Source organism: Paraoerskovia marina (genome assembly GCF_900105445.1).
Classification (GTDB): Bacteria; Actinomycetota; Actinomycetes; order Actinomycetales; family Cellulomonadaceae; genus Paraoerskovia; species Paraoerskovia marina.
The window spans coordinates 2,453,732-2,569,074 of record NZ_LT629776.1; the positions used below are offsets into that span (position 1 = coordinate 2,453,732).

Sequence of the window (115,343 nt, forward strand, 5' to 3'; positions counted from 1 at the left end):
GACATCGGGTCCTGAGGAACCAGACCGATCTCGGAACCGCGGAGCGCCTCGGCCTCCTTGGGCTTGAGGTGCGTGATGTCGCGGCCGGCGAACTTGATCGTTCCACCGGTGACGCTGCCGTTCTCCGGGAGCAGACCGATGACGGCGTGCGCCGACGTCGACTTCCCCGAGCCCGACTCCCCGACGATCGCGACGGTCTGCCCGGGGTAGACCGTGAGGTCCGCCCCCTTGACCGCCTTGACCTCACCGCTCGACGTCGAGAACGACACCTCGAGGTCGCGGACCTCGAGAAGCGGCTGGTCTGCGTCGGACGCCACAAACTGCGAGCTGGACTCTGTACTCATCGCGTCCTCGCCTTCGGGTCGAGCGCGTCGCGCACCACGTCACCCATCATCATGAAGCTCAGCACCGTCAGACCCAGCGCACCGGCCGGGTAGAAGAGGACCTGAGCGTTGGTGCGGATCGCCGCCTGCGCGTTGGAGATGTCGCCACCCCAGGACACGACGGTCGGCGGCAGGCCGATACCGAGGTACGACAGCGTCGCCTCGGCGACGATGAACGTACCGAGCGAGACCGTGGCGATCACGATGATCGGGGCCAGTGCGTTCGGCATGACGTGCTTGGCAAGGATTGCCGGTTTGGACAGCCCGAGCGCCTGCGACGCCGTGACGAACTCGGAGTTCTTCACGGAGAGCACCGCACCTCGGGTGATACGGGCGATCTGCGGCCAGCCGAAGACCGTCAGCACGAGTGCGACCGTCCAGACGTTCCGGTCGATGACCTGCATCGTGACGATCGCGGCGAGCAGCAGCGGGATCGCGAAGAACACGTCGCCGATGCGGGAGAGGATCGAGTCCACCCACTTGCCGTAGAAGCCGGCGATGCCGCCGATGATCGAACCGATCAGCGTGACACCGATCGTCGTGAGCGTGCCGACGATCACGGACGCACGCGCGCCGTAGATCGTCCGCGCGTAGATGTCACAGCCCTGCCGGTCGAAGCCGAACGGGTGCCCGGCCTCCGGACCGCCGTAGCTGTTCGCGAGGTCGCACTGGCGCGGCTCGGTGTTGGTGAACCAGTACGGGAAGATCGCCACCAGGATGACGAGGACGATCATCACCGCCGAGATCCAAAAGAGCGGGCGGACCTTGACCTGGTTCCACGCGTCCTTCCAGAGGCTCGTGGGGGCGCTGGTCTCGTCCGGGACGTCGACCTCGAGGAGGGCGACCCGATCCTCGTCGGCGAAGAAGTGGACTTGGTCGTGACGCGGCTGGTCGCCGTGCGACATGGTCGACGGGCCGGTCGGTGGGGTCTCAGGCATATCGAATCCTCGGGTCGAGTACCGCGTAGAGCAGGTCCACGAGCAGGTTGGCGATCAGGAAGACGATGACGAGCACCGTCACGATCGAGACAACCGCGGGAGAGTCCTGCGCCTTGATCGCGGTGTACAGCGCGTTGCCGATGCCGGGGACGTTGAAGATCCCCTCGGTCACGACCGCGCCACCCATCAGGGCACCGAGGTCGACACCCAGGAACGTCACGACCGGGATCATCGAGTTGCGGAGGACGTGCACCGAGACGACCCGACGACGACTCAGGCCCTTGGCCGTCGCCGTACGGACGTAGTCAGCGCCAAGGTTCTCGGCGACCGTCGTCCGGGTCAGTCGCATGACGTACGCGAACGACACCGAACCCAGGACGATCGCAGGGAGCATCAACGTGTAGAAGCTGACGTCCGACCCCACCGTCGGCGGGAACCAGCCGAGCTGCACTCCGAACAGGAACTGGAACACGAAGCCGATCACGAAGATCGGCACGGCGATCACCAGGAGCGAGACGATCAGGAACGTCGCGTCGAAGATGCCGCCCTTGCGCAGACCCGCGATCAGACCGACGCCGACACCGAGCACGGTCTCGATGACGAGAGCCATGATCGCGAGCTGGAACGTCGTCGGGAACGCGGACGCAATGATCTCGGAGATCTCGCGGCCGGAGAACGACACGCCGAGATCGAAGGAGAAGAGCCCCTGCAGGTACAGCAGGTACTGCACGATGAAGGGCTTGTCGAGGTTGTACTGAGCCCTCAGCTGATCAGCGACAGCCGGGGGAACTCCGCGCTCGCCACCGAGCGCTTGGATCGGGTCCCCGGGAAGCAGGAACACCAGCGAATAGATGAGCAGCGTCGCCCCGAGAAAAACGGGGATGAGCTGCATGACCCGTCGGGCCACGTACCACGCCATCAGGTTGCCTTTCGTCCAGTCACCGCCGATGCGAACACACGATCGTGGTGCCGAGGCACCTTATCCCTTGCCGCGATCGACAGCGAACCGCCACGTCGGGGCGGAACCCTCGAAAGAGAGTCCCACCCCGACGTGACGGCTACGCGTGGTCAGTTCTTCGTGACCTCGTACAGGAGCGGCACGCTGTTCCAGCCGAACTCCACGCCCTCGACCGTGTCGGCGGATCCGCCGGTCACGTTCGAGTACCACAGCGGGATCGCGGGGAGGTCCTGGAAGAGGATCTCCTGCGCCTGCTGGTAGAGGGCGTTCGAGTCCTCGACCGACGGAGCCGAGGCGGCCTCGTCGAGGAGAGCGTCGAAGTCGGCGTTCGAGTAGTCACCGTCGTTCGAGCCGGCACCGGTCTTGTAGATCGGGCCGAGGAAGTTACCCAGAGCCGGGTAGTCCGCCTGCCAGCCGGTGCGGAAGGCACCGTCGATCGAGCGGTTGGTGATGTCCTCGCGGAACTCGGCGAACGCCGGGTAGGCGTTGCCCTCGGCCTGGATGCCGAGCACGTTCTTGATCGAGTTCGTGGTCGCGTCGACCCAGGCCTGGTGCCCACCGTCGGCGTTGTAGCCGATCGTGAACGTGCGGTCCTCGGGCCACTCGGCGATCTCGTTGGCCTGTGCCCACAGGTCCTGAGCCTCGGCCTCGTCGTACTGCGTGACCTCGGCGCCCGGAACGGAGTCGCTCCAGCCGTCGATGACCGGCGAGGTGAAGTCGCTGGCCGGGGTACGCGTGCCCGAGAAGATCGCGTCCGTGATCGTGTCGCGGTCGATCGCCTTCGAGATGGCGGCACGACGCAGGTCGCCCTCCTCACCCGTGAAGCCCTCGAGCTCCTCCGGGATGGTGAAGGACTGGAAAATCGCGGCGGGCTGGTTGACCGCACGGTCGCCCAGGTCGCTCTCGTAGGTCTCGAACGCGCTGTCCGGGACCGCCGTGATGATGTCCAGCTGGCCGGCAAGCAGGTCGTTGTAGGCCGCTTCCTGGGTCTGGTAGAACTTCACGTTCACGCCACCGTTCTGGGCGGTGCGCTCGCCGGCGTACTCCTCGTTCGGGGAGAACGTCGCCTCGGCGTCGTGCGTCCACTCGTCGAGGACGTACGGGCCGTTGCCGACCGGTGCCTCGCCGAACGCCTCGGGGTCGTCGAAGAACGACTCCGGCAGCGGGTAAAACGCCGAGTAGCCCAGGCGCAGCGGGAAGTCAGCCTCGGGCTGCTTCAGCTTGACCGTGAAGGTCTGGTCGTCGACGACCTCGAGACCCTGGCCCTTGAGCTCGGACTCCTCGTCGTAGCTGAAGCCCTCGATGGGCTCGAAGAAGTAGCTGGAGAGGGTGGCGTTGCTGAGCAGCGCGCCCCAGTTCCAGGCCTCGACGAAGCTGGACGCGGTGACGGGCGAGCCGTCCGAGAACGTCCACCCCTCCTTGAGGGTGATCGTCCAGTTCTGCTGGTCGTCGGACTCGATCGACTCGGCGACTTCGTTGTGCGCCGCGCCGTCCGCGTCGTAGTAGACGAGACCCGAGAACAGCTGGTCGAGCAGAAGCCCGCCGCCGGTCTCGTTGGTGTTTGCAGGGACGAGAGGGTTCTGGGGCTCCGAGCCGTTTACGGAGACGATGCCGGTGCTCGCACCGGTCGACTCCTCAGTGGTGGCCTCGTCATCCGACGAGCTGGAGCATGCGGTGAGCGTGAGCGCACCCACGGCGATAGCCGCGGTGAGCCCCGTAAATCGCTTGATCTTCACTGTTCCTCCTCCGAGGACGGCGGCAGGTTCTGCCACCGACGACGCCTTGGCCGCGGACGCGCCCCCGGGGTCGGGTGCTGTTGTCATCACGCGGTCCATCGTTCGGACCGGGTGAGCGTACGTCGCCCCGGGGACCTTATGTCGCGATTTCTGTCATTTGCCTGCCCGACGTTATCGGTTCGGTACTGGGGAGTAACCTCCGTTATCGGCTCGTTATCTCTCCGTGACCAAACCGTAATCTGTGACGTCGGGCACCTGCGTTCTACCCCCTGCCCCCTTTCATGCCTTGCGTCGGCGGAAGAGTCTGCGAGCAGTCCCCCGCACGGTGACCCGCGGCTGCGAGTCGAAGTAGTCGTCGAGCTGCTCCGAGACATGCTCGGTCACCTGCTCCGTCACGTGTTCGGTGAGCAGGCGTCTGTTGCGCTTGCGCTCGGCACGCAGGATCGCGTTGTGCTCCTCGCGGAACGCCTTGATCAGGGCGAAGAGCATCCCGATCATGACGAACGAGAACGGCAGCGCGATCAGGATGGCTGCCGTCTGCAGCGCACCGAGACCACCTGACCCTGCAAGGAGCAGCGACGCCGCGACCAGGCCCTCCGTGATCGCCCAGAAGATCCGGCTCCAGATCGGCGGGTTCGGGTCGCCGCCGGACGCCAGCATGTCGACGACGAACGAACCGGAGTCCGAGGAGGTCACGAAGAACAGCGCGATCAGGATGATGGCGAGCCCCACCCAGACCGGACCGCCCGGAAGATCGCCGATCAGCTGGAACAGGGCCGTGTCGGTGTTGACCGACTCCCCCTCGGCGACGAGCGGGTTGTCGGTGAACATCTGGCGGTACAGCGCGCTCCCACCCATGATCGAGAACCAGAGGAACGTGACCGCTGTCGGCACGAGCAGCGTGCCGCCGACGAACTCGCGGACCGTCCGACCCTTGGAGATCCGCGCGATGAACACGCCGACGAAGGGCGCCCACGAGATCCACCAGCCCCAGTAGAACGTCGTCCACGAGGCCTGCCACTCCTGCCCGGCCTCACCCTGGTACGCGGTGTTGTCGAACGTCATCTGGAGCACGTTGGCGAGGTAGTAGCCGATCGACTGGACGAAGTCCTGCAGCAGGAACAGCGTCGGCCCGAGGACGAGCACGACGACCAGCAGGAAGGCCGCGGCGACCATGTTGCCGTTGGAGAGCCACTTGATGCCCTTGCCGACGCCCGAGACGACCGAGAGCGTCGCGACCGCCGTGATGCCGGCGATCAGACCGATCTGCAGTGCGGTCCCGGGGGTCGCCAGGCCCACGAAGCCCAGTCCTGCGCTGATCTGGATCACGCCGAACCCGAGCGACGTCGCAACGCCGAACACCGTGCCGATGATGGCGATGACGTCGATCGCGTCGCCGAGCCGTCCCTTGACCCGGTCTCCGAACAATGGCTCGAGCGCCCACCGGATCGACACCGGGCGCCCCTTGCGATGAATCGCGTAGGCGAGAGCGAGGCCGATGATCACGTAGATGGCCCAGGCGTGCACCCCCCAGTGCAGATAGCTCTGCGCCATCGCCTGCTGGGCCAGCTCGGCCTGGCTCCCCTCGACGCCCGGCTTCGGGGAGATGTAGTGGCTGAGCGGCTCGGCGACGCCCCAGTAGACGAGGCCGATGCCCATCCCGGTGGCGAACAGCATCGCGAACCACGCCGGCATGGAGAAATCGGGCTTCTCGTCCCCGTCCTTGGCGAGCACGATGTCGCCGAAGCGGCTGACCCCCATCCAGATCGCCACGGCCACGAAGACCGCCACGAGAAGGATGTAGTACCAGCCGAACGCCCCGACCACGTCGGCCTGGAGCGTGGCCATCACCGACTCCATCGTGTCGGTGAAGATCATCGTCACGAGGACGAAGACGAGGATCAGGCCCGCAGCGGGGTAGAAGACGCGCGGCGCGACCGAGTGGATCCCCTTGCGGGAACCCACGGGTTCGCCGGGCAGTACCGCGGTGTCGGCCGCGTGGGCCGGGTGCTCGGAGAGATGCTCCGGGTGGACGACGGTGGTGCCCTCGGCATCCGTCGATTCTGCTGCGGCTGCTCCGACGGTTGCCGGCGTTCCGGCCTCCTCGGGCATGGCCTCCTGGGTACTCTCGCCGTCGTCCGGCGTGCTGTTGGGGTCGCTCACGGCCGTCCTCCCGTCTGTGCGATCCGTTGCTCGGACGATTGCCCGAGTTGTCTGGAACCACAGTGACGGAGGGTGCCCGTCTCCACAACCGGAGCACGGGAAATGCACGACTTGTTCGCGGTTCGAGGAACCTTCCCCGGACGACGAGGCCGTGTACTACGGGTGACCGACCCGCGTGTAGTGCATCACGACGACGCCGTTGCTCATGGGCTTCGCCGAGACCAGGTCGAGTCGACGCGCGTCGGGCAGGCCTCGCTCGTAGAGCGTGGGACCGTGCCCGGCGATCACGGGGTGGACGAGAAACCGGTACTCGTCGATCAGACCGAGCCGGTCGAGCTCCGTCGCCAGCCTGCCGCTGCCGAGCAGGACGCCGTCCGGGACGTCGTCCTTGAGCCGCTCGACGGCCGTCGCGAGGTCACCCACCAGACGTCGGGTGTTCGTCCACGGAAAGTCGTCCCGGGTGGACGAGACGACGTACTTGGGCTTGGTCTCGAGCGTGGTCGCCCACTCGACCAGCGCGGCCGGCGCGTCCACGGCACCGCTCGCCACCGCCGGCCAGTAGGACTCCATCATCTCGTAGGTGGTGCGCCCCCAGAGCATCGCCCCGCTCTCACCGAGGAGGCGGGTGAAGTAGGCGTGGGTCTCGTCGTCGACGATCCCCTCCTGGTGGTCGACACAGCCGTCGAGGGTGACGTTGATGCTGAAGGTCAAGAGCCCCATAGAAGGACAATAGGCCGCCTAATCGAAGTTCGACAGGCAGGAGAAGACCTTGTTCCCGCGGGGCGACGACGCCTGAGCGGGCTGAAGGCTCGAAATTGCCTCGCCCTGCCGCGACATCGGGCTGGATCCAGCGGCGCCCCATGCGGGTGTGTCCTCGGCAACCGCGTCGTGACCGGGTCGTGCGTCGGGCAGGGCTTCAGCCCGTCTTCGCGGACGAGATCGGCGCCGCCATCGTCCGGGTGTGCCAGAGCGCTGCGACCACCCCGACCACCAGGATCGTCACTGCGGCCAGCCAGCCGAACTCACCCATGAGCTCGTCGCTGCCGGCGAACGCCGGGATGCTCTCGTCACCCTCGGTGACGGCGAAGCTGGTGGCGACCAGCCCGTTCCACGCCCCGTGCGCGACGACGCTGGGCCACAGCGAGCGCGACCGGTCGGTGATGACGCCGATGAACAGCGTGATCCCGACGATGGCGACGGTGAAGGCCGGGAGGTGGCCAGCATCGCCGTACCAGCCCAAGAGGATCAGGGGCACGTGGTAGGCCCACCAGATCACCATCGTGATCAGGCTCGCGACCCAGAAGCCTGATCTGCCGCGAAGCAGCGGCCACAGGAAGCCGCGCCAGCCGATCTCCTCCCCGACCGCGGTCAGCGCGGCGGAGAAGATCGCGACGGGAGCTGCTGTCAGTGCGGCGCGCAGGAGGCTCGGGTCCTCCACGTCCCATCCGATGGTCGAGCCGAGCAGGTAGACGCCGAGGACAGCCAGCGCCGGGATCAGCCCGGCGAGAAGCCACAGGTTTGGACGCCCCCACTGGATCCGCGCGCCCGCGCACAACCAGGCCAGGACCGCACCGACGGTCGGCGCGAACATCAGCACCACGAAGATCGCCTCGTTCGGCTGCTCGCCGGACGGCGGCCAGAAGATGACCAGGCCCGCCACGTACGTCGCGATCAGGCCGCCGAAGTACCAGACCAGCTGGCGCACGATCCGAGTTCCGGCCGCCGGCTCGACGCTCGTGCCCATCAGAGTCCTTTCGGTCCAAGCCTGAAGTTCTTGGACTGTAGACCAGCACCACACCGCATCGCTCGGGAAAGCAGAGGCGCGGTCGTCCGCGAAGTCGGACCTTGCGTCGCCCGCATCTCTGGCGTCGGCTCTCAGGCGCCGGATCTGAAGACGCCAGGATCGTGCGAGAGCGTCGGAGGTGGAACGGTGCCTACAGGGTGTCGCGGAACTCCACCGCGCCCCGTAGGCGACGAACCTCTGCTGCGAGGTCTGCGCGCAACCGATCGTGGGCCGGGCTCAGTCTGTACCGTTCATCAGCCCAGCGATCCGGCGAGTACAGCCACACCGGCTTCGTGACACGCTCGGGCGGCTCCCAGCCGTAGCGCGGCCAGACGTGGGCGTGCAGGAAGGCGTCCGTATTGCCAAGGATCTCGACGTTCACGCGCCGAAACGTCTCGTCGTGTCGAGAGCACACGCTCTCGACGGCGGTCGCGATGAGATCCACGTCGGCCAGGTAGCGAACGCGTTCCGCGCGGGAGAGATCGGTGAGCCGATCCACCCCGGGAACCTTCGTGAGCGCCAGCGAATAGCCCGGCAACCACTGCACGTCCCCGATGACCGCGAACGAATGGTCAAGCTCCGCAAGCACGGTCGGGTTCTCTCCCGCGAGCGCGGACCTCACGCGATCCGAGCGCCAGTCGCTCACGCGACCGCGAGGGGTGTGATCGCCGCGACCTTCTCGCGCAGAACGCGCCGCTCGAGCCGTAGCTCATAGTTCGACTGCAGGTTCATCCAGAGCTCCTCGGACGTCCCGAAGTACCGTGCCAGCCGGATCGCCGTGTCGGCAGTAATGCCGCGCTTGCCGTGCACGATCTCGTTGATCCGACGCGGCGGCACACCGATCGAGACCGCGAGCTTGTTCTGCGTGATCCCGAACCCCTCGATGAAGTCCTCCATCAGGATCTCTCCGGGGTGGATCGGCTCGATCAGATCGGCCTCAGTGGTAGTCGACGAGTTCGACATCGTCCGCGCCTCCCTCTCTCCAGACGAAGCAGAGACGCCATCGCGCGTTCACTCGGATGCTGTGCTGCCCACGGTGATCCCCGACGAGAAGTTCCAGACGGGTCCCCGGTGGGATCCGCAGGTCCTCGACGTCCTGAGCGGCGTGGATCAATTCAACCTTCCGCAAAGTCGCTCTCTGCACGGTCCGATCGACGTGCTTGACGTACTGCTCGTGCCAGATCCGTTCGGTGCTCTTGCTGCCGAAGGATCTGATCACGATTCCAGAATATAACGAAGCCCGTCATTAACGCTAGACGTTAAACCTGAACTCCACGACGTCGCCGTCCTGCATCACGTAGTCCTTGCCCTCCACACGGGCCTTGCCGGCCGACCGCGCCGACTGCACCGACCCGGCCTCGACGAGGTCGTCGAACGAGATGACCTCGGCCTTGATGAAGCCTCGTTCGAAGTCGGTGTGGATGACACCCGCGGCCTGCGGTGCCGTCCACCCGCGGTGGATGGTCCAGGCTCGTGACTCCTTGGGTCCCGCGGTCAGGTACGTCTGCAGACCGAGCGTCTCGAACCCCACGCGTGCCAGCTGGTCGAGACCCGCCTCCGTCTGGCCCGTCTCGGCGAGCATCTCGGCGGCCTCGTCGGGCTCAAGCTCGACGAGCTCCGCCTCGAACTTCGCATCCAGGAAGATGGCGTGGGCGGGCGCGACGAGCTCGCGCAGCTGCTCCTGGCGGGCGGTGTCGGCCAGCCCCTCGTCGTCGGTGTTGAACACGTAGATGAACGGCTTCGCGGTCAGGAGCTGGAAGCTGGCGACGTCCTCGAGGTCCAGGCCGGCCGCTGCCGCGCCCTGATAGAGGGTCGCCCCCGTCTCGAGGATCGCCTGAGCCTTGTGCGCGGCGTCGACCAGCGCGGGGTCGCCCCGCTTGATCTTGACCTCCTTCTCGAGACGCGGGAGCGTCTTCTCGAGGGTCTGGAGGTCCGCGAGCACGAGCTCGGTGCTGATGGTCTCGATGTCGCCGGCGGAGTCGACGGATCCGTCGACACGCACGACGTCAGGGTCGTCGAACGCGCGGGTGACCTGGCAGATCGCCTCGGCCTCACGGATGTTCGCGAGGAACTTGTTACCGAGGCCCTCCCCCTCGCTGGCGCCCTTGACGATCCCCGCGATGTCGACGAACGACACGGTCGCGGGAAGCGTCCGCTCGCTGCTGAAGATCTCCGCGAGCTTGTCCAGCCGCGGGTCGGGGAGCGGGACGACGCCGACGTTCGGCTCGATCGTGGCGAACGGGTAGTTCGCCGCGAGAACCTGGTTGCGCGTCAGCGCGTTGAAGAGGGTGGACTTGCCGACGTTGGGCAGGCCGACGATGCCGATAGTAAGAGCCACGTGACAAGAGTCTACGGCCCTCACCCGACTATCGGTAGGAGAGCACCTGCTGGAGCAGCTCTGGAGCGCGACGGTCGTAGACCCGTCCTCCGAACCTCACGCCCACGACGAGAGCGAACGCGCCCAGGACGGCACCGACGACCGCCGTCACGACACCGAGGACGGGCAGGTCGAGGAGCAGGGTCAGCCCCGCGAGGACGAGGACCGGCAGCGACGCGACACCCGCGACGGCGATCGCGCCGAACTGACCGATCAGCGGGGCGAGCGACGCGCTCTGCGCGCTCTTGAAGGGACTCTCGCCGGGTTCAGGCACCGGGTAGAGATAGAGCGCCGACGCCACCGACGACGTGCCGAGCGTCCCGAGGAACGTCATCACGGCGACCCCGAGCGTCACCGCCAGGAGATCCCACCGGCCGCTGGCCGCCGCCGTGGCGATCACGGCCAGCACGACGACGGGCAGCCCGACGAACAGGACGGGCAGCACACGGCCCCAACGGTCAGCACGGCCTGAGACACCCGTGGTCACGTGCAGCGCGAACGCACTGTTGTCGTACGCGATGTCGGACGAGATCCCGAAGCCCAGGAGGAAGGCGATGATCGGCCCGGTGAGCATGAGGGCCGACGTCGTGAGATCGCCGCCACTGATGACGATGATCACGACGGGCACGATCGGGACGAACGCCAGCGAGGTCGAGTACCGCGGATCCCGGCGCCAGTAGGTCGCCGCGCGCGCGGCCACGGCACCCGTGGGCGTCGACGCGACGCGTCCGAACCATCCGAGCCCGTCCACGCTGACCGAACGCTCCTGACGTGCTCCCCCGGTCAGCTCGCGCGCGAGCGCCCAGGACCACCCGCGCCACGCGAGCAGCAGTGTGGCGGCCACGATCGCGACCCGCGCGGCGAGGGCGAGCCAGGCGCCGTCCACGACGTCACCGGCGAGCGCCCACGGTGCACCGAGCGGCGTCCAGGCGAGAACGCTGCCGAGGGACCCCAGGAGCGCGTCGAAGGACTCGGGGCTGATCACGAAGGTCAGATCTTGGCTGGTCCCGACGAACACGAGCCAGACACCGATGCCGAGGAGGGCTATCACGAGCCCGCTCAGCTCGCGGGCACGACGTGACTCCATCACCGGCGCGAGGATCGCCGACAGTGCGCTGGAGCCGACGACGCACGTCGCGACCCCGCAGACGGCACCGACGAGCGCGACCGGCATCACGGCGACGTGTGCGGACCACGCCGCGACCGTCGCCAGCGCCACGATCACGAGCGCGAGCCCGCCGACACCGATCAGCGTTGCGACCGCGAGCCCGATGACGAGCTGCCGACGTGGGATCCCGAACGGCGCGAGGCGCCGCGGGTCGAGAGCGTTGTTCATCCCCGACGTCAGCAGCGGGCCGATCCACCACCCGGCGACGAGCAACGCCCCGAGAAGTACGACCGCGTCGCCGGCGACACCAGGATCGACCACTCCCGTGACGACGACTCCACCGGCGACGAACGTGGCGAGAGCCAGCGCGTAGAGCGTGCCGAGGACGAATCCGATCGTGAGCCAGATGCTCCGCCGGAACCCGTTGACGAGCAGCCGGAGCTTGAGCCGGGCTAGCTCCGCAACCACTGCAGTCCCTCGGACACCTGGCGCCCGCCGACGAGCTCGACGAAACGGTCCTCCAGGCTGCTCCCGGACCGGACGTCGTCGACGGTGCCCTGCGCGAGCACGAACCCGTTCGCCACCACCGCCACGTGGTCGCACATCCGCTGGACCAGGTCCATGACGTGCGACGAGACGACGACGGTTCCGCCCGAGGCGACGAAGTTCCGCAGGATGTCGCGGATGTTCGCGGCAGAGACCGGGTCGACGGCCTCGAACGGCTCGTCGAGGACGAGAACACGGGGGGCGTGGATCAGCGCCGACGCGAGCGCGATCTTCTTGGTCATCCCGGCGGAGTAGTCGACGACGAGCTTGCCCGCGTCGCCGGTCAGGTCGAACGCCTCGAGCAGCTCGTCCGTGCGCTCGACGACGGTGGCACGGTCCATGCCCCGCAGCAGGCCCGCGTACGTGACGAGCTCGCGCCCCGTGAGCCGGTCGAAGAGCCGGACCCCGTCCGGGAGCACGCCGAGCCGTCGCTTGACCGCGTCCGGCGACGCCCAGAGGTCCTCGCCGAGGACGTGCACGGACCCGTGGTCCGGGCGGAGCAGGCCTGTGGCCATGGAGAGAGTGGTCGTCTTGCCGGCGCCGTTGGGGCCCACCAGGCCGTAGAACGATCCGGCCGGTACGTCGAGGCTCGCGCCCTGGACCGCCACCGTGTCGCCGAACCGCTTCCACAACCCGCGCACGGACAGCGCCGCGCCGAGGTCGGGCGGTGCGACCGTCGGTGATCCTTCGGGCGTCGTGCTGACCGCACGCGCGCCGTCGTCCTGTGCCTCGTGCACGTCCACGATCCCCCCACGTCGTCCTCGCTGCCAGCAACCTAACGCATCCGACGACGTCGGGGCCAAGGCCCTGTGGACAGTCGGACGGCGACGGGCGCGCTCGGCCGCTCCGTGTCGGTGGGCCGTGCCAAGGTTCACACATGGAGATATCGGTCGTTTTCGTCCTGGTCGTCGGCGCCGTCCTGCTCGGTGTGGCCATCGGCTACCTCTGGCGCATCGTCCGCGACGGGCAGGGTCGGCGCGAGGCGGACCACGAGCTCGCGCGACTGCGGGCCGAGCTGCAGAGCACCCGGCGGGAGACCGAGCTGCAGGTCCGCGCGGCACGCGAGGAGCAGGAGGCGGCCGCGCGCCGGTTCAGCGTCCTCGCCGGGGACGCGCTCGCCAAGAACAACGAGCAGTTCCTCTCGCTCGCCGAGCAGCGGCTCAGCCGGACCACCGCCCGCAACGACGACGCCCTCGCCCAGCGGGAGCAGGCGTTCCGCACGCTCCTCGACCCCATCGGCAAGAGCCTCGAGCAGGTGCGCGCCGAGGTTGCCGAGCAGGAGAAGCAGCGCATCGAGTTCGACTCCCGCCTCGGCGAGAAGATGCGCGGTCTGGCGGACGCCTCGCGCGAGCTCAGCAAGGGCACGAGCGACCTGGTCACGGCCCTCCGTTCCTCCCAGCAGCGCGGCGCGTGGGGCGAGCTCCAGCTGCAGCGGGTCGTCGAGGCCGCGGGCATGATGGAGCAGGTGGACTTCGACGTCCAGGTGCAGGCGACGACGTCCGACGGAGAGGCACTTCGTCCTGACATGGTCGTCCACCTGGCGGGCGGCAAGACGATCGTCGTCGACTCCAAGGTCGCGTTCCTCGGGTACCTCGAGGCGCAGCAGAGCGACGACCCCGCTCGACGTGAGGAGCGGATGGAGGCGCACGTCCGCCACGTGCGCAAGCACGTCGACGACCTGGCCTCGAAGCGGTACTGGGACCTCTTCGACAACGCCCCCGAGTTCGTCGTGATGTTCGTCCCCGCTGAGGCGTTCCTCTCCGCGGCCCTCGACCGCGACCCCTCGCTGATGGAGGAAGCCGCGCGCAAGAACGTGATCCTCGCGAGCCCGACGACGTTGCTCGCCCTGCTGCGCACCGTCGCCTACTCCTGGCGTCAGCAGGCCCTCGCCGACAACGCCCAGCAGGTGCTCCGCGTGGGCAAGGAGCTGCACTCGCGCCTCGTGACGATGACGGGGCACGTGACGAAGATGGGCCGGGCGCTGGAGTCGTCGACCAAGGCCTACAACTCGATGATCGGGTCGCTCGAACGCAACGTCCTCACCTCGGCGCGACGGATGGTCGAGCTGCAGGTCGTCGATCCCAAGGAGTCGATCGAGGAGCTCGAGGGGATCGACGAGACCCCTCGACCGATCACCAAGCCCGAGCTGATCGCGGCGGAGGAGGGCGACGTGGTCGCGATCGACGACCAGGAGCGTGACGCCGACGAAACCACCGGGACCCGCTCGGCGGCCAACGACCGATGACGCGCCTCACGCCCGACGGAGTCGGAGCGCGGCCCCACCGCCGGGCGCGGTCCGCCTAGATCGGGTCGACCGACAGCGAGCGCCGGCCGCCCTGCTGCGGGGCGGTTCCGGCGGCCTTCAGGTCGGTGCGCAGCTCGCGAGGAAGCGAGAACATCAGGTCCTCCGTCGCCGTCCGGACCTCCTCGACCGTGTCGTACCCGCGGTCCGCGAGGTAGCGGAGCACGTCGTCGACGAGGATCTCGGGAACCGACGCCCCCGACGTGACGCCGACCGTCCGCACGCCGTCGAACCAGGCCTCGTCGATCTCGGCAGCACGGTCGATCCGGTAGGACGTCCTGGCGCCGGCCTCGAGGGCCACCTCGACGAGGCGGACGGAGTTCGAGGAGTTGGCCGAGCCCACGACGATCACGAGGTCGCAGTCCGGAGCCAGCTTCTTCACCGCGACCTGCCGGTTCTGCGTGGCGTAGCAGATGTCGTCGCTCGGCGGGTCCTGCAGGGTCGGGAACTTCTTGCGCAGGCGACGGACCGTCTCCATGGTCTCGTCGACCGAGAGCGTGGTCTGCGAGATCCAGACGACCTTCTCGGGGTCGCGCACCACGACGTCGTCGACCGCGTCCGGCGAGTTGACGACCTGCACGTGGTCCGGGGCCTCGCCGGCGGTGCCCTCGACCTCCTCGTGGCCCTCGTGCCCGATCAGCAGGATGTCGAAGTCGTCGCGAGCGAACCGGACGGCCTCCTTGTGCACCTTGGTCACGAGCGGGCAGGTCGCGTCGATCGTGTCGAGGTTGCGCTCGGCGGCCGAGGCTTTCACCGCCGGCGAGACCCCGTGGGCGGAGAACACGACCCGTGCACCCTCCGGCACCTGGTCCGTCTCGTCCACGAAGACGGCGCCGCGCTCCGAGAGCGTCGCCACCACGTGCTTGTTGTGCACGATCTCCTTGCGCACGTAGACGGGCGCTCCATAGTGCTCCAGGGCCTTCTCGACGGCCACGACGGCGCGGTCCACGCCGGCGCAGTACCCACGTGGCGCGGCCAGGAGCACACGCTTCGTGTCGGTCACGGTCGGAGACACAGTCGAAGAAGTCACCGCCCCAGTCTAGGAGGTCGCACGCCCACCGTGGGGCACCGCGGCCCGGATGCCCGATGTCGGTGCCATGGGGCAGGGTGGACCCCGTGACCGATGACTCCGCCGCACGCCGGGTGCCCGAGAAGGCCCTGGACACGACCCCCGACTCTCCGTGGCCGGTGCGGCTGATCGCCGAGAAGATCCGTGCGTACATCGACCGCATGCCGCCGGTCTGGGTCGAGGGGCAGGTCGTCCAGCTCAACCGGCGCAGCACCCGCGCCTACCTGACGCTGCGCGACGCCGACCTCGACATCTCCGTCTCCGTCAACGCCTCCACCCGCACGGTCGACGCCACCACCGCCCCGATGTCAGAGGGGTCCACCGTGGTGGCGCACGTCAAGCCGGAGTACTGGCTCAAGCGCGGTTCCCTCCAGATGGCGGCGAAGGAGTTCCGCACGGTCGGCATCGGCGAGCTCCTGGCCCGGATCGAGGAGCTGCGTCGGGTGCTGACCGCCGAGGGCGTCTTCGACCGGGAGCGCAAGAAGCCGCTGCCATTCCTGCCGGCCGTGGTGGGCCTCATCTGCGGGCGTGACTCGAAGGCTGAGCACGACGTCGTCGCGAACGCCCGCGAGCGCTGGCCGCACGTCCGGTTCGAGATCCGTGAGGTCGCGGTCCAGGGCGCCGACGCCGTCCCCCAGGTCAGTGCCGCGCTCGCCGAGCTCGACGGCAGGCCCGAGGTCGAGGTGATCGTGATCGCGCGCGGTGGCGGGGCCGTCGAGGACCTCCTGCCGTTCAGCAACGAAAAGCTGGTCCGTGCCGTCGCGTCCGCAAGCACGCCGGTCGTGAGCGCGATCGGTCACGAGACGGACGCGCCGCTGCTGGACCTCGTGGCCGACTACCGCGCGTCGACCCCCACCGACGCCGCCAAGACGATCGTCCCCGACGTCGCCGCCGAGCGTGCCGGGATCGCCCAGAGCCGCGAACGCATGGCGCGTGCGCTGGAGCGCCTCGTCGACCGCGAGCAGCACGGACTCACCGCCACCCGCTCGCGTCCCGTCCTCGCCCGGCCGGCGACGATGGTCGAGGACCGCGAGACGCGCGTGCACGCAGACATCGAGCGGGCACGCCACGCCGTCCGCCGCCGCGTGCTCGGCGCGGAGGCCGAGATCGGCCGTCTCGAGGGGCAGGTGCGAGCGTTGTCCCCGCACCGGGTCCTCTCCCGCGGCTACGCGCTGGTGCAGACCTCCACGGGCGTGCTCGTCCGCTCCGTCGGGGACGTCACCGCCGGTGACAGCCTGCACGTCCGGCTTGCGGACGGTCAGGTGGACGCCGCGGCGACTTCGACGACGTCAGGCCCCGCCGTCCCCACGACCCGGGGCGCCTCCGCACACCCCACCGCCTCAACCACTGGACAGGAAATCTCGTGAGCACTGAACCGACCACTCCCGACTCCGGAACCGCCGACGTCGCACAGCTCGGGTACGAGGAGGCGCGCGACGAGCTCGTCAGCATCGTGGCCCGCCTCGAGTCCGGAGGCGAACCGCTCGAGGCGTCGCTCGCGCTGTGGGAGCGCGGCGAGGCGCTGGCGAACCGGTGCCAGACCTGGCTGGACGGGGCGAGGGAACGGATCGACGCCGCCCAGGCGGGCAGTTCCTCGTCGGCGAAGGACGGCCCGGAGGCCGACGGCCGATGAGCACCCGCGCGGCCCTGGTCGTCGGCGAGGTTCTCGTCGACATCGTGCGACGCCCGGACGGCACCGTCTCGGAGCACCCGGGCGGGAGTCCGGCGAACGTCGCGATCGCGCTGGGGCGCCTGGGCCGCCCGGTCGACCTGGCGACGTGGATGGGGCACGGGGCGTACGGCGACCTGGTGAGCAGGTGGCTCACGAAGTGCGGCGTGGGGCTCGTGGATGGCAGCGACGGGGCGCTCGAGACCTCGGTCGCCACGGCGGCCCTGGACGACGACGGCGAGGCGACCTACCGGTTCGACGTCGCGTTCTCCGTCCCGCGGGGTGCTCACGAAGCGCTGAGCGCGGCGACGCCGTGCGTCCATGCCGGGTCGATCGCGGCCCTCGACGCCCGCGCGCACGGCGACGTGGTCTCCCTCCTGACCGAGTCCCGGCCGAACTCGACGGTGTCGTTCGACCCGAACGTCCGGCCCGCGCTCATGGGTGACCCGGCCGAAGCCGCCCGACGGGCGGACGCGATCGTCGACGTCGCGGACGTCGTCAAGGCCAGCGACAGCGATCTGTCCTGGCTCTTCCCCGGCACGGACCCGATCGACGCGGCGCGCCGCTGGGTGGGCCGCGGTCCGTCGCTGGTCGTCGTGACGCTCGGCGACGAGGGCGCCGTCGCCCTTACGCCCGAGCACACCGTCCGCGTCGCCGGGGTTCCCGTGGACGTCGTCGACACGGTCGGTGCAGGTGACGCGTTCATGGGCGCGCTCATCGACGGACTGTGGGAGCGCGACCTCCTCGGCGCCGGGCACCGGCAGTCGCTGCGCCGTGCAGGCGCCGAGGTGATCGAGGGCGTCCTGACACACTGCACACGGGCCGCGGCCCTCACGGTCACGCGGCGTGGCGCACAGCCGCCGACGCGGGCCGAGCTTGAGAACTGGTAGCAGTCACCCCCGCGAATGAGTGAAAATGCAGGCATGACGATGACACCCCAGCAGGCATGGACGGCACTCCAGGAGGGCAACCAGCGGTTCGTCGCCGGAACGCCCGACCACCCCTCGCAGGACGCGGCGCGCCGCGCCGAGGTCAGTGCGCAGCAGCATCCCTTCGCGGTCATGTTCGGCTGTTCGGACTCGAGGGTCGCCGCCGAGATCATCTTCGACCGCGGGCTCGGCGACCTGTTCGTGGTCCGCACGGCGGGGCACGTCGTCGACACGTCCGTGCTCGGGTCGATCGAGTACGGTGTCGCGCTGCTCGAGACCCCCCTGATCGTCGTGCTCGGCCACGACTCGTGCGGGGCGGTCGCCGCGGCGGCGCACACGCTGGAGACCGGCGAGACGGCTCCCGGGTTCGTGCGCAGCGTGGTGGACAAGGTGATCCCGTCGATCGTCAATCTCACCTCGGCCGGCAAGACGGTCCGGGACAGCGAGAGCGGCGTCGTCGACCCCCAGATGCTGCTCCACGAGCACGTCCGCAGCACGGTCTCGCTCCTGTACGGCACCTCCGCGTCGATCACCAAGGCCGTCGACGAGGGCCGGTGCGCGATCGTCGGGCTCGAGTACGAGCTCACCGAGGGCCGCGTCCGCCTCGTGGAGTCGATCGGCGACATCGGCGAGTAGCCTGCGCACGAGCCGCGGTGCGGAACTCGTCCTCGGAGTGCGGCAACATAGGGGCATGACTGCTTCTCATGACGCCCCCGAGGGCGAGTTCCGCATCGAGCACGACACGATGGGTGAGGTGCGCGTCCCGGCGGACGCCCTCTACCGGGCGCAGACCCAGCGCGCGGTCGAGAACTTCCCGATCTCCGGCACCCCACTGGAGCGGGGCCATATCGAGGCACTGGCCCGTGTGAAGAAGGCTGCCGCCCGCGCGAACGCCGAGCTCGGGGTCCTGGACCAGAGCATCGCCGACGCGATCGTCGCCGCCGCCGACGAGGTCGCCGCCGGCGGCCTGGACGACCACTTCCCGGTCGACGTCTTCCAGACCGGGTCGGGGACGTCGTCGAACATGAACACCAACGAGGTGCTCGCCACCCTCGCGACGCGATCGCTCGGCGACGGCGTCCACCCGAACGACCACGTCAACGCGTCGCAGTCGTCCAACGACGTCTTCCCGACGTCGGTGCACGTCGCCGCGACGGCCGGAGTCGTCCGGGACCTCGTGCCCGCGCTGGAGCACCTGGCGACGTCGCTCGAGGCCAAGTCGGTGGAGTTCGCGCACGTCGTGAAGTCCGGCCGCACGCACCTGATGGACGCCACGCCGGTCACGCTGGGCCAGGAGTTCGCCGGGTACGCCGCCGCCGTCCGCTACGGCATCGAGCGGCTCGACGCCGTGCTCCCCCGCGTCGCCGAGGTGCCGCTGGGCGGGACCGCCGTCGGCACCGGCATCAACACCCCGGCAGGGTTCCCCCAGCGCGTCATCGAGCTGCTCCGCGAGGACACCGGGCTGCCCCTGACGGAGGCGCGCGACCACTTCGAGGCCCAGAGCGCCCGCGACGGGCTCGTCGAGCTCTCCGGTGCGCTGCGCACGATCGCGGTCTCGCTGACCAAGATCTGCAACGACCTGCGCTGGATGGGCTCCGGCCCGAACACCGGGCTGGGCGAGATCGCCATCCCCGACCTGCAGCCGGGCAGCTCGATCATGCCGGGCAAGGTCAACCCGGTCATCCCCGAGGCCGTGCTCATGGTCGCCGCCCGCGTCGTCGGCAACGACGCCACGGTCGCGTGGGCGGGTGCGAGCGGCGCCTTCGAGCTCAACGTGCAGATCCCGGTGATGGCGCTCGGCACCCTCGAGTCGATCCGACTTCTCTCGAACGCCTCGCGCGTCCTCGCGGACAAGACCGTGGACGGTCTCGTCGCCAACGAGGAGAAGGCTCGGGCGCTCGCCGAGTCCTCGCCGTCGATCGTCACGCCGCTCAACCGCGTGATCGGCTACGAGGCCGCGGCGAAGATCGCGAAGTACTCGGTGGCCGAGAAGGTCACGGTCCGCGAGGCCGTCGTCGCCCTCGGCTACGTCGAGCGCGGTGAGGTCACCGAGGAGCAGCTCGACACCGCACTCGACGTCATGTCGATGACGCGCCCCCCGCAGGCCTGAGCACCGGCCCGCAGCACCGCGGCCGCCCGACCAGAGACTCTGGTCGGGCGGCCGCGGTGCGTGTCATGCGGTGAGGGGTGTCAGCCCCTCGCGATGGGTCAGGTCCACTGCGTGAGCTTCAGGCCCTGCTTGTCGCGGAACGAGCCGATGAGCAGCATGATGAAGTCGACCAGCACCCAGACGCCAAGCCCACCGAGGGTGACGATCATCAGCACCCCGGTGCCGATCTTGCCGACGTAGAAGCGGTGGATGCCCAGCGTCCCGAGGAAGAAGCAGAGCAGGACGGCCGGAAGCAGCAGCTTCGGGCTCGACGGCTCGACGGGGGCCTGCGGGGCGTGCGGGGAGGCAGCGGTTGCCATGTTCGATCTCCAGTTTTTAGGGCACCTCGAAATGGTGCGGAGATCAGGCTAGCGACAGTCGGCATGGTGCGAAAGATCCCGTTACCTGAATCTTCGGGTGAAATTTCCGATCTCGTCCGAACCCTCAGATGTCGAGCGACTCCATCATCTCGGTCACGAGCGCGGCGACCGGCGACCGCTCCGACCGCGTCAGCGTGACGTGGGCGAACAACGGGTGCCCCTTCAGCGCCTCGATCACCGCGGCGACACCGTCGTGCCGGCCGACACGCAGGTTGTCCCGCTGCGCGACGTCGTGCGTCAGGACGACCCGCGAGGACTGCCCGATGCGGGACAGCACGGTCAGGAGGACGTTCCGCTCCAACGACTGGGCCTCGTCCACGATCACGAACGAGTCGTGCAACGAGCGCCCCCGGATGTGCGTCAGCGGAAGGACCTCGAGCAGTCCACGGTCGATGACCTCCTCGACCACCTCGGACGAGACCAGCGCGCCGAGCGTGTCGAAGACGGCCTGCGCCCACGGCCCCATCTTCTCGCCCTCGGTCCCCGGCAGGTACCCGAGCTCCTGGCCGCCGACGGCATAGAGGGGCCGGAAGACGACGACCTTGCGGTGCTGGTTGTGCTCGAGCACGGCCTCCAGCCCGGCGCAGAGCGCGAGAGCCGACTTTCCCGTCCCGGCACGGCCGCCGAGCGAGACGATACCGACGGACTCGTCGAGCAGGAGGTCGATGGCCACCCGCTGCTCGGCGGAACGCCCGTGGACCCCGAAGACGTCCTGGTCACCCCGGACGAGCTGGACGTGCTTGTCGGCCGTGACCCGACCGAGCGCAGACCCTCCCGGCGAGTGGACGACGAGGCCGGTGTGGCAGAGCAGTGGTCCGGCGTTCTCGAGCACCATCGGGTCGAGCGAGGCCAGCTCGAGCGACTCGTGCTCCCAGAGCGCGCTCATCTGCTCACCCGCGATGTCGATCTCGCTCATCCCCGTCCAGCCCGAGTCGACCGCGAGCTCGGCCCGGTACTCCTCGGCCGCGAGCCCGACGGCCGAGGCCTTGACCCGCATCGGGAGGTCCTTGGAGACCACCGTGACGTGGGCGCCCTCCGCGGCGAGGTTCGCGGCGACCGCGAGGATGCGCGTGTCGTTGTCACCGAGGCGGAACCCGGCGGGCAGCGTGCTCGGGTCGGTGTGGTTCAGCTCGACGCGCAGGCTCCCTCCCGCGGTCCCGATCGGGAGCGGCGCGTCGAGACCGCCGTGCTGGACCCGCAGGTCGTCGAGCGCACGCAGGGCGCTGCGCGCGAAGTACCCGAGCTCCGCGTGGTGCCGCTTCGCCTCGAGCTCCGTGATCACGACGACCGGCAGCACCACGTGATGCTCGGCGAACCGGAAGATCGCCCGGGGGTCGGAGAGGAGGACGGACGTGTCGATGACGTAGGTGCGTCGTCCCGACGGCGGTGGCCCCGTCGTCTCGGGCGCCGGAGCACCTGTGCCGGTCGAGGTGGGGGACGACGTCGTACGAGACTCTTCGATCTGGTCCACGGCAGGCTCCCTCATGACGCGTCAGCGTCGTCGTACCCGTGCCACGGTCTCCGGCCGGGCGGGTGTTGCACCCGGACCGACCGCGTCGCGCGCCACGGACTCTCGTGTGGGGCGGTCGGCCGACCCGTGCGTTCGGGCCGGGGTGACCGGCCCTCCTGCGCGCAGATGTTCCTGCATGGGCTTGCCTCCCGAGAGACGACGTGTGTCGTCTGTCACACAAAAACTACGCCCATGTCATTCGGATCGCGCGGCCAACACGACGACAGAACGTGATCGTCATCTGCTGTTCACCGGACCGTGCGAGCGGCGGCAGACTGCGGGCCTGGCCACCCGCCGAGCACGCCCGCCGACACCCGGACGACGAACCCGACGAGGACCACCCAGCTCGCCCGCGGAGGCGACGGCGAGAGCCCGGAGCGCTTTGCCAGTTCCGAAGAAGTGTGGCTATGGTCACACACCATCACGGCGGATCCACGCCGTGATCACACGATCCACGCACTCCATCGACCTACGAGGAGCATCATGCAGCAGACCACCATCAGGACCTCGGCGCGTCGCCGGACCCTCGGTGCCGTCATCGCCGTCGCCGCCATCGGTCTCACCGGTGCCTGCGCCAGCGACGACGACTCCGCCGAGGGATCGATGACCGCCGACGGGATCGAGCTGGTCGAGGCAGGGACGCTCACCGCCTGCACCCACCTCCCCTACAAGCCCTTCGAGTACACCGAGAACGGCGAGGTCGTCGGGTTCGACGCCGACCTCGCCCAGCTGGTGGCCGACGACCTCGGGGTCGAGCTCGACGTCGTCTCCACCGGCTGGGAGCAGATCACCGGCGGTGCGGCGTTCGCCGCCGGCCAGTGCGACCTCGGCATGGGCGCGGCGACGATCACGCCCGAGCGCGAGGAGTCCGTGGCGTTCTCCGACCCGTACTTCAACGCGACGCAGGCGCTGCTCGTCGCGGCCGACTCGGGCTACGAGAGCCTTGAGGACCTGGACGGGAAGCAGCTCGGCGTCCAGACCGGGACGACGGGCGAGATATACGCGAACGACAACGCCGAGGAGTACGGCTACGAGACGGTCGTCTTCGAGGACTCCCTCTCGCAGGCGAACGCCGTGAAGACCGGCAAGGTCGACGCCGCGATCAACGACAACGGCACGGTGCTGTTCTTCGCCTCGGAGAACACGGACACGACCGTCACGGAGGAGTTCGACACCGGCGAGAGCTACGGCTTCATGGCCGCGAAGGACTCCGAGAACGCCGACGCGCTCCTCGAGCGGTTCAACGAGGTGCTCGCCGCCGCCCAGGACGACGGCACCTACGACGAGATCTTCGCCACCTACTTCGGCGCCGTTCCTGGCGAGCTGAACAGCTGACCGTGACATCCACCGAAGCGGCGCCGCGGGCTCGGGTGAGCCCGCGCAAGCGCCGTCAAAGGATCCGTGTCCTGCAGTACGGCGTCCTGGTCGCCGCGATCGTCGCGGCCGCGGCGATCGCGGACTGGGGGCAGATCGTCGACGTCTTCTTCAACGTCGACGCCGCCCGGCAGACGGTGGCGGACGGACTGGGCTCGGCACTGCTGCACACGGTCACGTACTCCCTCGGCGGGTTCGTCCTCGCCTTCATCTTCGGCACGATCCTCGGGCTGATGCGACTGTCCGAGGTGGGCCCGTACCGCTGGATCGCGCGGGCCTACGTGGAGTTCTTCCGCGGGCTCCCGACGTTGATCGTGTTCATCGCGCTGTCGCTGATGCCCCTGGCGTTCCCGGGCATGTCGATCCCGTTCGACCCGTACGGCACCGTCTGGCTCGCCCTCGGGATCGTCGGGGCGGCCTACGTGGCCGAGACGGTGCGCGCGGGCGTCCAGGCGGTACCCCGCGGGCAGGTCGAGGCCGCTCGGTCCCTGGGCATGAGCTCGGCCGCAGCCACCCGCAAGGTGGTTCTCCCGCAGGCGTTCCGCATCATGATCCCGCCACTGACCAACGAGCTGATCATCCTGGTGAAGGACTCGTCGCTGGTCTTCGCCATCGGTCTGGCGCTGAGCGACTTCGAGCTGACGACCTTCGGCAAGAGCGAGGCGAACGCGCTCGCCAACGTCACGCCGCTGGTCGTGGCCGGGCTCGCATACCTCGTGATCACGCTGCCGCTGTCGATCCTGGTGCAGCGCATGGAAGCTTCGACGGCAAAGGGCCGGTGACTGGCATGACGTCCAACGAACAGACTCCCGAGACCAGCTCCCCGCTCGTCGACATCCGGAACCTCCACAAGTCGTTCGGCGACAACCACGTGCTGCGGGGCATCGACTTCTCCGTCGCCCCCGGCGAGGTCGTCTGCGTCATCGGGCCCTCGGGCTCGGGCAAGTCGACCCTCCTGCGCTGCATCAACATGCTCGAGGAGCCGCAGGAGGGCGACGTCGTGGTCCGGGGCGAGGACCTGACCGACCCGGACTGCGACATCGACGCGGCCCGACGGCACATCGGCATGGTGTTCCAGCAGTTCAACCTGTTCCCGCACCAGTCGGCCCTGAGCAACTGCACCCTCGCTCAGCGGACGGTCCTCGGGCGCCCGGCCGCCGAGGCGACGCGGGTCGCACGCATGAACCTCGAGCGGGTCGGCCTGGCCGACAAGGAGGACGCCCTGCCGGCGCAGCTCTCCGGCGGCCAGCAGCAGCGCGTGGCGATCGCCCGCGCGCTGTCGATGGCGCCGCTCCTGATGCTCTTCGACGAGCCGACCTCGGCCCTCGACCCCGAGCTGGTCGGCGAGGTGCTGACCGTCATGCGCGGTCTCGCCGACGAGGGAATGACGATGATCGTGGTGACCCACGAGATGGCGTTCGCCCGCGAGGTCGCCGACCGCGTCGTCTTCATGGACGGCGGGGTCATCGTGGAGGAGGGGACGCCCGCCGAGGTGATCGGCGACCCCCAGGAGGAACGCACCCAGGAGTTCCTGCGCCGGGTGCTCGACCCGACCAACGCGGGCGCCCTCTGACGGCGCTCGTGGGTGGGCGGCTCTAGGGTCGAGGAATGACGCAGAGCCACCCACCCGCACTCGACGCCGTCGCGCTGGCGGCTGCCCTCCGCGACGGAGAGTTCTCCGCCACCGAGATCCTGCACGCGACGCGCCGGGCGATCGACGACGTCGGCGCACGCGTGGGCGCGTTCGTCACCGGCGCGAAAGATGCCTCCGACGCGATGGCCGCCGAGCAGGCCGCGGAGGCGGACCGTCGTCTGGCGGCCGCACGCCGGGACGGCACGACGGCGGACCTCCCGCCGTTCCTCGGTGTCCCCGTCCCGGTCAAGGACCTGACGATGGTGGCGGGCGTCCCGTTCCGCGCGGGATCCGCCGCTCTGCCCGGCGACCCCGCTCCGGTCGACGCCGGTGTCGTCCGCCTCCTGCGCGCGGCCGGCACCGTGATGGTCGGGAAGACCACGACGCCCGAGCTCGGCCTGCCGCCGTACACCGAGCCGGACACCGGGCCGCCGGCGCGGACGCCGTGGGACCTGTCGCGGTCCGCGGGCGGCTCCAGCGGCGGAGCAGGAGCGGCGGTCGGGTCGCACGTGGTGCCCGTCGCCCAGGGCAGCGACGGCGGGGGCTCGATCCGCATCCCCGCGAGCGCGTGCGGCCTCGTGGGACTCAAGCCGTCGCGCGGGCGGGTCTCCCCCGGCCCGGACGGGGTCGACGGCGCGGGGCTCGCGGTGAACGGGGTGCTGACCCGCACCGTCCGTGACACCGCCGCCTTCCTCGACGTCCTCGCACGCCCGTGGCCGGGCGAGACGTTCACGCTGCCTCGACCCTCGGACCTACGGCCCGGCGCGACGTTCCTCGACGCCTGCGCCGCGCGGCCCGGGCGCCTGCGCATCGGGGTCCTCACGGACCCGGTGATCTCCCCCGACGCACCTGTCGACCCGCAGGTTCTCGAGGCGACCCGCCAGACCGCCGAGCTCCTCGCCGAGCTCGGGCACGACGTCTCCCCGGCGCCGCTGCCGTTCCCGGCCGAGCGCTGGGACGCGTTCGCCGTCCTCTGGTCGACGATGGCGCTCTCGGCCCCGATCCCCCCGGAGGTCGAGCACCTCCTGACTCCGCTGACCCGGGCGCAGCGCGACGCGGGGCGCGGTGTGGACGGCCTGTCGGTCGCGCGCGCGTTCGAGGCCGTCCAGCTCATCACGCGGGAGGTGGCCCGGTCGTGGGAGTCGTTCGACGTCGTCCTCACCCCGACCCTGGCGCAGCCGCCCGCCCCGCTCGGGTCGATTCGCGACGACGCCGACCCCGCGGCGGACTTCGCCGCGCAGATGGCCTACACGCCGTGGACGAGCGTCGCGAACCTCACCGGCCGCCCCTCGGTCAGCCTGCCGCTTCATCGCGCCGCGTACGACGGCGTCGAGCTGCCGCTCGGGAGCATGCTCACCGGCCGTCTCGGCGACGACGCGCTCCTGCTCTCCCTCGCCGCCCAGCTCGAGACCGCGCTGCCCTGGGCGACGCACGTCCCGCCGGTGCACGCATGAGGTGGGTCGTCCTCCTGCGCGCCGTGAACGTCGGCGGGACGAAGAAGGTCCCGTCCGCCGCGCTTCGCGTCGCGGCCGTCGCCCGAGGATTCACCGACCCGACGACGTACCTCGCCTCGGGCAACCTCGTCGTCTCCCCGGGAACGTCGGAAGCGACGACGTCCGAGGAGGTCGGCGCGCTGATCACGGGGGAGCTGGCGACGACGCTCGGGGTCGAGACGGACGCCGTCGTGCTCGACGCCGCCGGGCTCCGTCAGGTGCTCACCGAGAACCCGTTCCCCGACCAGGCCCGCGACGACCCGTCGCGCCTCCTCGTCGCGTTCCACCCCGGAGCGACGGGGCGCAGCGGCCGGATCGACGTCAGCTCGACCGGCCCCGAACAGGTCGTCGCCGCCGGTGCCGTCACCTATCTCTGGTACCCGGACGGCAGCGGCCGCTCGAAGCTCACCGGACCGCGCCTGGAACGGCTGCTCGGCACGTGGTCGACCACGCGCAACTGGCGGACGGTTCTCCACCTGGCGGAGACCGCGGCCCAGGAGTCGGGCGACTCCACCGGCAGCCGGTCGAAAGACTAGAATGGCCGCCCCGACGGTTGTAGACCGTCGTCAGCATCCCGTCGCCGAAGTATCTGGAGCCTTGTGAGCACTGAGCCCGACAGCAACCCCGAGACGGACCACGACGACCCGTACCCGCTCCCGAGCGGCACCGGGATCGGACCGTCGACGAAACGCGCGCGGAACAAGGCCCGGTCCTGGGTCACTCGCGAGACGACGGGCGGCGCGCTCCTCATCGGAGCGGCGGCGATCGCCCTGATCTGGGCGAACTCCCCCTGGCGTGAGGCGTACTTCTCGCTGGCGGAGACCACCTTCGGCCCCGAGGCCTGGCACCTGAACCTCTCGTTGACGACGTGGGCGGCCGACGGCCTGCTGGCGATCTTCTTCTTCGTCGTCGGGCTCGAGCTCAAGCAGGAGTTCGTCGCCGGGAGTCTGCGGAACCCCAAGGAGGCGGGCGTCCCGATGCTCGCCGCGGTCGGCGGCATGGCCGTGCCCGCGATCATCTTCGCCGTGATCGTCGCGATCTCCGGAGACTCGGCCGCCGCGGACGGGTGGGCGATTCCCACCGCGACCGACATCGCGTTCGCTCTCGCCGTGCTTGCCGTCTTCGGCAAGGGGCTGCCGACGGCGGTCAGGACGTTCCTGCTCACGCTCGCGGTCGTCGACGACCTGCTCGCGATCACCATCATCGCGATCTTCTACACCGACGAGCTGCACTTCGGCATGCTCGGACTCTCGCTGGTCGCGATCGCCGCGTTCGCGTTCTTCGTCCGCCGCAAGAAGATGCACTGGTGGATCCTCGTCCCCCTCGCGTTCGCGGCCTGGACCCTCATGCACGCGTCCGGCATCCACGCGACCATCGCCGGTGTGCTGCTCGGCTTCACCGTCCCCGCGATCGCGAAGTTCGGCGAGCGCCACCCGCGCACGGCGAGCCTGGAGCACACGTGGCGCCCGATCTCGGCAGGCATCGCCCTGCCGATCTTCGCCTTCTTCGCCGCCGGCATCTCGGTGGTCGACGCGGGCGGCCTGGGAGAGCTCCTGGCGGAGCCCGTGGCCATCGCCATCATCACCGGACTGATCCTCGGCAAGATCGTCGGCGTCCTGGGTGTCACGTGGATCGTCACCCGGATCACGCCGCTGCGCCTCGCACCGGGCATCGGCGTCAGGGACCTGCTGCCCGTCGGCTTCCTCGCCGGCATCGGGTTCACCGTCTCCCTGCTGATCTCCGAGCTCTCGTTCCCCGGCGACCACGAGCACACCGACGCCGCCAAGGTCGCGATCCTCGTCGCCTCGATCGCCGCCGCGATCATGGCCGCCATCTCGCTGCGCTGGGACACGCGCAACGCGCGGACCGACGACATGAACCTCGACGGCAAGCCCGACAACGTCGAGCACTACATCGGCGACCCCGAGGTCTGGGAGAAGTAGTCTCTCGACCGCCCACGCGTCAGGCCGGCGCGTGGGCGTCGAGGAACTGGTACACCTCTGTCTGGTCCACCCCGGGGAACGCCCCGGTCGGCATCGCAGCGAGCATGCTGGCGTGCGGCCGTGCGCTGGGCCAGGCCTGGTCCTGCCAGCGTGCGGCGAGGGCCGACGGCGGGCGACGGCAGCAGTCCTCGTCCGGGCAGCGCGAGGTGTCGCGCTCGGTGGTCTCGCGCCCCGCGAACCACTTCACGTGCGCGAACGGCACGCCGACGCTGACGGAGAACTCGCCGTCGGGCGTGTCCTGGACCCGTGAGGTGCACCAGTAGGTCCCCGACGGCGTGTCGGTGTACTGGTAGTAGGGGCTCAGCCGGTCCTCGATCCCGAACACCACGCGCGCCGTCCAGTTGCGGCACACGTACTGACCCTCGATCGCGCCGATCGGGTCCGCGGGGAACCGGACGCCGTCGTTCTCGTACGCCTTGTGGATCACCCCCGACTCGTGGATCTTCATGAAGTGCACGGGGATCCCGAGGTGCCGGGTGGCGAGGTTGGTGAACCGGTGCGCGGCGGTCTCGTAGCCGACCGCGAACTGGTCCCGCAGGTCCTCGATCGAGATCGCGCGGGCGTCCTTCGCCTCCCGCAGGTGCTTGACGGCGTCGCGCTCGGGCAGCAGGAGCGCCGCCGAGAGGTAGTTCGCCTCGACCCGTTGGCGCAGGAACTCCGCGTAGTCCGTGGGCTCGTGGTGCCCCAGCACGTGGCTCGCGAGCGCCTGGAGCAGTGCCGAGCGCGGGTCCGACGTCGAGCGCACCCCGGTGCTGGGCAGGTACACCCGGTGGTGGCGCTGGTCGATCACGGAGCGGGTGGAGTGCGGCAGGTCGCTGACGTAGTGCAGCGTGAACCCGAGATGGGCGGCGAGGTCGGCGGCGACGCGCTGGGACAGCGTCCCGCGGGTGTGCCCCACGCCGTCCAGGAGCTCGCGCGCGGCGTCCTCGAGCTCCGGGAAGTAGTTGTCCTGGTCACGCATGAGGCGTCGCAGTTCCGCATTCGCCCGTCGCGCCTCCTCCGGGGTCGCCGCACGCTCGGTGTGCAGGCGCTCGATCTCCCGCTGGAGGGCGATGATGGTCGACAGGGCGTCGTCCGGAAGGCTCTTGCCGACACGGACGCCGGGGATGTTGAGCGAGGAGAACAGCGGACCCCGCTGGGCGCGCTCGAGCTCGACCTCCAGGGCGTCGCGTCGCGACGGCGCCGCCGGCGCGAGGAGGTCCTCCACGCTCGCGTCGAGGGCGCGGGCGATCTGGTGCAGCTGGCTGAACTTGGGCTCCCGCTTGCCGTTCTCCAGCGTCGAGACCTGTGACGGCGCGCGGTCGATCGCCGCGGCGAGCTCCGCCAGCGTCATGCCCTGCCGCGTCCGCAGGTGCCGGATGCGGCGCCCGATCACGAGGGCGTCGGGCTCGTCGTCGAGCGCGATTTCGGGAACGTTCGGGGTTCTGCGCGGACCCGCACCGGAGATAGCCATGAGCGATGGTGACACACACCACAATGTTCAATCAACAGAAACTGTCGATTTCTTCTACCCGGGTCACAGTTGTTGAGGGGTTGGACGGTGAAGGACTCTCGTTGTGCAGCACTTTCCGCCGCATCGTCGCTCAGGAGGCCCATCGTGAACACCCCGAAGATCGTCACCCGTCGTTCCGACAACGAGTACCGCCGCGTCGCGGCCGCCACCGCGACGACCGCGGACGTCGAGGTCACCGAGCGGATCCCCGAGCCCACCACGGCCACGCGCCCCGGGGACCAGACGCAGACCGCCGAGGAGCTCGAGCGCGAGTGGATCACCAACCCGCGCTGGTCCGGTGTCCGCCGCGACTACACCGCGCAGGACGTGATCGACATCCGCGGCTCGGTCCGCGAGGAGCGCACGCTCGCCCGTCGCGGCGCCGAGAAGCTCTGGGAGCTCATCAACCGCGGTGCCGACGAGCAGGGCGAGCCGCAGTGGTCGGCCGCGCTCGGGGCGCTCTCGGGCAACCAGGCCGTCCAGCAGGTCCGTGCCGGGCTCGAGGCCATCTACCTGTCCGGGTGGCAGGTCGCCGCCGACGCGAACCTCTCCGGCCAGACCTACCCCGACCAGTCCCTCTACCCCGCCAACTCCGTCCCCGCCGTCGTGCGCCGCATCAACAACGCGCTGCTCCGTGCCGGCCAGGTCGAGTTCGAGGAGGCCGGCGCCGAGGGCCCCACCGAGCCGCGCGACTGGATGGCTCCCATCGTCGCCGACGCGGAGGCCGGGTTCGGCGGGCCGCTCAACGCCTACGAGCTCATGCAGCAGATGATCGAGGCCGGCGCGGCAGGCGTGCACTGGGAGGACCAGCTCGCCTCGGAGAAGAAGTGCGGTCACCTCGGCGGCAAGGTCCTGGTTCCCACGGCCCAGCACATCCGCACCCTGAACGCGGCACGTCTGGCCGCCGACGTCTCGGGCGTCCCGTCCATCATCATCGCCCGCACGGACTCCCTTGCCGCCGACCTCATCACGAGCGACGTCGACGAGCGCGACCAGCCGTTCCTCACCGGTGACCGCACGAGCGAGGGCTTCTACCGCACGACGCCGGGCGAGGACGTCGTCGTCGCCCGCGCCCTGGCCTACGCCGAGTACGCGGACATGATCTGGGTCGAGACGTCGGAGCCCGACCTCGAGCTCGCCCGTCGCGTCGCGGAGGCCGTCCACGCGAAGTTCCCGGACAAGAAGCTCGCGTACAACTGCTCGCCGTCCTTCAACTGGAAGAAGCACCTCGACGACGAGACGATCGCCCGCTTCCAGCGCGACCTCGCCTCGTACGGGTACACGTTCCAGTTCATCACCCTCGCGGGCTTCCACGCGCTGAACCACGCGATGTTCGAGCTCGCCCGCGGGTACAACGAGCGCGCCATGAGCGCGTACGTCGAGCTGCAGGAGGCTGAATTCGCCTCCGAGCAGCACGGCTACACGGCCACCCGCCACCAGCGGGAGGTCGGTACCGGGTACTTCGACCGGGTCTCGACCGCCCTGAACCCGGCGAGCGCCACCCTCGCCCTCGCCGGGTCCACCGAGACCGCACAGTTCTGACCAGGCAGGAGACGATCATGACCACGCTCACCGAGCACCCGACCGACACGTCCCCGACCAGACGCGTGACCATTCCCGGCACGATGCGCGTCAAGGCCCGCTCCGGCTCCCGGTACGACGAGATCCTCTCGACCGAGGCGCTGACGTTCCTCGCCGAGCTCCACGAGGAGTTCGGGGGCCGCCGGCACGCCATCCTGCACGCCCGCGAGCGCCGCTGCGAAGAGGTCGCCAACGGGATCGACCCGGACTTCCGGGCGAGCACGCGGCCGGTCCGGGACAACGCGGCCTGGCAGGTCGCCGGTGCCGGCCCGGGTCTGGAGGACCGCCGCGTCGAGATCACGGGTCCCACGGATCCGAAGATGACGGTCAACGCGCTGAACTCGGACGCGAAGGTGTGGCTCGCCGACGCCGAGGACGCGTCGTCCCCGACGTGGCGCAACGTCGTCGAGGGCCAGCTCGCGCTGCACGACGCGATCCGCGGGACGCTCGCGTTCACCGCGGAGAACGGCAAGGAGTACGCGCTGCGCTCGGCGGAGCTGACGGACATGCCGACGATCGTCTTCCGCCCCCGCGGGTGGCACCTCGACGAGAAGCACCTGCGGCACACCGACCTGTCCGGTGCGACGCACGACGCCTCGGGCAGCCTCGTGGACTTCGGCCTGTACCTGTTCCACAACGCCGAGGAGCTGATCACCCGGGGCCGTGGACCGTACTTCTACCTCCCGAAGCTCGAGGGGTACCGCGAAGCACGGCTGTGGAACGACGTCTTCTGCTGGGCGCAGACCCGGCTGGGCATCCCCCGCGGGACGATCCGGGCGACCGTCCTGATCGAGACGCTGCCGGCCGCGTTCGAGATGGACGAGATCCTGTTCGAGCTGCGCGAGCACTGCGCGGGGCTGAACGCGGGCCGGTGGGACTACCTGTTCTCGATCATCAAGTCCTTCCGCACCCGGGGGGACGCGTACGTCCTGCCGGACCGCGCCCAGGTCGGGATGACCGTCCCGTTCATGCGCGCCTACACCGAGCTGCTGGTGCAGACCTGCCACAAGCGGGGAGCGCACGCGATCGGCGGGATGAGCGCGTTCATCCCGGACCGCCGTCGTCCGGACGTCACGGAGCGGGCGTTCGCCCAGGTCCGCGCGGACAAGAAGCGCGAGGCCACCGACGGGTTCGACGGCACCTGGGTGGCGCACCCCGACCTCATCCCGTCGGCCCGTGGTGAGTTCGACGCCGTGCTCGGCGACCGCCCGCACCAGATCGACCGCAAGCGCGAGGACGTGCGGGTGGGGCAGCACGAGCTGCTCGACGTCCGCTCGGCACGACGCGGTGGTGCGACGATCACCGACGAGGGCCTGCGCGCCAACATTTCCGTGGGTGTGCGCTACGTCGACTCGTGGCTTCGGGGCGTCGGCGCCGCGGCGATCGACCACCTGATGGAGGACGCCGCCACGGCCGAGATCTCGCGGTCGCAGATCTGGCAGTGGATCGCCTCGGGGACGCGGACGGAGGACGGCCGGCCGATCACGCAGGAGCGGGTCGAGGAGCTGCTCGCCAAGATCGTCGAGGAGCTGCCGCGCACCGAGGAGGACCGGATCGACGAGGCGGCGGAGATCTTCCGCCAGGTCGCTCTCGCCGAGGAGTACCCGGCCTTCCTGACGAACGACGCGTACGCGCGCTACCTCGTCGGGTCGAGCGTGGACGAGCGGCGCTGAGCCGCTGCCACCACCAGGCCGAGCGGGTGGTCGTGGGACGTCACGGAGACGTGATGCCCCACGACCACCCGCTCGGCCGTCGTGGCCTCAGGCCGCGGCGGGCGCCTGGACCAGGGTGTGGCGCACGTTCGTCGCCTGCAGGTGCACCACACGGTCCTGCCAGTCGAGGGTCGTGACCCGCGCGTACTGGTCGGCGCCGGTCGAGGTGACGCCGGCACCGGCCCGTGCAGAGGGAGTCCGCACGACGGCGTTGGCGCGGTCGGCGAACCGGACCGCCCGGCGCGACGGTGTCCGCACCGCCGGGTTGCCGAGCGCGTCGAGGGCGGCCGCCCGCAGGATCGAGCGGTACTGGCGACGCAGGGTCGACGGGGAGTCGAAGACCTCCATCATCACGGGTTGACCCCCGATGCCGATGACCACCCCGGCCTGACCGTCGAGCGGTGCGAGGCCGTCGATCAGCCGTGCGACGTCGGCGTCGGCGCGGCGCGCGTGCTCGACGAACGACTGCGTCGGGTTGGCGCCGAACTGCTGGTCGTAGCCGGCGACCCGGCTCCACACGCCGCCCTGTCCCTGTGCCGCCGCTCCGCGCACCGCGAGCGCCGCACGGTCGCCGGTCGACCGCTGCTCGCGCCCGCCGCTCCACCGCCCCTGCTCGACGCAGAGCACGTCGAGCGACGCCGAGCCCGAGGCGGGGACCATCGTCGACCGCACGAGCATCCGGTGCTGGAGCCCTCCCTGCAGCAGCTGCCCCTCGAGCAGGAGCAGCGGGTGGTCGCCGGGGTTCGTGACGACCAGCGAGGAGACCTTCTCGACGTCGTGCTCGGCCAGGCGGGCCGTGTCGGCGCTGAGGCTGTACGTGCGCGGAACGGTCCCGTCGGTCCAGACCGGGAAGACGGACAGGGCGCCGCGGTCGGTACCGCGGCCGATGTGCAGGGTGAGCGTCATGGTGACCTCTTTCTCTCGTTTCTGCGCTAACCATAGCGCACATCTGCGATAAGTTGAAGACATGGCTGCCGAACCGCACGTCCCCGACCTCGAGACACACCCCCGCGCGGCCGTCGCCGTCGACCTCGCGGTGCTCACCGTCCTGCCCCCCGACGCCGCCCCGCACCGGATCGGTCGGCTGGCCGTCCTGCTGCTCGACCGGCAGAGCACCCCCGCGGGCCGGGTGGTTCCCGGCAGGTTCCTGCGTGAGCGCACGACGATCGCGCAGACCGTGACCGCCATCCTCACCACCAAGATGGGACTCCCCGCGCTCGAGGTCACCCCGACCCTGCTCCGCGTCTTCGACGACCCCGACCGCGACGCCCGCACCTGGGCGCTCTCTCTTGCGCACAGCATCGTGCTGCCGTGGAGCACCGTCTCGTCGGGTCTTGCACGCCCCGTCCTCGTCGAGGACGACGGGACCGTCTCGTCCGAGACCTCGCTCCCCTTCGACCACGCCCAGATCGTCCGCCACGCCGTCCGGCACCTGCGCGACGAGTACGAGGTCCGCCCCGACCCCGCCCACCTGCTCGACGACCGGTTCACCCTGGCCGAGCTCCGCACCGTCCACGAGGCCGTCCTCGGCGCACCGCTGCTCAAGGACACGTTCACGCGCCGAATGTCCCCGGCGCTGACCCCCGTGACCGACGACGCGGGCGAACCCGTGCGCCGTCGTGCCGGTGGGCGGCCCGCGCAGCTGTTCACCCGGACCGACGACGACGCGTCGGGGGCCGAGGCGCGGCTGCGGCTGCCCCGGGGGTAGCGCCCGCGACCTCTACGCCGGCGCCGTCCGCGCCAGCCGCTGCGCGATCATCGCGCAGACGATCAGCTGGAGCTGGTGGAACACGATCAGGGGCACCGCCACGGTTCCCGCGACGGCCACGGGGAAGAGGACCGACGCCATCGGCAGGCCGGTGGCGAGGGACTTCTTCGAGCCGCACATGAGCAGTGCGACACGGTCGGCGCGGTCGAGACCGAGGGCCCGTCCTCCGAACCAGGTGACGGCGAGCATTATCGCGAGCATCGCGGCCGAGACCAGCAGCAGGCCCGCGAGCGCCCAGGCGGAGACGGCACCGAACGCCCCCTCGGACGCCGCGCCCGAGACGGACGAGAAGACGATCAGCACGATCGCACCCCGGTCGACGTAGACCGAGATCCACCGGCGCGCACGGATCCAGGCGCCGATCAGCGGCTGCACGAGCTGCCCGAGCACGAAGGGCAGCAGCAGGTGCAGCAGGACGTCGCCGATCCCGGACATGCCGAGACCGGCCGTCTCGGCGCCCATGAGCCAGAGCACCAGCAGCGGCGTGAGCACCATCCCGAGGAGGTTGGAGACCGTCGCGCCGCACACCGCACCGGCGACGTTGCCGTGGGCCACGGAGGTGAAGGCGACGGAGGCCTGGACGGTGGAGGGCAGGAGCGAGACGTAGAGGATCCCCCCGGCAAGGCCTGCCCCGAGCGCGGGCTCGACGAGCCACGCGGTGACCAGCCCGAGGACGGGAAAGACGAGCCACGTCGAGGCGAGGATCCCGCCCTGCAGGCGCCAGTTGCGGAGCCCGTCCCACACCTCACGGCTCGGGAGTCTCGCGCCGTAGACGAAGAAGAGGAGCGCGACGGCGGCCGTCGACACCCCGTCGACGACACCACGTGCCGTGTCGGGGACGGGGAGCAGCAGCCCGAGGGCGAGCGAGGTCAGGATGGCGGCGACAAAGGGGTCGACCCGTCGCCAGATGTTCTGCACGGGTGCGGGTCACCCCTGCCGGGTCAACGTCGGGAGTCCGTCGCGTCGAGCGCGGCGAGCGCGTCCGCCAGCGGGCGCAGGGCATCGGCGGTGTCGAGGAACCGGGCCGCGGCCGCGTCGTCGTGCATCTCGAAGGCCACCTGGGCACGCAGCAGCAGCGCACGACGTCGCATCGGCTCGGACCCGCGTGCCTCGACGGCGAAGGCGTCGTCCAGAAGGCGCGCGGTCCCGGCCAGGTCGCCGGCACCGCGGAGTATCCGCGCGTGCTCGACGACCTGACCGAGGCTCGGGGGCGTGGGCGGCGTCCGCCGGGGCAGGATCTCCACGGTGGACACCTCCTCGCACTGACCATCTGTCGACCAGAAGCCTAGCCGGTACGCACCGGGCTCAGCGCTGCACGCGCGCCGAACCGCCACCGGCGAGCTTGGCCACCTCGGCGAGGGTCGCCGTCGAGGTGTCACCCGGCGTCGTCATGGCGAGGGCACCGTGGGCGGCGCCGTACTCGACCGCCTCGCCGATGGAGCCCAGCTCCATCAGGCCGTACGCGAGCCCGGACGCGAAGGAGTCCCCGCCGCCGACCCGGTCGAGGATCTCGAGGCGCGGTCGGTGCGTCGCCTCCGCGAACCCCTGCGTCCGCGACCACGCGATGGCACCCCAGTCGTTGACCGTCGCGGTGTGCACGCCGCGCAGGGTGGTGGCGATCACCTGGAAGTTCGGGAACGCCTCGGCAGCACGACCGATCATCGACCGGAAGGCACCCGTGTCCAGGTCGGTGAGGCTCTCGTCGACACCCTCGACCTCGAACCCGAGGCTCGCCGTGAAGTCCTCCTCGTTGCCGATCATGACGTCGACGTACTGGGCGAGCCGGCGGTTGACGTCCTGGGCACGCTCGACGCCTCCGATCCCCTGCCACAGGGACGGACGGTAGTTGAGGTCGTAGGAGACGATCGTCCCGTGCTTGCGCGCCGCGCTCATCGCGGCCTCGGCGACGTCGGCGGCGTTCTCCGAGAGCGCCGCGAAGATCCCGCCGGTGTGGAACCAGCGCACGCCGCGCGCGAACAGCGCGTCCCAGTCGACGTCGTCGGGCCGCATCTGCGCGACGGCGGTGTTGCCCCGGTCCGATACGCCGACGGCACCGCGGACGCCGAACCCGCGCTCGGTGAAGTTGAGCCCGTTGCGGACCTCGCGCCCGATGCCGTCGTACGGCACCCACCGGACGTGGGAGGTGTCGAGCCCGCCGGTGAGCATGAAGTCCTCGACGAGGCGGCCGATCTCGTTGTCCGCGAGGGCCGTGACGACGGCGCCGCGGAGCCCGAAGCATCGCCGGAGCCCGCGGGCGACGTTGTACTCGCCGCCGCCCTCCCACGCGGAGAAGGTGCGGGCCGTGCGGATGCGGCGCTCACCGGGGTCGAGACGGAGCATCACCTCGCCGAGCGCGACGACGTCGTAGTCGCACTCCACGGCGGGACGGACGGTCAGTGCGGGGGACGACGTGCTCAACGCTCTTCTCCTTCGACGGCGGTACCCAGGGAGTCGGCGGGGTGCAGGTCCGCCGGGTGCGGCAACGGTCGGGACGCGACGACCTGCTCGGCCAGCTCGACGGCGTCGCGGCTGAGCTCGGTGACCCGCTCCCAGTCCTCACCCTGGACGAGCGCACGGTCGACCATCCAGGAGCCGCCGACGGCGAGCACCTGCGGCAGCATCAGGTAGTCGCCCATGTTGTGCGCGGAGATCCCCCCGGTGGGGACGAAGCGCAGGCCGGGGAACGGGGCCGCGAAGGCCTTGACGGCGGCGGGGCCGCCGAGGGTGCCCGCGGGGAACAGCTTGACGGTGTCGAGACCGAGCTCGACCGCACGCATGATGTCCGACGGCGTCGCGACCCCCGGGATGATCGGGATCTCGTGCGCACGCGCACGCGCGACCACGGCCTCGGAGATGCCGGGCGAGACGAGGAAGCGTGCACCGGCCTCGACGGCGGCGTCGACCTGATCGGGACGGATGACGGTCCCGGCGCCGACGAGCATCTCCGGGTAGTCCTCCGAGATCGCACGGATGGCCGCGGCAGCGCCGGCGACCCGGAAGGTGATCTCCGCGATGGGCAGGTGTCCGCGGCGCAGGGCGTCGGCGACGTTCAGCCCCTCGGCCTCGCCGTCGGCGACGACGACGGGGACCACACGCGCGGACGCGAGCTCCGACCAGGTTTCCGTGTAGGTAGTCATTGACCTTCCGTTTCGCTATAGTGAACGGTGATTCCGTGCTGATGAACAGGAGCGTACATGACCAACCCGCTCGGGAGCGTCGACAAGGCACTTCTCGCACTCGAGGTCCTCGCGCCGGTCGGGCCCGACGGCCTCTCCCTCGGAGAGATCGCGCGTCGGCTCGACGTCGCCAAGCCGACGGTCCACCGGACGCTCGCCTCGCTCGCGCACCGTGGGTACGTCCAGAACGACGAGGGTCGGTACCGGCTCGGGCCCGCCGCGATCGCGCTCTCGACCGCGTACTACGCCGAGGAGAACCTGCCGACCCTGATGCGCCCCGCGCTCGAGGCCGCCCGGGACGAGCTGCACGAGCTCGTCCACCTCGGAGCCCCGGCAGGAGCCGACGAGGTGATCTACCTCGACAAGGTCGAGCCGTCGCGCCCGCTCCGGGTCTGGTCCGCCGTCGGGCGGCGCATCCCGGCGCAGACCTCGGCGCTCGGACGCGCGCTCAGGACGGGCCGCAGCGCCGAAGAGGTCGAGGAGAACGAACCGGGTATCGCGTGCGTCGCACTCCCCCTGCTCCGCAACGGCAACGCCTTCGCCGCCGTGAGCGTGACCGCGCCCAGCGAGCGCCTCGACGTCGACGACCGCCCCCGTGTGCTGAACGTGCTGGCGACGACCCTGCGCACCCACCTCCCCCCGACGATCACCGTCCCGGATCCGCGTGCCGACGCTCCTCACCATGACCGCCTGTGAGAGAGTGGAATCGGCCCAGATGAACGAGACCGTGAGGAGACGGCCATGACCGTCCTGGTGGCGTACAACGACTCTCCCCAAGGCGAGGCCGCACTACGCCGCGCCCATGCGGAGGCCACGCGGCGCGAGACGACGCTCGAGGTCCTCGTCCTCACACCGCAGACCCCCGAGGCGACGACGCCCGCTGCGCTGGCACACGTGCTGGACACCCTCGGCGCCGACCCCTCGATCACGTACCGGAGCTCCGACGAGGAACCCTCGGACGCGATCCTGGACGCCTCCGAGGACGATCACGTCGACCTCGTCGTCATCGGGTCGCGCAAGCGGTCCGCCGTCTCGAAGTTCCTGCTCGGCAGCACCACCACGCGAGTGCTCCTCGACGCCGCGGCCCCGGTCCTCGTCGTCAAGGGCTCGGCGTAGCCTCGACCCCGCGTTCAGGCCGACCGACCACCGTCCGGGCGATGAGGAGCTGAACCATGCCGGCCGTCTCTCTCGGTACCCCCCAGGTCCGCACGGCGGTCTCCCCCGACGGACGCCCGGACACCGACCTGCTGGTCGACCGGTTCGGCCGCGTCGCCCGCGACCTCCGGATCTCCGTCACCGAGAAGTGCTCCCTGCGCTGCACCTACTGCATGCCGGCGGAGGGCCTCCCCGCCATCGCCGCCGACCAGCTGCTCACCCCGGACGAGATCGGCCGCCTGGTCGGCATCGCCACCGCGCGGTTCGGGGTGCACGACATCCGGCTCACCGGGGGCGAACCGCTCGTCCGTCGAGAGATCGTCGAGATCGTCTCCCGCGTGCGCGCAGCGGCACCCGACGCCTCGGTGTCGATGACGACCAACGCCATCGGTCTGGACAAGCGCGTCCACGCCCTCGTCGAGGCCGGCCTCGACCGCGTGAACATCTCGCTCGACAGCGTCGACCGCCAGCACTTCGCCGAGCTCACGCGCCGCGACCGGCTCCCCGCCGTCCTCACCGGGATCCGCGGGGCGATCGACGCCGGCCTCTCCCCCGTCAAGCTCAACGCCGTGCTGATGCCCGAGACCCTGCGCGGGGCACGCGACCTGCTCGCGTTCGCCGTGGAGCACGACTGCCGGCTGCGCTTCATCGAGCAGATGCCGCTCGACGCCGACCACCAGTGGGCGCGCGAGCACATGGTCACCGCCGAGACCCTGCTCGCCGAGCTCGGTCGCCAGTTCACGCTCGAGCCCCTCGGACGCGACGACCCGTCCGCCCCCGCCGAGGAGTGGCGCGTGGACGGCGGGAGCTCGACCGTCGGCATCATCGCCTCGGTGACCCGCTCGTTCTGCGGGGACTGCGACCGCACGCGCCTCACCGCCGAGGGCACGGTCCGGTCGTGCCTGTTCGGCGACGCCGAGACCGACCTGCGCGGGCTGCTGCGGGGCGGCGGCTCGGACGATGACATCGCCGCGGCATGGCAGGGTGCGATGTGGGCCAAGCCGTGGTCTCACGGCTTCGACACGGGCGCCCCGGATCCGGAGACCTTCGCCCCGACCACGCGCTCGATGGGGGCGATCGGCGGCTGACGCACACCGCTTGCGCTATTCTTCACAAGTGACGCCTCGAACGGACGGACCACCGAAGATGACGCACTCACCGACGACGCTCGACGAACGACCCACCGGGTTCTTCCACTCACGCCAGTGGCTCTTCGGCGAGATGCTCGTGGGCGCCCTCATCTCGCTCGTCGCCGCGTTCGTCCTCTCGATCGACGCCGTCGAGCTCGCCGCGAACCCGGACGCCGTCCTCGCGTGCGACATCAACAGCGTGATCTCCTGCGGAGCGGTCGGCGTCGCGTGGCAGTCGTCGCTCTTCGGATTCCCCAACTCGTTCCTCGGCCTGATCGCGGAACCCGTCGTCATCACGATCGCCGTCGCCGGCATCGCCGGGGTGAGGTTCCCGCGCTGGTTCATGACAGCCGCGCAGACCGTCTACCTGCTGGGCCTGATCTTCGCGTACTGGCTCTTCTACCAGTCGATGTTCGTCATCGGCGCCCTCTGCCCCTGGTGCCTGACGGTCACGGCCTCGACGACGCTCGTCTTCGTCTCGATGCTCCACTGGAACATCCTCGAGAACAACTTGTACTGGCCCGCGAAGCTCCAGACGTGGGCGACGGGCCTCGTACGGTCCGGGGCGTTCGGCATCCTCACCGCACTCTGGTTCGTGCTGCTCGCGGCGGCGATCCTGGCGAAGTACGGCACGGCGATCTTCGGCTAGGGGTCTCGACAGGCTCGACCACCGTCCGTCGGGCGATCGGGTCTCGACAGGCTCGACCACCGTCCGCACGAGACGGCGTCCGTCGAGACGCCGCCCGTCGAGAGGCGGCGCTACAGGCCGACCCACTCCGAGCTGCCCTCGGCAAAGTGCTGCCTCTTCCAGATCGGGGTCTGCGCCTTGATCCGTTCGACCAGCAGCGTGCAGGCGTCGAAGGCCTCTCGCCGGTGTCCCGCCGAGGCGCTCGCCACCAGCGCGACGTCGCCGACGGCGAGCTCTCCGTACCGGTGCACCGCGGCGACCCGGAGGCCGGTCTCCGCGGCGACGCCCGCGACGCACTCGCGCAGCACGGCCGTCGCGTCCGGGTGCGCCTCGTAGTCCAGGCCCGACACACCGCGTCCGTCGTCGACGTCGCGCACCACGCCGCGGAACGTCACCACCGCACCGCACTCCGGCGCGGAGACCGCGTCCTCGACCTCCTGGACCACACCGGCGTCCAGGACGTCCGTCGTCACCCGGCTCACGTCGCTCACAGCGGCCATACCTCCACCTCGTCACCAGCTTGCAGCTCTGTCACGTCCTCGGGGACGTCGATCAGGACGTCTGCGCGCGCCATCGTGGCCACCAGGTGGGACCCGGGGCCGCCGACGACGCGGACGGCGTCCCCGTCGCGGGCTCCACGAAGGAACTGGCGCCTCCCGGCCGGTGAGGTCGTCGCGCCCGCGAGCGGCAGGCGGACCGTCCCCCGACCGGGGAGGCCCGCCGCGCGCAGCAGCTCGTCCCGCAGAAGGACGACGAACGACACCTGGGCGCTGACCGGGTTCCCCGGGAACGTCAGGATCGGGGTCCCGCGGTACGTCCCCCATCCCTGCGGCCCACCGGGCTGCATCGCGACGCTCCGGAACTCCACCTCCCCCGCCGACCGGAGCAGGTCCTTGACCACCTCGTACGCGCCCTGGCTCACCCCGCCCGACGTGAGGATCAGGTCGACCCGGGCTGCGACGTCGTCGAGCAGGTCGCCGAGGGCCTGGGGTGCGTCGGCGACCCGGAACGGCCCGACCACCTCGGCACCCGCGGCACGGACCGCTGCCGCCAGGGCCGGTCCGTTCGCGTCGAAGACCTGCCCCGCACCGAGCTCGGCAGCGGGAGAGACCACCTCCGAGCCGGTCGAGATCACGGCGACACGGGGCTGTCGCCAGACCACGGCGCGCGCACCGCACGCTGCGATGGCGGCGACGTGCGCGGGGCCCACGAGAGTTCCGGCCGGCACGATCACCTCTCCTTCCGCGACGTCGCTCCCGGCCTCGCGCACGAACAGCCCCGGGGGGACCGGCTCGCGGAGGCCGACGACGGCGGGGATCTCCCCGGGGCAGAACCGGCCGACGTCGGTGTCCTCGACCGGGACCACCGCATCGGCACCGTCGGGCACGGGCGCACCCGTCATGATCCGCGCCGCGGTGCCGGGAACCAGCGGACCAGGAGAGGCCCCCGCGGCGATCTCGCCGCTGACCGGCAACCGCACGGGCCGTGTCACGTCGACGGACCGCACGGCGAACCCGTCCATCTGCGAGTTACGGAAGGCCGGCACGGCCACACGCGCGACCACGTCGGCGGCGAGGACCCTGCCGAACGCCTCCTCGACGGGGACCGTGACCGCCCCCCGGTCTCCGAGGGCGAGGCGCGGGCGCAGCAGTTGCGCGACGTCGGCCCGGTGCTGCTCCACGCTCGTCCGCCCGCCGGCGACGGGTGGGGGGTCCTGGCTGCGGGCGACGTCCACGCACCCACCGTAGTGCCCCGCGCCGACCGTCAGCATTCCGTCAGCCGTGCGAACGGGCACAACGACCCGGGGGCGAGGCATGGTGGAGGTATCCCACGCCGGCGATCCACGCCGCACGACCGAAGGAATCACCGTGACCGCCACCCGAGCACGCTCAGCCATCGGGGCAGCCGCAGGCCTCGCCCTCCTCCTGGCCGGATGCGCCAGCAGCACCGAACCCGCCGCAGAGGAGACGGAGAGCTCCGCACCGGCGTCCGAGACCAGCACGGAGGCGTCCGACGACGAGTCGCAGGCCGGCACGACAGAGGACGCCGCCGACGACGCATCAGCCGACGAGGGCACCGACGTCGCCGTGCCCGCGGCGATGGACTTCACCGCACCCACCGTCTCCGGCGGGGAGATCGACGCCGCGGCACTCGCCGGCGAACCCACCGTGTTCTGGTTCTGGGCCCCGTGGTGCACGGTCTGCCGTGGCGAGGCCCCCTCGGTCACCCAGGTGGCCGAGGACCTCGACGGTGAGGTGACCTTCGTGGGCGTGGCGGGCCTCGGGGAGACGGACGCGATGGTCGAGTTCGTCGACAGCACCGGCGTGACCGGGTTCGAGCACGTCGTCGACGCCGACGGATCGATCTGGACCGGGTTCGGCGTCGTCTCTCAGCCCTCCTTCGTCTTCGTCGACGCCGACGGCGAGATGGAGACGGTCGTCGGCGCGATGGGCCTCGAGTCGCTCGAGTCCACCTCGCGCGACCTCGTCGACGGCTGATCCGTGGATCCTGTCCTGCTGGGCCTGGCCCTCGTCGCCGGGGCGGTGGCCGCGTTCAACCCCTGCGGCTTCGCGCTGCTCCCGGCCTATCTGACCCTTCTGGTCGCGCAGCCCCCCGAAGGTGGCGACGAGTCCCAGGCCGGGGCGATCCGCCGGGCTGCGCGCTTCACCGCCGGGATGACCGTCGGGTTCGTCCTCGTCTTCGGCGCGTTCGGCATCCTGCTCGCGTCCGTCACCGGGGCGATCGAGCGGTGGCTCCCGGTCGTGACGATCGTCGTCGGCGTCGCGCTCGTCGGGACCGGGGTCTGGCTGCTGTCGGGGCGCAGCCTCGGCATCGGCGTGCTGTCCCGCTACGGCCGCGCCCCGCGACGGTCGTGGTGGTCGCAGGTGGGGTACGGCGCGACCTTCGCCCTCGCGTCCCTCAGCTGCACCATCGCGCCGTTCCTCGCCGTGACGGCCGGCGCTGTCCGGTCCGGCGGCGTCCTCGGCGTCACGCTCACCTACGTCGTCTACGGGGTCGGGATGGGAGCCGTCGTCGGGCTGCTCGCGATCGCCGCGGCCACCGCGTCGACCGGGATCGTGAGCCGGATGCGCCGCGCCGCACCGGTGATCAGCCGCCTCAGCGGTGCGCTGCTGGTCCTCGCCGGCGCCTACGTCGCCTGGTACGGCTGGTACGAGCTGCGGGTGTTCGCCGGGACCGCGACGGGCGACCCGATCGTCGACGCCGCGGTGCAGGTCCAGTCGCAGATCACGAGCTTCGTCGCCGCGACCGGAGTCACGTCCCTGCTGGTGGTCGCCGCGATGGTGCTGCTCGTCGTCGTCGCCGCCCTCGTGGTCCGTCGACGCGGTGCCCGCACCTCCGACGGCGCGGAGCCGACACCCTAGGAGGCGTGCCGCCGCACAGCTCGCCGAGGTCGGGCGTGCGGCGGCACGCCCGAGGGAACGACGAAGGCCCGGACCGTATGGTCCGGCCCTTCGTGCTACTTCACAAGTAGCGGGGGCAGGATTTGAACCTGCGACCTCTGGGTTATGAGCCCAGCGAGCTACCGAGCTGCTCCACCCCGCGTCGGTAAACACCACTCTACGTGCCGTGGGTGCCAGAGCCAAATCCGATCGGGCAGATCCGGCTGTGACGCCGGACACGGGGCGAGATCGACCGATCCCGCCCCGCGCCCGGGTCACGCTCCGGTCAGGAACCGCTGAGCTGGCTCTCCGCGTCGATCGCGGTCTGCAGAGCCTCGTCGAGGGCGTCCTGCGCGTCGCCGTAGGAGGCCCAGTCACCGGACGAGAGCGCCTCGTCGGCATCCTGCATCGCCTGCGCCGCCTCGGTCAGCGCCTGGTCGAGCGCCGCCTGCGGGTCGTCGAACGTCCCCGGCGTGGACGGCTCCGGGCTCGGCTCCTCCGTGGCTGTCGACGTCTCGGTCGGCTCCGCGGTCGGCTCCTCCGTCTCGGTCCCGGTGTCCGTCCCGGTGTCCGTGTCGGTGCCGTCGAGCGGTGCGTCGTCGACCTCCGACTCCGTCTCGCCGCCGGCGTCCCCGGCGTCTGCACCCGAGTCGCCGCCGAAGACCTGGTTCAGGGCCTCGTCGAGGGTGTCGGCGAACCCGACCTCGTCACCGAAGGAGACCAGCACCTTGCGCAGCAGCGGGTACTGGGTGCCCTGCGACGACTGGACGTAGACCGGCTGGACGTACAGCAGCCCGCCGCCGACGGGGAGCGTCAGCAGGTTTCCGTGGATGACCTCGGAGTTGCCTCGGCTCAGGATGTTGAGCTCGCTGGCGATCGTCGAGTTCGAGTCGAAGTTGTTCTGCACCTGACCCGGACCCGGGACCGTCGCGTTTCTCGGGAGCTCGAGAAGCCTGAGCTTGCCGTAGTCCTCGGACCGCTTGCCGTCCTCGCTGCCCGCCTCGGCGTCGACCGCCAGGAAGCCCGTGAGGATCTCTCGGTCGGTGTTGCCACCGGGGATGAAGCTCGACGTGAGCGAGAAGGTCGGCTCGGTCTGGTCGGGCATCTGCAGCGTCAGGTAGTACGGAGGCTGCAGAGCGCCCGAGCCGGACGTGTCGGTCGGGTCCTCGGGGTTCTGCCAGAAGTCCTGCCCGGAGAAGAAGTCCGACGCGTCGGTGACGTGGTAGGCCGTCAGGAGCGAGCGCTGCACCTTGAAGAGGTCCTCGGGGTAGCGCAGGTGATCCATCAGGTCGCCGGAGATCTCCGACATCGGCTTGACGGCCTCGGGGAAGACACCCTGCCACGCCTGGAGCATCGGGTCCTCGGGCTCCCAGGCGTACAGGTCGACCGAGCCGTCGTAGGCGTCGACGGTGGCCTTCACCGAGTTGCGGATGTAGTTGATCTCCTCGGGGGCGATCGCCTGGATCGAGGCCGAGCCGGAGGAGGTCAGCGAGTCGGCGACCGCCTCGTCGAGCGCGCGCTGGGCCGAGTACGGGTACTGGTCCGTGGTCGTGTAGCCCTCGACGACGTACTTGATCCGGCCGTCCACGACGGCGGGGTACACCCGCTGGTCGAGCGTCAGGTACGGCGCGATCTTCTGCACGCGGCTGCGAGGATCACGGTCGTAGATGATCTGCGACTCCTCGGTGACACGGTCGGAGAAGAGGATGTCGCCGCTGCCGAACTTGAGCGCGTAGAGCAGCTTGCTGCCGAAGGATCCGATGTCGGGGCCGGCGACGGCACCGTCCTCGGCACCGAACGTCGAGTTGACCTGGCCACCGGCCTCGTCGTCCGGGAAGTCGAGCTCCCACGGGTTCGACTCGTCCGGCGCACCGACGATCGAGTACTCCGGCGCCTGCGGGCTGAAGTAGACGCGAGGCTCGTAGCCCTCGCCCATGTCCGTCAGGGCGCCCTCGGCGGGGATGTCTCCCTCGAAGAAGGCCGGGCGGCCGTCGGGACCGGTCTGGTTGCCGTACGCGGCGACCATCCCGAAGCCGTGCGTGAACACCGTGTGGTCGTTGACCCAGTTGCGCTGGTCGTCACCGAGTCCGGCGAGGTTGAGCTCACGCACGGCCACGACCGAGTCCTGCTTCTCGCCGTCGATCTCGTAGCGGTCGACCGCGAGCGTCTCGTCGAAGTTGTAGTACTGCTTGTTCTGCTGCAGCTGACGGAACGTCGGGCTGACGATCTGCGGGTCGAGCAGACGGATCTGCGCGGTCGTCTCGGCGTCCTCGCGCAGCGCACCGGCCTCGGCCTCGGTGGCCGCGTCGTACTGCTGGGTCTCGACCTTGTCGAGGCCGAAGGCCGCGGTGGTCGAGTCGATGTTGCGCTGGATGTACTCGGACTCGAGCTCCTGCGCGTTCGGGTCCACCTGGAAGCGCTGCACGATGGCCGGGTAGATACCGCCGATCACGATCGCCGAGACCACCATCAGCCCGACGCCGATCGCCGGGAGGCGCCACGTGCCGCGGACGGCGGCGACGACGAAGAGGACCGCGACGACGAGGGCGACGACGGCGAGGATCGCCTTGGCCGGCATGACGGCGTTGACGTCGGTGTACGAGGCGCCGTCGAACTTGGTCCCCTGCGCGGTGAGCAGCGAGTACCGGTCGAGCCAGTAGTTGAGGGCGATGCCGACGAGGAGCAGCGCGCCGAGGACGGCGAGCTGGACCCGCGCGGCCTTGGTGGTGCGGGGTCCGGCGTCGTTGGAACCGCCGATCCGCAGGCCCCCGTAGAGGTAGTGGGTCGCCAGTGCGCCGATTCCCGCGACGATCACGATCGCCATGAAGAACCCGACGGAGAACCGCAGGATCGGCAGGGTGAAGACGAAGAAGGACAGGTCCATCCCGAAGATCGGGTCGTTCTGGTCGAACGAGACCTGGTTCACGGCGAGCAGGACGTTCTGCCACTGCCCGGACGCCGCGGTTCCGGCGAAGAAGCCGATGACGACGGGCGCACCCCACGTCACGACCTTGCGCAGGGGCTCCACCGCCTCGCGGTACTGGTCGAGCGTGGCCTGTTCCGGCGTCGACGGCGCATAGATGGGCCGCGACCGATAGGCGATGGAGAGCGAGGCGAAGATCGCCGCCCCCATGATGAGGAAGCCTGCGACGAACAGACCGGCGCGCACCCCCCACTCGGTCCAGAGGACCTCCTGGTACCCGAGCTGGGTGAACCAGAGCACCTCGGTCCAGAACTCGGCGAGAAGAAAGAGCGCGACGACGATCGCTGCCAGCACGATGAGCGTGATGACGAGCGGGCTGCGGCGTCGCTGGGCCGGCGGGCCCTCAGGGGCACGGCGGGGTCCTGCGGCGAATGTCACAGTGAACTACCTCTTCGTTGCAGTACGGGTGAGGCCTCCGTGCCGACTGATCGTCGAAGGGCGACCTACGGTGACATCAAGGTTCCCACATATCACCCTCACCCGTGGGCACGACACCGACACGATCCGGCCACAACGTCCCGAGATCACACCGCGGAGCGGGCCGATCCGTGGCGTCGGCGGTGCCCGTTGTGGGAGCCTCGCACCATGGCCACGGAAAACACCCCACCGTCCGACGAAGCGGCACCCACCTTCTCCGGGACCCAGCTGGCGCTGGCCGACGCCGTCCGCGAGATCGAGCAGCACGTCTCCGCCGGCGGCTGGGACGGCCCGGTCCGCCTGTTCGCGCTCATCGAGACCGCCGTCGCGCTCGAGGCGGACCCCTCGCTCGCGCAGCGGCTGCCCGCCGAGGTGGTCGAGGCGGCGCGCGTCGACCCGCACCACCTGACGTCCATCGAGCAGGACGGCGTCGGCGAGGCCGACGACCTCGAGGGCCTGCTCGCCCGCGTCGCGTGGCCGCCCACGGTCGCCGGCGCCGCGCTCGTCGTCGAGCGGATCGTGCTGCCGCCCGAGGCCGAGCAGGACGTCCCCGAGGATCCCGAGGCCGCGCTGGCCTACCTGCGCGACCACCCGGCCCGCGAGGACGTACGCATCGGCGCCGGGGCGCTGCGTGACGGGTCGACGTGGTGCGCCCTGCGCTCACGGGCGAACGACGACGACGCGCAGGTCTCGTTCGGGCCGACCCTCGTCCCGGGCCTCGTCGAGGCCCTGGCGAGCACGCTCGAGAACTAGGCGCCGACGCCGTCGGTCACGACTGCAGGTCCTCGAGGGCGTCGGCGCACGTCGGAAGAACCTCCGTCGTGCCGGACCCGATGGCCGTCACCGCGTCGAGCGCCTGCTCGAGCGTCCCGACCGCCGTGACCTGCAGACCGTCGGGGACGTTGCCGACGACCTCGTCGCAGTTCGTCTCCGGGGCCAGGAACCACGTCGCGCCGTCACGCTGCGCGCCGTAGAGCTTCTGCTGGATGCCGCCGATCGGCCCGACGAGCCCGTCGACGCTCATGGTGCCCGTCCCGGCGATGACCTTCCCGCCGGCCTCGTCCTCGGGCGTGAGCACGTCGATGATCCCCAGCGCGAACATCGTCCCCGCGCTCGGTCCGCCGATGTCGTCGATCTGGATCGACACGTCGACAGGCATGTCGAAGACCGGGTCGAGGTAGACACCGAGGATCGTGCGACCGTCCACGTCCGTCGTGGGCACGGTGACGTCGATCGACTCACCGTCGCGCTCGACACCGAGGACCACCTCCGTCCCGGCCTCGGTCCCCTCGATGCCCTCGATCAGCTCCTGGTACGTCTCGAGCTCGGTCCCCTCGAAGGACACGAGGACGTCCTCCGGCTCCAGGACGCCGTCGGCCCCCGTGCCGGGGATCGCGTCGACGACCGTCATGGTCGCCGGCACGGTGTACCCGACCTCGGTCAGCGCGGCCACCGTCGCGTTCTCCTGCGAGGAGACCATGTCGGCCGTGTTCTGCTCCTCGACCTCCTCGGCGGTCTGGTCCTCGGGGAAGATCGCCTCCACGGGGTAGACCGAGCGCTTCGGGTCGATCCAGCCGCCCAGCACCTGCAGCGCGTCCGCGGGGTATCCCGGGCCGCCCGACACCGAGACGGTGGTCAGCCGCAGCTCGCCCGACGCCGGGTACGTCTGCGCACCGGAGACCTCGATCAGGGGGACGCCGCCCTCCTCACCCAGGGTGTCCTCCGTCGGCCCCGGGGAACGGACGACGTACGGCGCGGGGATGAAGACGATGCCGACGAGCAGCGCGACGGTGACCAGAAGGCTGATCCCGAGGGTCGTCGACCGCGCGGTCGCCTCCTCGACGTACTCCTCGTCGAGCTCGTCGAGATGCTCGTCCGCCGCCCACGGCTCCGGCTTGTCGGTCGGTTGCTGAGGTGTTCTCACGGACCCATCATGACGGAACGTGGCCCCGGCCCGCTGCTGCGCCCTCAGCGAACCGGCCGCGCGGCGCCGCTCCGACCTCGGTGTGCCGGGCCGATTGTGGTTACCGTTGACGCACGCGACCTGAAGGAGAGCGCATGAGCAGCCAGCCGACCGGCGGCGACGACGGAACGTCCGACTCACAGTGGGAGGCGATGTTCCGCTCGATGTTCGGTGCGGACGCCGACGAGGCGCTCCGCCAGATGCGGGAGCAGGGACTCGACCCGCAGGCGCTCGCGCGCAGCGCGGGACTCGGTGACGACCCGCGCGCGCTCAACGGGATCCTCGCGCAGGTGCAGCGCATGCTCGCGGCGTCGGGCGACGACCCGGTGAACTCCGACGTCGCGCACGACGTCGCCCGGCAGGTCGCGGCCGCCGAGGGCGACCCCACGGTCAGCGGCGCGCAGGCCGCCGCGGTCCGCGACGCCCTGTCCGTCGCCGACCTGTGGCTCGACGCCGCCACGGACATGCCTCCGGCCGGCGGGCCACGGCAGGCGTGGAGCCGGTCGGAGTGGGTGGAGGCCACCCTCTCGAGCTGGGGCGACCTCGCCGAGCCGATCGCCGCGTCGGTCACCGACGCGCTCGCCACCGTCCTGGGCGACCAGATGCCGTCCACCGACGACCTCTCGCTCCCCGGCCTCCCCGTCGGCGCCCTCAACGGATCGTTCGGGGACCCCCAGCAGATGATGCGACGGATGGGATCCGCCGTCTTCGGCATGCAGGTGGGGCAGGCGTCCGGGACGCTCTCCCGCGAGGTCTTCGGCGCCACGGACGTCGGTCTCCCGCTCCTCGACCACGCCGCGACGGTGCTGCTGCCCACCAACGTCGAGGCCTTCGCCGAGGGCCTCGACGCACCGCTCGACGAGGTCCGGATGTTCCTCGCGGTGCGCGAGTGCGCGCACGCGCGCCTCTTCACGCACGTGCCGTGGCTCCGCGCGCACCTGCTCGCGCTCGTCGACGAGTACGCACGCGGCATCACGATCGACCTGGGCGCGCTCGAGGAGCGGGTCCGCGACATCGACCTCTCGGACACCGGCGCCCTGCAGAACGCGATGAGCGGTCACATCTTCCGCAGCGACGCCACCGACGCGCAGAAGGCCACGTTGCTCCGGCTCGAGACCACGCTCGCGCTCGTGGAGGGGTGGGTGGACGAGGTCAGTGCGACGGCCACCCTGCCCCACCTGCCGCACGCCGTCCCGCTCCGGGAGATGCTCCGACGTCGTCGGGCCGCCGGAGGACCCGCCGAGCAGACCTTCGCGTCGCTCGTCGGTCTCGAGCTCCGGCCCCGGCGTTCCCGGGACGCCGCCACCCTCTGGCAGCGGATCACGGCCGAGGGCGGCACCGACGCCCGTGACGCGGTCTGGGGACACCCGGACCTGCTCCCGGACACCCAGGACCTGGACGACCCGGCCGGATACCGCGAGCGCCAAGCGGCCACCCGCGCCGAGGAGGCGGACCTCGACGCCGCGCTGGCCGAGATCCTGAACGGGGCGACGTCCGGGGACGGCGACGGGGGCATGCCGACGCCCCCGGAGGACGACGAGCCGGGTTCGACCCGGTCGTGAGCGTCAGGCGGCGCCGTCGCTGACGGCGCCGCTCCGCGGCGAGAGCTCGTCGAGGAGATCCTCGTCCTGCTCGTCGTCGCCGGGATCGCCGTGGTCGCCGGTGCCGCGCTCGAAGGAGACACCGTCGAGGAACCCTCGTGCGCGCTCGAGCCGGGGGTAGGTCGAGAGCAGGTTCCAGAACGTCGGCCCGTGGTTGGCGTGCAGCAGGTGCGCGAGCTCGTGAAGGACGACATAGTCCAGGACCCAGCCGGGCATGCCCTGCACGCGGGTCGAGATGCGGATCGACCCGTCGATGAGCGTGCAGGAGCCCCACCGCTTGCCCTGCCGGTCGGACCACCGGACGCTCGAGGGCTGTGCACGGCCGTCCAGGTAACGCTCGGAGAGTCGTCGCGCACGCTCGAGGAGCTCGTCGTCGGAGGGCCGACGACGTTGCTCCTTCGCGGCAAGCCTGTCGAGCATGCGCTGCACCCACTCGCGCTCCTGCGCGCGTGAGAACCGCGCGGGGATGGCGACGATCGTGCGGTCCCCGTCCCGGTACGCGCTCACGGTGCGCTTGCGACGCCGGCTGCGGCGCACCTCCACGGCTGGCGTGTCGTGCGTCACGTCCCGAACGGTACCGTCTCGGCCGTCCGAGCGCACCCATCACACGCCCACGTCGGCCTGTGGACGACGCTCTCACCGTGCCCTCCGCGTGCCACGGTGAGGACATGGCGAAAGAGACGGCGCGGCAGCGCCAGGCGGTCGACCACCCGTCTGCCCGGAGACGACACCTGCGCGGCGGCACGCTCGTCGTGCGCTGCTCCCCCACCGACGTGCAGCTGGGCACCGACGCGCGCTGGGCGGTCCGGCTCTCCGACGTCACGGAGAACGAGATCGCCTGGCTGCGGGCCCTCGCCGCGGGCGGCAGGTACTCCGCGGCGCTGCACCGGACCCACCGGGTCGACGAGCTCCGGGCGCGGCAGCTCTGGCAGGCGCTCGACGCCGCGGGCTACACGGTTCCGGCCCCGCCGGCGGACGGGAGCTGGCCGCTGAACGACGAGTTCGCCCACAGCCATCTCCGCGAGGACGGCCGCGGAGACCTGACGCTCGCGGACCGGCGGCAGCGCTGCGTCGCGATCCACGGCCTCGGCCGTCTCGGGCTGGCGACCGGACGCATCCTGCACACGGCGGGCGTGGGGACGTTGCTGCTCGACGACGCCCGCCCGGTCACTCGACTGGACCTCGCCCCCGACGCGTACTCGCCCGAGCACCTCGGCCGCCCCCGGGACCAGGTGGCCCGTCACCTGCTCGGCCTCGGGGCCGCGGGCCGGCCGTCGGGGCGTTCTGCTCGCGTCCCGGCCCCCGACGTCGTCGTGGTCGTCGAGGCCTGGGCCCACGACGCCCGACGCTTCGCACGGCTGTGCGCCGAGGGCGTTCCGCACCTCGCCGTGCAGGTGCACGAGGCGAGCACGACGATCGGCCCGTTCGTCGTCCCGGGCCGCACCCCCTGCCTCCGCTGCCTCGACCTCGCCCGCCTGGCCGCCGACCCGCGATGGCGCGACGTCGCGGCGCACCTGCACGCTCTGCCGCCGGGTCGCACGGGTGAGGAGACCACGATCACCGCGACGGCCGCTGCGCTCGCGGCGGCCCAGGTGATCAGTGCGCTCGACGGAGGCCGCCCCCGCACCGCGGACACGGTCCTCGAGACCGGGCTGCCCGACGTCGTCCCCCGCGTCCGCCCCACGTCCCCGCACCCGGGCTGCGGCTGCGGGGCCGACGGGGCGACGCCGGGGCTCGACGACGCGAAGGGCGACGTCGCGGTGCCCGGCCCTATGCCGCTTCACGCGGCGTCGTGACGCCCGGGGACTGCTCGGACTTCGGCGGACGCCCACGGCCGCGCTTGCGGGCGACGACGACGCCGTCGACGAAGATCTCACCGCCCCACACGCCCCACGGCTCCCGGCGCTCGCGGGCCCCCGCCAGACAGCCCGCGACGAGCGGGCATGCGCGGCAGAGCTCCTTGGCCCGTTCGACGTCGGCGGCCCGCTCGGCGAACCAGAGCTCGGGGTCGTTCGACCGGCACGGGATGGTCTGTGCGACCAGGCGACGGAAGCCCTCGTCCGTCACCCACGACGGGTCCTGGTCGGTGCTCGCGGCCGCATCGCCGCGAGATGTCGGTGGTGACGGGGTCCACGGTCCCGCGCCACCGCTGGTCATGGTGTCGAGCATCGTGCTCAACCGCACGGTGTCCTCCAGAGGTGCTGTCTCGAATACGTCGATAGGACGACGCGCCCTCGGAGAAAGACGAAGGCCGCGGGTCCTGATGGACTCCGCGGCCTGGTGCGACTGATCTAGGAGATCGGCCTCGACCGGGGGGCGGAGTCGGGCGCTGCAAACGCTGCTGCGTGCGCGCGGAGACGCGCCGCATGGGGCATCGCGATGGCGGATGCCGGTGCGTTCGTGATGATGTCCATCAGACAGCCCTCCTCTCCTCTACGGTCGGTCGCCGTCAGGCGGCCGACGCTCGGTCATGACGTAAGAACAGTATGCACCCGTCGCGGGGACCGCAACGTATTTAATCTCGCCTAGTTCTGCACGTGCCGGGGGGTCTCGCCCTGGGCAAGCTTCAGCCGGGTCCAGACGTTCATGTTGAGCACCACGGCGGCGATCTCGGCGATCGACTCGGGGCCGAGGTGCTCGGCAAGCGCGTCGTGCGCCGGCGGCAGATCGGTGGCCGACCCGGCGGTCAGCGCCTCGCAGTACGCGAGCGCGGCGCGCTCCGGTGCGGAGTAGAGCTCGCTCTCGCGCCAGCTCAGGAGGCCGTCGACGCGGGGGTCGCTGATGATCTCGCGCGCGGCCCGGGTGTGGAGGATCAGGCAGTACGAGCACGGCACGAGCTGCGCGACCCGGAGCCGGAGGAGCTGGGCGAGCTGCGCGTCGACGCCGAGCGTCGCCGTGTAGCCGAACTCCGCGGCCATGACCTTCGCCGCGGCGAGGAACGACGTGCTCTCGGGGTCGAAGCGCGTGTTGATGAACTCGATGTCAGACATGGTCCGCTCCTCGCGTCGGCGCGGCCTGCCAGGGGGCCTGCCGGGGGTCGCCGCACTTCACGCTATCCGCTCAGCCTCCGGCGCGCTCGACGATCGCGATCACGCTCGCCCCGTACTTCTCGATCTTCGCCGGGCCGATCCCGTTGATCCTCGCGAGCGCCGCGTTCGACGTCGGTCGAGTCTCGGCGATGGCCGCGAGCGCCGCGTCGACGAGGACGGTGAACGCCGGCTTGTCGGTCTCCGCGGCCACGGTCCGCCGCCACTCGCGCAGCTCGTCGAAGAGGGCCTGGTCGTACTCGCCGGTCAGCTGCTCCCGGGCGGCACCCGCCCGCGGCCGACGCCGCTGCACCGGCTCCTCGTGGGGCCAGAGCCCGTCGAGGAACCGGGTCCGACGGCGGGACGCACGCCCCCCGGGATTGCGAGCCCTGGCGTACGAGAGCTGGAGGAACTCGCGCGCGCGGGTGATCCCGACGTAGAGAAGACGGCGCTCCTCCTCGATCGACTCGTCGGTCTCCGCGAACGAGATGGGCATGAGCCCTTCACTCACTCCGGCGAGGAAGACCGCGTCCCACTCCAGCCCCTTCGCGGCGTGGAGCGACGCGAGCGTGACTCCCTCGACGGTCGGTGCGTGCTGGGCCGCGGACCGCTCGTCGAGCTCGAGGACGAGGTCCGAGACCGTGGCGTTCTCGGTGCGTGCGGCGACCTCGTCCGCGAGCGTCACGAGGGCCTGCATCGAGTCCCAGCGCTCGCGCGCGGCTCCGCGGGGTCCCGGTGCCTCTTCGGCCCAGCCCGTGGTGACGAGCACGTCCCGGACCGTCTCGGGCATCGGGACCTCGGGGTCGGCCGAGCGGGCCGCCCCGCGCAGGAGGACGAGCGCGTCACGGACCTCCTTGCGCTGGAAGAACCGGTCGCCACCCTTGACGAGGTATCCGATGCCGGCGTCGGCGAGCGCCTGCTCGAACGCCTCGGACTGCGAGTTGGTGCGGTAGAGGATCGCAATCTCGCTCACCGGCGTGCCCGTGGTCGTCAGGTGCCGGATCTCGCGCGCGATCCCCTCCGCCTCCGACTCGTCGTCGTCGTAGGCCTCGAAGCGGACGGGTGGACCGGCCGGGCGCTGCGCGACGAGCTCGAGCGGCGCGGCCGTGCCCCGGGCCCTTCCTCGCTGCGCGAGGAGCTTGTTCGCCAGCGTCACGACCTGGGGCGTCGACCGATAGTCACGAACGAGCCGGACGACCTGGGCGTCGGGGTAGCGCGTGCCGAACGTCAGCAGGTGGTGCGGGGACGCCCCGGTGAACGAGTAGATGGTCTGGCTGGGGTCGCCGACGACGCACAGCTCGTTGCGACCGCCGAGCCACTGGTCGAGCAGGAACTGCTGCAGTGGAGAGACGTCCTGGTACTCGTCGACGACGAAGTGCCGGTACTGGCTGCGGACCTGGTCGGCGATCTCGGGGTGGGAGGCGAGCATGTCCGCGAGCATCAGCAGGACGTCCTCGAAGTCGATCGTCGACCGCTCGGTCTTGACCTCCTCGTAGGCCGTGATCAGACGCGCGACCGTGCGGTGGTCGTACCCCGCGACCTGGGGCCGTGCGATCGCCGCGCACGCCTTCTCGTAGTCCTCGGCGGTGACGAGGGAGACCTTCGACCACTCGACCTCGGAGGCGAGGTCGCGGACGGCGACCCGGTCCACGGAGATCCCGATGCGGCGCGAGGCCTCGGCGATGACGGGCGCCTTGTGGTCGAGGATCCGTGGCGGTGCACCGCCCACGACCTTCGGCCAGAAGTAGCCCATCTGCCGCAGGGCGGCCGCGTGGAACGTCCGGGCCTGCACTCCGGAGACGCCGAGCTCGCGCAGGCGCGTGCGCATCTCTCCCGCCGCACGCGCGGTGAACGTCACCGCGAGCACCGTCGTCGGTGAGTACGCACCGGTGCGCACGCCGTAGGCGATGCGGTGCGTGACCGCACGCGTCTTGCCGGTGCCCGCCCCGGCGAGCACGCAGACGGGACCGGTCAGTGCGGTCGCGACGTCGCGCTGGTCCGGGTCGAGAGCGTCGAGGATCAGGTGCGCGGGGCCCTGGGCGAGCGGGGCGGTCTGGGAAGCCATCACAGACATCTTCCCAGCCGCCGCCGACACGGGAACACCTGGGCGCCCCGAGGAGTTAGGACTGGCGAACGTGGCGTGCCCCGCACGCCTCAGCACCTCGACCCGCAGGAGATCGTCATGACCTCGACGCCCACCGCCCCCGCCGCCGGCACCGTCACCATGTTCTCGACCACGTGGTGCGGCTACTGCCGCCGTCTGAAGTCCCAGATGGACCAGGCCGGCATCGGCTACACCGAGGTCAACATCGAGGAGAGCCCGGAGTCCGCCGCCTACGTCGAAGAGGTCAACGGCGGAAACCAGACGGTGCCCACCCTCGTCTTCCCCGACGGCTCCGCGGCGACGAACCCGTCGCTCGCCGACGTCAAGGCGCGACTGGGCCTCTGAGGGCGACCGGCGCGGTCCTCATCGTCCCGGGAGGGCCGCGCCGAACCACTCCTCGATCAACGCCCTCGCGATCGACGAGCGTGTCGGGAGCGTCACGTCTCCCGACTCGACCGACGCGAGCAGCTCCGGCCTCGTGAACCACCGCGCCTCGGTGATCTCGACCCGGTCGGGTCGCAGTGCGCTCGTCGTCGCGCGGGCGAAGAACCCCAGCATCAGGGACGCCGGGAAGGGCCACGGCTGGCTCCCGCGGTAGACGACGTCGCCGACGACGACGCCCACCTCCTCGAGCACCTCGCGCCGCACGGCGTTCTCCAGGGACTCACCGGGCTCGACGTATCCGGCGAGCGTGGAGAACCTCCCCGGCGGCCACCGGACCGCGTGCCCGAGCAGCAACCTGTCCTCGGCATCGAGCACGGCCATGATCACCGCGGGGTCCGTGCGTGGGTAGTGGTCCGAACCGTCCTGCACGCACCGGCGCACCCATCCGGCGTGGGTCACCGTGGTCGGGGTACCGCACCGGGGGCAGCGCCCGTGCGTCGCGTGCCAGTTGTCCAGCGCGACGGCGGTCAGCACCACCTCCGCGTCACCACCGTCGAGGGAGGGCACGAGACCGCGGACCGTGGCCCAGTTCTCCGCGTCCGCCTCGACGGGTGCGTGCTCCTCGCCGTCGGGATTCTTCCGGTAGGCGAGCAAGGGTGCGCCGTCGTCGACGCGCAGGCCGAGGAAGACCCACCGTTCCGCGTCGTCGGGCAGGTCACGCAGCTCCGATGCGGCGTGCAGGACCCCGCCGTCGTCGTCGACCAGCACGGCGCCGGACCGTACGACGACCACTCGCGTCGTACCGTCCTCACGGCAGCGCGCGACGAGACCGGGTTCCTCGCGCCGCTCACCGGCGCGGTCGACCGTGGACGGGAGGTCCCGTGCCGGGGTCGAGGGCAGAGAGGACTCCATCCCCCGCACGCTACGCCCCGCAGCGGCCGCGCACGTCACCCCGGCCGAGAGACGGACCCGGTCGCGGACCGTTCCGCGTGGCCGCGACGTCCTGCTACGCCGGACCGACTACCGTGGGCACGTGCCCCGCTCTGCTCTGACGCTCGCCGCCCTGGCCACCGCAGCCGTTCCCGGGCTGGTTGCTGTCTCGGCCCGGTCGATCGAGGCCGTGGGCGACGTCGACGCCGCGGCGGTCGTCGACTCGGAGTCGCGCCACTGGGTGGTCCGTGCTCCCACCAACGCCTCCGCGGGCGCCGGGCTCGAGGCCGAGGTCGGGCTGCTGGGCGCCCTCGACCACTACGTCACCTCCGGTGTCCTCCCCTTCGCGGTTCCGCGCGTCTCCGGGTCCGCGACCCTCCCCGAGGGCGGTCGCGCGATCGTGCACCGCGCGCTGTCCGGCGTCCCGCTGGACGTCGACGTCCTCGAACCGGGGCCGGGACTCGCCGCCGATCTCGGCCGTGCCGTCGCCGCCGTGCACGAGCTGCCCCACGCCGTCGTCGACAACGCCGCGCTGCCGATCTACACCAGCGACGAGTACCGCGAGCGGCGGCTCGTCGAGGTCGACCATGCCGCAGCCACCGGCAAGGTTCCACCGACGCTGCTCGCGCGCTGGGAGGCCGCCCTGGAGGACGTGTCGCTCTGGCGGTTCCAGCCCGTCGTCTCCCACGGCGACCTCGGACCCGACCAGGTGCTCGTCCGGGGCAACCGCGTCGCGGCGATCACGGACTGGTCGGACGCACGCGTCGCCGACCCGGCCGACGACCTCGCGTGGCTCCTGGTCTCGGCGCCCGCGTCGGCGGTCGACTCGATCGTCGAGGCGTACCAGCTGCGCCGCACCGAGCTGACGGACCCGCACCTCACCGACCGCGCACTGCTCGTCGGCGAGCTCGCGCTCGCGCGGTGGCTCCTGCACGGGGTCCGCAACCACCTGGACGACGTGGTCGCGGACGCGGTCGACATGCTGATCGACCTCGACGAGCAGACGCGCGACCCGGAGTAGTACGAACCGTCGTCGGCAGGACGTCGGCCGCGGTCAGCCGGTACCGGTGACCAGCGCCTCGAGCTCCGCGGCGTCGAGAAGCCGCTCGGGACGTACCGTCTCCCCCGATCCCACGTAGAAGAAGGCTGCGTCGACCGCGTCGAGCGGTACGCCCTTCCACCGGGACCAGGCCAGCCGGTAGACGGCCAGCTGCACCTCGCGGGCGTTCCGCGCCGCGGCGTCCGAGGGGGGCCGACCCGTCTTCCAGTCGACGACGACGACCGCTCCCGGCAGGTCGTGCGCACGGTCCGGGTCGGGGAAGACGGCGTCGATGCGCGAGCGAGACATCACGCCGCCGATCGGGGTCTCGATGTCGACCTCGATCGCCACCGGGGTGCGCCGCGCCCACTCGGACCGGAGAAACGTCTCGCGGAGCGACTCGATGTCGACGGCGGTGTCCTCCGCATCGCCGTCCGACTCGTCGAACGGGTCCAGGAGGGTCGCCGACGTGAAGTACTGCTCCGCCCAGAGGTGGAAGGCTGTCCCGCGCCGGGCGTGCCGCGTCGGCTGCTGCGGGACCGGCCGTCGCAGCTGGGTCGTGAACGCGTCCCGGTCGGCCGCGAGCCGGACCATCGCGGACGCGGACAGGTGCGCGGGCATCGTCACCCGCGGCGTGCGGTACCGGGCGTCGCGCTCGGCGAGGAGCAGGTCGGCGAGCACCCGCAGATCGGTCCCGGCTCCGTCGGTCAGCGTCCGGTCGTCGTCGCCGCCGTCACGGTTCCCGGCCGCTCGTCGTTCGACGACCAAGCTCGCCCCGGTTCGCAGCGTGCGCACCGATGCGCTCACGTCCTGCTCGTCGGACGGCCACACGGGAGGCTCGGCGTCGAGCTCGCGCGGGTTGTCACCCTCCGGGGTCTCCGTCCAGCCCGACGCGTCGACCAGGCCGGCCTCGACGAGCTCCACGAGAAAGAGGGACGGAGGTGTCGGCTTCGCGCCGTCGCGCCACCAGCTGCCGGACAGCAGGAGATCTGCGCGTGCGCGGGTGAACGCGACGTACGCGAGGCGCCGCTCCTCGGCCACCTGGTGCTCGCCCGCCGCGTGGGTCAGACCGGTCAGCGCGTCCTTGAGCTGCTTGTCGTCCGACAGCCCGTCGAGGTCGAGCTGCGGGAGGTCGGCCTCGTCCCCCCGCAGCGGGTACGGGAGCGTGCCGAGACCCTTGAGCCACGCCGAATCCGTCGGGCCCTTCGACGTCGTCGTCCTCGTGGTCGGGAACTTCCCGTCGACGAGTCCGGGGACGGCGACGACGTCCCACTCCAGCCCCTTTGCCGCGTGCACCGTGATGACCTGGACGGCCGCGGGGTCAGGGGCTCGCAGCGGAAGGTCGAGCCCCCGCTCCTTGGAGCTCGCGGCACCGAGCCAGGCCAGGAACGCGCCGAGCGTCGGTTCCTCGGACTGCTGCGAGAACGTGCCGGCGACGTCGCGGAACGCGTCCAGGTGGGCCCGTCCCCGGTCCCCCGACCCGATCCGCCGGTCCGAGGCCGCGGTGAGTGCCGCCGCGACGTCCACCTCGATGTCGAGCCCCAGGGCACGCTCCGCCTCGACCACGAGCTCGGGCAGCGAGAGATACGTCGAGGACCGGAGCGCGCGCAGCGTCGAGGCCAGCGCGGAGAGACGCCGGTGCGCCTGGGGCGTCAGCTCACGTCCGTCCCGCATCGGCCGGCCCGGTGCGGGCAGGTCGTCGAGCGCGTCCACGATCGACCGGTGGTCGGCGACGTCCCCTTCGACGACAGCAGACTCCGCGGCTTCCGTGTCCACGGTGTCGGCGCCCGCGTCCGCGGTCGACGCGACCGTAGCCGACCGGGGGTCGTCGTCACGCGCCAGGTCTGCGGCGCGGCTTGCGAGCGCGTGCAGGTCGGCGACCCCGAGTCCGATCCGCGGGCCGGTGAGGATGCGCACCAACGAGTCGCCGCGCGACGGGTCGTGCGCGGCCTCGAGCAGCGCGACGACGTCGACCACCTCCGGCGTCGACAGCAGACCGCCGAGACCGACGACCTCGACGGGCAGGCCGCGCGCGCGCAGGGCCGCCTCGACCGGAATGAACTGGGACCGGGCGCGGCAGAGCACGGCCGCGGTGACGGATTCTCCCCGGGCTGCCGCGTCGGCACGTCGCTCGACGACGAAGTCTGCGACCGCCGCCATCTCCTCCTCGACGGTCGCCGGGTACACCGCACGGACGGCGCCCACCCCCGCGCCGGGCCTCGCGTCGAGCGCCGGCACGTCCACGAGCGACTCGGCCCGCAGCGGTGCCGCCGTCGTGTTGGCGACGGCGAGGATCATCTGGTCGTTGCGCCACGACGTCGAGAGTGCGCGCTGCGCGGCGCGCCGTCCGTCAGGACCGGCGAACCGGGTCGGGAACCGCCCCAGACCGGCGGCGCTCGCACCGCGCCAGCCGTAGATCGACTGGTGCGGGTCGCCGACGGCGGTGACGGGATGCCCCTCGCCGTAGAGGGCCGCCAGGAGCTCGGTCTGCGCGTAGGACGTGTCCTGGTACTCGTCGAGCAGCACGACACGGTGACGCTCGCGCTCGGCCGCCCCGACGGCAGGAACCTCCTGGGCGAGCCGGGCCGCGACGGCGATCTGGTCGCCGAAGTCGAGAGCGTCGTTCTTCCGCTTGACCTCCTGGTACTCGGCGACGAGCTCGAGGACGGCCCGACGGTCCTCCAGACTGGCGCACAGGTCACGGACCTCGGCATAGGGGCCGGTGCGACCCTTGATACCGGCAGGCATCGGGATCGCCTGCATCCGCTCGACGAGCTCGCCGATGCGGTCGCGCGCCTCCGCGGTCTGGAGCAGGTGCTCGCTGAGCGCGCCGGAGAGACTGAGAACAGCGTCCACGACGGTCGAGAAGGCAGGATCCGTCCTGAAGTCCCCCGACCAGCCCTCCACGACCTTCGCGGCGTACTGCCACTGGGTCGCCTCGCTCAGGAGGCGCGCGCCCGGCTCGAGCCCGAGCCGCAACGCATGGTCGGCGACCAACGAGCCCGCGTACGCGTTGTAGGTCGCGATCGTCGGACGTTCGAGCATCGCGGCGTCCGACTCCCGGTTCTGCACCCGGTCGAGCTGGGCGAGCCGCAGCCGCACGCGCTCCGACAGCTCGCCGGCGGCCTTGCGCGTGAACGTCAGGCCGAGCACCTCCTCGGGCAGCACCAGGGCGTTCGCGATCAGCCAGACGACACGAGAGGCCATCGTCTCGGTCTTGCCGGATCCGGCGCCCGCCACCACGAGTACGGGTTCGAGGGGTGCCTCGATCACCTCGACCTGCTCGGGCGTCGGCGGGTGCTGGTGCAGCGCCCGCGCGATGTCGTGCGCGCTCCACTCGTACGTGCTCACTCGATCACCTGCTGTCCGTCGGGTTGCGCCGGGCACGCGCGCCGGACCGGGCACACCCGGCACATGGAGTTCGTCCGGGCCGTGAAGGCGCTGGCGGCCATCGTGTCCGCGACCCCCTCGACGACGGTCCGCGCCCACGACCCGCCGTCGGAGTCCGGCCGCAGGGCCGGTTGAGAGCGCAGGGTGACCGTCCGGCCGGCGGCGAGGTAGGCGAGCTGAGCGCCCGCGCTCGTCGTGCCCGCGGGCAGGTCGAACGCCCCCTCCTCGACGGCCAGCTGATAGGTACCGAGCTGGGGGTTCTCCACGGCCTCGGCCCTGGACTGGATCATCTTCCCGGTCTTCAGGTCCGCGACAAGGACCGCGGGCGGGCCGGCGTCGTCTGCGACTGCGGCCGTGTCGGGGTCGGGACGGCCGACCTTCTCGATACGGTCGGCCACGCCTCGCAGGACCGCCCGCCCGACGTCGACCTGAAACTCTGCCTCGAGCAGGATCGGCTCGCCGGAGGCGGCCACGTAGCCGGCGAGCGACTCGATCATTCCGTCCGCGTGCCGGCGCGCCTGCGTCGCGGGCCAGCCCTCCGGCAGCGCCAGCTCCGGCCACCGGCGGTCGAGCTCCGCCGCGAGCTCGTGGTGCGCTCCCTGCGGCAGGTCGTGCGCGATCGAGTGCACGAGAGTCCCGAGAGACTGTGCCGTCGCGTCGGGAGCGGTGCCGCCGCCGGCCTCGAGCGCCCATCGCAGTGCGCAACGGTTCACGGACTCGACCTTCGACGGCGAGACCCGCACCTTGTCCTCCGGCCCCCAGAGCGGCTCGTCGGACGACGTCGGGTGCACGCCGTACCACTGGTCCGGGTCGGCGTGCCCGACCCCGGCGTCGGCGAGATCGGCGAGCAGACCCGCCGCCTCGTCCCGACGGGGGTCGTCCGAGACGAGCACCGAGCGGGCCCTCGCGACCACCCCGCGCAGGTCCAGCGGTACCGCCGGAGCGACGGACCGCTGGTCGGCGCCGTCCTCGTCGTCGGGCATGGGGCCGCCGTCGACGAGGTCGCAGAACATCGACGGGGAGTCGTCGGCGTCCTCGACCGCCGTCACGACGAGTCGGCGACGGGCTCGCGAGACGGCGAGGGCGAACGACCGCAGCTCGTCGTCGAGCACCGCACGGCGCGCCTCACGGCCGTGCCCGCGTGCATCCCCGCTCCGGCCCGCCAGTAGGTCGGCCAGCGCCTGCGACCCCAGGAGCGAGTCACGCAGCCGGAGGTCCGGCCAGGTGCCGTCCTGCACACCGGTCACGACGACGACGTCCCACTCGCTCCCTGCGGCGCCCGCCGGGGTCAGCGCCGCCACGGCGGAGCCGTCGGCCGCGGACGCCGCGAGCGAGTCTGCGGGAATGTCCTGCGACCGGAGGTACGTGACGAACGCCTCCGGCCGAGAACCCGGCATCCGGTCGACGAACGACTCGGCCGCCCGGAAGACACCGAGGACGGCGTCGAGGTCGCGGTCCGCACGAGCGCCGCCCGGTCCGCCGGCGAGAGCCGTGGCCCGCCAGCGCTCGGCGAGGCCCGCGGCGTCCCACGCCGCCCAGAGGACGGACTGCGCGTCGGCCTCCGGGTCCTCCGCAGCGGCGCGGGTCGCCGCGAGCGCGTGCGCGACGGCCGCGGCCGGGCGGCGCACCGACGACGGCAGGGTCGCCGCGCGGGCCGGGTCGTGCAGCACCTCGACCAGGAGCGCGTCGGACGTCCGCCCGCCGCCGCCGGCGAGCTCCTCGGCGCGCAACGCCCGCCGGAGCCGACGGAGCGCGACGACGTCGCTCCCTCCGAGCGGGGAGACGAGGAGCGACGCCGCCGTCTCGGCGTCGAGCACGGCGTCCTCGGGGTCCGCGGCGAGCGCGCACGCGACGCGAACCAGCTCGAGCAGGGGTGCGACCGCGGGCTCGTCGTGCAGCGGGACGTCGGTCCCGACCGTCGCGACCGGCACGGACGCGGCGATCAGCCCTCGGCGCACGGCGGCGAGCTGTGCGCCCGACGGTGAGACGACGGCCATCCGGTCCCACGGGGTCCCGTGGAGCAGGTGCTCGGCGCGCAGCACCCGCGCGACGTGCGCGATCTCGTCGGCGGCGCTCGGCAGCACCGCCACGCGGGCACCCGACGGCGCCGAACCCGGTGCGGGTGCCGGTGCGGGTGCCGGTGCGGCAGCACGGTGCTGTGCCCCACCCACCACGCCGACCCTCTGGGTGACGGCCCGCGTGACCGCCCGGAGCGGCTCCGGCTGGCGCCAGGCCGTGGACAGCGTCAGGGTGCGTGCACCCAGCTCACCGCCGAACGGCCGCCCGGCCGGCGCAGGTGGCGCACCCGCACGTCCGACGAGCGAGGGCACGGCGCCGCGGAACGTCTGGACCGCGATGTCGGGGTCGGCGAGGAGCAGGAGGCGGGCTCCGTCGTCGTAGAGCTCGCGGAGGAACCGCGCGGTGGCCGCCGTGGACTCCTGGTAGTCGTCGACCACGATCAGCCGCCAGCTCGGCCGGGCCACCCGCAGCGCGTTCTCGTCCCAGTCCTCGAGGGCCTCCGTGGCCTCCTCGACGACGCGCGCCGGGTCGTAGCGCGGCCCCGAGTCCGGTGTGAGCGCCCGCAGCGCGCTCACGTCGAGGTACTCCTGGTAGAGCTGCGCCGCGAGCCGCCACTCCTCACGCCCGTGCTCGCGCCCCAGCTCGTCGAGCCGCACCGCGTCGACGCCCCGCTCCGCCGCACGCATCAGGAGGTCACGCAGCTCCTGGCGGAACCCGCGCAGCACCAGCGTCTCGGCCGGAAGCCCACCGGGCAGCTCGTCACGCCGGCCCGCCTGAACGTCCTCGAGGTACCCCGCGAGCAGCTCCGTCAGGAGGAAGTCCTGCTCGGGCCCCGTGATCAGGGTCGGTGCCGGGTCGCCGAGAGCGGCGGCCCGGGTGCCGAGGATCGCGAAGGCCGCGGCGGCCGCGGTCCTGACCATCGGGACGCTCGTCGTGCGCCCGGCACGCGCCCCGATCACGTCGCGCAGCCGTCCCGCGCTGCGGCGCGAGGCCGAGATCACCAGGATGTCCGACGGTTCCGTCCCCGCCTCGATCGCCGCCAGGACCGCGTGGACCGCAACCGTCGTCCGGCCCGAGCCGGGCGCACCGACGGCCATGACGACGGGGTGCTCTCCGAGAGCCTCGATCACCCCGGCCTGGGAGTCGTCCAGGACGACGGCGTCCGGAAGCTCCTCCGGCGGTCGTAGCTCAATCACGCGACGATCGAATCACGGCCCACCGACACCCGGCGCTCAGTCACGGGTCGCCGTGGGCCACCCGTTGACGTCGCACCCCTGGGCACTGATCGTCTGCTGGACCATCACGTCGGCGAGGTCGCCGTCCCCGGTGCACTGCACGTGACCGTGCCCCAGGAGGTGACCCACCTCGTGGTTGACGAGGTAGTGCCGGTACGTGTCGAGGTCGCTGCCGAAGTCCTCGGCGCCGTCGACCCAGCGGTCGAAGTTCAGCGCCGCACGGTTCCCGCTGCCGCACGAGAGCCACCCGTCGGTGTTCAGCGGTGCACAGAGCTCGTCGGTCGTGGCGGGGCTGGCCAGCGTCACGACGTAGTCGGCGTCGTCGTCGACGCGGGCGAACGCGACCCCGTCGAGACTGCTCCACCCGCGGTCGTCGTCCAGCGTCGACATCACCGCCTCGGCGAAGACGTCCACGTCGACCGGTAGCCCCTTCTCGACCTCGACCCGCACCGTCCGGAGACTCCCGTCCCGGGTCGCTGCACGTTCGCCCGACGCGGCGACGAGGGTTCCGTCGAGCCCGTCCGGGACCTTGCTGCCCAGCAGGCCCGAGCCGGCCTCGGGCGTGGGTTCGGGCTCCGGTTCAGGCTCTGGCTCTGGCTCTGGCTCCGGCGTGGGGGTCGGCGTCGGTTCCCGCTGGCCGGCCGATCGCGCGGCGGCGTCCGCGAGCTCCGCGGCGTCGACCGTCCCGGCGTTCTCCTCGACCGGGGTCAGCCACCGCCCGACCGTGATCCCGTGGGCGACGCCCAGGGCACCGACCACGACGACGACACCGAGGCCTCCGGCGAGGATCGAACGGCGACGACGGGCGGAGCGCGGTGCGTCTCCTCGTCGAAGCTGCCGTTCCTCATCGGTGCGAGCCATGCGACCAATGATCGCATCATGGACCGCCCCTTCCCTCATCCACGCCCGGGCCCTAGCGTGATCGGACATGACGACGCCGCGAAGCCGCCGCCCCGCACGGACCGGGCGCGCCGAGCGACGGGAACAGCTTCTCCGGGCTGCGAGAGACCTCTTCGCGGCCGAGGGGTACCACCACGTCGCGGTCACCGACGTCTGCGGCCGGGTGGGCGTCGCCAAACCCATCGCCTACCGCCACTTCCGGTCGAAGCTCGACCTCTACCTCGCCGTCGTCGACGCCGAGGGCGCCTCGCTGGTCGACGAGGTCCGGGGCGCGCTGGCACCGCTCGCGGACGGGGCACCCGTCTCCGCGACCCACACGCGCGCGCTCGCCGCGCTGAACGCGGTGGTCGGCGCCTACCACCGCTACACGGTGAAGGCCGGACCTGCCGCGTCTCTCCTCTTCGAGTCGGACGTGATGCGGGACTCCGCGGTCCGCGCCCGCGTCCTCGCCCCGAACGAGCGTGCTGCCCAGGAGCTGGCGTACACGCTCGAGGGGATCACCGGGCTTCCCCCGGAGTCGACGCTGGTGATCGCCCGGACCTGCACCGCCCTCGCGCGGTCGGCGGCCGGCGAGAGGCACACGCCCGGGACCAGCCACGACGACGCGCTGCTCGTCCCCCGGATCGCGTGGGGCGGTCTGCAGTCGATGCTCGTCGGCCCCGCCGCTCCTGCGGCCGCGGCCGCGCTCTGACCGATAGGGTTGACCCAAGGGCTGACCGTCCGGTCAGCGCGTCGTCATCCGTGAGGAGTGTGCCGTGGAAGTCACCATCGGTGTTCAGAACCTGGGCCGCGAGATTGCCATCGAGACAGATCTGGGTGCGGACGAGGTCGCCTCGGCCGTCGAGGCCGCCGTCACCGACGGAACGGTCCTGAGTCTGACGGACTCCAAGGGCCGACGCGTCCTGGTCCCCGCCTCCGTGCTCGGCTACGTCGAGATCGGCACGGAGACGCAGCGCAAGGTCGGCTTCGGCTCGCTGTGACCTGCGGGCTCGGCCCGTCGCTCAGGCGGCGAGGCCGAGCCGGTCCATGCGGCGCGTGTGCTCTGCCGTCAGGCGGGCGATCAGCCACGCCTGCGGGTCCGTGCCCGCGGCCCCGCCCTCACCGTCCTGCTCCGCGCCCGCCACGATCATGCGTGCGAGCCACGGGCGCGTCGACATCAACGTCTGCACCACCCCGAGCGCCTCGCCCACCAGCCGGCGGCCCCACAGCGCGAGCCGCGACGCGAGGATCGGGTCCTGCGCCGCAGCGGTGACGATCTCCTCGTCAGCGAGGAGCGCCGCGTCCCCGTCGAGGATGACGGCCTCGAGCGCCGACCGGCTCTCCGGGTCCAGCGCGCGGACCGCCAGGTGGCAGAGGTCGTCCATCACCCCGTCGCCGACGTACCCCTTGAGCAGCCGCTCGTACCACCCGCTCGGCTCCGTACGTCGCCTGTACTCGTCGAACAGGCCCTCGAACGCCCCGAGCGCCGCCGTCGGATCCCCGCCGAGGTCAGCGACACGGTCCAGGAGCCACGCGTGCCGGCGCACCGCGTCCGACGCGAACCGTGCGGCGCGCGAGCGCTGCGGCAGGACGGGCGCGTGCGACGAGGTCAGGGCGAGACGGTCGAACGCCATGAGCTCGGTGTAGGCCAGGAGCCCGAGCAGCTCCCGCACGTCACCGTCCGGCAATGTCTGGCCGCCGCGCAGCGGCGACGCGGGCTCGACGAGGCTCTCGTAATTCATCACGGTGCAGACTATCGCCCGCCGAACCGGCGCGCCGAGACGGTCGTCCGATACCATGGAGAAGTACAACGGTTGCCCGGTCGTCCTATGAACGCACGACCCGCCGGTCTCGACCGGCCCCGCCCGGCTCGCCGGCGCGGAGAGAAGCACACGATCGGCTGCCGGCCACAGGGCGCGCGCTTGCTCCTGCCGGACGACATCGACCGCACCACGTGGTGCGACTCCGGCCCCTCGCGTGCCCACCGAGACGAACGAGGCACCAGTGACCACCATCCTTCCCGACGAGGACGCTCCGACGTCGTCGTCACTCCAGGCTGCGGACGTGACGTTCGCAGACTTCAACGTCCGCCCCGAGATCGTCGAGGCGCTCGCCGAGTCCGGGATCACGACGCCGTTCCCGATCCAGGCGATGACGCTCCCCGTCGCGCTCTCCGGCCACGACATCATCGGCCAGGCCAAGACCGGTACGGGCAAGACCCTCGGCTTCGGCGTCCCGCTGCTCCACCGGGTCGTCGCGCCGGGCGAGCCCGAGTTCGACGCACTGCCCGCCCCGGGCAAGCCGCAGGCGCTCGTGATCGCCCCGACCCGCGAGCTCGCGAGCCAGGTCGCACGCGACCTGGAGACGGCGTCGCGCAAGCGTGACGTGCGCATCCTGCAGGTCTACGGCGGCCGCGCGTACGAGCCGCAGATCGAGGCGCTCGAGAAGGGCGTCGAGGTCGTCGTCGGGACCCCGGGCCGCATGCTCGACCTGCTCAACCAGGGCCACCTCAACCTGACGCGCGCCGCGACGGTCGTCCTCGACGAGGCCGACGAGATGCTCGACCTCGGGTTCCTGCCCGACGTCGAGAAGATCCTGTCGAAGACTCCCGCCAAGCGTCACACGATGCTCTTCTCGGCGACCATGCCCGGCGCCGTCGTCTCCATGGCTCGCCGCTACATGAGCCAGCCCACGCACATCCGGGCCAACGACCCGGACGACGCGGGCCAGACCGTCAAGAACATCAAGCAGGTCGTCTACCGCGCGCACGCGCTTGACAAGGTCGAGGTGCTGGCTCGCATCCTGCAGTCGGAGGGTCGTGGCCGCACGATCGTCTTCGCGCGCACCAAGCGCACCGCGGCCAAGGTCTCGGACGAGCTGCGTGACCGCGGCTTCGCCGCCGGCGCCATCCACGGCGACCTCGGGCAGGGCGCCCGTGAGCAGGCCCTGCGCGCCTTCCGCAACAGCAAGATCGACGTCCTCGTGGCCACCGACGTCGCAGCCCGCGGGATCGACGTCGACGACGTCACGCACGTCGTCAACTACCAGTGCCCCGACGACGAGCGCACCTACCTGCACCGCACCGGCCGCACCGGCCGTGCCGGGAACAAGGGCACCGCGGTCACGTTCGTCGACTGGGACGACACGCCCAAGTGGGGCCTGATCGACAAGGCGCTGGACCTCGGCATCCCCGAGCCCCAGGAGACCTACTCCACGTCGCCCCACCTCTACACCGACCTCAACATCCCCGAGGGCACCAAGGGTCGCCTGCCGCGTGGCAAGCGGACGCTCGAGGGCCTGGAGGGCGAGGAGCTGGAGGATCTCGGCGAGACGGGGAAGCGTGGTGGCTCCCCGGCGCCGCGCTCCGGCGAGTCCCGTGGCGGCGGTCGCGGTGGGAGCCGCGGCGGCAACCGCGACGGAGGCCGTTCCGGCCAGGGCGGACGCGGCGGCCAGTCGCGTCGTGGTTCGGACGCCGCACCCGCGTCGACCGAGGGCGCACCGCGCGCGGAGGGCACCCCGCGTCGTCGTCGCCGTCGTCGCACGCACGGCGGACAGAGCGGGCAGAGCGGCCAGGGCGGGCAGTCGACGTCGTCGCAGTCCCCCGCCACGAACGACTGACGCTTCTCAACGCACGACCGGCGTGCTCCCGCGTTCCTCGATCGCGGCGAGCGCGTCGGTCGTCGTCGTCCTGGCGCCGAGCCGGTTGACCTTGCCCGTGCCGTGGTAGTCACTGGCCCCGGTCGCGACGAGCCCGAGGTCGGCCGCGAGCGCCTGCAGGTGCGCCGTCGCCTCGGGCGTGTGGTCGAGGTGCTCGGTCTCCAGTCCCACGAGTCCCGCCTCGGCGAGCTCCGCGACGACGTCGTCGCCAATCGTCAGACCGCGGGACGCGGCACCGGGGTGCGCGAGGACCGGCACCCCGCCCGCCTCGAGCACCAGACCGATCGCAGCGGTCGTCGCCGGCGCGTAGTGCGGGACGTAGTAGGGACTCCGTGGGGTGAGGATCTCGGCGAAGGCCTCGTCCCTGCTCGCCACGACCCCGGCCGCCACGAGGGCGTCGGCGACGTGGGGTCGCCCGACCGTGGCGCCGTCGCCCGTCTGCCGGACGACGTCGTCCCACGTCAGCGCGTAGTCCGCGGCGATCAGGTCGACCATCCGGCGCGCACGCGTGAGCCGGGCGTCGCGGATCGTGGCGAACTCCTCGACGAGTCCGGGATGCGTCGGGTCCTGGAGATAGCAGAGCAGGTGCACGCTCCGTCCGGCGGCGTGCGTGGAGATCTCGGTCCCCCGGACGAGCTGGACGCCGGTGCGTGTCGCGGCCCGTGCAGCCTCCGCCCACCCGGCGGTGCTGTCGTGATCGGTGATCGCGACGACGTCGAGTCCCGCCACCCGTGCGGCCTCGACCAGCCCCGCGGGCGTGTCCGTCCCGTCCGAGCAGGTCGAATGGGCGTGGAGGTCGATGCGCACAGCCTCAGCCTACGCAGTGCCCGCCAGGCCGGCCGGGCACGCGCCCGGAAGATGGTGCGAGACTGGAACCATGACCGATGCAACGACCCCGGGCGAGGACCTCGCCGAGAACCAGGACATCACCGAGCGCGGGAGCAACCGATCCCAGCGCCCTGACTCCGACGCCTTCAAGACCTTCATCATGAGCAACTGGGAGGACCGCAAGGACCTCGGCGTGACGCGTGGAGAGTTCGCAGACTTCACCGCGACCCGGCGCGCCGCCCTGTCCTCCCGCTTCCCCGGCGCACGGCTCGTCGCCCCCGCCGGGACGCTCAAGGTGCGCTCGAACGACTGCGACTACCGGTTCCGGCCGCATTCCGCGTTCGCCCACCTGACGGGCTTCGGCACCGACCAGGAGCCGGACGCCGTGCTCGTCCTCCACCCGGTCGAGGCCGGCACGGGCGACGACGGCAGCGACCATCACGCCGTCCTGTACGTGCGCCCGCTCGCCCCGCGCGACACGGACGAGTTCTACGCCGACGCCCGGTACGGCGAGTTCTGGGTCGGCGCCCGCCCCACGCTCGACGACGTCACCGAGCTCACCGGGATCGAGGCCCGCCACGTCGACGAGCTGCGCGACGCTCTCGCGAAGGACGTCGGCGACGGCGTCCGGCTGCTCGTCGTCGAGGGTTCCGACGACGGCATCGAGGCCCTGGTCGAGGCCATCCGCGCCGAGTCGGGCGCCGCCGAGGCGACGGCCGAGGCCGCGGCCGACGACGAGCTGACGGCTGCGACGTCCGAGCTCCGCCTCGTCAAGGACGCCTACGAGATCAAGCAGATGCGCCAGGCCGTCGACGCCACCATCGACGGGTTCGCCGAGGTCGTCCGCGGTCTCCCGAAGGCCACGGCGCACCGACGCGGCGAGCGCGTCATCGAGACGACGTTCGACGCCCACGCACGGCTCGAGGGCAACGCCGTCGGCTACGAGACGATCGCCGCCGCCGGTGAGCACGCGACGACGTTGCACTACGTCACCAACGACGGCGCCGTCCGCTCGGGCGAGATGGTGCTGCTCGACGCCGGGGTCGAGGTCGAATCGCTCTACACCGCCGACGTGACCCGGACGCTCCCGGTCGACGGCGAGTACACGGAGATTCAGCGCAAGATCTACCGAGCCGTGCTCGACGCCGCGGACGCGAGCTTCGCCGTCGCGAAGCCCGGGTCGAAGTTCCGCGACCTGCACGCGGCGGCGATGGAGGTGCTGGCCGCACGTCTCGAGGAGTGGGGCATCCTGCCCGTCTCCGCCGAGGAGTCCCTCTCCCCCGAGGGCCAGCAGCACCGCCGGTGGATGGTGCACGGCACGAGCCACCACCTCGGCATCGACGTCCACGACTGCGCCCAGGCCCGCCGCGAGCTCTACCTCGACGGCGTGCTCGAGCCCGGCATGGTGTTCACCATCGAGCCCGGCCTGTACTTCAAGGCCGACGACCTCGCCGTCCCCGAGGAGTACCGCGGGATCGGCATCCGGATCGAGGACGACGTGCTCGTGACCGAGGACGGGTGCGAGAACCTCTCGGGCGCTCTCCCCCGCGTCCCCGAGGATCTCGAGGCCTGGATGGCGTCAGTGCGCGGCTGAGTCGTCCTTGCGAGCGTTCTCGTCGCCCGGCGTCCCCTCGGGGGCGTCGGGCGACGTCGTCTCCGCGGACGTGGTCTCGACGGGATCGACCGACGAGGCGGGCGTGGCAGGCGTGGTCTCGACAGGCTCGACCGACGGCTCCGGCGTGGCAGGCGTGGACTCGACAGACTCGACCGACGAAGCGGACGTGGACTCGACAGGCTCGACCGACGACTCCGACGAGGTGGGCTTCGTCGAGTAGTCCGAGAGCATCGCGCCGTAGCGGGGCGCACCCGAGGACGTGACGAACCGCGGGTCGGGCTTGCGCTCGGGGGCCGGGGCCGCCTCCGACTGCTCCGTGGACGAGGGCGCGGCGTCCGGGCTCGGCCACGACGGCGCCGCGTGGGTCTGAGAGGGCTGAGGCTGGGCCGGCGGCGCCTGCTGGGCGGGCGGCTGCGCCTGCGGCGGAGTGTCCGACGGCGGTGCGAACGGCTGGTCGGGGTTGCGGGCCTGCCGCGGCGCGGCCGGCGGCTGCTGGCTGTCGGCGCCGTGCTGCGTACCCTGTCCGGCGCCGTGCCCGCTCCCCTGGCCGTTGGCGGGCGCGCCCTGGTTCATCCGGTGCAGGACGAGGCGGGCCTCGTCCGACCGCTCCGGCGCGCACAGGATGGAGTACTCCGAGGCCACGATCTGGCTCGACGAGCTGAAGTCCCGCTTGCGGCCCGAGAGCGCGAAGGTCAGGACGGAGAAGAGCATGCCGAACCCGGCGCCGAGCGCGACGGCGGTCAGGACGATGCCACCGGCCGCGGCACCGCCGCCCGTGCTGCCGAACAGCATCAGGAGCAGCCCGACGAAGAGACCGAACCAGGCGCCAGACGCCAGGCCGGCGAGCGCGACACGCCCATAGGTGAGGCGTCCGATCACACGCTCGACCATCTTGAGGTCGGATCCGAGGATCGTCACGTACTCGACGGCGAACCGGCTGTCCGAGAGGTAGTCGACGGCCTTCTGCGCCTCGAGGTACGTCGGGTACGTGGCGATGACGTCACCGCGCGGAAGGGTGGGGATGCGGGGGACCGTGTTGGGGCGAGTCATGCTCATAGGGGCATTGTCTCGCACTGTGACGCCGCGCGCGAGACCCTTCCTCCCTGCGGGACCGCGCGCGTTGCGTAGGCTGACGGCGTGAGTGCTGCTACCCGCGTCTACGTGGCGCGCCTCGCCGGCGTCGCGGTCTTCGACCCACTGGGCGACCAGGTCGGCAAGGTGCGCGACGTCGTCGTGCTCGTCCGCCCCAAGGGGCCCCCGCGTGCGGTGGGCCTCGTGGTCGAGGTGCCCGGACGCCGACGGGTGTTCGCGCCGCTGACACGGGTCACGTCGATGGACTCGAGCCAGGTCATCATCACGGGCCTGCTGAACCTGCGCCGGTTCGAGCAGCGCGCCCTGGAGACCCTGGCGGTGAGCGAGCTGCTGGAGCGCCGCGTGGCCCTGGCAGACGGCTCGGGCGCGGTGACGGTCGTCGACCTCGGGATCTCGCAGCAGCGGTCCGGCGACTGGCTGGTGGACAAGGTCTTCGTCCGCCGCGACTCCTCCTCGAAGGGTCCGCTCGGTTTCCGACGACGCGGGGAGACCCGCACTCTCGACGTCTCCGAGGTCACGGGGCTGGCGACGGTCCCCGGCGACCAGGGCGCCACCCTGCTGCTGGCGGCCTACGAGGACATGAAGGCCGCCGACCTCGCCGACGTGCTCCACGACCTCGGGGACACCCGCCGTCTCGAGGTGGCAGCAGCCCTCGACGACGAGCGACTCGCGGACGTGCTCGAGGAGCTCCCCGGGGACGACCAGGTCGCGATCGTCTCGGGCCTGGACATGGACCGGGCCGCCGACGTCCTCGAGGCGATGCAGCCCGACGACGCCGCCGACCTCCTCAACGAGCTGCCCGACGCCCAGGCCGCGTACCTGCTCGAGCGCATGGAGCCCGAGGACGCGCGCGACGTCCGGCGACTCCTGGCGTACGACGAGCACACCGCGGGCGGCCTGATGACGACCGACCCGGTGATCCTCTCGCCGGAGACGTCGATCGCCATGGCGCTCGCCCACATCCGCCGCAAGGACCTGCCGGCTGCCCTCGCGACGATGGTCTTCGTCGCCCGGCCACCGCTGGAGACTCCGACCGGACGGTTCCTCGGCGTCGTGCACTTCCAGCGACTCCTGCGCGAGCCGCCGCACGAGCCCGTCGGGTCGGTCATCGACACCGACGTCGAGGGCGTGCCGGAGTCGGCCTCGCTGGAACAGGTCACGCGCGAGCTGGCGACCTACGACATGCTCTCGGTGCCGGTGCTCGACGCCGAGCGCAGGCTCGTCGGCGCGATCAGCGTCGACGACGTCCTCGACCACCTGCTCCCCGACGACTGGCGCGAGACAGACCCCGACGAGTCCCCGATGACGACGGGAGGCGCGACGGATGGCTGACCGCATCGACCAGCCCAAGGAGCCCCGGCGCTCGTTCGTCCCCCGTGTGAGCCTCGGCGGCGAGGACGGGTTCGGCAAGATCTCCGAGTCCATCGCCCGCTTCATGGGCACGCCGCGGTTCATCCTCTACCTCACGCTGTTCTGCATCGCGTGGCTCGCGTGGAACATCTGGGCACCGCCGGACCTGCGCTTCGACAGCGCGACGAACGGGTTCACGGCTCTGACCCTGATGCTGTCCCTGCAGGCGTCCTACGCGGCCCCGCTGATCCTGCTCGCGCAGAACCGGCAGACGGACCGCGACCGTGTCCAGGCGGAGCAGGACCGCCAGCGGGCCGAGCGCAACCTGGCGGACACTGAATACCTGGCCCGCGAGATGGCCTCGTTGCGCATGGCGATGAGCGAGGTCGCGACGCGCGACTTCGTCCGCTCGGAGCTGCGGAACCTCCTCGAGGAGATCCTGGAGCAGGAGGACGAGAAGCGCCGGGCCACCAGCGACGACGGCGAGGCGGGCACCGGGGTGCCGCGCCCCTGACGAGGCACGGCGGCTCTCCCCGGTGCCACCGGACGCGGCCGTACGATGGACGCATGCCGATCGACCTTGACGCCCTCACCGCTCAGGTCCGCGACGCGCTGACGCGTGTCATCGACCCGGAGATCCGCCGCCCGATCACCGAGCTCGGCATGGTCCGGGACGTCGGACTCGAGACGATGGAGTCGGACCCCTCGCTGGCCCGGGCCGTGGTCGGCCTCGACCTGACGGTCGCCGGCTGTCCGATGAAGCAGACGCTGACGCGCGACGTGACCGCGGCGGCCTCCTCCGTCGAGGGCGTCGCCGACGTCCAGGTGGAGCTCGGCGTGATGAGCGCCGAGCAGCGCAGCGAGCTCCGGACGAAGCTGCGCGGCGGCACCGGCGAGCCCGTGATCCCGTTCGCCCAGCCGGACTCGCTGACCAAGGTGTACGCGATCGCGTCGGGCAAGGGCGGCGTCGGCAAGTCGACGGTCACGGCGAACCTCGCGGCGGCGATGGCGGCGGACGGCCTGAAGGTGGGCGTCGTCGACGCCGACATCTACGGCTTCTCGATCCCGCGGATGCTGGGCGTGGACCGCCAGCCGACGCGCGTCGACGACATGCTGCTGCCGCCGATCGCGCACGGCGTGAAGGTCGTCTCGATCGGCATGTTCGTGCCCCCGGGGCAGCCCGTGGTCTGGCGTGGTCCGATGCTGCACCGTGCGCTCCAGCAGTTCCTCGCCGACGTCTTCTGGGGCGACCTCGACGTCCTGCTCCTGGACCTGCCGCCCGGCACCGGCGACATCGCGATCTCGGTGGCCCAGCTGCTGCCGGGCAGCGAGATCCTGGTCGTCACGACGCCGCAGCTCGCGGCCGCCGAGGTCGCGGAGCGAGCGGGGTCGATCGCCACCCAGACCCAGCAGGGCGTCGCCGGGGTCGTCGAGAACATGTCGTGGCTCGAGCAGCCCGACGGTTCCCGGCTCGAGCTGTTCGGCTCGGGCGGCGGGGCCCGTGTGGCCGAGAACCTCGCGAAGCTGACGGGGACGGACGTTCCGCTGGTGGGCCAGCTCCCGCTCGACGTCGCGCTGCGCGAGGCCGGCGACGAGGGCACACCCGTGGTGCTGCGGGACCCCGCCTCGCCCGCGGCCGAGGCGCTGCGCGACGTCGCCCGGTCGCTCGGACAGCGCTCGCGCGGGCTCGCAGGGCGTGCGTTGGGGGTCTCGCCGGTCTAGACCTCACCCCGGTTCGCCGGACATGATGTTGCTTTCTGTTCACTTGTGTTGAACACTGTCTTCATGCTCGCTCCCCAGCGTCACGAACGCCTGCTGACCATGCTTCGCGCCGACGGCGCCGTACGGATCACCGACGCCGCGCTCGCTCTCGACGTCTCCGACATGACGGTGCGCCGAGACCTCGCCGAGATGGCCGAGCAGGGACTCGTGCGCAAGGTCCACGGCGGTGCCGTGCTCCCCCACGCGACGACGCACGAGCCCGGGTTCGAGGCCAAGCGCACCCACTCCGTCGGCGAGAAGGAGGCCATCGCACGCGCGGCGCTCCCCCTCGTCGCACCGGACTCCGCGATCGCGCTCTCGGCCGGGACGACGACGTCGATCCTCGCCGGCCTCGTCGCCGCCGACGCCTCCCTGCGTCCGCTGACCGTCGTCACCAACTCGCTGCCCGTGGCGGAGATCCTGCACGCGACGGGCGACGGGCAGATCGAGACGATCCTGACCGGGGGCACCCGGACGCCGTCGGACGCGCTCGTCGGGCCCGTGGCGGAACGCACGCTCGCCACCCTCCACGTCGACGTCGCGTTCGTCGGTGCCCACGGCGTCGGTGCGGACGCCGGGCTGACCACGCCGAACATCGTGGAAGGAGCGACCAACGCCGCGCTGATCGCGGGCGCAGGCCGCACCGTCGCACTGGCCGACCACACCAAGTGGGAGGAGACAGGGCTGAGCAGGTTCGCGGACCTCCGCGACCTCGACGTGCTGATCACCGACGACGGCCTCGAGCCCGAGGCGCAGGCCGCCGCGCGCGACCTCGTCGGCGAGCTCGTCGTGGCCGCCGTCGCCCCGTCGACGACCGAGACCGAGACCGGAGAGTCCGCATGAGCACCGCACGACGTCGTACCGCCACCCGTCTGGCCGACGGCCGCGAGCTCATCTACTTCGACGACAGCCCGGAGTTCCTCTCCGGCGAGCGCGAGCACCGTCTCGACGACCCGCGCCCCCTCGCCGACCGGTTCTCCCCCGTTCCCGACGCCGACGGCGTCCCGCAGCCGTTCACCGGCCCGCAGATGCGCCGCGACCCGCTGACGGGCGACTGGATCCCGCTCGCCTCGCACCGCATGAACCGCACGTTCCTGCCGGCGGCAGACTCCTGCCCCCTGTGCCCCGCGCGCCCGGACGCCGAGTACGCCGACGGGGAGATCCCCGACACGCACTACGACGTCGCCGTGTTCGAGAACCGGTTCCCCTCGCTCATGCGCGTGCCGGGCCAGGACGCCGACGGCCAGGGAGTCGCCGCGCCGGCCGACACGGTCCCCGACGACCCGCGCGACCTGCTCGAGGTCGCCGCACCGGCTGCCGGGCGCTGCGAGGTGATCTGCTTCTCCTCGGACCACCGCACCTCCGTCGTCGACCTGCCGGTCTCCCGCATCCGCACCATCGTCGACGCCTGGGCCGACCGGACCACCGCGCTCGGCGCAGAGGCAAGCATCCAGCAGGTCTTCTGCTTCGAGAACCGGGGGCGCGACATCGGGGTCACCCTCCCCCACCCGCACGGCCAGATCTACGGCTACCCGTACCTGACCCCGCGCACGGAACGGCTCCTCGACCAGGCCCGCGTCTACCGCGAGCGCACCGGCGGCAACCTCCTGCGCGACATCCTGCACGCCGAGCAGGCGTCGGGCGAGCGCGTCGTGCTCCGCAGCGAGCACTGGACCGCCTACGTCCCGTACGCCGCCCGATGGCCCGTCGAGGTCCACCTCGCCCCGCACCGCGACGTCGGGACGATCCCCGAGCTGACGGACTCCGAGCGTGACGACCTCGCCGTGATCTACCGCGAGCTGCTCCGCCGGGCCGACGCCTTCTTCGTCGAGTCCGACGGAACCCCGATCGAGCTGCCGTACATCGCCGCGTGGCACCAGATGCCGAGCTCTCGTGCCGGACGCACGACGACCGACGACGGCGCCCCGCTGGCCCGGCTCCACCTCGAGCTCTTCTCGATCCTGCGCGCACCGGGGAAGCTGAAGTACCTCGCCGGCTCCGAGTCCGGGATGGGAGCCTGGATCAGCGACACGACGCCCGAGCGGATCGCCGCGCGCTTCCACCAGCTCGGCCCCGTGGATCTGAGCGCGAGCCCGGCGTCCGCCATCACCGCGAACGGAGCACACGCATGAGCGGCGTCCTGCCCGCCTGGACCACGGACGAGGGCACCGCCCGCGCCACGACGCTCTTCGAGCAGACGTTCGGCGCGGCGCCCCTCGGGGTCTGGGCAGCGCCCGGTCGGGTGAACCTGATCGGCGAGCACACCGACTACAACGCCGGGCTCTGCCTGCCGATCGCGCTCGAGCACCGGACGTTCGTCGCCGTCAGCCCACGCGCCGACCGGCTCGTGCGGCTCGTCTCCGCCCAGGAGCAGAGCACCGTGCGCGAGGTCCGGCTCGACGACGTCGCGCCCGGGACGGTGGAGGGGTGGCCGGCGTACGTCGTCGGCGTGGCCTGGGCGCTCGAGCAGGCGGGGCACTCCGTCGTCGGCTTCGACGTCGCGGTCGACTCGTGCGTCCCCTACGGCGCCGGACTCTCGTCGTCGGCGGCCCTGGAGAGCGCCGTCGCCGTGGCGCTCGACGACCTCGCAGGGCTCGGCCTCGGTGGCGACGACGCAGAACGGGCGGCACTCGCCGCCGCGTGCGTCCGCGCGGAGAACGAGATCGCCGGTGCGCCGACCGGCGGGATGGACCAGTCGACGTCTCTGCGCGCGACCACCGGCAACGCGGTCCTGCTCGACTTCACGCCTGGCCTCGACGCCGTCGACAGCGCGCGGCACGTCCCCTTCGACCTCGCCGACGCCGGCCTGGCGCTGCTCGTCGTCGACACCCGGGCCCCGCACGCCCTCGTGGACGGCCAGTACGCGGCGCGCCGGGACGCGTGCGAGCGAGCCGCGCGGACGCTCGGTGTGACGAGCCTGCGAGAGATCGCCGACATGCTCGGCCGCTCGGAGTCCCCCGCGGACGAGCTGCCCGCCGTCCTGGCCGCGCTCGACGACGACGTCCGGCCCCGAGCCCGCCACGTCGTCACCGAGATCGCGCGGGTCGGGACGTTCGTCGGCCTCCTGGACGCCGGCGACGTCACCGAGGTCGGCCCCGTGATGGACGCCTCCCACGCGTCCCTGCGCGACGACTACGAGGTCTCGTGCCCCGAGCTCGACCTGGCGGTCACCGCCGCGCGCGAGGCCGGGGCCCTGGGTGCCCGGATGACGGGCGGAGGGTTCGGCGGGTCCGCGATCGCCCTCGTCCGGGCGACGGACATCGCAGCGGTGCAGGACGCCGTGCTCGCTGCGTTCGCCGACGCCGGGTACACGCCACCGGACCTGCTCGTCGCCGTCCCGGCCGCACCGGCCGGCCGGGCCGCCTGACCGCTATAGGTCGTAGACGGCCACCACGGGGGCGTGATCGCTGAACCGGGTGTCGTAGGACGTCGCGCGATCGACCTCGACGGAGACCGCGGCCTCGGCCAGCGCCGGGGTCGCGAGCTGGTAGTCGATCCGCCAGCCGGCGTCGTTGTCGAACGCCTGACCGCGGAAGGACCACCAGCTGTACGGCCCCGGGCCGTCCCCGCCGAACCGCCGGCCGAGGTCGGCGTACCCGAGCTCGTCGATCCAGGTGTCGAGGTACGCGCGCTCGGCGGGCAGGAACCCCGCGGAGCTCTTGTTGCCCTTCCAGTTCTTGATGTCGACCTCGTGGTGGGCGATGTTCACGTCGCCGCCGACGACGGCGCGGCGGCCGTCCGCGGCGAGCTCGCGCATCCGTGCCGTCACCCGGTCGAGGTGCGCGTACTTCGCGTCCATCGTCTCGGGCTTCGTCGCGGTGCCGGAGTGCAGGTACGCCGAGATCACGGTGACCGTCCCGCCGTCGGGCAGTGCGACGTCGGCCTCGACCCAGCGGCCGGTGTCCACGGGAGGCTCCCCGTCGTCCCCGAACGCCACCAGGTCTCCGAGGTCCCGGCGCGCGGCGGCGATCGGGAGCCGGGAGGCGACGGCCACCCCGGCCCGGCCCTTGATCTCGCACGGCACGTGCACGACGTGCCAGCCGTCGAGGAGGTCCTGCACGATCTCCTCCGGCGCACGGACCTCCTGGAGCAGGACGACGTCGGGGTTGCGGGTGGCGAGCCAGCCGGCCATGTCGCGCTTGAAGGCTGCGCGGATGCCGTTGACGTTGACGGTGGCGATGGTGATCACGGGACTATCCGATCACACGCCGCCGACAGTGGTTGCCGCGGCCGCGGCGCGCTCGGCGGTGTCGACGACGTTGGCCAGCAGCATCGCGCGCGTCATCGGCCCGACACCGCCCGGGTTCGGCGAGATCCAGCTCGCCACGTCGGCGACCGCGGGGTCGACGTCCCCGCGCAGGCGCGCCTTGCCGGTCTCCGGGTCCAGGACCCGCGAGACGCCCACGTCGAGGACCACGGCGCCCGGCTTGACGTGCTCCGGCGTGACGAACCCGGGGACCCCGGCGGCCGCGACGACGACGTCGGCGTTCCGCAGGTGCGCGGCGACGTCGCGGGTACCGGTGTGCGTGAGCGTCACCGTGGCGTTGATGTCCTTGCGGGTCAGGAGCAGCCCGATCGACCGGCCCACCGTGGTGCCGCGGCCGAGCACGACGACGTCCTTGCCTGCGAGGTCGATCCCGTGCCGCTGCACCAGCTCCACGATGCCGGCCGGGGTGCAGGGCAGCGGCGAGGTGATCTCCTCGGAGACCCGCAGGACCAGGCGCCCGAGGTTGGTCGGGTGCAGCCCGTCCGCGTCCTTGGCTGGGTCGATGCGCTCGAGGACCGCGTTGGTGTCGATGCCCTTCGGCAGGGGCAGCTGGACGATGTACCCGGTGCAGGCAGGGTCGGCGTTGAGCCGGTCCACGGCCGCCTCGACGTCCGCCTGGGAGGCGGTCTCGGGCAGGTCCTCGCGGATCGAGGCGATCCCGACCTCGGCGCAGTCGCGGTGCTTGCCGCCGACGTACGAGACCGAGCCAGGGTCCTGACCGACGAGCACGGTCCCGAGTCCGGGCGTGACGCCCTGGGCGGTGAGTGCGCTCACGCGCTCGGCGAGCTCGGACTTGATCGCGGCGGCGGTCGCCTTGCCGTCGAGGATCTGTGCGGTCATGGGGGCTCCCAGGGTCTGCGGGGTCGGCGTCTGTGCGGGGTGCGTCCGGTCGGGCGGTGCGACGCCGGTCGAGCGCCGTCCGGCCGTGGCCGACCACGGGGTCGCGCGAGCCAGCGCCAGGGCTGGGGTGCGCGACCGCGTGGTCGACGAGGTCGTGCTGCCGGTCAGTACTGCTGCAGACCCGGGTAGAGCGGGAACTGCTCGGTGAGCCGCTCCACGCGGGCACGCAGCGCGTCGACGTCGGCCGCCGCACCGGCCTTGAGGGCCGTCGCGATGATGTCCGCGACCTCGGAGAACTCGGTGTCGCCGAAGCCGCGGGTGGCGAGAGCCGGCGTCCCGATGCGCAGACCCGAGGTGACGCGCGGCGGGCGGGGGTCGAACGGCACGGCGTTGCGGTTCACGGTGATGCCGACGGAGTGCAGGAGATCCTCGGCCTGCTGGCCGTCGAGCTCGCTGTGGCGCAGGTCCACGAGGACGAGGTGCACGTCGGTGCCGCCCGTGAGGACGGAGACGCCCTGCTCGGTCACGTCCGCGGCCGTCAGGCGCTCCGCGATGATGCGGGCGCCGTCGATCGTGCGCTGCTGACGAGCCTTGAAGTCGTCCGAGGAGGCCACCTTGAAGGAGACCGCCTTCGCGGCGATCACGTGCATCAGGGGCCCGCCCTGCTGCCCCGGGAAGACGGCCGAGTCGATCTTCTTGGCGTACTCCTCCTTGGAGAGGATGAAGCCCGACCGGGGGCCGCCGATCGTCTTGTGCACAGTGGAGGAGACGACGTCCGCGAAGGGCACCGGAGAGGGGTGCAGCCCGGCGGCGACGAGGCCTGCGAAGTGGGCCATGTCGACCCAGAGCTTGGCGCCGACCTCGTCGGCGATCGAGCGGAAGGCCGCGAAGTCGAGCTGACGCGGATAGGCGGACCAGCCGCCGATGATGACGTCGGGGCGCTCGGCGAGCGCCGTCTCGCGGACCTTGTCCATGTCCACGAGGTGCGTCTGCGGGTCCACCCCGTACGCCGCGACGTCGTAGAGCTTGCCGGAGAAGTTGATCTTCATCCCGTGCGTCAGGTGGCCGCCGTGCGCGAGCTCGAGCCCGAGGATCTTGTCGCCCTTGTTGATCAGCGCGTGCAGGACGGCGGCGTTGGCGGTGGCGCCCGAGTGGGGCTGGACGTTGGCGTGCTCGGCACCGAAGAGCGCCTTGGCGCGGGTGATCGCGAGGTTCTCCGCGACGTCGACCTGCTCGCAGCCACCGTAGTAGCGGCGACCGGAGTAGCCCTCGGCGTACTTGTTGGTCAGCACGGATCCCTGGGCCTGCAGGACCGCGCGGGGCACGAAGTTCTCGGAGGCGATCATCTCGAGGGTGTCGCGCTGGCGGGCCAGCTCCCCGTCGAGGACTGCCGCGATCTCCGGGTCGAGCTCGGAGATGTTCTGGTTCATGACGTCAGGCTGCTCGCTCATCGTTCTCCTTGGACTGTTGTCAGCAGGCACGGTCTGGTCGATCAGTCCTGGAGCGCACGGGCCCGCCGGTCCACGCCGGGCACGCACCGTCCAGGTGGTGACCGGGGCCCAGGCGAACGACCCGAAGTCTGCACTGCACGCCGCTCCCCGGTGGTTGTTTCCACCCGCCCGGCGCGCTCGGTGAGGAGCATCGCCAGGACCGCCAGTCGCGACGCGATCATCGTAACGGACGACGGACGCGCGTGGGCCGCCCGGATCGCATCCGGACGGCCCACGGGCGGACGAGGCCGCGACGTCGTGGCTCAGGCGAGGCGTGAGCGACGCTTGCTGACCAGGTCGAACGCGACCGCGAGCAGCAGCACGAGGCCCTTGATGGCCTGCTGCCAGGCTGCGTCGACCGCCATGATCGACAGACCCATGTTGAGCACGCCCATGATCAGCGCGCCGATCATGGCGCCGGAGATCCGCCCGACGCCGCCGGTGACCGCGGTGCCGCCGATGAAGCAGGCGGCGATCGCGTCGAGCTCGTAGTTCACCCCGGCCGACGCTACGCCGGCGCCGGCGCGCGACGTGGTGACGATGGCCGCGACGGCCGCCAGGACGCCCATGTTGACGAAGATCCCGAAGTCGACGCGACGCGAGTTGACCCCGGAGAGCACCGCGGCGTGGCGGTTGCCGCCGACGGCGTAGATGTGCCGGCCGAAGACGGTGCGGTTCAGGACGAACGTGTACCCGATGATCAGCGCCCCGACGATGAGCAGGACGATCGGCGTACCGCCGGCGGACAGCGACAGCCAGTAGGTGACGACGGCGATGAGCACCGAGGCGACGACGAGCTTGATCACGAAGGCCGACATCGGCTCTACCGCCAGCTCGTGCCTGCGTGCGGCGGCCCGGGACCGCCACTGGGTGACCGCGAACGCGACGATGCCGACGGCACCGATGCAGAGCGTGACCACGTCGGCGTCACCGATGAAGCCCAGCCAGTTGGGCAGCGACCCGTTGCTGATCGCGTTGAAGCTGCTGGGCAGTCCCGCCACGGTGGTCCCGACCAGGACGATCGCGAGCCCGCGGAAGATCAGCATGCCCGCGAGGGTCACGATGAAGGCAGGAATGCCGACGTAGGCGATCCAGAACCCCTGCCACATCCCGACCAGGGCACCGATGCCGAGAGAGAGGACGACCGCGAGGATCCACGGCAGCTCCCAGTCGGTGAGCATGATCGCGCACAGGCCGCCGACGAACGCGACGACCGACCCGACCGAGAGGTCGATGTGACCGGCGACGATCACCATCACCATGCCAATCGCCAGGATCATCACGTAGGCGTTCTGCTGGATCAGGCTGGCGATGTTGTTGGGGTAGAGCAGGCGCCCGTCCGTCAGCACCTGGAAGAGCAGCACGATGACGATCAGCGCGCCGACGATCCCGTACTGGCGGACGTTGCGGCCGAGGTACTCGCTGACGGCGGTCATCGGACGACCTCTCCCTTGTCCATGGTCATGTAGTGCATGAGGTTCTCCTGGGTGGCGTCGGCACGGGCGACCTCGCCCGTGATCCGACCTTCGTTCATGGCGTAGATGCGGTCGCAGACCCCGATCAGCTCGGGGAGCTCGGAGGAGATCACGATGACGGCCTTGCCCGCGTCGGCGAGTGCGTTGATGATCCCGTAGATCTCGAACTTGGCGCCGACGTCGATCCCGCGGGTCGGCTCGTCGAGGATCAGCACGTCCGGGTCGGAGTAGACCCACTTGCTCAGGACGACCTTCTGCTGGTTTCCCCCGGAGAGCTTGCCGACGACGGACTCGACGCTCGGGGCCTTGATCCGGAAGTCGTGCCGGTACTTCTCCGCGACGACGACCTCCTGCTCGGTCTCGACGACGCCCCACCGCGAGAGCTTGCCCAGCGCCGAGGCGGAGACGTTCTCACGGATGGTCTGGATCAGGTTGAGACCGTAGCGCTTGCGGTCCTCGGTGGCATAGGCGATCCCGTGCGAGATGGCCTCGGCGACGTTCCGCGTACGGATCTTGGACCCGTTCTTGTACACGCTGCCGCTGATGCCCGTGCCGTAGCTCTGGCCGAACACGCTCATCGCGAGCTCGGTCCGGCCGGCACCCATCAGCCCCGCGAGCCCGACGATCTCGCCTGCGCGCACGTGCAGGTTGGCGTGGTCGACCACGACGCGCTCGGGGTTGACCGGGTGGTGCACGGTCCAGTCCTCGATCCGCAGCACCTCCTCGCCAATGGTCGGCTCGTGCGTCGGGAACCTGCTGTCGAGCTCGCGCCCGACCATGCCGCGGATGATCCGGTCCTCCGAGACCGGCTCGTCGCCGTGCAGGTCGAGCGTCTCGATGGTCTGCCCGTCCCGGATGATCGTGACCGAGTCCGCGACGGCCGCGATCTCGTTGAGCTTGTGACTGATGATGATGCAGGTGATCCCTGCGCCGCGGAACTGGTCGATCAGTCCGAGCAGGTGCGCGCTGTCCTCGTCGTTGAGCGCTGCCGTCGGCTCGTCGAGGATCAACAGCTCGACGTCCTTGGAGAGCGCCTTGGCGATCTCGACGAGCTGCTGCTTGCCGACACCCAGGTCCGCGGCCTGCGTCGCCGGGTCCTCGTGCAGCCCGACCCGCTCGAGGAGCTCCTTGGCGTCACGCGACGTCCGGTTCCAGTCGACGACGCCCGCCCGCGACTTCTCGTTGCCGAGGAAGATGTTCTCGGCGAGGGAGAGGTAGGGGACGAGTGCGAGCTCCTGGTGGATGATGACCACCCCGCGCGCCTCGCTCTCCTTGATCCCCCGGAACTCGCACGGCGCCCCGCCCAGCAGGATCTCACCGTCGTACGTCCCGTGGGGGTAGACGCCGGACAGGACCTTCATCAGGGTCGACTTGCCCGCGCCGTTCTCGCCGCAGATCGCGTGCACCTCACCGCGGCGCACCTGCAGCGTGACGTCCTGCAGCGCCTTGACGCCAGGGAACTCCTTCGTGATCGACCGCATCTCGAGGTGGCTCTCGCCGGTCATCCGTGACTCCTCACTCGTGCTGGGGTGCCACGCCGCGCCCGGGAGCGATCCCGGGCGCGGCGGACGGTACGGATCAGAGACCGAGCTGGTCTGCCGTGTAGAAGCCGGAGTCCACCAGTGCGGACTCGACCTCGTCGGGGACGACGACCTGCGGCGGCAGCAGGTAGGACGGGACGACCTTCACTCCGTTGTCGTAGGTCTCGGTGTCGTTGACCTCGACCTCCTCGCCGCTGACGATCTCCTCGACCATCGTGGCGACCTGGTCACCGAGGGTGCGGGTGTCCTTCCAGACCGTCATCGCCTGCATGCCCGCGAGCATGTTCTTCACGTTCGCCTCGTCGGCGTCCTGACCGGTCACGAGCGGCCAGTCGCCGTCGGCGGAGTAGCCGGCACCGTCGAGCGCCTGCTCGATGCCGAGCGCGAGCGAGTCGTTCGGCGAGAGGACGACGTCGACCTTCTTGTCCGTGTAGAACGAGTTGAGTCGGTTCTCCATCTCGGACTGCGCCTTGGCGGACTCCCAGCCCTGGATGCCGATGGTGGTCCACTCGTCGACCGTGGCCGGCGCCTTGCCGGACGGCACGACGAGTTGCCCGTTGTCGACGTACTCGGTCAGCACGTCCCACGCGCCCTTGAAGAAGAACTTGGCGTTGTTGTCGTCGGGCGACCCGGCGAACGGCTCGAGGTTGTACGGGCCTTCGCCGTCCGCGAGGCCCAGCTGGTCGACGATGAACTCGCCCTGGAGCGTGCCCACGAGCTCGTTGTCGAACGTGGCGTAGTAGTCCACGTTCTCCGTGTCGTTGATCAGACGGTCGTAGGCGATGACCGGGATCTCCTGGTCGGCGGCGTCCTGGAGGACCGGCCCGAGCGCCGTGCCGTCGATCGAGGCGACGACGAGCACGTCCGCGCCGTCGTTGATCATGTTCTGGATCTGCGTGATCTGCTGGTCGACCTTGTTGTCGGCGTACTGCAGCGAGGTCTCGTAGCCGGTCTCCTGGAGGAGCTCCTCCAGGTGGGCACCGTCGTTGTTCCAGCGCTGGAGGCTCTTGGTGGGCATCGCGATACCGACCAGCGTGTCCTCGGCGGAAGCGCTCTCACCGGCATCGGCGGAGTCGCTCGCGCGCTCGGAGCTGCAGGCGGTCAGAGACCCGAACAGCAGTGTGGCGCCGGCGATCACGGCGGCTGTCTTGCGAAGAGACGTCATCGTCTTCCCTCTCGTCGTCGAACCAGGGATGCGCACCGATCGTGCGCAACACGCCCTCGAGCGACGCTCCTTCGAGCAGCCGCACCGCTGGGGCATGTCGAGAAACCTAGGCGCGGCTTCGTTCGAGGGTCAAGCCCAGAACCCACTTCGTTACCGTTCTGTGTTCGACTCTCTAATCCAAGACTCGTGATCAATCCTCTGAGCCTCCGATTCGTCCCTGTAGTCTCGGGGAGTGCTCACCGACCGGCCCACGCCCGGTTCGCAGACCTCGCTGAGGGAGGCGAACCGGAACCGCATCGTGAACGCGGTCAAGCAGTTCGGGGGCCTCACCCAGATCGAGCTCGCCGGGGCGACGGGCCTGTCGACGGCGACGGTCTCGACCATCGTCAAGGAGCTCGCCGCCGCCGGTGTCGTGGACACGCAGACCACCTCACGCTCCGGCCGCAGGGCTCTCAAGGTCACCCTGGCCCGGCGCCTCGGGCTCGTCGCCGGCGTCCAGTTCGGTCACCGCCACCTCACCGTCGCCCTCGGAGACCTGACCCGCGAGATCGTCGCGACGCAGTCCATGCCGCTGCCCCCGGACCACCGCGTCGACACCAGCCTGGACCGTGCCGCCCTGCTCGTCGTGGACCACCTGGAGCGGCTCGGCTCGGGTCTCGAGGAGCTCCTGGGTGTCGGGCTCGCCCTTCCCGCACCGGTGGACGAGGCGACCGGGATGATCGCGGTGCGCGGGCTGCTGCGCGGCTGGGACGACCTCCACGTCGGCCAGGTCCTCAGCAAGCGTCTTGCACGCCCCGTCCACGTCGACAACGACGCGAACCTGGGTGCGATCGCCGAGCACGACTTCGGCGCCGCGGCCGACGTGCAGGACTCCATCTTCGTTCGAGCCTCGTACGGTGTCGGCGCGGGGATCATGATCAACGGCCGTCTGCACCGGGGATTCGCCGGGACGGCCGGCGAGATCGGGCACGTCCAGGTCGACGCGGCCGGAGCGATCTGCCGCTGCGGCAACCGCGGCTGCCTCGACACGGTCGTCGGCAGCGCGGCGCTGCTCGAGATGCTCCGCGCCAGCCACGGCCCCCTCACCCTGCGCGACGTGATCACCCGCGCCGAGGAGGGCGACCCCGGGTGCCGCCGCGTGATCGCGGACGCGGGCGAGAAGGTCGGGAGCGTCGTCGCGTCGCTCGCGAGCACCGTCAACCCCCAACGGGTGGTCGTGGGCGGCGAGCTCGCCGAGACCGGGGAGACGTTCCTCGCCCCGCTCCGCGACGCCGTCCTGCGCCACGTCGTCCCGAACGCCATCTCCCCCGTCGAGGTCGTGCCCGCGGCACTCGGCGACCGGGCGGAGATCATGGGGGCGCTCGCCGTCGCGCTGCGCGGCGTCGACGTCGAGACATCACCGGAACTGACATCATCACCCCGAGCGACGACGCTCGACCCGGAAGAGAGGTGACCTGAGGTGCGACCCTCCCCCACGCTCGCGCTCCGCGGGATCGACAAGCGGTTCGGCCACGTCCAGGCGCTCTCCGAGGTCGACCTCGACCTGTACCCGCGGGAGGTCGTCGCCCTCGTCGGGGACAACGCGGCGGGAAAGTCCACGCTGGCCAAGGTGATCGCCGGGGTTCTCTCCCCCGACGCGGGGCTCATCGAGATGGACGGCGCACCCGTCACGATCTCCTCGCCGTCGGCCGCGCGAGCCCTCGGTATCGCCACCGTCTTCCAGGACCTCGCGCTGTGCGAGAACCTCGACGTCGTCTCGAACCTCTACCTCGGGCAGGAACGTCGGATCGGTCGCCGCCTCGACGAGGAGGGGATGGAGGAGGAGGCACGCAGCATCCTGCACTCGCTCACGTCCCGGATCCCGTCGGTGCGCACACCGGTGGCCGGCCTGTCCGCGGGCCAGCGCCAGTCCGTCGCCATCGCGCGCACCCTGCTCGGATCCCCGCGCGTCGTCGTCCTCGACGAGCCGACCGCGTCCCTCTCCGTGTCGCAGACGGCGGAGGTGCTCACGCACATCCAGAGCTTGCGCGACCTCGGCCACGCCGTCGTCCTGATCAGCCACAACATGACCGACGTCCACGCCGTGGCCGACCGGATCGAGGTGCTCCGGCACGGGCGCAACAACGGCTCGTTCGTCGGCGCGGACGCCAGCTACGAGGAGATCATCGCCGCTGTCACCGGTGCCTCACCGCTCGTCCCGCCCGACCGCCAGGCACGACGCACGGCATGACGACGGCGCCGGGTGGTGCGTTCAGCACCCGGCGCCGTCGATCAGCGGGTCAGACGCGTGCGAACTCGCGCGCCTCGTCCGTCGTGCTCGGCTGAGCCCCGTGGCGTCGCACGACGCGGCTCACGGTCGAGCGCGACGCGTCCACCTCCCGGGCGATGTCCTTGTGCGCCACGCCGTCACCCGCGAGCGCCAGGATTCGCTGGTCCCGCGCGGACAGGGCCGACGCGTCGGTGGACGACTCGTCGGGCGTGGCGGTGCCTGCGGTCGAGTCCTCCGTGGACCCTGCGGCACGCCGTGCCCACTCGGGCCGGTTCACGAGGTCGAAGATCTCGACGCGACGGGTGTGACCCGTCTCGGGCAGTCGCTCGTCGTAGGGCACGGGAGCCGTCGACTCGTCCGGCGTCACGGGGACGGGCGTGGATGCGGCGTGCTGCACGGGGTCCGTCGCCCGCTCCGCTCGCTCGTCCTCCTCCGCGTCGGCCAGCAGTGCCGTGATCGACACGTCGGCGTAGCGCTCGGTCGACGTCGTCTCGGTGGAGTCCTCGACGGCGTCACGCTCCGACCGCGTCTCAGGCTCCTCGTGGGTGGCTGTCGGGCGCGTCGGCTCCGACTCCGGCTGCGCCTGGGGGCGGGTGACCTCCGCGACGCCCGGCGTCATGCCGCGCTTGACCGAGCTGGCCCCGATCAGGTCGAGGCGACTCCCGTGCCGCTCGGCGGCCTCGAGGCGCTGGACCCACACCTGCATGCGTCGCTCGAAGTCCTCGACGGTGAGCAGCTTGAGCGCGCCGTCGCGTGCCGAGCGCTGCGCCTGGTGCGCCGTCCGGACCTTGCGGGTGCTCTTGCGGTCGCCCGTGCTGTCGAGCCGCGCGTCGCGCCACTTCTCGAGTGCGGTCACGTAGGCGTGGACCCGGCGCTCGCGCCGACGCTCGTCCAGGGTGTCCCCGGTGACCAGGTGCCGTTCACCGACGAGCGCGAGGTGCCACATCAACGCGGCGACGAGCGGGGGGATGAACCGGAAGACGACCATGTACGGCGTCGTCGCGCTCGGGACGGCGACCTCGTGCAGCGCGGCGAACAGGCCCGAGGTACCCGACAGGACCCAGGTGAGCGTGAGCAGGACTCCGTACGGGCGTGCCTCGAGAGCGGCGTTGCGAGCCATCAGGGCGACGGCGACGAGGCTGACCTCGAGGAAGCCGGCCAGCGCGTAGGCCTCCATCGGGGCCATGCCCGCGACCTCGAGCCCGAAGAGGACCATGCCGCTGTAGGCCAGAGCGGTGGCGATGAACGCCGCGATGACGACCGCCACCATGGGCAGGTGCCGTCCGCGGTATTTTGCGGGTCGTGCGGTACCCGCCGGTTGCGCGGACGTGTCGTGCTGGGTCACTGCTGCCTCCGAATATTGACGATCCGGGCATATACCAGCATTTGGACAACCGGAAAGTCAATGGTCGACATGAAACTGTGACCCGGCCGACGGCCGGAGAAGAACTGTTAGCGAGCCTCTGCGTCGTTGCGCGCGTCGACCTCGCCGAGGATTCGACGCAGGTAGGTGTAGGTCAGGTCACCCGCGGTCTTGTCGAACTGCTCCTCGTACCCCTGCTGCTGGTACATCGCGAGGTTCTGCGCCGAGTCCTTGCCCGTGAAGACCCAGACCTCCGTGGTCTCCTCCGGCAGGTACGGCAGGACGGCGAACATCAGCTGCGTGCCGATGCCGCGTCCCTGCTGGTCCGGCGCCACCGCCAGTCGCCCGAGCGTCGCCTTGGTCCCCTCGAACTCGATGCGGACGGAGCCGACGAGCCGGTGCCCGTCCCAGGCCCCGATCGTGACGACGTTCTCCTCCTTGAGGTCGTCGCGCAGCTCGTGCAACGTCTGCGTCAACGGCGGGATGTTCGGGTCGTCGTGGATCTGCGCTTCCGTGACGAAGGCCGCGCGACGCAGGGTCAGGAGCTCCCCCGCGCTCTCGTCGGGAACCAGGTCGATCGTCAGGTCGTCCGTCATGGACCCATCGTCCCAGATTCGTCGCGATGTGCCCGCGACCCGCCACGGAGCGGACGCCCGTCCCCGGCTACGCTGGGCCGGTGAGCTCCTCCCCGACCGCGCTGCCGCTGAACACCGACGCCCTGCCGACGCACTGGGTCCTGACCCTCTCGTGCCCCGACCGGCCCGGGATCGTCCACGGCGTCACCGGGACGCTCGCCGAGCACGGCGGGAACATCACCGAGTCCCAGCAGTTCGGGGACCCCGACACGGGACTCTTCTTCATGCGGGTCCAGGTGGTCTCGCGGTCAGACCGCGCGACCCTCGAGGACGCGCTGGCGCCGGTGGCCGCCGCCTTCGACATGACGTGGCACCTCGACGTCGTCGGACGCCGCGTGCGCACCCTGCTGATGGTCTCCAAGGCTCCCCACTGCCTCACCGACCTGCTATACCGCGAGCGCCACCAGGCGCTGCCCGTCGACGTCGTCGGCGTCGTCGGGAACCACCCCGACCTGGCCGAGATCGCGCAGTTCTACGGCAAGCCGTTCCACCACGTGCCGGTCACCCGGGAGACGAAGGTCGACGCCGAGGCACGCCTGCGCCAGATCGTCGACGAGCTCGACGTCGAGCTCGTCGTCCTCGCGCGGTACATGCAGATCCTGTCCGACGAGCTCTGCCGCGACCTGGCCGGACAGGTGATCAACATCCACCACTCGTTCCTGCCGAGCTTCAAGGGCGCCCGCCCGTACGCGCAGGCGCACGCCCGCGGCGTGAAGCTGATCGGCGCGACGTCGCACTACGTCACCGGCGACCTCGACGAGGGGCCGATCATCGAGCAGGACGTCGAGCGCGTCGACCACTCGCACGCCGAGAAGGACCTCGTCGCGCTGGGCGAGGACGTCGAGCGCCGCACCCTGGCCCGTGCCGTGCGCTGGCACGCCGAGCACCGGGTGCTGCTCGACGGCTCACGCACGGTCGTCTTCCGGTAGCGATTCCGCGCCGGAGGGCTCCCGGGGACGCCGCCCCGGGAGCCCTCCGACGGGCGCTCAGCCGAGGAGGTCGCGTGAGCCCAGGCTCGCGCCCCAGCTCCAGCCGCCGTCGCACCACGGCAGCCAGGGCAGCCAGGTGCAGAGCCGCTCGTTGACGTGGTGCCACCACCCGCCACCTGCCCCGCCGGAGGTCGACTGCTCGTCGACGAGCACCGCGACCGTGCGCGCCGGCACGGTCACGGTCCCGGCGTCCTCGTCCCAGGTCGTCCCGCGCACGACCGGGTCGCTCCCGTCGGCCTGGATCTCCGAGAGGCTGTACTCGCGCCCGGCCAGGTCGGCGAGCGGGATCGTCACCTCGTCCGGTGAGGCGTTGAACGCGACGAGCAGCCCGTCGAGGGCGGGGTCGACGTCCTCGCCGACGGTGTCGTCCACGCTCATCACGAGCGTTCCGGCGGGCGCGTCGGGCCCGGATCCCGGGAACGTCACCTTCTGCTCGATCTTCTCGGCGCTGCCGAGGCGGAACAGGTCGCTCGAGTACCGCAGACGCAGCAGGTCCTGCGCCTGGGCGGTGGCCGACCCAATCTCGTCGGCAGTCGGTGCCAGCGCCTCGTCGGCGAGCAGCGGTGCCATGACCGGCCACTTCTCCTCGTTGTCGGCCGCGAGCGGCAGGCCCCGGCCGAACCCGTTGTCCGTGCCGGTCCAGTCGATCGCGTTGAACCAGTCCCCCGAGTCGTAGCTGTTGCGGTCGAGGGACTTCGAGCGCAGCAGGTCCGTCCCGGCATGCCAGAACGACGGGGTCTGTGCGAGGGCCGTCGTCGCCAGCGAGAGCGTGTTCATCCGCACCCGGTCGTCCATCGACGTCTCCTGCGGAAGCTTGAGGGCCAGCAGGTCGAACAGGGTCTCGTTGTCGTGGGCGTCGACGTAGGTCACGACCTCGCCCGGCTGCGCCGCGTACCCGGCCGGGGATCCGCGGTAGTCGATCTCGTCGCCCCGCTGCTCGGTCCCCGCCGACGTCGTGAACGTGAAGTCGGCGAGGTTCCCCGCGAGGCCGAGCCGCACGAGGTCTGTCTGGTGCGCGAGGTCCGCGAGCTCGTCCGCCGAACCGTCGTTGACGGTCGAGGAGTCACCCGCCCGTGCCGGCCGGCCGTTCGGGTCCGTGCCGAGCCCTGTGCCGAATCCCTGCGTGAACGTCGACGCGCCGTCGACGGGCGAGCCTCCGTGGACGGCATCGCGGAGCCGGTCGGAGAACGTCCCGATCCCGGTGCCTCCCAGGTTGCCCTGACGGGCCTGGGTGAACAGCGCGTCGTCGGCGACCTCCCCGAAGTTCCACCCCTCGCCGTACAGGTACACGGCCGACCCGTCGACACCGTCCTTGCGCAGCGTCAGTGCGTCGAGCGCGTCGCGGACGGCCTGCATGTTCTCCACGGAGTGGTGCCCCATGAGGTCGAACCGGAAGCCGTCGACCCGGTAGTCCCGGGCCCAGGTCACGACGGAGTCGACCATGAGCTTCTCGGTCATGCGGTGCTCGGTCGCGAGGTTCTGGCAGCAGGTGCTCGTCTCGACGTCTCCCTCCCCGTCCAGACGGTGGTAGTACCCGGGAACGACCTTGTCGAGGACGCTCTTCGCGTCCTGGCCGCTCGCCGCCGTGTGGTTGAAGACCTGGTCGAGCACCACCTGGTAGCCGGCACCGTGCAGCGCGCCGACCATCGTGCGGAACTCGGCGACCCGCGCCCCGCCGTCGGGCTCGGTCGCGTACGACCCCTCCGGCGTCGAGAAGTGGTACGGGTCGTAGCCCCAGTTGAACCCGTCCTCCCCTTGGACGGCTGCCACCGCCGCCTGCTGCTCCGCGGAGTCCGGGGCAAACCCGCTCAGGTCCCCCGGGTCGGCCTGGGCCGAGCGGTCCTCCTCGATCGTCGCGATGTCGAACGTCGGCAGCAGGTGGACGGTGTTCATCCCCGCGTCGGCGAGCTCACGCAGGTGCGTCATCCCGTCCGAGCCCGACTCGGCGAAGGCGAGGTACGTTCCCCGGCGGTCGGCCGGCACGGTCTCGTCGTCGATCGAGAAGTCGCGCACGTGCAGCTCGTAGATGCTGCGGTCGACCGGACGTTCGACCACCGGTGCGGCCGTCGTGCGCCAGGCCTTCGGCGCCAGCGACGAGGCCGTCAGGTCCACGGCGACCGACCGTTCCGAGTTGAGCGTGAGGCCCACCGAGTACGGGTCGGTGACGACGTTCGTCTCCACCGCACCCGTGCCCGGCACGTACACCTCGACCTCGTAGAGGTACTGCGCCCCGCTCCATCGGAACTTCTTGTCCACGGCCTTGCCGTCGACGGCCCACGTGCCGTCGCCCGACCGGACCGCCTCGACGCGGCGCGCGTCACCGGCGCCGTCGGACCCGCCGGGCCACACGAGCAGCGTGACGGACCGGGCGGTCGGTGCCCAGAGCCGGAACGAGGCCCACTTCCCGTTCGGAGCAAACTCCACACCGAGGTCCTGGTCTCCCGCCGCGTCGGCGTAGAGCGCGTCGAGCACGCCAGGGAGCTGCACGCCGGTGAACGCCGTGAGCTCGTCGCCGTGGTGCTGAGCCACCTGGACCTGACCCTGGAGGACGGACTCCACGGCGGTCCGCGCCGGGGCGTCGCCGTTCTCGTCCCGCAGCCTCAGCGCGACGGCGTCGGCGAGCGCCGGGAACGTCTCCGCCACCTCCGCAGGGATCCCGTCGGGGTCGACGGCGAGGTTCAGGCTCCCCGCGTCGTCAGGTTCGACGACGACGCCGTCCTCGACGCGGATCCCGCCGTCCGGGGCGTGGTGCAGCGTCCACGTCAGGTCCTCCGTGTCGGAGTCGCCGAGCAGGTCACGGGGCCAGGCGAGCAGGTCCGCGTCGAGCCAGTGCGCACGCTCCTCTCCGAGTCCGGCGAGCACCGGGGTCTGCGTCTCGATGCTCAGCTCGTGGCTCGCGACGTCGTAGCTGAACAAGGTCGACTCGCCCTCGGTCGCGGAGAACGAGTAGTTGGCGCCGTCGGGCGCTCCCCCGACCCCGTAGTTCTCGGCCCAGGACAGTCCGTGGGCGACCTTGGCCTCGTACGCCCCGGAGGGCAGCGACGACGTCGAGTACGTGTACACGCCGTCTCCGTCGGTGTCGCGCATCCACGTCGCCAGGCAGTCCGGGGACCAGTCGCCCGCGCAGCCGAGCTCGTCCTGCAGCGATCCGGGCAGGGTCACGATCGGCCCCTGGGCCGTGCTCGAGAACTCGTGGGAGGCAGGGTCCCAGTAGAACGTGACGGGTCCGCCCTCGGTGGTGTACTCGGCGTTCGGCCCGTCGAGCGTGCCGTCGGCGCCGTAGTTGATCGCCCACGACCCGTCGACGGCGACCTTGTACTCGTAGGTCCCCGCCGGCAGGTCGAACGTCCCGGCCCAGACGCCGTCGGGGCGCAGCGTGAGCTCGGCGGCCCCGCAGTCCGGGGTCCAGTCGCCGACGCACCCCATCTCGTCGTTGTGGCTGCCGGGGACGGTGACCGTCGAGATCTCCTCGCCGGAGCCTCCGTCTCCGTCGCCCGCGTCGCCGTCGACGGCGTTGCCGACGCTGGCGTAGGTCGACGCGGCGGCACGGTCTCCGTCCGCGTCGACGGTCACCGCGCGGTACTCGACGAGTGTGCCCGGGGCGAGGCCGTCGACGTCGTGGAACACCCGGGGCGTGGTGTCCTCGGCGGTTCCGAGCGCGGTCCAGTCGTCCGACCCGACGGTGCGCCAGGCGAACGACGTCTCGGACCATGCTGCGGCGTCCACGGTTGCCGAGACCGGGGCGAGCCCGCTGACGCCGGCGCCGGCGCCGGGAACCTGGAGCGTGATCTCGCCGGAGGAGTCCGCACCGACGGTGCGGTCCGCACGGAGGACGACCGCACTCGTGGGCGGCACCGTCACGTCGACGAGTCCGTCCTCGTCGGACTCGAGAGCCTCGACGTCGCCGCGGAGGACGTCGAAGGACGCGCCCGGGGTCAGGGTGGGCACCGCCACCGTCCGGGCCTGCGACCCGTTGTTCAGTGCCACGAGGTACTCGACCTTCTCCTCCCGGTCGACGCGGCTGAACGCGTAGACGCCCGCGCCGTCGTTGTCGTCCGATCCGACGAACCGCTCGATCTGCGCGCCCGTCGCGAGCGCGGGGTGCGCGTCACGCAGCGCGGCGAGCGAGGCGACGTGCTCGTACAGCGGCGAGTCGGTGTCGAACCGGTCCTGGGAACCGAGGGTCTCGCCGGTCACGAGCGCCTGGTCCGCGTACTCCTCGACCTGGGTGGCGAAGAGGCTCTGCCGTGCGTCCTTGTCGCCGCCGGTCCCGGCGAAGCCCTGCTCGTCGCCGTAGTAGACGACGGGCTGGCCGCGCGTGAGGTACATCAGGTCGTGGGCAAGCTCGTCGCGCGCCAGCGGGTCGTCCGTCCCGGCGAGCATGTGGCCGACCCTGCCCATGTCGTGGTTCCCGAGGAAGGTGGGCAGGGCTGCGGCCGACGTCTCGTCCGTGGTGTACATGTCGTCGCTGGCGTAGAGACGCTGGAGCCCCCGCGCGTCGTTGCCGCCGGCGTAGCTCGTGGCGGCCGCCTGGAAGGAGAAGTCGAGGACCGAGCTCATCTCGGTGTCCCGGACGTAGGGCGAGGTCTTCGCCGCGTCGGCGTCGTAGACCTCGCCGAACATGAAGAAGTCGTCCTTGCCCGCCGCGCGCGCGTAGTCCATGACCTCGGCGCTCCAGGTCTCCCAGAACTCGGGGTTGACGTGCTTGACGGTGTCGATGCGGAAGCCGTCGATGCCGAGGTCGACCCAGTCCTGATAGACCTCGACGAAGCCGTCGACGACGGTCGGGTGCTCGGTCATGAGGTCGTCGAGACCGACGAAGTCGCCGTACGTCACGGACTCCCCCGACCACGTCGAGTCACCGCGGTTGTGGTACAGCGTCGGGTCGTTGAGCCAGGCCGGAACCTTGAGGTCCTGCTTCTCGGGAGCGATCTGCGGCGTGTAGGGGAACGACGTCGCGGGGTCCAGCTCCGGGAACTCGTCCGTCCCGGCGTAGTCCGCCGGGTCGAAGGGCGTCCCGTCCGCCGTCCGGTACGGCGACGTCGCCTGGTCGACGTAGGAGTACTCGTCCTCGGCGTAGGAAATCGCGTCCGAGGTGTGGTTGGTGATGATGTCGAAGTAGACCTTGATCCCACGGTCGTGCGCGTCGGCGATCAGCGCCTCGAGCTCCTCGTTCGTGCCCAGGTGCGGGTCGATGCGCGTGAAGTCGGTGATCCAGTAGCCGTGGTACCCGGCCGAGGCGTCGGCGCCGGTCCCCTGGACGGGTTCGTTCTTGAACGACGGCGTGAGCCAGATCGCGGTGGTCCCGAGACCCTCGACGTAGTCGAGGTTCTGCCGGATCCCGGCGATGTCCCCACCCTGGTAGAACCCCTTGTCGGTGGGGTCGAACCCGGAGACGAGGCGGTCGTCACCGAGCCCTGCGGTGTCGTTGGTGGGGTCGCCGTTCGCGAACCGGTCGGTCATGACGAAGTAGAACCGCTCGTCGGACCCGGGCTGCCGCACGGGCGGGTGGACGACGTCCGCGTCGGTCGCGGCGTCGTATCCCCCGGTCAGGTCGACGGGCGAGACGGCGATTCGCTCCGTGGACTCGTCGAACGTGAACCGGAGGGTCGACTCGCCGCCGAGGACGAGCGGCACGTTGTCGGCGCCGCCGTCGAGCCCGAAGGCGACGTCCCAGGCGTCGTCGAGCGCGACCTTGTACTCGTACGTGCCCGCAGGGAGGGTGAACTCGGCACTCCACGTGCCGTCGCCCGCCGGCGCCAGCTCGGACTCGGCACAGTCCGGCGCCCAGTCTGCGGCACAGCCGATCTCGTCCTGCAGGTCGCCGACGAGCGCCACGCCGCCGGGGGTCGAGACGGCGCTGGCCGTGAGGGCGGCCGTCAACGCCGTGGTCGCGGTCGTCGCGCAGAGCGCGAGCGCGAGGGCGCCGGCCAGTCCGCGGCGCACTGCTGGTGGTCGGGCGTGCTCGATCGTCATGGGGACCCCTTCGTCTCCGTGTCGTTCGCCGACGCCCGGCGGTCGCGGACGCCGTCCCGGCGGCGGTGCTCGGGACTCCACGACTGTATGGCTTGCAGCAACGTTGCTGCAAGCGTTTGCAGAGACGTGTGTCACAGAAAGACGGCGCGGACCCCGGTCGGGGCCGCGCCGTCGTCGTGCGTCTGTGTGCGGTCAGATCAGGCCGAGGGCCCGCACCGCCTCACGCTCGTCGGCCAGTTCGGCCATCGAGGCGTCGATCCGTTCCCGCGACACGTCGTTGATCTCGAGACCCTGGACGACGCTCCACTCCTGGCCGTCGGAGGTGACCGGGAACGAGGCCATGATCCCCTCAGGTGCCCCGTAGGACCCGTCCGACCAGATCCCGGCGCTCGTCCAGTCCCCGTCAGGCGTGCCGAGCACCCAGTCGTGGACGTGGTCGACCGCCGCGTTCGCCGCCGACGCCGCCGAGGAGGAACCTCGCGCGTCGATGATGGCGGCACCACGCTTGGCGACGGTCGGGACGAACTCGTCGAGAAGCCACGCCCGGTCCTCGGCGAGCTCCGCACCGGGGCGGCCCGCGACGTCGGCGTGGAAGACGTCCGGGTACTGGCTCGCCGAGTGGTTGCCCCAGATCGAGACGCGGCGCACGTCCGCGACGGAGACGCCGGCACGCCGCGCCACCTGCGCGAGCGCCCGGTTGTGGTCCAGCCGCGTCATGGCCGTGAACCGGCTCTTCGGCACGTCGGGCGCGTTCGACGCCGCGATCAGAGCGTTGGTGTTGGCCGGGTTGCCCACCACGAGCACCCGGACGTCGTCCGCCGCACCGGCGTTGATGGCCTCGCCCTGCGGCTTGAAGATCCCACCGTTCGCCTCGAGCAGGTCGGCGCGCTCCATCCCCGGCCCGCGCGGCCGTGCACCGACCAGGAGTGCGACGTTGGCACCGTCGAAGGCGGCGCGCGCGTCGTCGTAGACGTCGATCCCCGTGAGCAGCGGGAACGCGCAGTCGTCGAGCTCCATCGCGGTGCCCTCGGCGGCGGCCACACCCTGCGGGATCTCCAGGAGGTTGAGGCGCACCGGTGTGTCGGCTCCGAGCATCTGCCCCGACGCGATGCGGAAGAGGAGCGCGTAGCCGATCTGGCCCGCAGCACCCGTGACGGTCACTGTGACTGGAGACTTCCCTGGCGTCCGTGTGGTCATGAATCCACTCTGACACAGGGCACGCATTCCCGACATCGCATCGCCCACGACCCGCCGGACGACGCCGGTCGCGTCATGGTGCCAGAATGGTCCCGCGGGAGATCCCCAGAATCTTCACAGATTCCCCCGCCACACTGTCCGCCAGCACCGGATCGACACGCGTCGGCACGACGTCGTCGGCTCTCGACCTCGAGCGGCCGGCGGTCCGCCGCACGAACCATCAGAACAGGAGCACGATGTCTGCGCAGAGCACCGCCCCCGAGGCGCCACGTGAGGAGGTCGTCGTCGAGGACACGACGGCCACCGTCGAGTCCCCCAGCCTCCTGGCGCGGCTCGGCGCCGAGGCCTTCGGCACCTTCCTCCTCGTTCTCGCGATCTGCGGCGTGGCACTGTACGCCCGCTTCACCAACGCGGGCCTGACGCTGTCGGTCGCCCTCGCCGGCGGGCTCGCGCTCGTCGCGGGCATCGCCGCCGTGGGTCACATCTCCGGCGGCCACTTCAACCCGGCCGTGACGTTCGGCGCCGCGATCGCCGGCCGCACGAGCTGGGCCGACCTCCTGCCGTACTGGGCCGCGCAGCTCGTCGGCGGCACTCTCGCCACCCTCGTGCTCTTCGCGACGATCCCGAGCTCCGGGCTCGCCATCCTCCAGCAGGGCGGTGTGATCGCCGAGGAGAGCAAGGCTGCACTCTTCCAGGGAGTCGCCAACGGCTACGGCGAGCACTCTCCGCTCGCGAGCGCCACGCAGGGCGCCTTCTCCTTCGAGCTCCTCGCCGCTCTCCTGATCGAGATCGTCGTCACGGCGATCCTCGTCGGCGTGATCCTCGCGGTCACCCGCCGGAGCGACTCCGCGAGCTTCGCCCCGATGGCCATCGGCTTCACCCTCGCCGTGATGATCCTCATCGCCGCGCCGGTCACCAACGCCTCGGTCAACCCGGCACGCTCGTTCGCCGCGGCCGTCTTCGCCGGCGACTGGGCCTGGACCCAGCTCTGGGTCTTCATCGTCGCCCCGCTCGCCGGTGGTGCGATCGCCGCGCTCTTCTACCGCGCCTTCACCGCCGTGCCGGTCGTCCAGGACGACCTGCTGCGTGAGGACCAGGTCGAGTTCGAGACCGTCACCTCCGCGGGTGCCGGTGCCGACGATGCCGACGTCACGGTCGCCGAGAGCGACGCCCCTGACTGGACGCCGGACGAGAAGGGCACCGAGGGCAAGCCCCAGGCCTGACTCTCCTGCACCGCACGAAGGCCCTCTCCGGATCGTCCCGGGGAGGGCCTTCGTCGTCGGTCCGGGAGCCTGCCGCTACACGCCCGGCGCGATCACGCCGAACACCGCGAGGACCACGGCGAACAGGGAGTACGTCGCGATGTCGAAGGTCCGCCCACGGATCATGATGCCGACCGGCTCGGCGTAGCGCGCCCGGATCACCGCGCCGAGGCCGGCGGTCGCGGCCAGGACGAAGACCCCGAGCCGCCCGTCGACCGCCACGGCCACCAGCGTGGAGACGACGACGCCCGCGACCATCACCCACATCGCCGTGGGGGTCGCACTGCGGGGGGCATGACCAGGACTGCTGTGCACAGGATGAGACTAGCCCCTCGGCCCCTGCGCACGGGGGTACGGTCGGTGCCGTGAGCTCCTCAGCCCCCGAGACCCTGCCCCCGCACCGGCTCGACTCGGTGCTCGTCATCGGCGCCGGACTGGCCGGCGCACAGACCGTCGCAGCGCTGCGCGGCCGCGGATTCACGGGCGAGATCACCCTGATCGGCGCCGAGGAGGTCGAGCCGTACGACCGACCGCCGCTCTCCAAGGAGCTCCTGTCGAGGCCCGAGCCCGCGTGGTTGCAGGACGAGCTCGGGGTGGACGTCCACGGCGGGGCGACGGCCCACCTCGGCGAGACGGTCGAGGTTCTGAGGCTCTCGGACGAGGACGTGCGCGTGTCCACCTCGGCGGGCAGGTCCGTGGCGGCCGACGCCGTCGTGCTCGCGGTCGGCTCGCGCCCGCTCAGGCCCTCCCACTGGGAGTCCGCCTCGCTCCTCCACACCGTCGACGACGCGGCAGCGCTGCGAGAACGACTCACGCCAGGTCATCGGCTCATCGTCGTCGGCGCCGGGTGGATCGGTGCCGAGGTCGCCGGGGTCGCCGCCGGCGCGGGCGTGCAGGTGACGGTCGTCGAGGCTGCCGAGACGCCTCTGTCGCGCCAGCTCGGCGACGTCGGCCGCCGCACCGTGCCCTGGTACGAGGAGGCCGGGGTCACCCTCCTCACGGGGGTCGGGGTCGACGCCGTCTCGGAGAGCGCCGTCCATCTGGTCGACGGGCGGGTCCTCGACGCCGACACCGTGCTGGCTGCGGTCGGGGCACGACCCGCGACCGGTTGGCTGGTCGGCACCGTCCCGGTCGACGACCGCGGCGCGATCGCGACCGACGACGTCGGACGGGCCCGGTTCCGGGGCCCGGGGGCCGGACGTGTCTGGGCCGTCGGGGACTGCGCGACGCGGCGCGACGACGTCCGCGGCGACGTCGCGGGAGGACACTGGTCGGCCGCGCTCCTGGACCCGGACCGCACCGCCGCCGCGCTCCTGGGCCAGGAGGTGCCCCCGACGGCCGCCCCGTACGTCTTCTCCCGGCAGCTCGGCCACGACGTCGCGGTGTTCGGCGAGCCGGACGCCCACGACGACGTGGTCTTCCGCGAGGGCGAGCACGGGTGGGCGGCTCTGTACCTCGACCCGACCGACGACGGACGCACCGACGACGAGGGAAACCCTGTGCGCGCCCTGCGCGCCGTCGTGCTCGCCGACGTTCCCCGGGAGATCAGCGGCGTGCGCAAGATCCTCGGCGCGGCCGCCACGCCCGACGTCGTCGTGTCCCGGGCGACGGACCCCTCCGTGCGATGGCGCGACGTCGTGGCACGCTGACGCTGCGCTCCCGCGTCCCCGCGACGTACGCCGCCTGAAGGTCGGGACCGGCGTCGTGGTGCTACGTCCGCGGGACGTCCCGTCGACGGAAGCCGACAAGGCCCGCCACGAAGAGCACGACGGCGATCGCGGCGAGCCAGGTCTCGGTCCACCCCGACACCGGGTCGCTCGGGACGCGTCCGACGGCGTGGACCGGGGACAGTGCGCGCGCCCAGTCGGGCAGGTCGAGCGTGTCACCGAGCAGGTCGACGACCACGACGTAGGCGAGCACGAGCCAGACGAACCAGGTCAGACGCGGCACCACCCCGACGACGCACACCCCGAGGCCCACGAGCACGAGCACGGCCGGGACGTAGGCCGCGGCCGCCACGACAAGGTCGCCCGCCGTCGCGCCGCCGTCGACCGTCCCCGTCAGGGAGACACCGACCCCGCCGACGAGCATCGTCACCGCGGCCCCGACGGCGACGACCGCACCGCGGGTCGCCAGCCAACCGACCCGTGACACGGACCGGGCGAGGACGGGTTCGATCCGTCCGGTCGTCTCCTCCGCCCGGATCTGGGCGACGCCCTGCCCGGCGAGTCCCAACGACATCAGCGCGACGAGCAGCAGGAGCATCGTCGAGTACTGGTCCGCGGCCTCCCCCTCGCCCAGGAACGCGCCGAGCTCCGGGTTCGCCGCGACCATCTCCGTGACGTCGTCGCCGAAGGTCCCGAAGACCGCGCCGACCCCGAAGGCCCCGACCGCCCACGCGACCGCGGCGGGCAGGTGCGCGCGGACCGCCAGCCCGAGGGACGAGCGTCCCCAGCGCGAAGCCCGCGCCGGTCCGGGCCGCCCGCCGAAGAACGCGGCGCCGAGGTCGCGGTTGCCGACCAGGACGAGGCCGGCCGTCGCGAGCGCCGCGGCGACCCCGAGCGCGAGCAGCAGCGGCCACGAGCGCGGGTCGGTGTCGAAGGGGCGGGTCTCCTGCTGCCACGCGAGCGGCGAGAGCCACTTCCACGCGTTCTCGTCGACGTTGCCGACGCCGCGGGCGACGAAGGCGATCCCGAGGAACGCCACGCCCACCGACGTGACGCGCGCACCGCGCCAGACGAACTGTCCGACGAAGATCGCGAGGGCCGCGAACACCATGCCGAGAGCGGTCAGGGACAGGGCGTACAGTCCGACGGCTCCGGCGTCGACGCCACCCGCGAGCGCCGTCGCGAAGATCCCGAGCCCTACGACGACGAACGCCGCCGTCGCGACGAGGAACGCGGAGACCCACGGTGCTCGCGCGCCGATCTCGCGCGAGCGCAGCAGCTCGAGCAGTCCGGACTCCTCCTGCGCGCGGGTCTGTCCCACCACGAGCGACAGTGCCATCAGCGGCAGGGCGATCGCCGCGATGAAGCCGAACTCGTTGGCGGTGACTCCCCCGAGGTTGGTGGCGCCGTAGGGGATGCCGTTGATCGCGGCGATCGTCGGGTCGCCGTCGAGCGTCGCACCGTAGGTCTCGAGGGCCTCGGCCGTCGGGTAGAGGCCGTCGATCGCGCCGAGGGTCGCGGCGTAGACGCCCACGATCCCGACGATCCACAGGACGAGCCGCAGCCAGCTCGTCCGGAGCTGAAGGGCGAGTACCGTGCCCAGGCCGCCGCGCCGACCGCTCACGCGTCCGCCTCGCTGTACTCGCTGAGGAACAGCTCGTCGAGGCTCGGGGGCCGCACGGTCAGCGAGACGAGTCCTGCGGCGACGACCGGGGCCATCACGTCGTCGAGGTGTGCGGGGTCGACCGTGAACTCGATCTCGTGCCCGGCGTCGACCGTCTCGCCGCGCCGGTCGGCAGCGCCGGGGAGGTCGGGGACCGCGGACCGGGTGACGGCGTGGACCGTCGTCCGGGCCAGGGTCCTGAGCTCGGTCACGGTGCCGGCGCGGACGGTCGCGCCCTTGCGGATGATCGACACGGTCGAGCACAGCGCCTCGACCTCGCTGAGGATGTGGCTGGAGAGCAGGACGCTCGTCCCCTGCGCGGCCCGTTCGGCGACGCACTCGCGGAAGACCTCTTCCATCAGGGGGTCGAGTCCCGAGGTGGGCTCGTCGAGCACGAGAAGGTCGGCCTCGGCGGCGAAGGCCGCGACGAGGGCGACCTTCTGCCGGTTGCCCTTGGAGTAGTCGCGCGACTTCTTGGTCGGGTCGAGGTCGAACCGCTCGATCAGCTCGTCCCGTCGCGCTGTGTCGACCGCGGGTCCCGACGCCCCGAGCACGTCGATGCACTGCCCACCGGTCAGGCTCGGCCACACGACGACGTCCCCGGGGACGTAGGCGAGCCGGCGGTGCAGCGCGACGGCGTCCGCCCACGGGTCCTGCCCGAAGAGCCACGCCGTCCCGCCGGTCGCGCGCATGAGACCGAGGAGGATCCGGATCGTCGTGGACTTGCCGGCCCCGTTCGGCCCGAGGAAGCCCCGCACCTCACCGGGTTCGAGACGCAGGTCCAGCCCGTCGAGCGCGCGGAAGGACCCGAAGGTCTTCACCAGCCCCTGGATGTCGATGACCGGTGCGTCCGCCACGTCGTCCTCCGTCCGCCCGACGGACCGTCCGCCGGGTCGGCCTCACCCTAGCGAGGACGGCCGCACCGCACACGGGACGGCACTGGGCACACGGGACGGCGCAGGGCACGGAGGACCGTGCCGTGCGCCGTCCCGTGGCGTCGCGGAGCCGCGTCAGTGCGCGAAGTGCCGTGTCCCGGTGAGGTAGAGCGAGACGCCCGCCGCCTCGGCGGCCTCGACCACCTCGGCGTCACGGACGGACCCTCCTGGCTGGACGACGGCCTTCACGCCCGCGTCGAGCAGCACCTGGAGCCCGTCGGCGAACGGGAAGAACGCGTCCGACGACGCGACCGCACCCCGGGCACGCTCGGCGCCGTCGGCCAGGGCGTTGGCCCGCTCGACGGCCAGTCGGCAGGAGTCGACCCGGTTGACCTGTCCCATCCCGACACCGACCGAGGCCCCGTCGGCCGCGAGGAGGATCGCGTTCGACTTCGCGGCCCGCACGGCACGCCAGGCGAACTGCAGGTCGGCGAGCGTCTCGACGTCAGCCGCCGGGCCGGCGGCGAGCGTCCACGTCTGCGGGTCGTCCCCCGCGGCGTCGACGCGGTCGACGGTCTGCACCAGCAGGCCTCCGCTGACCGGACGCGTCTCGACGGCGGCGTCGGGCCGGCCCTCCACCACGAGCAGGCGGATGTTCTTCTTCGCCGTGAGGATCTCGACCGCCTCGGGCTCGAAGCCGGGGGCGACGACGACCTCGGTGAAGACCCCGGCGATCTGCTCCGCCGCAGCCCGGGTCACCACGTCGTTCGCGGCGATGACTCCGCCGAACGCGGAGACCGGGTCGCAGGCGTGCGCGCGAGCGTGGGCCTGCGCGACGTCAGCGCCGACCGCGATGCCGCACGGGTTCGCGTGCTTGATGATCGCGACGGCCGGGCCCTCGTGGTCGTACGCGGCACGCCATGCGGCGTCGGCGTCGACGTAGTTGTTGTAGCTCATCGCCTTGCCGTGCAGCTGGGTGGCCTGCGCGAGCCCGGTCGAGCCGTCGGTCGCGCGGTAGAGCGCGGCCTGCTGGTGGGGGTTCTCCCCGTAGCGCAGGACGTCGGCCCGCTCCCAGGTGGCACCGAGCCACGCGGGAGTCTCGGCGGCGGGCGCGGGCTCGTCGGTGGCGGCCTCGGGTGCGACGACGCGTCCCATCCAGGACGCGACCGCGACGTCGTACTCCGCCGTGTGGACGAAGGCCTGGGCCGCGAGCGCCTTGCGCTCGGCGTAGGTGAAGCCCCCGGCCGTGGCGGCACGGGCGACGTCGTCGTACCGGGCCGGGCTCACGACGATCGCGACGCTCGGGTGGTTCTTGGCGGCGGCACGCACCATCGACGGGCCCCCGATGTCGATCTGCTCGACGCACTCGTCCGGGCCGGCGCCGCTGGCGACCGTCGCCGTGAACGGGTACAGGTTCACGACGACGAGGTCGAAGGGCTCGATGTCGAGCTCGGCGAGCTGGGCGAGGTGGTCGGGCTTGCGCGAGTCCGCGAGGATCCCGGCGTGCACACGCGGGTGCAGGGTCTTGACGCGACCCTCCAGGCACTCGGGGAATCCCGTGAGGTCCTCGACCCGGGTGACGGGGACGCCGGCGTCGGCGATCCGGCCGGCGGTCGACCCGGTCGAGACCAGCTCGACGCCCGCGGCGTGCAGGGCAGCGGCGAGCTCGGGCAGCCCGGTCTTGTCGTAGACGGAGAGCAGTGCGCGCCGGACCGGACGCCGGGTGTCGTCGGCGATCTGCTCGGTCGGGAGGCTGGGCGTGGCGGACATTGAGGGGCTCCTCTGGGTCGCGGTCGGGTCTGTCGACGGTCACGTCGACATGTCGGACCTTGGCGCCCAGGCGGACGACGCACCAGCAGGTCGATCGACCGCTCCCCGGTGGTCGATCCCACCTTCGCCAGTCGCGGTCGGCAGCAGTCTACCCGGCGCGTGGGACGACGACGCGACCGGCGGCTGCCGGACTAGCCGATCCGCGCGCGACCTTCTTCGACCGCCAGCCCCTCACGGGCCGCGCGGCCGACGGTCTCGACGAGGAGGGAGCGCTCCGCCACCTTGATCCGCTCGTGCAGTGTGGACTCGTCGTCGTCGTCGAGGACCGGGACGGCGGCCTGGGCGAGGATCGGCCCCGTGTCGACGCCGGCGTCGACCACGTGGACCGTGCACCCCGTGACCTTCACGCCGTAGGCGAGCGCGTCGCGGACCCCGTGCGCCCCGGGGAACGACGGCAGGAGCGCGGGATGGGTGTTGACGATCGAGAACCTGTCGACGACGACGGGCGAGAGGATTCGCATGAACCCGGCGAGCACCACGAGGTCCGGGCTGAACACGGCGATCGCCTCGGCGACGCCCCGGTTCCACGCAGGACGGTCCTCGAAGTCGCCGGGGACGACGACGGCGGTCGGCACCCCGGCCTCCTGCGCGAGGTCGAGGGCGCCCGCGTCCGGCCGGTCGGTGACGACGCCGACGACGCGCGCCCCGTAGGCAGGGTCGTCGTGCCGTGCCAGCAGTGCGGCGAGGTTGCTGCCGCCCCCGGAGACGAGGACGACGAGTCGGGTCGTGGCTGCGGCGTCGACGGTGTGGCCTGAAGGAGTGTGCACGGGATCAGGATTCCATATCGGTGCGGCGCTCCCACCAGGCACGGGCCGCGACGGTCAGCGCGGCCCCGATCAGGATCTCGGCGGCGACGAAGCCGGCGACGAGCAGCCCGTCGGCGCCGACCTCCGCCATCGACCCCGGGCCGACGGCCCCGGAGGCGAGGAGGACGAGCACGCCGACGATCAGCCCGCCGGTGACAGCCGTCGAGGCCACCGCGACGACCATCGTGGTGATCGACGGGACGGTGCCGTCGAAGAGACGCCGCCAGACGGCCAGGCCTGCCGGCACGCCGCACGCGACCACGAGGAGCGGGGCCCACGCCGCCACCGGCGACGCGGCGAACGAGCCGGGAAGCCCTCCGAGGAGCGGGACGGCCGGCAACGGGCCGAGCTGCTCCGACCCGGGCGCGAACGTCGCCGAGCCGATCGAGAACCCGGGACCCGCGAGCCAGGCCGAGGCGTAGAGGACGAGGTTCGGGACGACGGCGAGCTGGGAGAACGCGAGGATGATGCCGCCGACCGTGCCGGGTGCGAGACCGGCGATGATGTCCGAGCTGTCCGCCCTCCCGGCGACGGCCCAGCCGACGACGAGGATGCCCGAGAGTCCGAGGAGCATCCCGGTGGCGACGACGCCGCCGGTCAGGCCGGGCTGCACACCGCGCGGCAGGCGTCCGAGCCACGGGCGGACGAGCCCGCGGACCCCCGGAGCGTCAGGACGGGCCAGGATCCCGAGCCCCGCCCCGACTCCGCCGACCAGCAGCCCGCCCGCGAGGACGACGAAGACCCCCCATCCGGCCGAGGTCCGGGCCAGCAGGGCAATCGCGAACGTCCCGGCGGTGTAGGTCAGCGTCGCGAGCACCCAGGCGGTCACGCTCGTGTGCGCGGAGCGACGGGCCGAGACATAGCAGCAGAACAGGGCGAGCGCGGTCACGCCGAGCGGCACCAGCGTCAGCGTCGCCCCGGCCGTCCCGATCGGCATCCCGTGACCCAGCAGCCATGCGGCGACCCCCACGGTGAACGCCGTGGAGGTCGAACCGACCGCGGTCTCCCCCGCCGCCATATAGGCCACGACGGCGGGGAGGACGACGACGGTCAGGGAGAGGACGAGCGCCTGGAGCGACGCGACGACCCCGGACACCGCGTACCGGACGGTCGGACTCCCCGCTGCCGTCGCGTCGCCGCTGACGGTGCGTGTTCCTGCTCTACCTGTGCTCCGTGCCTGACTCACACCCCCATCGTCGCCGACAGGAGACCCGCACCTCGACCGGCGCGCCGAGACCTATCCCTTCACGGCCCCGTTCGTGAGTCCCGCCGCCATCTTGGTCTGCACGGTCATGAACAGGATGATCACCGGCAGCGCGATCAGCAGCGAGCCGGCCATGATCCCGCCCCAGTTGGTCGCCTGGTTGGCGCCGCTGAAGTACTGCAGCCACAGCGGGAGCGTCTGGTTGCCGTCGCTCATGACGACGAGCGCCAGGGTGTACTCGTTCCAGGCCGTGATGGTGGCGAAGATCGCGCCCGTCACGAGACCTGGACCGAGCAGGGGCAGGGTGATCCGGAAGAAGGCTGCGAACCGGGTGCAGCCGTCGATCATCGCCGCCTGCTCGAGCTCCTCGGGGACGCCGTCGACGAAGCCTTTCAGGATCCAGATGTTGAACGGCACGATGATCCCGATGTAGAGGATCGAGAGCCCGACGACGCTGTTGAGCAGGTTCCAGCCGTCGAGCATCTTGTACTGGGAGATGAACAGGGCCTCGGCGGGGATCATCTGGATCACCAGGATGCAGGCGATGATCGCCTTGCGCCCCCGGAAGCGGAAGCGCGAGATCGCCACCGCGGCGAGGAACGCCAACGACACCGCCACGATCACGGCGATGACCGTGACCTGCATCGACACCGTCATCGCCGACCAGAACCGGTCGTCCTGCAGCACCCCGGTGAAGTGCTCGAACGTCGGGCTCGTGTTGACGAAGGTCGGGGTCGAGGACCGGAACTCCGAGTTCGGCAGCAGTGCCGAGCTGATCATCCAGTAGATCGGGAAGAACCAGAAGAGCCCGATGACGACCGCGAACACGTCGGCCGCGTTGCGCGCGCGGCGGCCGCGCGGGCGCCGGTGTCGTTGATGCGCCCCCGGGGTGATGTGCTCCTGCGCGGTGTCGGACTTCCCGGCGGGCACGTGCGTCGTCGTGGTCATGCCGACATCTCCTTGTCGCTCTTGAACAGCTGGTGCACGTACGGGAGGGTCACGAGCACGGTGAGCACGAGCACGATCATCGCGGTCGCCGACGCCATGCCGAACTCGCCCTGCCCGATCCCGAGCCGGAAGATGTACGTGCCGAGCACGTCCGTCTCGTCCAGCGGTGCGCCGGCGTCCTGCAGGATCTTGATCTGGGTGAACACGCGCAGGTCCCAGATGATCTGCAGCAGGCCGATGAGGAACAGCACCGGGGCGATCATCGGGACGGTGATCCGGAAGAAGCGGGTCCAGATGCCCGCACCGTCGAGCTCGGCGGCCTCCTGCACCTCCTCGGGGACCTGGCTCAGTCCGGAGTACGCCATGAACGCGACGAGGGGCACCGACATCCAGATGATGATGATCGAGGCGATCGTGAGCATGCCGGTCGCCTGACCGAGCCAGTTGTAGTCGTCCGGCCAGGGCGGCAGGATGCGCTCGAGCGTCCAGTTGACGACACCGAACCGGGTGTCGAAGAGCAGCTGCCAGACGGTCAGCGACGAGACGATGGGGATCGACCAGACCAGGAGCAGGATCGTCTGGATGAAGATCCTGGCCCAGGTGGACATCCTCATCATCACGACGGCGAAGAACACCCCGATGACGATCGTGACGCCGGCCGTGACCAGGCAGAACACGATCGACCGCGCGAAGACCTCCCACGTGTAGGGGTCGCTGAGCACGGTCGCGAAGTTCTCGAAGCCGATGAACTCGGCCGGGGCGCCGAACTGCTGCTCGAGCCCGTAGTCCTGGAACGCGAGGACGACCTGGCGGACGAGCGGGTAGCCGAGAGCGAGAAGGACCGCGACCGCTGCACCGAGCAGGAGCAGGTACGGCAACGGGGACGTGGACCGCTCCCGTCGGGGCTCGGGCGGGGCGGACCGCTTCTCGGTGGCGGGGTCGGTGACGGGAGCTGCCACGGGTACCTCCAGTACGAGGCGGCAGGCGGGGGCTCTCGCCCCCGCCTGCCGGTGCGGGACTACTTGTTCAGCAGCTCTTCCATGCGGGCGTCCGTGCTCTCGACGACCTCGGCGGGGTCGTCGCCCCGCGCGATGGCCTTCCAGAAGTCCTTGTCGAGGTTCTCGCCCTCGACCAGGGCCCAGTACTGGGCCGGCGGGGTCAGCTGCGAGTTGGCGGCGACCTCGGCCAGCAGGGCTGCGTTGTCGGCCGTGCCCTGGGCGTCGGCGAACGTCGTGTTGCCCGGGACCCAGCCGTTCTGGGCCATCATGATCTGGAAGTCGTCGGAGTACAGCAGGTCCATGACGCTCGCCGCGAGGTCCTTGTTCTGGCTCTTGGCGGCGATTCCGAGGTTCGACCCGCCGGCGAAGGTCTTGCCGAGCGAGCCGTCCTCGAGGCCCGGGACGGCGAAGACGCCGACCTTGTCGTTCTCACGCAGGTCCTCGGCGATGTTCGGGAACGACCAGGTCAGGCCCGAGAACATCGCGACACGACCCTCGTTGAAGTCGTTCCACGGCTCCTGGGCGGCGTCGACGGAGTCCTCGGCACCGAGCACACCGGCCTCGTAGAGCTCGGCGACCTGGTCGATCGCCTCCATGGACTCGGCGCTCGAGAGGTTGCCGACCCACTGGTCGCCCTCCTGGACCGCGTACTGCCCGCCGTGGGTGTAGAGCCATGCCTCGAGGGTGTGCTGGTCGACACCGGCGATGTACGCGCCCTTGAAGTCCTCGACGTCGTCCGGGTTCGCCTCGGTGAGCGTCGAGACGACCTCGGTGAAGTCGTCGAGCGACGTCGGCGGCTCCACGCCGGCCTTCTCGAACGTCTCCGTGTTGTAGTAGAAGATCCGCGACCCGGCGTAGAACGGGACGGTGTAGACCTTGTCGTCGACGGAGCCGACGTCGATGAAGGACTGGATCAGGTCGTCACCACCCCACCCGTCGACCTTGTCCGTGACGTCGGTGAACGCGCCGACCGCGGTGTAGGTGGGCGACTGCGTGTTGCCGACCTCGACGATGTCCGGGGTCTGCGACTCCGAGGCCATCGCGGTCTGGATCTTCTCCACGATGCCGTCCCACTGCTGGATCTCGATCGTCAGGGTCGAGCCCTCGTTCTGTGCCTCGAACTCGTCGACGAGCCAATCCTGCGCCTCGTCCGGCACCGAGCCGTCCATGAACCAGACCTTGAGGTCTCCGGTCTCGCCACCGCCGTCGGCGGCGGCGTCACCGTCGTCGCTGCTGCTGCATGCGGTGAGGACCAGGGCGGCCGACGCGGCCAGTGCGCCCAGGCGGGCGGTACGGGTGAGCTTCACGTTGTTCCCCTTCAAGCACAGTGGCGTCCGGGCGAGGACCGGACGGCGCGCCTGACGACGCGACCTCGCCGACAGAACGTGGTGCAGATCACTGTCGGCGCGTACCCAGAGTGCCATAGGTAGGACTGTTTGCTAAAGACTCCTGCGAAACGTTACCTGACCGCAACCTCAGTGAAACAGGACACAAGCCGACGGGTAGCCGCCGCTCGGCGTCCGGGCACAGATGCACGACGGCGCCCGCCCCCCTTCCGGGGGACGGGCGCCGTCGTGAGTCCGGCTACGCCGGTCAGAGTTGCGTCAGGAGAGGATCTCGCGCATGAGCTCGGCCGTCGCGGACGGCGTCTTGCCGACCTTGACCCCGGCGGCCTCGAGGGCCTCCTTCTTGGCCTGCGCCGTACCCGAGGAGCCGGAGACGATCGCGCCGGCGTGGCCCATCGTCTTGCCCTCGGGGGCGGTGAACCCGGCGACGTAGCCGACGACCGGCTTCGTCACGTTCTCCTTGATGTAGGCCGCGGCCCGCTCCTCGGCGTCGCCGCCGATCTCGCCGATCATGACGATCGCCTCGGTGTCGGGGTCTGCCTCGAACGCTGCGAGCGCGTCGATGTGCGTCGTCCCGATGACGGGGTCGCCACCGATACCGACGGCGGTCGAGAAGCCGAAGTCCTTCAGTTCGTACATCATCTGGTAGGTCAGCGTCCCGGACTTCGAGACGAGCCCGATCTTCCCGGGGCCGGTGATGTCGGCCGGGATGATGCCGACGTTCGACTTCCCGGGGCTGATGATGCCCGGGCAGTTCGGCCCGACCAGGCGCACGCCCTTGGCCTGGGCCAGGGCGAAGAACTCCGCGGAGTCCGCGACCGGGACACCCTCGGTGATGATGACGACCAGCGGCATGCCGGCCTCGATCGCCTCGACGACCGCGGCCTTGGTGAAGGCCGGCGGCACGAAGATCACGGACACGTTGGCGCCCGTCGTGGCGATGGCGTCGGCCACCGACCCGAACACCGGGACGTCACCCTGCTCGAAGGTCACTGACGTGCCGGCCTTGCGCGGGTTCACGCCGCCGACCACGTTCGTGCCCGAGGCCAGCATCCGCGTGGTGTGCTTCTGCCCCTCGGACCCGGTCATGCCCTGAACGATGACCTTGGAGTCCTCGTTGATGAAGATTGCCATGTCTCTTAGTTCTCTCTCGTCTCGGGCCGGTCTCAGGCGTTCGCGGCGGCGGCAGCGGCGTCGGCGCCACCGTCCATGGTCTCGGCGAGCGTGACGAGGGGGTGGTTCGCCTCCGCGAGGATGCGGCGACCCTCCTCGACGTTGTTGCCGTCGAGGCGCACGACGAGCGGCTTGTTGGCCTCGTCGCCGAGGATCTCGAGCGCCTGCACGATGCCGTTCGCCACGGCGTCGCACGCGGTGATCCCGCCGAAGACGTTGACGAAAACGCTCTTGACCTGCTCGTCGCCGAGGATGACGTCGAGACCTGCGGCCATCACCGCGGCCGAGGCGCCACCGCCGATGTCGAGGAAGTTCGCCGGCTTCACGCCGCCGTGGGCCTCGCCCGCGTAGGCGACGACGTCGAGGGTGCTCATGACGAGACCCGCGCCGTTGCCGATGATGCCGACCTCACCGTCGAGCTTGACGTAGTTGAGGTCGTTCTCCTTGGCCTTCGCCTCGAGCGGGTCGGTCGCCGAGGCGTCCTCCAGCTCGGCGTGCTCGGCGTGGCGGAAGCCCGCGTTCTCGTCGAGCGTGACCTTGCCGTCGAGCGCGACGATCCGGCCGTCCTCCGTCTTGACCAGCGGGTTGACCTCGACGAGGGTCGCGTCCTCCTCCGAGTACACGGTCCAGAGCTTCTGGATCGTCTCGGCGACCTGGTCCTTGACGTCCGCCGCGAACCCGGCGGCCTCGACGATCTCCGTGGCCTTCGCCGCGTCGATACCGACGATCGGGTCGACGGCGACGCGTGCGAGTGCCTCGGGGCGCTCGACCGCCAGCTGCTCGATCTCGACACCGCCCTCGACGCTCGCCATCGCGAGGTAGGTGCGGTTCGCCCGGTCGAGGAGGACCGAGAAGTAGTACTCCTCGGCGATCTTCGCGCCCTGGGCGATCATCACCCGGTGGACCGTGTGGCCCTTGATGTCCATCCCGAGGATCTCCGACGCCTTCTCCTGCGCCTCGTCCACGGAGTGGGCGAGCTTCACGCCGCCCGCCTTGCCACGCCCGCCGACCTTGACCTGGGCCTTGACGACCACGGTCCCGCCGCCGAGCTTCTCTGCGCCTGCACGAGCTTCCTCGGGGGTGGTCGCAACCACGCCCCCCAGCACGGGCACGCCGTGCTTCTCGAAGATGTCGCGCGCCTGGTATTCGAACAGGTCCACCCTGCTGCGTCCTTCCGGTTGACTAGCCCTTGCCGGCTTCATAATGTCTCTCGACGTCGAGAGACCTTCGTACAGGGTATCCCGCAGACCGGCCCAGCCGAACCCCGGGAGGACGGTTGCCGTGTTCTGTCGGCCACAGTTGGGCGCCACAGAGGGCCCGGGCCGGCGCGCCGCCGGTGTACCGACGTGCTTCACTCGTGCCCGTGAGCACCTCTGACGGACGACGCCAAGGCCCTGCAGACCCCTCCGCCCCTCCGGCGGTGCGGGCCCGCGAGACATGGGTGGTCCTCGGCCTGGCGGCGCTCGTCGGAGCCCTCTCGGCGGT

At 71.2% G+C, this 115,343-nt stretch carries 100 protein-coding genes, 1 tRNA gene and 2 riboswitches (2 of these 103 running past the window's edge); of the genes, 42 read left to right on the forward strand and 59 right to left on the reverse strand.

Features of this window, described 5'->3' with window-relative positions; translation table 11 throughout:
• From BLU20_RS11155 to BLU20_RS11215, 13 genes are all read right to left on the reverse strand, one after another.
• Positions 1-344, reverse strand: partial view of a dipeptide ABC transporter ATP-binding protein gene (locus BLU20_RS11155; protein ID WP_029252361.1) — the 5' end (the start) only. The gene continues 1,645 nt to the left of window position 1, outside the view; only the first 344 of its 1,989 coding nucleotides appear in the window; its start codon is at positions 342-344; the stop codon falls past the left edge of the window.
• The gene (locus BLU20_RS11160; protein ID WP_081829600.1) at positions 341-1,321 is read right to left on the reverse strand and encodes an ABC transporter permease; all 981 of its coding nucleotides are present in this window, start codon (positions 1,319-1,321) and stop codon (positions 341-343) included. The genes BLU20_RS11155 and BLU20_RS11160 overlap by 4 nt, the downstream gene beginning before the upstream one ends.
• Positions 1,314-2,240: an ABC transporter permease gene (locus BLU20_RS11165; protein WP_029252359.1), complete on the reverse strand. Its 927-nt coding sequence runs from the start codon at positions 2,238-2,240 to the stop codon at positions 1,314-1,316. Before BLU20_RS11165 ends, BLU20_RS11160 begins: the two co-directional genes overlap by 8 nt.
• Before the next feature lie 149 nt (positions 2,241-2,389).
• Positions 2,390-4,102 carry a peptide ABC transporter substrate-binding protein gene (locus BLU20_RS11170; protein ID WP_172829069.1) on the reverse strand — a complete coding sequence of 571 codons (1,713 nt, stop codon included), beginning with the start codon at positions 4,100-4,102 and terminating at the stop codon, positions 2,390-2,392.
• A gap of 192 nt (positions 4,103-4,294) precedes the next feature.
• Complete coding sequence (locus tag BLU20_RS11175; protein WP_231959204.1) at positions 4,295-6,178, reverse strand: BCCT family transporter; 1,884 nt, start codon at positions 6,176-6,178, stop codon at positions 4,295-4,297.
• Positions 6,179-6,334: 156 nt separating this feature from the next.
• On the reverse strand, positions 6,335-6,898 hold the full coding sequence (locus BLU20_RS11180) for a dihydrofolate reductase family protein (RefSeq protein WP_083372554.1): 564 nt from the start codon (positions 6,896-6,898) through the stop codon (positions 6,335-6,337).
• Positions 6,899-7,094: 196 nt separating this feature from the next.
• Entirely contained in the window at positions 7,095-7,922 is an 828-nt protein-coding gene (locus BLU20_RS11185; RefSeq protein WP_083372555.1) for a CPBP family intramembrane glutamic endopeptidase, read from the reverse strand.
• A gap of 190 nt (positions 7,923-8,112) precedes the next feature.
• Positions 8,113-8,607: an HIT family protein gene (locus BLU20_RS11190; RefSeq protein WP_083372556.1), complete on the reverse strand. Its 495-nt coding sequence runs from the start codon at positions 8,605-8,607 to the stop codon at positions 8,113-8,115.
• Positions 8,604-8,924 (reverse strand): HigA family addiction module antitoxin, encoded by a 321-nt coding sequence (locus BLU20_RS11195; protein ID WP_083372557.1) that lies wholly within the window; start codon positions 8,922-8,924, stop codon positions 8,604-8,606. Before BLU20_RS11195 ends, BLU20_RS11190 begins: the two co-directional genes overlap by 4 nt.
• Complete coding sequence (locus tag BLU20_RS11200; protein ID WP_083372558.1) at positions 8,899-9,180, reverse strand: type II toxin-antitoxin system RelE/ParE family toxin; 282 nt, start codon at positions 9,178-9,180, stop codon at positions 8,899-8,901. The genes BLU20_RS11195 and BLU20_RS11200 overlap by 26 nt, the downstream gene beginning before the upstream one ends.
• Positions 9,181-9,213: 33 nt before the next feature.
• A complete protein-coding gene (ychF, locus tag BLU20_RS11205; RefSeq protein ID WP_083372559.1) occupies positions 9,214-10,299 on the reverse strand; it encodes a redox-regulated ATPase YchF in 1,086 nt (361 codons plus the stop codon).
• A gap of 28 nt (positions 10,300-10,327) precedes the next feature.
• Positions 10,328-11,914 (reverse strand): hypothetical protein, encoded by a 1,587-nt coding sequence (locus tag BLU20_RS11210; RefSeq protein ID WP_083372560.1) that lies wholly within the window; start codon positions 11,912-11,914, stop codon positions 10,328-10,330.
• Positions 11,899-12,729, reverse strand: a complete 831-nt coding sequence (locus BLU20_RS11215; RefSeq protein ID WP_083373043.1) for an ABC transporter ATP-binding protein — start codon at positions 12,727-12,729, stop codon at positions 11,899-11,901. The genes BLU20_RS11210 and BLU20_RS11215 overlap by 16 nt, the downstream gene beginning before the upstream one ends.
• A 140-nt stretch (positions 12,730-12,869) precedes the next feature.
• Here BLU20_RS11215 and BLU20_RS11220 point away from each other — a divergent pair, with 140 nt between their 5' ends.
• Positions 12,870-14,237: a DNA recombination protein RmuC gene (locus BLU20_RS11220; RefSeq protein WP_083372561.1), complete on the forward strand. Its 1,368-nt coding sequence runs from the start codon at positions 12,870-12,872 to the stop codon at positions 14,235-14,237.
• A gap of 55 nt (positions 14,238-14,292) precedes the next feature.
• Here BLU20_RS11220 and BLU20_RS11225 read toward each other — a convergent pair whose 3' ends face one another.
• The gene (locus tag BLU20_RS11225) at positions 14,293-15,324 is read right to left on the reverse strand and encodes a 4-hydroxy-3-methylbut-2-enyl diphosphate reductase (RefSeq protein ID WP_083372562.1); all 1,032 of its coding nucleotides are present in this window, start codon (positions 15,322-15,324) and stop codon (positions 14,293-14,295) included.
• Positions 15,325-15,410: 86 nt separating this feature from the next.
• On the opposite strand from BLU20_RS11225, the gene xseA reads away from it, so the two are divergent.
• The 5 genes from xseA to BLU20_RS11250 are packed head-to-tail and all read left to right on the forward strand — an operon-like array spanning position 15,411 to position 20,071.
• The gene (xseA, locus tag BLU20_RS11230; protein WP_231959205.1) at positions 15,411-16,730 is read left to right on the forward strand and encodes an exodeoxyribonuclease VII large subunit; all 1,320 of its coding nucleotides are present in this window, start codon (positions 15,411-15,413) and stop codon (positions 16,728-16,730) included.
• Positions 16,727-16,996 (forward strand): exodeoxyribonuclease VII small subunit, encoded by a 270-nt coding sequence (locus BLU20_RS11235; protein WP_083372564.1) that lies wholly within the window; start codon positions 16,727-16,729, stop codon positions 16,994-16,996. The genes xseA and BLU20_RS11235 overlap by 4 nt, the downstream gene beginning before the upstream one ends.
• On the forward strand, positions 16,993-17,922 hold the full coding sequence (locus tag BLU20_RS11240; protein WP_083372565.1) for a carbohydrate kinase family protein: 930 nt from the start codon (positions 16,993-16,995) through the stop codon (positions 17,920-17,922). Before BLU20_RS11235 ends, BLU20_RS11240 begins: the two co-directional genes overlap by 4 nt.
• A gap of 39 nt (positions 17,923-17,961) precedes the next feature.
• The gene (locus BLU20_RS11245; RefSeq protein ID WP_081829655.1) at positions 17,962-18,597 is read left to right on the forward strand and encodes a carbonic anhydrase; all 636 of its coding nucleotides are present in this window, start codon (positions 17,962-17,964) and stop codon (positions 18,595-18,597) included.
• A gap of 55 nt (positions 18,598-18,652) precedes the next feature.
• Positions 18,653-20,071, forward strand: a complete 1,419-nt coding sequence (locus BLU20_RS11250; RefSeq protein ID WP_083372566.1) for a class II fumarate hydratase — start codon at positions 18,653-18,655, stop codon at positions 20,069-20,071.
• Between the two features lie 98 nt (positions 20,072-20,169).
• Here BLU20_RS11250 and BLU20_RS11255 read toward each other — a convergent pair whose 3' ends face one another.
• Both BLU20_RS11255 and BLU20_RS11260 read right to left on the reverse strand, forming a co-directional pair.
• Positions 20,170-20,430 carry a TM2 domain-containing protein gene (locus tag BLU20_RS11255; RefSeq protein WP_052366843.1) on the reverse strand — a complete coding sequence of 87 codons (261 nt, stop codon included), beginning with the start codon at positions 20,428-20,430 and terminating at the stop codon, positions 20,170-20,172.
• 124 nt (positions 20,431-20,554) lie between these two features.
• Complete coding sequence (locus BLU20_RS11260) at positions 20,555-21,850, reverse strand: PhoH family protein (RefSeq protein WP_231959376.1); 1,296 nt, start codon at positions 21,848-21,850, stop codon at positions 20,555-20,557.
• A gap of 633 nt (positions 21,851-22,483) precedes the next feature.
• Between BLU20_RS11260 and BLU20_RS11265 the strand changes: the two genes are divergently transcribed.
• From BLU20_RS11265 to nhaA, 6 genes are all read left to right on the forward strand, one after another.
• A complete protein-coding gene (locus BLU20_RS11265) occupies positions 22,484-23,335 on the forward strand; it encodes a transporter substrate-binding domain-containing protein (protein ID WP_157270442.1) in 852 nt (283 codons plus the stop codon).
• A 2-nt stretch (positions 23,336-23,337) separates the two neighbouring features.
• Positions 23,338-24,156, forward strand: coding sequence for an amino acid ABC transporter permease (locus BLU20_RS11270; protein ID WP_331713055.1), 819 nt, complete (start codon positions 23,338-23,340; stop codon positions 24,154-24,156).
• A 5-nt stretch (positions 24,157-24,161) separates the two neighbouring features.
• Positions 24,162-24,947, forward strand: a complete 786-nt coding sequence (locus BLU20_RS11275) for an amino acid ABC transporter ATP-binding protein (protein WP_083372568.1) — start codon at positions 24,162-24,164, stop codon at positions 24,945-24,947.
• A 35-nt stretch (positions 24,948-24,982) separates the two neighbouring features.
• Complete coding sequence (locus tag BLU20_RS11280; RefSeq protein ID WP_083372569.1) at positions 24,983-26,461, forward strand: amidase; 1,479 nt, start codon at positions 24,983-24,985, stop codon at positions 26,459-26,461.
• Entirely contained in the window at positions 26,458-27,036 is a 579-nt protein-coding gene (locus tag BLU20_RS11285) for a DUF1697 domain-containing protein (protein WP_083372570.1), read from the forward strand. The genes BLU20_RS11280 and BLU20_RS11285 overlap by 4 nt, the downstream gene beginning before the upstream one ends.
• A 63-nt stretch (positions 27,037-27,099) precedes the next feature.
• Positions 27,100-28,443 carry a Na+/H+ antiporter NhaA gene (gene nhaA, locus BLU20_RS11290; RefSeq protein ID WP_231959207.1) on the forward strand — a complete coding sequence of 448 codons (1,344 nt, stop codon included), beginning with the start codon at positions 27,100-27,102 and terminating at the stop codon, positions 28,441-28,443.
• 19 nt (positions 28,444-28,462) lie between these two features.
• On the opposite strand, the gene BLU20_RS11295 is transcribed toward nhaA, so the two are convergent.
• Positions 28,463-29,956 (reverse strand): helix-turn-helix transcriptional regulator, encoded by a 1,494-nt coding sequence (locus tag BLU20_RS11295; RefSeq protein WP_029252334.1) that lies wholly within the window; start codon positions 29,954-29,956, stop codon positions 28,463-28,465.
• 243 nt (positions 29,957-30,199) lie between these two features.
• Here BLU20_RS11295 and aceA point away from each other — a divergent pair, with 243 nt between their 5' ends.
• Together aceA and aceB are read left to right on the forward strand one after the other, a co-directional pair.
• Positions 30,200-31,537, forward strand: a complete 1,338-nt coding sequence (gene aceA, locus BLU20_RS11300; protein WP_083373045.1) for an isocitrate lyase — start codon at positions 30,200-30,202, stop codon at positions 31,535-31,537.
• A gap of 17 nt (positions 31,538-31,554) precedes the next feature.
• Positions 31,555-33,249 carry a malate synthase A gene (gene aceB, locus BLU20_RS11305; protein ID WP_083372572.1) on the forward strand — a complete coding sequence of 565 codons (1,695 nt, stop codon included), beginning with the start codon at positions 31,555-31,557 and terminating at the stop codon, positions 33,247-33,249.
• An 87-nt stretch (positions 33,250-33,336) separates the two neighbouring features.
• Here aceB and BLU20_RS11310 read toward each other — a convergent pair whose 3' ends face one another.
• Entirely contained in the window at positions 33,337-34,194 is an 858-nt protein-coding gene (locus BLU20_RS11310) for an ARPP-1 family domain-containing protein (protein ID WP_083372573.1), read from the reverse strand.
• Positions 34,195-34,255: 61 nt separating this feature from the next.
• Between BLU20_RS11310 and BLU20_RS11315 the strand changes: the two genes are divergently transcribed.
• Positions 34,256-34,996: an NrtR DNA-binding winged helix domain-containing protein gene (locus BLU20_RS11315; RefSeq protein WP_083372574.1), complete on the forward strand. Its 741-nt coding sequence runs from the start codon at positions 34,256-34,258 to the stop codon at positions 34,994-34,996.
• Positions 34,997-35,008: 12 nt separating this feature from the next.
• Here BLU20_RS11315 and BLU20_RS11320 read toward each other — a convergent pair whose 3' ends face one another.
• The 4 genes from BLU20_RS11320 to eda form a co-directional block, all read right to left on the reverse strand.
• Complete coding sequence (locus BLU20_RS11320) at positions 35,009-35,974, reverse strand: bile acid:sodium symporter family protein (RefSeq protein ID WP_083372575.1); 966 nt, start codon at positions 35,972-35,974, stop codon at positions 35,009-35,011.
• Between the two features lie 23 nt (positions 35,975-35,997).
• Positions 35,998-36,300, reverse strand: a complete 303-nt coding sequence (locus tag BLU20_RS11325) for a hypothetical protein (RefSeq protein WP_083372576.1) — start codon at positions 36,298-36,300, stop codon at positions 35,998-36,000.
• 61 nt (positions 36,301-36,361) lie between these two features.
• Positions 36,362-37,474 (reverse strand): sugar kinase, encoded by a 1,113-nt coding sequence (locus BLU20_RS11330; RefSeq protein WP_083372577.1) that lies wholly within the window; start codon positions 37,472-37,474, stop codon positions 36,362-36,364.
• On the reverse strand, positions 37,471-38,193 hold the full coding sequence (eda, locus tag BLU20_RS11335; RefSeq protein WP_083372578.1) for a bifunctional 4-hydroxy-2-oxoglutarate aldolase/2-dehydro-3-deoxy-phosphogluconate aldolase: 723 nt from the start codon (positions 38,191-38,193) through the stop codon (positions 37,471-37,473). The genes BLU20_RS11330 and eda overlap by 4 nt, the downstream gene beginning before the upstream one ends.
• A 57-nt stretch (positions 38,194-38,250) precedes the next feature.
• Here eda and BLU20_RS11340 point away from each other — a divergent pair, with 57 nt between their 5' ends.
• Genes BLU20_RS11340 through BLU20_RS11355 form a run of 4 tightly spaced genes read left to right on the forward strand, consistent with a single transcriptional unit; the run spans position 38,251 to position 41,166 of the window.
• On the forward strand, positions 38,251-38,928 hold the full coding sequence (locus BLU20_RS11340; protein ID WP_083372579.1) for an IclR family transcriptional regulator: 678 nt from the start codon (positions 38,251-38,253) through the stop codon (positions 38,926-38,928).
• Between the two features lie 45 nt (positions 38,929-38,973).
• A complete protein-coding gene (locus BLU20_RS11345) occupies positions 38,974-39,348 on the forward strand; it encodes a universal stress protein (protein WP_083372580.1) in 375 nt (124 codons plus the stop codon).
• A 56-nt stretch (positions 39,349-39,404) separates the two neighbouring features.
• The gene (gene moaA / locus BLU20_RS11350) at positions 39,405-40,475 is read left to right on the forward strand and encodes a GTP 3',8-cyclase MoaA (RefSeq protein ID WP_083372581.1); all 1,071 of its coding nucleotides are present in this window, start codon (positions 39,405-39,407) and stop codon (positions 40,473-40,475) included.
• Positions 40,476-40,533: 58 nt separating this feature from the next.
• A complete protein-coding gene (locus BLU20_RS11355; protein ID WP_083372582.1) occupies positions 40,534-41,166 on the forward strand; it encodes a vitamin K epoxide reductase family protein in 633 nt (210 codons plus the stop codon).
• Positions 41,167-41,276: 110 nt separating this feature from the next.
• Here the strand turns inward: BLU20_RS11355 and BLU20_RS11360 are convergent, their stop codons facing one another.
• The gene (locus BLU20_RS11360; protein WP_197675391.1) at positions 41,277-41,705 is read right to left on the reverse strand and encodes a molybdenum cofactor biosynthesis protein MoaE; all 429 of its coding nucleotides are present in this window, start codon (positions 41,703-41,705) and stop codon (positions 41,277-41,279) included.
• Entirely contained in the window at positions 41,693-42,940 is a 1,248-nt protein-coding gene (locus tag BLU20_RS11365; protein ID WP_231959208.1) for a molybdopterin molybdotransferase MoeA, read from the reverse strand. Before BLU20_RS11365 ends, BLU20_RS11360 begins: the two co-directional genes overlap by 13 nt.
• A gap of 133 nt (positions 42,941-43,073) precedes the next feature.
• Here BLU20_RS11365 and BLU20_RS14055 point away from each other — a divergent pair, with 133 nt between their 5' ends.
• Together BLU20_RS14055 and BLU20_RS11375 are read left to right on the forward strand one after the other, a co-directional pair.
• On the forward strand, positions 43,074-43,703 hold the full coding sequence (locus BLU20_RS14055; protein WP_197675392.1) for a redoxin domain-containing protein: 630 nt from the start codon (positions 43,074-43,076) through the stop codon (positions 43,701-43,703).
• A 3-nt stretch (positions 43,704-43,706) separates the two neighbouring features.
• On the forward strand, positions 43,707-44,588 hold the full coding sequence (locus tag BLU20_RS11375; protein WP_083372585.1) for a cytochrome c biogenesis CcdA family protein: 882 nt from the start codon (positions 43,707-43,709) through the stop codon (positions 44,586-44,588).
• Positions 44,589-44,695: 107 nt separating this feature from the next.
• Here the strand turns inward: BLU20_RS11375 and BLU20_RS11380 are convergent.
• Both BLU20_RS11380 and BLU20_RS11385 read right to left on the reverse strand, forming a co-directional pair.
• A tRNA-Met gene (locus BLU20_RS11380) sits at positions 44,696-44,769 on the reverse strand.
• Positions 44,770-44,892: 123 nt separating this feature from the next.
• Entirely contained in the window at positions 44,893-47,967 is a 3,075-nt protein-coding gene (locus tag BLU20_RS11385) for a UPF0182 family membrane protein (protein ID WP_083372586.1), read from the reverse strand.
• Between the two features lie 207 nt (positions 47,968-48,174).
• Between BLU20_RS11385 and BLU20_RS11390 the strand changes: the two genes are divergently transcribed.
• Positions 48,175-48,759, forward strand: coding sequence for a PPA1309 family protein (locus BLU20_RS11390; RefSeq protein ID WP_083372587.1), 585 nt, complete (start codon positions 48,175-48,177; stop codon positions 48,757-48,759).
• 16 nt (positions 48,760-48,775) lie between these two features.
• Here BLU20_RS11390 and BLU20_RS11395 read toward each other — a convergent pair whose 3' ends face one another.
• Positions 48,776-49,930: a YlbL family protein gene (locus BLU20_RS11395; protein ID WP_083372588.1), complete on the reverse strand. Its 1,155-nt coding sequence runs from the start codon at positions 49,928-49,930 to the stop codon at positions 48,776-48,778.
• A 134-nt stretch (positions 49,931-50,064) separates the two neighbouring features.
• Between BLU20_RS11395 and BLU20_RS11400 the strand changes: the two genes are divergently transcribed.
• The gene (locus BLU20_RS11400) at positions 50,065-51,531 is read left to right on the forward strand and encodes a zinc-dependent metalloprotease (protein WP_083372589.1); all 1,467 of its coding nucleotides are present in this window, start codon (positions 50,065-50,067) and stop codon (positions 51,529-51,531) included.
• Between the two features lie 3 nt (positions 51,532-51,534).
• Here the strand turns inward: BLU20_RS11400 and BLU20_RS11405 are convergent, their stop codons facing one another.
• Complete coding sequence (locus BLU20_RS11405) at positions 51,535-52,134, reverse strand: M48 metallopeptidase family protein (RefSeq protein ID WP_052366922.1); 600 nt, start codon at positions 52,132-52,134, stop codon at positions 51,535-51,537.
• Positions 52,135-52,238: 104 nt separating this feature from the next.
• On the opposite strand from BLU20_RS11405, the gene BLU20_RS11410 reads away from it, so the two are divergent.
• The gene (locus BLU20_RS11410; RefSeq protein ID WP_157270444.1) at positions 52,239-53,366 is read left to right on the forward strand and encodes a TOMM precursor leader peptide-binding protein; all 1,128 of its coding nucleotides are present in this window, start codon (positions 52,239-52,241) and stop codon (positions 53,364-53,366) included.
• On the opposite strand, the gene BLU20_RS11415 is transcribed toward BLU20_RS11410, so the two are convergent.
• From BLU20_RS11415 to BLU20_RS11425, 3 genes are all read right to left on the reverse strand, one after another.
• Positions 53,341-53,727, reverse strand: coding sequence for a WhiB family transcriptional regulator (locus tag BLU20_RS11415; protein WP_155990622.1), 387 nt, complete (start codon positions 53,725-53,727; stop codon positions 53,341-53,343). The genes BLU20_RS11410 and BLU20_RS11415 overlap by 26 nt on opposite strands.
• A gap of 368 nt (positions 53,728-54,095) precedes the next feature.
• Complete coding sequence (locus BLU20_RS11420; protein ID WP_029252312.1) at positions 54,096-54,560, reverse strand: carboxymuconolactone decarboxylase family protein; 465 nt, start codon at positions 54,558-54,560, stop codon at positions 54,096-54,098.
• 70 nt (positions 54,561-54,630) lie between these two features.
• Complete coding sequence (locus BLU20_RS11425; RefSeq protein ID WP_083372591.1) at positions 54,631-56,670, reverse strand: ATP-dependent helicase; 2,040 nt, start codon at positions 56,668-56,670, stop codon at positions 54,631-54,633.
• 108 nt (positions 56,671-56,778) lie between these two features.
• Here BLU20_RS11425 and BLU20_RS11430 point away from each other — a divergent pair, with 108 nt between their 5' ends.
• A complete protein-coding gene (locus BLU20_RS11430; RefSeq protein ID WP_029252310.1) occupies positions 56,779-57,045 on the forward strand; it encodes a mycoredoxin in 267 nt (88 codons plus the stop codon).
• Between the two features lie 18 nt (positions 57,046-57,063).
• Here BLU20_RS11430 and nudC read toward each other — a convergent pair whose 3' ends face one another.
• Positions 57,064-57,996, reverse strand: a complete 933-nt coding sequence (gene nudC / locus BLU20_RS11435; RefSeq protein ID WP_083372592.1) for an NAD(+) diphosphatase — start codon at positions 57,994-57,996, stop codon at positions 57,064-57,066.
• A 121-nt stretch (positions 57,997-58,117) separates the two neighbouring features.
• On the opposite strand from nudC, the gene BLU20_RS11440 reads away from it, so the two are divergent.
• Entirely contained in the window at positions 58,118-59,035 is a 918-nt protein-coding gene (locus tag BLU20_RS11440) for a phosphotransferase (RefSeq protein ID WP_083373047.1), read from the forward strand.
• 33 nt (positions 59,036-59,068) lie between these two features.
• Here BLU20_RS11440 and BLU20_RS11445 read toward each other — a convergent pair whose 3' ends face one another.
• Genes BLU20_RS11445 through BLU20_RS11455 form a run of 3 tightly spaced genes read right to left on the reverse strand, consistent with a single transcriptional unit; the run spans position 59,069 to position 66,558 of the window.
• A complete protein-coding gene (locus tag BLU20_RS11445; protein ID WP_083372593.1) occupies positions 59,069-62,404 on the reverse strand; it encodes an ATP-dependent DNA helicase in 3,336 nt (1,111 codons plus the stop codon).
• Positions 62,401-65,658: a UrvD/REP family ATP-dependent DNA helicase gene (locus BLU20_RS11450; protein WP_231959210.1), complete on the reverse strand. Its 3,258-nt coding sequence runs from the start codon at positions 65,656-65,658 to the stop codon at positions 62,401-62,403. Before BLU20_RS11450 ends, BLU20_RS11445 begins: the two co-directional genes overlap by 4 nt.
• A 36-nt stretch (positions 65,659-65,694) precedes the next feature.
• Positions 65,695-66,558 carry a DUF3152 domain-containing protein gene (locus tag BLU20_RS11455; RefSeq protein ID WP_157270448.1) on the reverse strand — a complete coding sequence of 288 codons (864 nt, stop codon included), beginning with the start codon at positions 66,556-66,558 and terminating at the stop codon, positions 65,695-65,697.
• A 67-nt stretch (positions 66,559-66,625) separates the two neighbouring features.
• Between BLU20_RS11455 and BLU20_RS11460 the strand changes: the two genes are divergently transcribed.
• Both BLU20_RS11460 and BLU20_RS11465 read left to right on the forward strand, forming a co-directional pair.
• Positions 66,626-67,288 (forward strand): TetR/AcrR family transcriptional regulator, encoded by a 663-nt coding sequence (locus tag BLU20_RS11460; protein ID WP_083373049.1) that lies wholly within the window; start codon positions 66,626-66,628, stop codon positions 67,286-67,288.
• Between the two features lie 64 nt (positions 67,289-67,352).
• Positions 67,353-67,577, forward strand: a complete 225-nt coding sequence (locus tag BLU20_RS11465) for a DUF3107 domain-containing protein (RefSeq protein WP_029252303.1) — start codon at positions 67,353-67,355, stop codon at positions 67,575-67,577.
• A 21-nt stretch (positions 67,578-67,598) separates the two neighbouring features.
• On the opposite strand, the gene BLU20_RS11470 is transcribed toward BLU20_RS11465, so the two are convergent.
• On the reverse strand, positions 67,599-68,318 hold the full coding sequence (locus BLU20_RS11470) for a ferritin-like fold-containing protein (RefSeq protein ID WP_052366837.1): 720 nt from the start codon (positions 68,316-68,318) through the stop codon (positions 67,599-67,601).
• A 271-nt stretch (positions 68,319-68,589) separates the two neighbouring features.
• Here BLU20_RS11470 and BLU20_RS11475 point away from each other — a divergent pair, with 271 nt between their 5' ends.
• The gene (locus BLU20_RS11475) at positions 68,590-70,194 is read left to right on the forward strand and encodes a DEAD/DEAH box helicase (protein ID WP_231959378.1); all 1,605 of its coding nucleotides are present in this window, start codon (positions 68,590-68,592) and stop codon (positions 70,192-70,194) included.
• A 6-nt stretch (positions 70,195-70,200) separates the two neighbouring features.
• On the opposite strand, the gene BLU20_RS11480 is transcribed toward BLU20_RS11475, so the two are convergent.
• Positions 70,201-71,040: a PHP domain-containing protein gene (locus tag BLU20_RS11480; protein ID WP_083372596.1), complete on the reverse strand. Its 840-nt coding sequence runs from the start codon at positions 71,038-71,040 to the stop codon at positions 70,201-70,203.
• Positions 71,041-71,110: 70 nt separating this feature from the next.
• Between BLU20_RS11480 and BLU20_RS11485 the strand changes: the two genes are divergently transcribed.
• Positions 71,111-72,655, forward strand: coding sequence for an aminopeptidase P family protein (locus BLU20_RS11485; RefSeq protein WP_083372597.1), 1,545 nt, complete (start codon positions 71,111-71,113; stop codon positions 72,653-72,655).
• Here the strand turns inward: BLU20_RS11485 and BLU20_RS11490 are convergent.
• Entirely contained in the window at positions 72,641-73,732 is a 1,092-nt protein-coding gene (locus BLU20_RS11490) for a general stress protein (protein WP_197675393.1), read from the reverse strand. The two genes, BLU20_RS11485 and BLU20_RS11490, sit on opposite strands and share 15 nt — an antisense overlap.
• A gap of 81 nt (positions 73,733-73,813) precedes the next feature.
• On the opposite strand from BLU20_RS11490, the gene BLU20_RS11495 reads away from it, so the two are divergent.
• The 6 genes from BLU20_RS11495 (at position 73,814) to galK (ending at position 80,246) form a co-directional block, all read left to right on the forward strand.
• Entirely contained in the window at positions 73,814-75,100 is a 1,287-nt protein-coding gene (locus BLU20_RS11495) for a magnesium transporter MgtE N-terminal domain-containing protein (RefSeq protein WP_029252297.1), read from the forward strand.
• Positions 75,093-75,632, forward strand: a complete 540-nt coding sequence (locus BLU20_RS11500) for a DUF1003 domain-containing protein (protein ID WP_083372598.1) — start codon at positions 75,093-75,095, stop codon at positions 75,630-75,632. The genes BLU20_RS11495 and BLU20_RS11500 overlap by 8 nt, the downstream gene beginning before the upstream one ends.
• A gap of 53 nt (positions 75,633-75,685) precedes the next feature.
• Positions 75,686-76,840: an Mrp/NBP35 family ATP-binding protein gene (locus tag BLU20_RS11505; RefSeq protein ID WP_083372599.1), complete on the forward strand. Its 1,155-nt coding sequence runs from the start codon at positions 75,686-75,688 to the stop codon at positions 76,838-76,840.
• A 63-nt stretch (positions 76,841-76,903) separates the two neighbouring features.
• On the forward strand, positions 76,904-77,722 hold the full coding sequence (locus BLU20_RS11510) for a DeoR/GlpR family DNA-binding transcription regulator (RefSeq protein ID WP_083372600.1): 819 nt from the start codon (positions 76,904-76,906) through the stop codon (positions 77,720-77,722).
• On the forward strand, positions 77,719-79,011 hold the full coding sequence (galT, locus tag BLU20_RS11515; protein ID WP_083372601.1) for a galactose-1-phosphate uridylyltransferase: 1,293 nt from the start codon (positions 77,719-77,721) through the stop codon (positions 79,009-79,011). Before BLU20_RS11510 ends, galT begins: the two co-directional genes overlap by 4 nt.
• Entirely contained in the window at positions 79,008-80,246 is a 1,239-nt protein-coding gene (gene galK / locus BLU20_RS11520; RefSeq protein WP_083372602.1) for a galactokinase, read from the forward strand. Before galT ends, galK begins: the two co-directional genes overlap by 4 nt.
• Before the next feature lie 3 nt (positions 80,247-80,249).
• Here the strand turns inward: galK and BLU20_RS11525 are convergent, their stop codons facing one another.
• The 6 genes from BLU20_RS11525 to chvE form a co-directional block, all read right to left on the reverse strand.
• Positions 80,250-81,068 carry an exodeoxyribonuclease III gene (locus BLU20_RS11525; protein ID WP_083372603.1) on the reverse strand — a complete coding sequence of 273 codons (819 nt, stop codon included), beginning with the start codon at positions 81,066-81,068 and terminating at the stop codon, positions 80,250-80,252.
• 12 nt (positions 81,069-81,080) lie between these two features.
• Positions 81,081-81,986: a bifunctional methylenetetrahydrofolate dehydrogenase/methenyltetrahydrofolate cyclohydrolase gene (locus BLU20_RS11530; RefSeq protein ID WP_083372604.1), complete on the reverse strand. Its 906-nt coding sequence runs from the start codon at positions 81,984-81,986 to the stop codon at positions 81,081-81,083.
• A gap of 164 nt (positions 81,987-82,150) precedes the next feature.
• Complete coding sequence (gene glyA / locus BLU20_RS11535; RefSeq protein ID WP_083372605.1) at positions 82,151-83,437, reverse strand: serine hydroxymethyltransferase; 1,287 nt, start codon at positions 83,435-83,437, stop codon at positions 82,151-82,153.
• A 99-nt stretch (positions 83,438-83,536) separates the two neighbouring features.
• A riboswitch (ZMP/ZTP riboswitch) is annotated at positions 83,537-83,657 on the reverse strand.
• Positions 83,658-83,739: 82 nt separating this feature from the next.
• Positions 83,740-84,912 (reverse strand): multiple monosaccharide ABC transporter permease, encoded by a 1,173-nt coding sequence (gene mmsB / locus BLU20_RS11540; protein ID WP_083372606.1) that lies wholly within the window; start codon positions 84,910-84,912, stop codon positions 83,740-83,742.
• Entirely contained in the window at positions 84,909-86,456 is a 1,548-nt protein-coding gene (mmsA, locus tag BLU20_RS11545) for a multiple monosaccharide ABC transporter ATP-binding protein (protein WP_083372607.1), read from the reverse strand. Before mmsA ends, mmsB begins: the two co-directional genes overlap by 4 nt.
• Positions 86,457-86,529: 73 nt before the next feature.
• Positions 86,530-87,657 (reverse strand): multiple monosaccharide ABC transporter substrate-binding protein, encoded by a 1,128-nt coding sequence (gene chvE, locus BLU20_RS11550; protein WP_029252286.1) that lies wholly within the window; start codon positions 87,655-87,657, stop codon positions 86,530-86,532.
• A 232-nt stretch (positions 87,658-87,889) separates the two neighbouring features.
• On the opposite strand from chvE, the gene BLU20_RS11555 reads away from it, so the two are divergent.
• Entirely contained in the window at positions 87,890-89,110 is a 1,221-nt protein-coding gene (locus BLU20_RS11555; protein ID WP_083372608.1) for an ROK family transcriptional regulator, read from the forward strand.
• A gap of 6 nt (positions 89,111-89,116) precedes the next feature.
• Positions 89,117-89,887, forward strand: coding sequence for an ATP-binding cassette domain-containing protein (locus BLU20_RS11560; protein ID WP_083372609.1), 771 nt, complete (start codon positions 89,117-89,119; stop codon positions 89,885-89,887).
• A 49-nt stretch (positions 89,888-89,936) separates the two neighbouring features.
• On the opposite strand, the gene BLU20_RS11565 is transcribed toward BLU20_RS11560, so the two are convergent.
• Together BLU20_RS11565 and BLU20_RS11570 are read right to left on the reverse strand one after the other, a co-directional pair.
• Positions 89,937-91,271: a DMT family transporter gene (locus tag BLU20_RS11565; protein WP_157270450.1), complete on the reverse strand. Its 1,335-nt coding sequence runs from the start codon at positions 91,269-91,271 to the stop codon at positions 89,937-89,939.
• 107 nt (positions 91,272-91,378) lie between these two features.
• Positions 91,379-91,885 (reverse strand): GNAT family N-acetyltransferase, encoded by a 507-nt coding sequence (locus BLU20_RS11570; protein ID WP_029252283.1) that lies wholly within the window; start codon positions 91,883-91,885, stop codon positions 91,379-91,381.
• 26 nt (positions 91,886-91,911) lie between these two features.
• On the opposite strand from BLU20_RS11570, the gene purU reads away from it, so the two are divergent.
• Entirely contained in the window at positions 91,912-92,853 is a 942-nt protein-coding gene (gene purU / locus BLU20_RS11575) for a formyltetrahydrofolate deformylase (RefSeq protein ID WP_081829593.1), read from the forward strand.
• A gap of 57 nt (positions 92,854-92,910) precedes the next feature.
• On the opposite strand, the gene pulA is transcribed toward purU, so the two are convergent.
• Positions 92,911-98,889: a pullulanase-type alpha-1,6-glucosidase gene (pulA, locus tag BLU20_RS11580; RefSeq protein ID WP_083372611.1), complete on the reverse strand. Its 5,979-nt coding sequence runs from the start codon at positions 98,887-98,889 to the stop codon at positions 92,911-92,913.
• A gap of 192 nt (positions 98,890-99,081) precedes the next feature.
• Positions 99,082-100,086 (reverse strand): malate dehydrogenase, encoded by a 1,005-nt coding sequence (locus BLU20_RS11585; protein WP_157270452.1) that lies wholly within the window; start codon positions 100,084-100,086, stop codon positions 99,082-99,084.
• Positions 100,087-100,322: 236 nt separating this feature from the next.
• Here BLU20_RS11585 and BLU20_RS11590 point away from each other — a divergent pair, with 236 nt between their 5' ends.
• Complete coding sequence (locus BLU20_RS11590; protein ID WP_083373050.1) at positions 100,323-101,309, forward strand: MIP/aquaporin family protein; 987 nt, start codon at positions 100,323-100,325, stop codon at positions 101,307-101,309.
• Positions 101,310-101,384: 75 nt separating this feature from the next.
• Here the strand turns inward: BLU20_RS11590 and BLU20_RS11595 are convergent, their stop codons facing one another.
• Positions 101,385-101,663: a DUF3017 domain-containing protein gene (locus BLU20_RS11595; RefSeq protein WP_157270454.1), complete on the reverse strand. Its 279-nt coding sequence runs from the start codon at positions 101,661-101,663 to the stop codon at positions 101,385-101,387.
• A 50-nt stretch (positions 101,664-101,713) separates the two neighbouring features.
• Between BLU20_RS11595 and BLU20_RS11600 the strand changes: the two genes are divergently transcribed.
• Positions 101,714-102,997, forward strand: coding sequence for an NAD(P)/FAD-dependent oxidoreductase (locus BLU20_RS11600; RefSeq protein ID WP_231959212.1), 1,284 nt, complete (start codon positions 101,714-101,716; stop codon positions 102,995-102,997).
• Positions 102,998-103,058: 61 nt separating this feature from the next.
• Here BLU20_RS11600 and BLU20_RS11605 read toward each other — a convergent pair whose 3' ends face one another.
• The 10 genes from BLU20_RS11605 to sucC form a co-directional block, all read right to left on the reverse strand.
• Positions 103,059-104,639 (reverse strand): ABC transporter permease, encoded by a 1,581-nt coding sequence (locus tag BLU20_RS11605; RefSeq protein WP_083372614.1) that lies wholly within the window; start codon positions 104,637-104,639, stop codon positions 103,059-103,061.
• A complete protein-coding gene (locus BLU20_RS11610) occupies positions 104,636-105,535 on the reverse strand; it encodes an ABC transporter ATP-binding protein (RefSeq protein ID WP_083372615.1) in 900 nt (299 codons plus the stop codon). Before BLU20_RS11610 ends, BLU20_RS11605 begins: the two co-directional genes overlap by 4 nt.
• Positions 105,536-105,688: 153 nt before the next feature.
• Positions 105,689-107,323, reverse strand: a complete 1,635-nt coding sequence (gene purH, locus BLU20_RS11615; protein WP_083372616.1) for a bifunctional phosphoribosylaminoimidazolecarboxamide formyltransferase/IMP cyclohydrolase — start codon at positions 107,321-107,323, stop codon at positions 105,689-105,691.
• A 57-nt stretch (positions 107,324-107,380) separates the two neighbouring features.
• Positions 107,381-107,468, reverse strand: a riboswitch (ZMP/ZTP riboswitch).
• 46 nt (positions 107,469-107,514) lie between these two features.
• Entirely contained in the window at positions 107,515-108,150 is a 636-nt protein-coding gene (gene purN, locus BLU20_RS11620) for a phosphoribosylglycinamide formyltransferase (RefSeq protein WP_083372617.1), read from the reverse strand.
• Between the two features lie 4 nt (positions 108,151-108,154).
• On the reverse strand, positions 108,155-109,375 hold the full coding sequence (locus BLU20_RS11625) for a cell division protein PerM (protein WP_157270456.1): 1,221 nt from the start codon (positions 109,373-109,375) through the stop codon (positions 108,155-108,157).
• Between the two features lie 51 nt (positions 109,376-109,426).
• Positions 109,427-110,341, reverse strand: coding sequence for a carbohydrate ABC transporter permease (locus BLU20_RS11630; protein ID WP_083372619.1), 915 nt, complete (start codon positions 110,339-110,341; stop codon positions 109,427-109,429).
• Positions 110,338-111,300 carry a carbohydrate ABC transporter permease gene (locus BLU20_RS11635; protein WP_083372620.1) on the reverse strand — a complete coding sequence of 321 codons (963 nt, stop codon included), beginning with the start codon at positions 111,298-111,300 and terminating at the stop codon, positions 110,338-110,340. The genes BLU20_RS11630 and BLU20_RS11635 overlap by 4 nt, the downstream gene beginning before the upstream one ends.
• A gap of 59 nt (positions 111,301-111,359) precedes the next feature.
• Positions 111,360-112,646: an extracellular solute-binding protein gene (locus BLU20_RS11640; protein WP_172829071.1), complete on the reverse strand. Its 1,287-nt coding sequence runs from the start codon at positions 112,644-112,646 to the stop codon at positions 111,360-111,362.
• 297 nt (positions 112,647-112,943) lie between these two features.
• On the reverse strand, positions 112,944-113,819 hold the full coding sequence (sucD, locus tag BLU20_RS11645; RefSeq protein WP_029252268.1) for a succinate--CoA ligase subunit alpha: 876 nt from the start codon (positions 113,817-113,819) through the stop codon (positions 112,944-112,946).
• 32 nt (positions 113,820-113,851) lie between these two features.
• Positions 113,852-115,018 (reverse strand): ADP-forming succinate--CoA ligase subunit beta, encoded by a 1,167-nt coding sequence (sucC, locus tag BLU20_RS11650; protein WP_029252267.1) that lies wholly within the window; start codon positions 115,016-115,018, stop codon positions 113,852-113,854.
• 203 nt (positions 115,019-115,221) lie between these two features.
• Here sucC and BLU20_RS11655 point away from each other — a divergent pair, with 203 nt between their 5' ends.
• Positions 115,222-115,343, forward strand: the start of a protein-coding gene (locus tag BLU20_RS11655; RefSeq protein ID WP_172829072.1) for a chloride channel protein. 1,243 nt of this gene lie beyond the right edge of the window; only the first 122 of its 1,365 coding nucleotides appear in the window; the start codon lies at positions 115,222-115,224; its stop codon lies off the right edge, out of view.

Bases quoted from the DNA above. Each gene is read 5' to 3' on its own strand.
- BLU20_RS11160 (WP_081829600.1), bottom strand. From the start codon at position 1,321: ATGCCTGAGACCCCACCGACCGGCCCGTCGACCATGTCGCACGGCGAC.
- BLU20_RS11165 (WP_029252359.1), bottom strand. From the start codon at position 2,240: ATGGCGTGGTACGTGGCCCGACGGGTCATGCAGCTCATCCCCGTTTTT.
- BLU20_RS11170 (WP_172829069.1), bottom strand. From the start codon at position 4,102: ATGACAACAGCACCCGACCCCGGGGGCGCGTCCGCGGCCAAGGCGTCG.
- BLU20_RS11180 (WP_083372554.1), bottom strand. From the start codon at position 6,898: ATGGGGCTCTTGACCTTCAGCATCAACGTCACCCTCGACGGCTGTGTC.
- BLU20_RS11185 (WP_083372555.1), bottom strand. From the start codon at position 7,922: ATGGGCACGAGCGTCGAGCCGGCGGCCGGAACTCGGATCGTGCGCCAG.
- BLU20_RS11195 (WP_083372557.1), bottom strand. From the start codon at position 8,924: ATGTCGAACTCGTCGACTACCACTGAGGCCGATCTGATCGAGCCGATC.
- BLU20_RS11220 (WP_083372561.1), top strand. From the start codon at position 12,870: ATGGAGATATCGGTCGTTTTCGTCCTGGTCGTCGGCGCCGTCCTGCTC.
- BLU20_RS11240 (WP_083372565.1), top strand. From the start codon at position 16,993: ATGAGCACCCGCGCGGCCCTGGTCGTCGGCGAGGTTCTCGTCGACATC.
- BLU20_RS11245 (WP_081829655.1), top strand. From the start codon at position 17,962: ATGACACCCCAGCAGGCATGGACGGCACTCCAGGAGGGCAACCAGCGG.
- BLU20_RS11250 (WP_083372566.1), top strand. From the start codon at position 18,653: ATGACTGCTTCTCATGACGCCCCCGAGGGCGAGTTCCGCATCGAGCAC.
- BLU20_RS11255 (WP_052366843.1), bottom strand. From the start codon at position 20,430: ATGGCAACCGCTGCCTCCCCGCACGCCCCGCAGGCCCCCGTCGAGCCG.
- BLU20_RS11265 (WP_157270442.1), top strand. From the start codon at position 22,484: ATGCAGCAGACCACCATCAGGACCTCGGCGCGTCGCCGGACCCTCGGT.
- BLU20_RS11275 (WP_083372568.1), top strand. From the start codon at position 24,162: ATGACGTCCAACGAACAGACTCCCGAGACCAGCTCCCCGCTCGTCGAC.
- BLU20_RS11280 (WP_083372569.1), top strand. From the start codon at position 24,983: ATGACGCAGAGCCACCCACCCGCACTCGACGCCGTCGCGCTGGCGGCT.
- BLU20_RS11285 (WP_083372570.1), top strand. From the start codon at position 26,458: ATGAGGTGGGTCGTCCTCCTGCGCGCCGTGAACGTCGGCGGGACGAAG.
- BLU20_RS11295 (WP_029252334.1), bottom strand. From the start codon at position 29,956: ATGGCTATCTCCGGTGCGGGTCCGCGCAGAACCCCGAACGTTCCCGAA.
- aceB (WP_083372572.1), top strand. From the start codon at position 31,555: ATGACCACGCTCACCGAGCACCCGACCGACACGTCCCCGACCAGACGC.
- BLU20_RS11310 (WP_083372573.1), bottom strand. From the start codon at position 34,194: ATGACGCTCACCCTGCACATCGGCCGCGGTACCGACCGCGGCGCCCTG.
- BLU20_RS11315 (WP_083372574.1), top strand. From the start codon at position 34,256: ATGGCTGCCGAACCGCACGTCCCCGACCTCGAGACACACCCCCGCGCG.
- eda (WP_083372578.1), bottom strand. From the start codon at position 38,193: ATGACTACCTACACGGAAACCTGGTCGGAGCTCGCGTCCGCGCGTGTG.
- BLU20_RS11340 (WP_083372579.1), top strand. From the start codon at position 38,251: ATGACCAACCCGCTCGGGAGCGTCGACAAGGCACTTCTCGCACTCGAG.
- BLU20_RS11345 (WP_083372580.1), top strand. From the start codon at position 38,974: ATGACCGTCCTGGTGGCGTACAACGACTCTCCCCAAGGCGAGGCCGCA.
- moaA (WP_083372581.1), top strand. From the start codon at position 39,405: ATGCCGGCCGTCTCTCTCGGTACCCCCCAGGTCCGCACGGCGGTCTCC.
- BLU20_RS11355 (WP_083372582.1), top strand. From the start codon at position 40,534: ATGACGCACTCACCGACGACGCTCGACGAACGACCCACCGGGTTCTTC.
- BLU20_RS11360 (WP_197675391.1), bottom strand. From the start codon at position 41,705: ATGGCCGCTGTGAGCGACGTGAGCCGGGTGACGACGGACGTCCTGGAC.
- BLU20_RS11390 (WP_083372587.1), top strand. From the start codon at position 48,175: ATGGCCACGGAAAACACCCCACCGTCCGACGAAGCGGCACCCACCTTC.
- BLU20_RS11400 (WP_083372589.1), top strand. From the start codon at position 50,065: ATGAGCAGCCAGCCGACCGGCGGCGACGACGGAACGTCCGACTCACAG.
- BLU20_RS11410 (WP_157270444.1), top strand. From the start codon at position 52,239: ATGGCGAAAGAGACGGCGCGGCAGCGCCAGGCGGTCGACCACCCGTCT.
- BLU20_RS11415 (WP_155990622.1), bottom strand. From the start codon at position 53,727: ATGACCAGCGGTGGCGCGGGACCGTGGACCCCGTCACCACCGACATCT.
- BLU20_RS11420 (WP_029252312.1), bottom strand. From the start codon at position 54,560: ATGTCTGACATCGAGTTCATCAACACGCGCTTCGACCCCGAGAGCACG.
- BLU20_RS11425 (WP_083372591.1), bottom strand. From the start codon at position 56,670: ATGTCTGTGATGGCTTCCCAGACCGCCCCGCTCGCCCAGGGCCCCGCG.
- BLU20_RS11430 (WP_029252310.1), top strand. From the start codon at position 56,779: ATGACCTCGACGCCCACCGCCCCCGCCGCCGGCACCGTCACCATGTTC.
- nudC (WP_083372592.1), bottom strand. From the start codon at position 57,996: ATGGAGTCCTCTCTGCCCTCGACCCCGGCACGGGACCTCCCGTCCACG.
- BLU20_RS11455 (WP_157270448.1), bottom strand. From the start codon at position 66,558: ATGGCTCGCACCGATGAGGAACGGCAGCTTCGACGAGGAGACGCACCG.
- BLU20_RS11460 (WP_083373049.1), top strand. From the start codon at position 66,626: ATGACGACGCCGCGAAGCCGCCGCCCCGCACGGACCGGGCGCGCCGAG.
- BLU20_RS11470 (WP_052366837.1), bottom strand. From the start codon at position 68,318: ATGAATTACGAGAGCCTCGTCGAGCCCGCGTCGCCGCTGCGCGGCGGC.
- BLU20_RS11485 (WP_083372597.1), top strand. From the start codon at position 71,111: ATGACCGATGCAACGACCCCGGGCGAGGACCTCGCCGAGAACCAGGAC.
- BLU20_RS11490 (WP_197675393.1), bottom strand. From the start codon at position 73,732: ATGAGCATGACTCGCCCCAACACGGTCCCCCGCATCCCCACCCTTCCG.
- BLU20_RS11500 (WP_083372598.1), top strand. From the start codon at position 75,093: ATGGCTGACCGCATCGACCAGCCCAAGGAGCCCCGGCGCTCGTTCGTC.
- BLU20_RS11505 (WP_083372599.1), top strand. From the start codon at position 75,686: ATGCCGATCGACCTTGACGCCCTCACCGCTCAGGTCCGCGACGCGCTG.
- BLU20_RS11510 (WP_083372600.1), top strand. From the start codon at position 76,904: ATGCTCGCTCCCCAGCGTCACGAACGCCTGCTGACCATGCTTCGCGCC.
- galT (WP_083372601.1), top strand. From the start codon at position 77,719: ATGAGCACCGCACGACGTCGTACCGCCACCCGTCTGGCCGACGGCCGC.
- galK (WP_083372602.1), top strand. From the start codon at position 79,008: ATGAGCGGCGTCCTGCCCGCCTGGACCACGGACGAGGGCACCGCCCGC.
- BLU20_RS11530 (WP_083372604.1), bottom strand. From the start codon at position 81,986: ATGACCGCACAGATCCTCGACGGCAAGGCGACCGCCGCCGCGATCAAG.
- glyA (WP_083372605.1), bottom strand. From the start codon at position 83,437: ATGAGCGAGCAGCCTGACGTCATGAACCAGAACATCTCCGAGCTCGAC.
- mmsB (WP_083372606.1), bottom strand. From the start codon at position 84,912: ATGACCGCCGTCAGCGAGTACCTCGGCCGCAACGTCCGCCAGTACGGG.
- mmsA (WP_083372607.1), bottom strand. From the start codon at position 86,456: ATGACCGGCGAGAGCCACCTCGAGATGCGGTCGATCACGAAGGAGTTC.
- chvE (WP_029252286.1), bottom strand. From the start codon at position 87,657: ATGACGTCTCTTCGCAAGACAGCCGCCGTGATCGCCGGCGCCACACTG.
- BLU20_RS11570 (WP_029252283.1), bottom strand. From the start codon at position 91,885: ATGACGGACGACCTGACGATCGACCTGGTTCCCGACGAGAGCGCGGGG.
- purU (WP_081829593.1), top strand. From the start codon at position 91,912: ATGTGCCCGCGACCCGCCACGGAGCGGACGCCCGTCCCCGGCTACGCT.
- pulA (WP_083372611.1), bottom strand. From the start codon at position 98,889: ATGACGATCGAGCACGCCCGACCACCAGCAGTGCGCCGCGGACTGGCC.
- BLU20_RS11585 (WP_157270452.1), bottom strand. From the start codon at position 100,086: ATGACCACACGGACGCCAGGGAAGTCTCCAGTCACAGTGACCGTCACG.
- BLU20_RS11590 (WP_083373050.1), top strand. From the start codon at position 100,323: ATGTCTGCGCAGAGCACCGCCCCCGAGGCGCCACGTGAGGAGGTCGTC.
- purH (WP_083372616.1), bottom strand. From the start codon at position 107,323: ATGTCCGCCACGCCCAGCCTCCCGACCGAGCAGATCGCCGACGACACC.
- BLU20_RS11630 (WP_083372619.1), bottom strand. From the start codon at position 110,341: ATGACCACGACGACGCACGTGCCCGCCGGGAAGTCCGACACCGCGCAG.
- sucD (WP_029252268.1), bottom strand. From the start codon at position 113,819: ATGGCAATCTTCATCAACGAGGACTCCAAGGTCATCGTTCAGGGCATG.